The following is a 115,343-nucleotide window of genomic DNA, read 5'->3' as shown; positions in this document are numbered from 1 at the left end:
CGAGTCCGTCCGCATCGCCAAACACCTGGGTGAATATCCCGTTCTCAACCACACCGTCACCGCCCAAAACTATGAGCGGATTGGCGAAGTCGCAGAACTCGGTCAGCGTTTGGGAGCGCGCATCTGGCTCAACCCTGCCTTCACAGCCCATAGCAACTACAACAATAAGAAAAACCCTACCCCCGACATGGTGCGGGCGATCGAAGCTGCTGCAAAGAAATACGACAATCTTGGATACAATAAGGCTGCATTAGCCTTTATCGAAGCTGGCGGTAACGACGTCAAGAATCCCCGCTGCAAAGCAGTTGACGCGGTAATTGCCATCTCGCCTAACAACGAGATTCTGCTGCCGTGCTACCACTTTTCTCAGCAAGCGGTCCCCATCGAAGGACGCCTGTATGAGCTGTACAAGCAATCTGAACAAGTGGAAGAATTTCGTCAAACCCAAGGCACGCTTCCTGTCTGTGAGGGTTGTACCGTTTGGTGCTACCTCATTCCCAGCTTCTTCAAAGGATTTGACAAATATTGGTGGCTTAATCAAGTAACCTATGCCGGAGAATTCCTGGCCAGAAAACGGTTCCTCCAGCGAGCTTAATTCGGTCAATACGCTTTTTACAGACTGGTCTCCCGAAGACTTTGAGGGAAACTACAACCCCAGCTCCGCAGGGCGTCGTCGCAAGGCGGCGGTGACCCTGGCGGTGGTGTGGAGCATCACGGTGGCGCTCCACTGGCTGTCTTGGGGATCTTGGGTGGTGTGGGGGCTGACCCTGGTGACGGGGATCCACGCGCTGCGGGTCCTGGCAGCTCGGCCCGGCGCTTTGCCGGAGCCGCTGTCGGCCCAGATCAAACCCGAGTCTTTGCCCTACGTTTCGCTGCTGGTGGCGGCCAAGAACGAGGAAGGCGTGGTGACCCGACTCGTCCGTCACTTGTGCAGCCTGGACTATCCGGCATCGCGCTACGACCTCTGGGTGATCAATGACAACAGCGCCGATCGCACAGGTGCGCTGCTAGACGAGCTTGCTCGGTCCCATCCTCAGCTCAAGGTGATTCACCGGGGGGCGGAGGCGAGCGGCGGCAAGTCTGGGGCGCTCAATCAGGCCTGGCCCCAGACGCGGGGCGACGTGGTGGCGGTCTTTGACGCGGATGCTCAGGTGCCGAAGGATTTGCTGCGCCGGGTGTTGCCGATGTTTGAGCGGCCGAAGGTGGGAGCGGTGCAAGTGCGCAAGGCGATCGCCAACGCCACGGCCAATTTTTGGACGCGGGGTCAAGCCGCAGAGATGGCCCTGGACACCTTCTTTCAGCAACAGCGCATTGCCCTGGGCGGCATCGGTGAGCTGCGGGGCAACGGCCAGTTTATTCGCCGCCAAGCCCTCCAAAGCTGCGGCGGCTTCAATGAAGAGACCATCACAGATGACCTCGATTTGACGGTGCGACTGCACCTGGAGAGCTGGGATCTCGAGTCCTTGAGCTATCCAGCGGTGGAAGAGGAAGGCGTAACCGGTCCCGTGGCTCTCTGGCATCAGCGCAACCGGTGGGCAGAGGGCGGCTATCAGCGCTATCTGGACTACTGGCGACCGCTGGTCTGGAACCGACTGGGCTTTAACAAAACGCTGGATTTGCTGATGTTCTGGCTGATCCAGTACATCTTGCCAACGGCGGCGCTGCCGGATTTGACGTTGGCGATCGCCCGCCACACCAGTCCTGTGCTGGCGCCTCTGACCGGGATGACCGTGGGGCTGTCGCTGATGGGCATGTACGTAGGCCTGCGGCGAATTCAGCGTCAGCAGGCGTCGATCTCTCCTCTGTGGCGATCGCGCCTCAGGGCCGCTGGACAGACGCTGCTCGGTACGGTGTACATGTTCCACTGGCTCGTGGTGATTGGCAGCACGACCGTGCGCATGTCTATCCGGCCCAAGCGTCTCAAATGGGTCAAAACAGTCCACTACGGCGCTCAAGAAGAATGGGCCGATGCGCCTGGGGGCGTTTCCTAGCGCGCCAGCTCGAGCGCCTAGAAAGGCAGTTCGTCTTCGTCCTCTTCGGGGAGAGTCGCCATCTCCCCGATTTCTGCTGGCTGCGCCGCCAATCCGCTGGGCGAGAAGTCCTCTTCCCCGTCGTCCAAAACCACTTCTCCCTTGAAGAACTGGGCCAAACTCTTGGCGGCCCGGGTCACAGGGTCTTCTTCTTGCCACCCGTTTTGCAGCGCGGCAGCCGGGGCGGGCTCGGGATCAGGCGATCGCGCCTCGGGAGGTGCCTGGGCCAGGGTTTCGCTCAGCTCCGGTCGCGGGGGCAGGGGCGGCGGGGCGGGGCGCTCCTCGGGAGGCGGTGTAGGGACGACTGACGGCGATGGCGGAGCCGATCGCGCCGCAACGGGGGCCGGATCGGGCGATCGCCGCTGACCAGGCGGCGCGGCAGCCGGAGGCCCAGCTTTCTGAGCCACCCGAACTTCTAGGCTCACTCGCACCTTGCGATCAAACACGCGCAAGAAGGCTTCTTCCACGTTGGGCAAGCGCTCCTGCACCATGCGAAACAGGGGCTGCGAGCTGACGCCCAAGCGCGCTTCGTCATTTTGGAAAAAGACCAGGCGGCACTGCTGGCGCAGCAGTTCTTGGGTGCCGCGAGGCTGGAGATTTGTAATGATTTGCTGCCAGATCTGGCCCAGATCGACCCCGAGATCGGCGATCGGGTCTGACATCGGAGCTGCTTCGGGGCGATCGCGGGGAGCCGCAGCAACTGCGGGCTCTGGGCTCGGCTCTGGGGCTGGGGCCGCAGCAGAAGCTGGCGTGGGGGCCGGTTCCGAGCGCGAAACCGCATCTGTCGTCGGGGCGGGGGCAGAAATTGGCGCCCCAACCGGTGCCGTCACAGGAGCTGGAATCGGCGCAGGTGCCGCGATCGGGCGCAGAGTCTGGGCAGCGCCCGGAGCCCCAGTGGCCGGGACTGGAGCCGCGCTCAGCGCAGAGGGCAGCAGCCCCAGCAGGGTGACTTCTAGCCACAGGCGGGGTTGAGTCGTATTTTTGACCTGGCCTTCGCTGGCGCGCAGATGCTGCTGAGCCCGCAAAATCACGCCGAGGTCGAGGGACTGGACAAAGGCGCAGAGGCGCTGCCACGTGGGCGGCGTCAGAGCCACCAGATCCGGGCGATCGGGCGCGGTCTTGGCAATTAGCAGATCGCGGTAGAAGCTGGCTAGGTTTTGCAGCACGATCAGGGGCTCCCGGCCCCGGTCCATCAGGTGCCGGGCGTCATCCAGGACGCGGGTGGCGTCATCAGCGGCGATCGCCTCGGCCAGGGCCAGCAAATCCCGCTCGGGCACCGCCCCCACCAGATCCCACACCCGATCCACTGTGACCTGCCCATCGAGCAGGCTGAGCTGATCGAGCAGACTCTCAGCGTCCCGCAGTCCCCCTTGGGAAACCTGGGCTACCAAACGCACCGCCTCTTCGGTCACGTCTATAGATTCTTTTTCGGCGATCGCCATCAAATGGCCGACCATGGCCTCCAGCGGAATGCGGCGAAAATCAAACCGCTGACAGCGCGAAATAATCGTCGGCAGGACTCGCTGGGGATCGGTCGTCGCCAGCACAAAGACGACGTGAGCTGGCGGCTCCTCCAAAGTCTTGAGCAGCGCGTTAAACGCCGCCGTGCTGAGCATGTGGCACTCGTCGATCACATAGACCTTGTAGCGGCACTGGACCGGCGCAAACTGGGCCCGCTCAATGATTTCTCGAATATTGTCAACCCCTGTATTGCTGGCCGCGTCGATTTCGATCACGTCCATGGCGCTGCCCTGGGCGATCGCGCGACACACCTCACACACGCCACAGGGATCCTCCGTCGGCAGATCACCCTTGATGCAGTTCAGAGATTTTGCCAGAATGCGGGCACTAGAGGTCTTGCCCGTTCCCCGAGGCCCCGAAAACAAATACGCTGGCGCAATCCGCCGCTGGCGAATCGCATTGCCCAAGGTCGTCGCGATCGCATCCTGCCCCACCAGACCCCGAAAGGTTTGGGGGCGATATTTGTGGTGCAGCGGTTCATAGGCCATGGGAATTCGCTTTACTCTGGCAGTCAACCAGAGGCCAGAGACAATATCAGGCGTGCGGGATTTTGATCTTACAAGTCTTTGGGGACTCAGCTTCGACGCTCAGGAATCTCAGGCAGGCTGTACTGGCTCTTCTTCTTGAGCCTTGGGTGTCCACAGGCTGAAGCAGCGCAGCACCACCGCCTCACGGCAGCCGATCGCCTTTGGACCAGCGACAGAGACCCGGAAATCAACTGAGCGGCCTGAGGCGACCCCGAGCGGGTTAGGCTTAGCATTGTTTGCAAGCCGCAGCAAGCCAGCGATCGCCCATAGGCAGCTTTCCCCATCCACCCAACACAGCCCACCCCAGCTTCAGCCGCTTCCTGTCATCCCAAACACCCATGTTCTCTGCTCGCTTTTTTCGTTTTTTTCGGTATCTGACCCTGAATACCCTCAAGCAAATCATTGAGCGGATGAATCAGGAGCGTCTCCCTGGCCTCGCGGCTGAAATGGCCTACAACACCATGCTGGCGCTTTTTCCCGGCATCTTGGCAGTCTTGACCGCCATTGGATTATTTGATTTCTCGCGGACGACCTTCCAGGGCTTAGCCAGCCGTCTCAGCGAGGTCGCTCCGCCCGACGCCCTGTCTCTGATTCGCAACTTTGCCGACGAGATCAGCCTGAGCCGAAACCAGGGCCTGTTTTCCCTGAGCTTCATTGCCGCGATTTGGGCCGCCTCTGGAGCCGTCAGCGCAGCCATGACCGCCCTCGACGAAATTGGCCGCATTCCCAATGAGAAGCGCCGGCCTTTCTGGAAAGCAAAGCTGATTTCTATTGTGTTAACGTTAGGTACTATTGTACTACTTTTTGTAGCATCCTTCTTGGTGTTTATCAGCGACTGGCTGGTGCGCTTTGCGGCGGGCCAGAGCGGCGCGCTGGAGTCGGGGGTGCTGGGTCTGTGGCGTCTGCTGAGCTGGCCTGTTGCGCTGGGCATTGTGGTGGCGGCTTCGGCCTTTATCTATCGCTTTGGGCCGAGCCGGTGGCGGCGCGGCACGCCGATTTTGCCGGGAGCCCTGATGGCGGCGGTGTCTTGGGCCTTGATTTCGGGACTGTTTCGGCTCTACGTCTCCCATTTTGGCAACTACAACAAAGCCTATGGAGCGGTGGGCGCCGTGATTGTCCTGCTGCTGTGGCTGTATCTGACGTCGCTGATCATGCTGCTGGGCAACCAGGTGAACGTGACGGTGGGAGAAGTGATGTTTCAGCAGCGATCGCGGGCTTTGGCGCTGGCCGAAGAAGAGTCTGCTGAAACAACCCCGGGCGATCGCCCGATGCGTGAGCCCTAGCGGGGCACAGGCACCTGACTCAGAATCGTGGCGATCGCCTGGTCCGATTTGATGCCGTCTAGCTGCGCCTCGGGGGTCAAAATCAGCCGGTGGCGCAGTAGCGGCGGCGCCACCGCTTTGATGTCATCGGGCGTCACAAAGTCTCGGCCTTCTAGCCACGCCTGGGCCTGGGCCGTTTGCATCCAGGCTCCAGCAGAGCGCGGCGACGCCCCCAGGGCGAGGTCGGTGTGCTGACGGGTCCGCTCCACGAGGGCCAGCAGATAGTCCAGCACGGGCTCTTCGATCTTGATGGTTCGCACGGCTTTGCGGGCCGCCAAGACCTGCTCGACGCTGGCGATCGGCTTGAGGCGGGCCAAGTCTGCTCGGCGCGCCGAAAATCCCTTCTGTCGGTTGAGCAGCATTTGCTTCTCGGCTGCCCGATCGGGATAGCCGACCTCCAGCTTGAAGAGAAATCGATCGAGCTGGGCCTCCGGCAAGGGATAGGTTCCCTCGAATTCCAGCGGGTTCTGAGTGGCGATCACCCAAAACAGATCCGGCAGCGGCAGGCTTTTGCCGTCTAGGGTCACCTGCTGCTCCTCCATGGCCTCGAGAAGGGCTGACTGGGTCTTGGGCGGAGTGCGGTTAATTTCGTCCGCCAGCAGAACCTCGGTGAAAATCGGGCCTTGCTTGAGAGTGAAGCTGCGGCTGTTGAGATCAAAGATATTCGTGCCCAGAATGTCGGAGGGCAGCACGTCAGGAGTCAGCTGAATGCGGCGAAAGTCCGCAGACAGCAGCTGGGCCAAGGTCCGCACCAGGAGGGTTTTGCCTGTACCAGGGACCCCTTCTAAAATCACGTGGCCACCGGCCAAAAGGGCGATCAGCAGCTGTTGAACAACGGTGGGTTGACCTACCACCACCTGGTTGAGGGTTTGGCCAAGGCGAGTCAGAACCGCGAGCGTCTCGGTCATACAAGCATGTGGGAGAGAGGGTGAGCGGGACAACGGGAAGCCCGACGGGGCCAGCAGCACCGGCTTAGCGCGGGGCTGGGGAGCGATCGCCCAGGGTTTTTAGGGTCTGGCGCAGAGTCTGCCATTTGTCCAACCAGATTAGCAAGTCCTGCTCGCGCAATCGTCGGGGCGATCGCCCTGGCAGCAAGTCTCGCAGCTCCTGAGCCGATCGCCCTGTTTTTTGGACCCAGGCCTGCTCTAGGGTCCGGGGATCGAGGGGGACAGGGCCCAGGCCCAGCGCCACCTGGAGCCGCCGCTGCTCCTCCCGCTGAATCAAGTTCATCACAAACTCGCTACAGCCAGCCTTGTGCAGCACCTGCGCTAGGGCCTGAATGTAGGCTTGGGTGTTGTCTTCGCGGGGAGATTTGGCGGCGATCGCCGGTCCAAAGCGGCGGTTCGCGGCCCAGAGAAACACGAGCAGCACCAGCGCGCCCTGGAGCGCCACCGGCAGCAGAGGCGTCTGACCCAGATAGGCCACCCAGCTGCCTCCGACCTCACGGCTTAGGGTTTCCTCGTCCTTGTAGCCGTGGAGGTACTCATCGACCAGCACGGGGCGATCCGTACCGACCAGGCGAGCCAAAAAATCAAAGTTGGCCGGCGCATCCTGGTAGGCGTTGGCGGCCAGATGGGGATCGGTCGAGACGATGACCCGCCCTTTGCCGATCGAGCGCTCCCACACCACCGCCCCAAAGCGATCGCCCAGGAGCAGTTTGTCGGCCTGGGTCAGCGCGTAGCGCCGACGTCCGGCCAAGCTGACTAGGCCTTCCTCCGTTTCCAGGCTGGTCCGAAAGGGAGCCCCCGAAATCGGCGTTTCTACTCCCAGGACCACCAGCGTATTGCCCCGTTGCAGCCACTGCACGAGGGGCCTGCCGTCGTCGCCCTTCGTCGGCTCCTCGAAGACGTAGGAATCCAGGTAAGGCCATAGGGTACTGTGCACCTGGAGCAGCGTCATCGGAGCTGTCAGGCCTTCGGCGGCGGGATCCGCCTCGTAGAGCTCAGACTCCGGGCGGCGCCAGCGGTCTATTTTGGCCCCGCGCGACTCCATGAAGGCGTACCACGCGCCGTACCCGGCGGGGGTGCGGCCATAGGTCGAACCGACGGTCTCGGGTCCGCCGCTGGGAGCTGCAAAGGTCGTCAGCAGGACCAGGGCGATCGCCACCAAAATCAACCAGCGTTTCCAGGCTTTCATGGGGTCTGATCAATCTCCCGATAGGCTTGCTGACAGCGCGCAAAATCCGTCTCGGACACCGCCCCATCCCCAAAGTGCAAGCGCTCATGGGTGTTGATCAACGTGGTGTAGGCCGGAGCACCCGGAAACGACTGGACGGCCTGGCGATATTCCCCGTCGGTCCGGCTGGGCTGGTGAAGCAGCCGCTGGGTTTCGTGGAGCCGCTGAATCATGGCAAAGTACAGGGCGCGGCTGGCCTCCGTGAAGTTGCCTTGCTGCTGATAGGCTTGGGCGCGGCTGAGCCAGGTTGCCGCCGAGACCCGGGGCTCAACGGTCGCGATCACCTGGGGCACGGCCAGAGCCCAGCGCTGCCGGATCCAGCGCCATCCCGTGGGCGACCAGTGAACCAACCACAGCCCCACTCGGATCGCCAAGATCCCAATCAAGAGCCAGAACATCAGCTGGAAAAACCAGTCGGGAATGCTGGGCAAATCCCCAGCTTCCAGGGATGTCCTATCCTCAGTGCGCTGAAACTGGTAGGAGAACCACTCCGAGATCTGCTGGCGCAGCTGCTGAACTTCCCAGCCAAAGCTGGTGCTCTGAAACGACCCTTCCATAAGGTTTCCTGACCGTAGAGTGGCGATCGCGCGGTCGCTGCTGGGGCAGCATTGACCCAAAACCTTCGCCAAAAATTTTGTCTATCCTACTGTAGCCGCCCTCTAGGGGCGATCGTCCCAATCTTCGTCCTCGTCGGTCAGGCCCCAATCGTCTTCTTCGCCTGCCTGGGGCGATCGCTTGCTGGGCTCCGGCGCCTGCCACACCGGCTCCCGGCTCCAGCCCGTCACCGGCGGCCCCGAGTCGCTGAGGGGCGGCGTGATCACCCGATAGTCTGCGTCATAGACCGTATTGCGGGGACGGCGCGGCGCGGACTCTTCCGGCGCAGCGAAATCATCGTCAAAATCAAAGGCGTCTTCTTCGTCTTCATTTTCGACCTCTGGGGGCTGGGGCTGGCTATAAACCGATTCGGTCCGGCCCACGCCAGCCCCCCGCTCGTAGGTGTAGGAATACTCAGAACCACTGCGAACTTCGCGCTCTGGGCGCTGCTCGCGCTCGTACACGCGCCCCGTGGACGCCTCCGAGGAGCGAGCCGCCTCAGCGTCCCAGTCTTCGCCAGAGTCCTCGAGCCAGTCGCTGCTGCTCGACTCCCAGTCCCCGGCCCGACTGGTGGCCGCCGGACCAGAAGCAGCTGAGCGCTCTGATTTGGCGGCGGTTCCTCGAGCCTCGCTGCTGGGGCTCGTTTTGGGTCCAGGGCTGGCCGATGGTGGGCGATCGCCCCCTCGAAAGGTGTCAGAGTCGCGATCGCCCAGTGCCGGAGCAGCTTGCAGCGCGGACAGCACCACCATGGTCAAAGCCCCAGCCACAACGGCCAACACCAGCCAAAAGGCCAGCGGCAGCTCCTGGGTCCGCCGACCCAAAAACACCAGCGGGAGCGAAGGTGACCAATTTTGCCACGCAAACAACCCCAAGACCCCCAAAATGAGCAGCGGCAGCAGCGGACGAATCATAGACATGGCACTTTCTCCTGGTGGACCGGGCCTACAGCAATTTTGGCGTGGGCGCTGGCCTCACGCACCGCGATCTTGTTCCATCCAGCGTACCCGAGGCGTTGCCCCTAGAGGCGATCGCGCCCTGGGTTCTCCCCGATCAGCAGCGTCAATTCGGATGTCAAATCCCCTGCTCACAGGCCATCCGAGGGCAAGTGTCCCTCCCAGCGCCGCAGCGGCACACAGTCGATCGCCAGCTGGTCGAGCACCCGCGCCACCACAAAATCCACCAAATCTTCGATGCTCTGGGGCCGGTGGTACCACGCAGGAATCGCAGGCACAATGCGCGCCCCCGCCTCCGCCAGCGCCGTCAGGTTGCGCAAATGGATCAAGCTAAAGGGCGTTTCTCGCGGCACCAGCACCAGAGGGCGGCCTTCCTTGAGCTGCACGTCCGCCGCGCGCTCCAGCAGATCCGAGCTTAGGCCCGCCGCAATTTTGCCGACGGTACTCATGGAGCACGGCATCACTACCATGCCCCGAGCCCGAAAGGAGCCGCTCGCAATGGTCGCGCCCACATCTCCCCAGGGGTGGCACCGCAGTTTGCCGCCTGTTTCTACCCCCGCCTGCTCCCGCCAAAACTGCTCCTGCTGCATCGGCTCCACGGGCATCCGGGTCTTTTCTTCGGCCTGCCAGACCATGTGGGCTGCCTTGGATGCAACGACCTCCACCGCATAGTCCGCCGCCAGCAAAAACTTGAGGGCGCGGACAGCATAAATCAGGCCCGACGCGCCGGTAATGCCCAGGATGAGCGGGGCGGAGGCAGAGGAGGAAACGGGGGTTGCTTGGGTCACTGGACTAAAAGAGTTGGAGGGGCAAGGATGCTTTTGGGCGAAGTCAGGCCCCAGCACCAGCTGCGGGTGGGAAAATTCGCCCGTTTCTCAAGGTATCGCCCCTGAAACGGTTTTGCACAAAAGCACAAAAAAGGGGCGATCGCGCGATCGCCCCTTTTTCAGGACTTATTCGGTTTCGTCCTCTTCAAAGTCCGGCCCGTCATCATCGATATCGTCATCGGTGCCTTGACTGCCGCCGCCCACCGCCACGAGGTCAATCTGCTGGCGGTAGTAGTCCACGCTCTTGACCTGGACCTCCACGCGATCGCCCAGGCGATACTGCTTGCGGTTCTTGCGGCCCACCAGCTTTTGCTGACGCGATCGGTACTCGTACCAGTCGTCCTTGAGGGAGCTGACGTGCACCAGACCCTCCACCAGCAGCTCCTCGATTTCAACAAAGAAACCGTAGGACTGGACCCCCGTGATCAGGCCGTGGAAGGTCGACCCCGTGTGGGCCTTCATAAACTCTGCCTTCTTGAGGCCCTCGAGGTCGGCTTCCGCTTCGAGAGCGACGCGCTCGCGCTCCGTCAGGTGGATCACCAAGCTGTTGATTTGGGCCTCCAGCTCACTCTGGACCTCCGGCGGCAGCACCTTCCAGCCAATCTGGCCGTGGCAGGAGCTGTGACGCAGGTTCACGCTTTCCTTGACGCGGGTCGAGCGGCGATCGCGCCCATGCTCAAAAATCGCGTGGAGCACCCGCTGCACCAGCAAATCAGGATAGCGGCGCACCGGCGACGTAAAGTGCGTGTAGCCATCCGTCAGCGCCAAGCCAAAGTGAGTCCCCGGCAGCGCGCTGTAGACCGCGGGCCGCAGCGTCGAGAGCAGCAGATAGGTCAGCACCCGCTCCGCCTCCGACTCCGCAAACTGGCTCGTAAAGCGCTGGTAATCGTGGGGGTGCACTTCCTCCTCGTTCTCCAGCACCAGATTGATGCCCATGTTGCTCGCGAGCTTCATCAGCTCCTGCACGTCCGCCGGATCCGGCGTTCGGTGAACCCGGTAAATTCCCGGCAGCTCCAGCGCCTGCAAGTGCCGCGCCACAGCGTGGTTGGCCAGCAGCATCAGCTCCACCACCATCGAGTGGGCCGGCAGCGCCGAGGACACCACCATCGACCCGAGGGCTCCCTCATCGTCATAGTGGAACTTGGTCAGCAGGTACTTGTCCAGGGCCGTCGCCGTATCGTCAGACTCGCCGCCATGCTCTCGCGGAAACAGCTTCTCCGGCAGGTTCAGCTCAAAGGCGCCCCGCTCGTGACGCTTGTTCTTGAGGGCTTGGCTGAGGGTGTAGACGTTGTCGACCAGCTCAAAGGTCGGCTTGAGGACCTCGATTTCATCGGCCGACGGCAGGGGGTAGCTGGAATCGTCATCCAGGGCCACGCTGATCGGCGCATTGCGCTCGAGGACGGCCTGGGCCTGCTGGTAGCTCAGGTGGTAGTCCACCGAGATCACCGTCGGCTGCAGCTCATACTCCAGCAGCTGGCCGTCTTCGGTCAGGGTCATCAGCACCGACACCGCTAGGCGGTCTTGCTCCGGCGTCAGGCAGCAAAGCTGCTCCGACAGGCGATCGGGCAGCATGGGCACCACCACATCGCCCAGATAGACCGAAGTGCCGCGACGCTGGGCCGCGCGATCGATGGCCGAGTTGGGCGCGACGTAGGACGCCACATCCGCGATGTGCACGCCCAAGCGCCAGTGCCCTTCGGGGGTACGCTCGAGGGAAAGGGCATCATCGACGGCCTGGGCCTTCGAGATGTCCTGACTGTAGCCGTCAATGGTCACCGTCAGGAGCGATCGCAGATCGAGCCGCCCCTTGAGATCCGTCTTGCGGACCTTGGCCGGCAGCCCCTTCGCCGCCTCCAGCACCATCTCCGAAAAAGCCAGAGGCAGCCCGTGCTTGCAGCACACAATATCTGTATCTGCCGCCGCCTCTGCATCACTACCGAGGACCTTCGCAATCCGGCCCATGGGACGGTGCTGTCCTAGGGGATAGCGCAGAATTTCGACATTGACCAAGTAGTCGACCGCATTGGCCAAAATCGCCTCATCCGACTTGAGATCGATCTCAAACAGCAGCCGATCGTCGAGAGGGACTGCTCGGTACTCTTCCTCATGCTTGACCCGCGCCAGCACCGAAGAATTGGCCCGCTCCAAAATCAGGCGCACTTCCCCTTCGGGGCTGCGGCGTCGACTGCCCTCTTTGGTAATCCTCACCAAAACGCGATCGCCATTCCAGGCCGTGTTGAGATGACACTCACGAATGTAAATGTCCTCGGCATCCTCATCATCCTGGATTGCAAAACAGAATCCTTTGCTGGAGCAGCGCAGCTTGCCCGACACCACGTCATCCTCCTGGACGCGGCGGTAACGACCCCGCTCTTTGACGAGAATTCCAATCTTTTCCAGCGCATCCAGCGCAATTTGCAGCTTCCGGAGACTTTGCTCGTCTTTGCAGTCCAGTTTCTTTTCTAGAGCCTTGGGCGCAACCAGCTTGTCATCCGCGAAGCTAGCCAGTAATGTCGCGATCGAAAACTCCATGCAGCGATTTCGTCCCTATCGTCACAAACTCGGCTTACGCTCTCCAGAAGTTGTCACAGCACTCCCGCTGAGCCACCCATCCACCCCAGCGCTTCAACCATCTCCACAAAATTAGCCTAGATACTCCCTAGCCAAACTCGAGCAGGTTTCGACAAACAAGCCTAGACTTGTCCGCTCTCGTCTCAGCCATCTTAAGGGTCAAGATTGCGAGTCATCAGCTGCGGCAGCAACCCACTCCATCGTCGATGCTACTCTCCACCACCGTGAATCTGCTTTGAGATGACACCTGATCAATTCACAGGGTACGGAGGTTTAGGCAAGAACAACAGCGTCGAGGGGAAATGAATGTTTTACCCGCCGCTTCGTAGAGATTCCGATGCCTTGAAGCAGCAAAATTGCTTAGAGGAGGCCTTTGGGATCACCAGCGTTAGCATTCGGCAGCTTAGTCAGCGAAGTTGAGCGATCGCTCTCCAAACTGCTAATGCACTTCTTGGAAACTACTCCTTCACTCAAGGGCGATCGCCCCAGAGCACTGAGCAGCAAAGTCTACGGCGCCGTACCGTAGAACCATTCCATATTCTAGTCCCAGAGTGCGCAATTTTTGACGAATAAACTTTACAAGATCCTGCCAGCAAGCCCTAGCAGTTTCAGACTCCAGTCCCTTTCAATCTCGCACCAAGATTACTCAAAAAAACCATCTCAATGGCGCTGACCCGTCACAATATAAGCCACTCGCTGACCAATATTAGTCGCATGATCCGCCATCCGTTCCAAATATCGAATCGCCAACACCATCAAGACAATCGGCTCAACAGAGCCCTGAACATCACTTTGATGGGCCAGCACATCGTAGAGCGTCTCATAGTCTGAATCGACCATGTCATCCCGCTCTTTCACGTCTAGACCACTTTGGGCATCGAGATCCGACAGCGCCGCCAAACTCATCGCCAGCATCGCCCAACACCGATCAAACATCGTTTGCACCTGCTCCATACAGGGATGGACCGGATACGCAAACAGCTTGATAGCAATATCTCCTAAATCCTGGGCATAGTCCCCAATACGCTCCAAATCGCGCACAAGCTGCATGATTGCGCTCAAAAGCCGCAGATCCTGAGTCACAGGAGCCTGCAGCGCCAAAATGCTGACGCAATCTAGCTCGATTTGGCGGTAGAGCTGATCAACCTGTTTGTCGTGGGGGCCGAGTTTGTCAGCGGCCTCGAGATCCTGGTCAAACAGAGCTTGGTAGGCAAGCCAGCAGGAATTCTCAACCAGGGCACCCATGCGTAGCACGTCCCGTTGCAGTCGCCGCACTTGGCGATCGAAGTGAACCCGTGTACGTTGCGAATCGTCGGCGGGAGAGGTCACAGACGCTAAAACAGTTCCTTATAAGGTGAGGATACAAGCGCTGAACACATGGGAGTCACCAAATTTATCAATGGGCAAAACCTTGAACAGGCGGGCATTACCCACGATGTGACCTGGCTCAAGAGGGCTGAAGCCAATCAGGGGGCTCACCCCTTTTCCCAGAATGTTTTATCGTTTATGTATCTACCCTATTATGAAGACTCTTCACGTTTGAGCGCTATTTTGGTGCAGCAATCTCGGTGTCCGGCAGCCTCGGGCCGCAAAGTACGCCGGACAAGCATGTCATATTAGCGGTTTGGATAGCAGCCCACCGCAGCAGGCTAGACCATCATACGGCTGCCGCTCCCTTCACGACCGTCTGGAACACCGCGATCGGGCGGTGTGTATTCGGCAGTTAAGTATGTTTGTACTAAAACCCTGTCAGAAAGTACGTCGAGCGGACCGCAGCAGACTGCGGTCATAAGAAGCGCAATAGTCAACAAGGTAGATGCTCCCTTGATTTACCCTAAAAGCCAGTAGCAAAGCGTTAGCGTTTGACTGCCCTGTGCCCTTGGTGTTGCGCAACCACCTTTTCGTGTCCTACTCCCAACATATCAGGGCCGATCATTCTCCTCCATCAGCGTTTTTGACGAAACTAGATGGTTCATGCTGAGGCGTCTATCGGGTCTTGAAGTTTTGTCGCGTTTGGTCGCAAAATTCTTGCAAAATTGGGGAAATTTTGAGGATTTTGCGAGGGCGCAGTCGAGTTTTGGGAGAGGAAAGTACGGAATCTAGCCGGAAAATTCCCTAAGAGCGTGCGTGAGAAGCGATCGACGGGTTTCGGTGTGTCTCTGGGCGTTTCTGTTACATGATGTGACAATCCCTTCCGAAAAGGGGAAGCTTTGGCTGAAATTGATGGGAAATCACGTCGAACGTTTAGGGAGTATACCCACGATGGCTCTATCAGATATGCAAATTTACGCTGCCCTGGCCATTGCACTGGTTCCGGGAATTCTGGCGATCCGTCTAGCTACGGAACTCTATAAATAATTAGACGATGGGGAAGCCGTAGGTTCACTGCCTACGGCTTCTAGGGTGATCATCAGCCAGCGCTTCAGTCAGGTTTGGTGATCGGTGTTGGAAGTAAAGCTGGGGTCCTCAAGTCAAAGGGTAATGCGGCGAGGCTAGCTACCCGGCTAGAAGAAAGAGACTTGAAGCATCGGGGATCATGGGTTTAAGAGAAAGATGGGGGTTGAGGATGGCGGAGGAGGGGCGATCGCCCTAAAAAACGCCTTAAAACAGTGTCTTGCCCCGCAATCGATCACGGAAGTTTCGGGTTAAAGTAAACAGCAATCGCCAGCAAAAGCTCAGCGCAGGTTGCGACAACGAGAGTGTGCAACGGGCTGTAGGTCGTAGGTCCATCTTGGATAGCGATCGCCCTTGAACCGGAACGTCTGCCTTTGCCCTTGGACCTGTGCTAGCTCAGTGGTGATTTGAAGCAGAGCAATCGTGCAATTAACATGAACGCAATCCAGCCTTCGCGCCCCCAACCGTCTCGAAATTTACCGCCCCGCCGCCGTTCTGCCTCACGGGTTTTGCCTCAGGGACGCAAGGCCGCTGCGAATCGCGCGATGGCGCTGGAGCTGACGGTCAAGCTGGCTGTCAATTTGGTGCTGTTGTCTGCGGCGATCGCTGCATTGGTGCGAATTTTGCCCTACCAGTCTTCCCAGCAAGAGAAGCTGAGGGAGCTGAGCGCTGAGGTGAATGCGACCGAGACTCGGGTTGACCGGCTGCGTCTAAACTTCAATCGCAATTTTGATCCGCAACAGGCGCGCAATGTGATGCAGGAGCAAAGCTATCGGGTTGACCCGAGACAGCGACAGGTGGTGTGGCTCGATCGCCAGTCTGCTCGGGGAAGCGAAAAGACCCCTTAGGCGCTGAGGGGATTGAGCAGGGTCGTGAGCCAGTCAGAAACTTGGGCGCGCAGCTGAGCTTGCTCTGAGCGGGGTTCCCCTAGGGTCGGCAGGAAGTCAAGGGCGCGCTGATAGTCGGCGATCGCTGCGTTCCAGCTTCCGAGGAGGTGGTGAACGCGGCCTTGTTCGGCGTACAGGTGCGCCACTAGCCCTGCTAGGTGGGGTGCTTGGTGCAGATCGAGCACATTCAGGGCCAGCCAGAGGGATTCTTCGAGCAGCTCGCAGGCTTGGCCATAGCGCTGCATCTGGCGATAGAGAATGCTTTGGTTGAGGCGGGGCTTCAGGTTGAGCGGATTGAGGTCGATGGCGCGATCGTAGTCCATCAGGGCAGCTTCGGAGTGACCGAGGGCTGCGTGGCTGTTGGCTCGGTTGTGGTAGGCCGCGTCCAAGGTGGGGTTCAGGTCCAGGGCTGCGCTGTAGTCGGCGATCGCCGCTTCATGATGCCCCAGACGAGCCAACAGGTATCCCCGGTTGCTGAGGTCGTGGGCGGTCGGGTCGTGGGCCACAAGCTCATCTAGACAGGCGATCGCGTCGGTGTAGGCGCCCGATTGGACCAGCGATCGCACCTGCTGGCGCAGCCGACGACGCTGAATTCGCTGGCTTAGCTGGCCGGTGAGTTGATCCGCCACAGATTCAGAATCGGCGCCTGAGTGCGGCCATGAGCCATCGTCTTTCGAGCCTGGGTGAGTGCGAGCTGTCATAACGCCCCCCGCGAACCTTTGCTTCTTCAAGTTATAAAAGGTTGCCCTAGGTGCGACATAAGACATGTGTCACTTGCCGATGTGTCTGTGATCAATGCCTAGCGTGATCCATCAAGACCCGAGAAGCAGCGATCGCGCCTCAGCCTAGAAGGCCTGCGGCAGCTGGAATTCATGCACTTCGCGCAGCACCTTGACCCAGCCATCTACAAGCGCCGCCAGCAGGCGATCGCCCTTCTCGCGCGTGGCAGTTGTAGGATTGCCTATCACGCCGCTGTGACTAATATCACGGGTCATCCACGCAAAGGGAAACTTGCCCTCCAGACTCAGCAAGCTCTCAGGCGGCAGCGACGGCGGATACTCCGCCACCGCTCGATCCATCTGCACCTGCTCCGGCAAAATCGACAGCAGCAGACTCGTCTCCGCATCCCCGGCATGGATGCCAAACTCCTGCTCCTGGGGAGTCAGCAGCTCCACCGGCAAGTCAGGAACCCGCCAGGTGAAAAAGGGAAATACCCAAAAATCGCTGTACTGCTGATGCAAATCTCGAGCCGCAATCTCCAAAACCTGGGGCTGTCCCCCATGGGAATTGAGAAACACCAGCTTGCGAAAGCCCGAGCGGTAGATACTTCCCGCCGTCTCCATCAGCACCGCCAGCAAAGTTTGCGCGCTCAGCGTGATCGTGCCCGGAAAGTGCCAGTGCTCATTGGACTTGCCGTAGCACAGCGGGGGCAGCGCATACACCGGAATTGCTGGGTCTAGCTGCGCTAGGGCCTGCCCCAGGACCGCCACACTGATGGCCGCATCCACCACCAGCGGCAGGTGCGGACCGTGCTGCTCGATCGCCCCGATCGGCTGAACAATCACGACATTTTCTTTGTCGGGCATCGCCTGGATATCCTGCCAGGTCAGATAAGCGAAAAAGCGATCGGGCGGAATGAACTGATGCATAAACTACCTGCAAGCACAGCCACAGGTCACTATACTGGACACCCCTTAGCCCCCGCAGTAGCCTGAGGCCCTCCCATCCACAAGTCTTGCGCTCCGGGCGATCGCCTCGGGGATCGCCTCAGTTTACAGGGACCCAAAGTCCTAAAATAGAAAAAATTTTGCATAGCAAAATCAGCACGAAATTATCCTTTAAACCCTTCCTTTTTGTATGACCCACTCCACTGATATTCTCGCGCTCGCCCGCTGGATGGCCGCAGACTTCAGCAATCAACAGCAAGCCTTCGACAATCCGCCTTTCTTCGCCCATATTCGCGTCTGCATGCGTCCCCTGGCCCTGGATCTGCTCGATGGGGTCAGCTTCTACGTCGAACAAGCCTACGACTACATTCTCAATAGCCCCTATCGAGTGCGAGTGCTCAAGCTGGTGGTCAACGGCGATCGCATCGAGATCGAAAACTACAAAGTCAAGCAGCAAGAGCAGTACTACGGCGCTTCTCGCCAGCCTCACCGGCTCCAAACCCTCAGCGCCGAAGGCCTCGAGAAACTCCCCGGCTGCAACATGGTCGTCGAGTGGACCGGCAGCAGCTTCAAAGGCGTCGTCGAACCCGGCAAAGCCTGCATGGTCGAGCGCAAAGGCAACCTCACCTACCTCGACAGCGAGTTTGAAATCGACGACGAAAAGTTCATCAGTCTCGATCGCGGGAGAGATCCTCAAACCGACGAACACATCTGGGGTTCCGTCGCCGGTCCCTTCCATTTTGTGCGCTGGGCTACCTTCGCAGACGAGGTCAAAGCACCTTAAATTTCTTCGGACAGAGATAACTCAGCAGGTACACAAACCTGGTAGATTGAGCGAGTATCAGCAAGCAAGTTAGGCAAGATGAAAGTCCTAGTTATTGGCGGTGATGGTTACTGTGGTTGGGCAACGGCACTGTACCTGTCTAACCGAGGCTACGAAGTTGGCATTCTAGATAGCCTAGTACGTCGGCACTGGGATACACAGCTGGGCATCGACACCCTGACGCCGATCGCACCAATCCGTCAACGGATTCAGCGCTGGAAAGATCTGACTGGCAAGCACATCGACCTGTTTGTTGGCGACATCACGGACTATCAATTCCTGCTGGGCGCTCTTCAGCAGTTTGAGCCCGAAGCCATCGTTCACTTTGGTGAGCAGCGGTCTGCCCCCTTCTCCATGATCGATCGCGACCACGCTGTCCTCACCCAGGTCAACAACGTCGTCGGTACGCTGAATCTGCTCTACGTCATCAAAGAGCACTTCCCTGACTGCCACCTTGTGAAGCTGGGCACGATGGGTGAATACGGTACGCCCAACATCGATATCGAAGAGGGCTACATCACCATCGAGCACAACGGCCGCACCGATACTCTGCCCTATCCCAAGCAGCCTGGCTCTTTCTACCACCTCAGCAAAGTACACGACTCTCACAACATTCACTTTGCGTGCCGCGTGTGGGGCCTGCGGGCAACGGACCTCAACCAAGGCATCGTCTACGGCGTCCTGACGGAGGAAACCGGCATGGACGAAATGCTGGTCAACCGCCTCGACTACGACGACGTCTTTGGGACGGCACTCAACCGCTTCTGTATCCAGGCCGCCATCGGTCACCCGCTGACCGTGTACGGCAGCGGCAGCCAGACCCGAGGCATGCTGGACATTCGCGACACCGTGCGCTGCGTCGAACTGGCGGTCTCGAACCCGGCAGAACCGGGTCAGTTCCGCGTCTTCAACCAATTCACTGAGAGCTTTAGCATCCAGGGTCTGGCGATGCAGGTGAAGCAGGCGGGCAATGCCCTGGGTCTCAATGTGGAGATCCAGAATCTGGCTAACCCGCGAGTGGAGCTCGAAGAGCACTACTACAACGCCAAGAACACCAATTTGCTTGACTTGGGCTTGCAGCCTCACTTCTTGTCTGACTCGCTGCTCGATTCGCTGCTGAACTTTGCGGTCAAGTACAAACAGCGGGTCGATCGCGATGTGATCATGCCGAAGGTTTCCTGGCACCGCTAGAGCCTTTGAGCCCTGGAACTGGGTCAGCCTGCTGGGATCATGCCTGCCCAGCAGGCCCTGACAAATCTACCGCTTGGTAGACGAAGACAGGCCGAAAAACCCCAATTCTGAGGGCAGGGAAGCGAACGTTCGGTGTGGACGCTCGTCGAAATTGCTGAAGCTTGTTGCTACTGCGTCGGTTGGTATGCGTATTGCCTTATTCACCGAAACGTTTCTGCCCAAGGTCGATGGGATTGTGACGCGCTTGCGTCACACCGTTGACTATTTACAGCGCCTAGGAGATCAGGTGCTGGTGTTTGCGCCGGAGGGAGGGATCCGGGAGTATCGGGGAGCGAAGATCGAGGGGATTCCTGGGTTTCCGCTGCCGCTCTACCCGGAGCTGAAGCTAGCAATTCCGCGTCCGACGATCCGTCAGTCGCTGGAGCTGTTTCAGCCGGATTTGATTCACGTGGTGAATCCAGCGGTGCTGGGTCTGGCGGGTTTGTACTATGCCAAGACGCTGGATATTCCGCTGCTGGCGTCCTACCATACGCATTTGCCGAAGTATCTTCAGCACTATGGGCTGGGGATGCTGGAGGGGTTTTTGTGGGAGCTTCTGAAGGCGGGCCACAATCAAGCTCAGCTGAATCTGTGTACGTCGAGCGCGATGCAGGAGGAGCTGTCTTCCCACGGCATTGAGCGGGTGAAAGTGTGGCAGCGCGGGGTTGATACGGAGATGTTTCGGCCGCAGCCGGCGAATCGGGCGATGCGCGATCGCCTGACGCAGGGTCACCCGGACGATCCGCTGCTGCTGTATGTCGGGCGCCTGGGCGCTGAGAAGGAAATTGACCGAATTCGCCCGGTGCTGGAGGCGATCCCCAATGCGCGTTTGGCGCTGGTGGGGGATGGTCCTCATCGCCAGGAGCTGATGCGCTTCTTCGCAGGCACTAATACCCATTTTGTGGGCTATCTGATGGGCGAGGAGCTGTCAACGGCTTACGCGTCTGCGGATGCTTTTGTGTTTCCGTCGAGTACGGAGACGCTGGGGCTGGTGCTGCTGGAGGCGATGGCGGCGGGCTGCCCGGTGGTGGCGGCGGGCTCGGGCGGCATCACGGACATTGTGGAGGACGGGGTCAACGGGTTTTTGTTTGACCCGCGGGATGAGCGAGGCGCGATCGCCGCGACTCAGCGCCTGCTGGCTTCGACCGAGATTCGGGAGACGCTGCGCCAGAATGCGCGCCGAGAGGCAGAGCGCTGGGGCTGGGAGGCAGCCACTCGACAACTTCAGATGTTTTATCGCCAGGTGGCGTCGTCTCGGATCTCGTCGGCGGCCTAGCGCGCAAACCTGTCATTCTTTCGCCAATAGCCATCGCAAATAGTCGAAATATGGGGGCGATCGCCCCCATATTTTTTGCAAGATTAGCCAAAGCAGCAGAAGCCTCACGCCATCATCTTTGATTTGGCGTTGAGATGAATGCGAGCGAGCGAACGACACTCCTCTGACCTATGCCGCAGGCGCGAGAAGGGGAGAGGGAGGAAACGAGCAAACCTCTCATGATGCAAAACGGGTGAGATAATCAGGCTAAGGGTTTGAGCTAATCGCCGCCCTGAAACTTGAACCTTAACAACCTGGAATAGGGGGTTCTGCCTAGAAACAGACGATTCGTCGTCCCATCTGTGGGCAGGTAAAATTCCAGCAGTACCAAGGAGAGAACAAAACTCTTGGTATTGTTCCGGTGCGGTGGGGCATCCCGTATCGTCAATAAAGCTCAGGAAACGCCCGATGGGATACCAGGGGTCACTGAGAAGCCTACGCTGCATACGTCAGTATCAGCATAGGAGTATGTCACGGTTGCAATGCTGATTTTGCGAGGTTAGGAAGCCTTGGGAGCGGGGAACTTGCGCACGTGGTACTCTCGCTCTTCGACCATCGTGTAGGTCCCAGCGCCCATGCGTTCGTCAAAGGTCCGCTCTAGCTGGGCGAGCTGGTCGAGGGGGAAGGCTTTCCACTGCTCTCGGCTGGCCCAGCGAATGATCATGATGACTTCGGTTTCGTCATTGGGGTTGATCCAGACTTCTTTGCCCAGGTAGCCGGGAGCCTGGGCGATCGCCGCAGTCCAGACCTCCGCGTCAAGCTGGATGTACTTCTCCCGCAGCTCTGGAGCCACTTTTACTTTCAGCCACTCAATTACCATACACGTCTTGCCGTCTCGTCCTGCGTAACAACGCATTCCTCAGAATCTCACAGAAGCCAGGGCCGTGCTACATCTGCTGCATCAAGGATGCAGGTCCAGACGCTGGCGTAGCATTTTCCAAAGCATTGGCCAAGAGGCGAAGGTACTCCCGTTTGTTTCGGCATCCCCGCCCCTTGGGCTTGCCGGAAGCTGGAAGTTGCCGATTACCATAGATGCAAGCCCCAAAATCTCCAGACGTGGATTTGCGCCTTCGGCCTGGCCACCCATCCTTGCAGACTGCGGGCTCATCGCTCTAGCGTTCGCTTTAGCAGGCGTAATAGGGAAAGAGAATGGATAGTAATAACCTTCTAAGACAACTTTTGATGATTGGTGTCGGGACGACGTCGCTAGTGGCCGAAAAGCTGCGCGAAGTCAGCGATGAGTGGGTGCGAGATGGCAAGCTTGGCCCCGATCAGGCCCGCAACTTCGTGGATGACTTTATGGAACAGCTCAAGTCCGAGCAGGGCAACTTCGAAACGCAGATGCAGCGCCAGTTGCGCAATATGCTGCAAGATCTGGGGGTGCCGCGCCAAAACGAGATGGATGAGCTGCGCGGTCGCCTCGACCGACTGGAGCGTCAGGTGAGGGATCTCGAAAATCGTCTCTGGCGCTAGGCTGCTCTGAGGGCGACACGAACCGATTGACGTTAAAGTTAGTTTTGATTTGTGTGTTGAGGGACGGTCTGTGGATGGTCCTAAAGCACCAGTTTGATGATCTTAGGGAGAGCTCGTTTTGCGGGAAATTCTGATCAGCGCAGCGGTGATGTTGACCTGCTGCATTGCGTTGGTGGTTACGTTGATTGTGGGCAGTGGGCGCGATCGCGCGATCGCCGCCAACCTCGATACGGCTGCCCCTTCGTCCCAGGCGATCGCCGCTGAAACCGCCGTGATTGCCCAAGCACCGGGTGCCGAGGCCCTGATGCCCAAGCCCGTCGTCACCGAAGACGAAGAGGTCATCACCACGGACTCCGGCTTGCAGTATGTGGAGCTGGTTCCGGGCACCGGCGCAACGCCCAGCAAGGGCCAAACGGTCACCGTTCACTACACCGGTACGCTGACCAACGGCAAGGTTTTTGATAGCTCGCGCGATCGCGGTCGGCCCTTCTCCTTCCGCATCGGGGTTGGCCAGGTGATCAAGGGCTGGGATGAAGGGGTCGGCTCGATGCAGGTTGGCGGCCGGCGCAAGCTGATTATTCCAGCGGATCTGGCCTACGGGTCTCGCGGCGCTGGTGGCGTCATTCCGCCGAACGCCACGCTGATTTTCGACGTAGAGCTGCTCAAGATCAGCTAAGGTAACCCCCAAGAAACCAAAAAGCCCCCAAATTGGGGGCTTTTTGGTTTTGAGTCGCGCGCTTATTCGTGCAGCGGCGCTGAAGACTCTAGGGCTAGAGAAGGGCGATCGCCCACGCAAATCCGGACTTCCCGCGTGTACTCAGACATATAGGACAGCAGCGCCCGGATCAAGAACAGCACCCCCAGCATCTCTAGACCTTCCTCAATCAGCGTCATCACGGCCCAAATCATGGGATTCATCTGCTGGGTGGAGGACAGGTAGAGGCCCGCAACCATTTCCATCCCCAAAGCGCCTCCTAGGTAGGCAGCCATAGCCAGCCAGATCAGGCGCTGAATCTTTTGGGGCAGGTGCCGGAAGAAGGGAATATAGAGAGCCATCACCACAGTCACGCCCAGCAAAGCCGGCAGCAGCCAAGCATAGTGAAAAATGCCGGTCGTCTCGACCACACTCTTCACAGGTCGGCCGATTTTTTCATGGATGCTCAGACCTTCATCGAGCCCCAGAAACAGAAAAATGCCTGCTAAGCCAGTCCAGTAGTGCCGGTAGCGATCGCCCTCAGTTCCCTTTTTGAGCGCGATTAAGGTGGTCAGTCCAGCGCACAACAGCAGCGATAAAGTTGAGTAGAGCGTCGGGAGATTTTTCTCGCGATTCACATCAAAAATCTTCGCCACCAAACAGGCCGCACCCGGCTCGCAGCCATAAAACGCAGTCAATGACTGACTAATGAAGCTAGCTCCCAAGAGACCTAAAATCACAAAACTCAAGAACTTGACTAAGCGGCGGGGAGAAATAGAAAGCATCGTTGAGTGGCCGGGTGGAATGGGTATTGAGCTGAGGTCAAGGACCCAGCAAGCAAAGCGCTAAGCTGACACACCATCAGTTCGCTAGGCGGCGTTCCAGGGCTGAGAACCTCACTCCTCAGATTACCCACAAGGTTATGAACTATTTAAGAGGAGATTATAGAAACTCGCAAATTAATGATGAAGTTTTTTACAGCAAGAAATTTTCTCGAAACCACTTAAAAAAAGTATCGAGGCGAGAATTTTTGGTCGGCAAATTTGCTTAAATGAATGACGTTTTTTAGGCGATCGGGCTGATGTTTTAGCGGCTATTTGTGTAGGGAGACGCGGGAGCCGCATCTAGGGCCAAAGCAGGGCGATCGCCCACGCGAATTCGCACTTCCTGCGCATAGTTCGCCATGTAGGACAGCAGCGCATAGATCAAAATCAGCACGCCTGCCATTTCGAGACCCTCTTCGATCAGGGTCATCATTGCCCAGAGCAAGCGGTTCCACTGCTGAGCGTAGGAGACGTAGAGACCCGCCAGCATCTCCATCCCGACGGCGCCGCTGAGAAAGGTCGCCAGGGCTGCCAGGACAAGGCGGCGGCTCTGCTGGGGGAGGCGCTGCCAAAACGGCTGGTAGAATCCCAGGACAATCACGACGCCAGCTAGAGCGGGCAGCAGCCAAGCGTAGTGAAAAATGCCGGTGGTATTCACAACCCCTTTGATCAGCTTGTCTATCTTTTCGTGGAAGCTCAAAGCTTCATCCATTCCCAAGAACAAAAAGATGCCAGCAAGTCCTGTCCAATGATGGCGATCGCGATCGCCCTCGGCTCGCTTTTGCAGCGCAATCATGGCCAAGAGTAGGGCGCATAGCACCAGCGTCAAAGTCGAATAAAGGGACGGCAAATTTTTTTCTCGATCGACATTTACGAACTTAGCCAGGGAGCAAATAAAGCCTGTTTCACAACCATAAATAGCCGTGAAAAATTGACTAACTAAACTCGCTCCAAGGAGGCCTAGAACGACAAAGCTCAAAAACTTGGTTAGGCGGCGGGGAGAAATAGAAAGCATGGTTGAGGGCTAGAAAAAGAAGGAGTGCGCTGGCGTCAGGGGCTAACCCACACAGCGCTGGACCCATGTTTCAAGGCGATCGCCCTGGCATAGCTCGGGTACAAGAGCCTGCATTTTCAGGATATCCCCAAGATTATTTATAGTTTAAGAGAAAATTATAGAAAGACACAAAATTATTATGGATTTTCTTGCAGCGGACAGATTTTGCTGGAGCTTTAGCAGCGCAGTCAGGCAAGAGTTTGAGGCTCTGAGAAACGCTTTCTAAACGTTCATATTTTCCGTATTTTTCACTTGTAAGGTATTAATTAATACTAGTTAAATGGCTAGGCAAAGTATCAATTAATACCGACTTAATAATCCTGTTTTTTAGTTAGCTTGGGCGATCGCCTCTTATCCCAAGCCTCATACAAAAACTGCGCGATCGCCTCACTCAAAACAATTACGGAGGCGATCGCGCAGAGCAAATTATTTAAGATACAAAGCTTTTATTCGCAGACTGTTAGCCGCGCTACACCATCGGAGATCGCCCCTAGTGGGTGCTCTTGAGGTTAAGGAAGTTGGTGAACTGCGGCTCAAAGAGGAAGCGCACCGTGCCCACCGGACCGTTCCGGTGCTTGGTGATGATCACCTCCGCCACCCCGCGATCGGGCGTGTCGGGGTTATAGTACTCGTCGCGGTAGATCATCATGATCAAGTCCGCGTCTTGCTCGATACTGCCGCTCTCCCGCAGGTCAGACATCATCGGGCGCTTGTTGGTGCGAGACTCCACGTTTCGGCTGAGCTGGGACAGGGCCACCACCGGCACGCTCAGCTCCCGCGCCAGACCCTTGAGCGCCCGCGTAATTTTTGACAGTTCCTGCACGCGGTTGTCGCCGCCGCCCTCCATCAGCTGGAGATAGTCGATGATGATCATGCCCAAAGCGCCCCCCTGCTCAGCCTGGAGGCGGCGCGCCCGCGATCGCATCTCCGTCACGCTGATGTTGGGCGTGTCATCGATGAAAATCGGCAGCTCCGACAGCACGCTGATGGCGTGGCCCAGGGGCTCCCACTCGTCCTGGCTGATTCGGCCCGAGCGGAGACGGCTGCTTTCGATTTTGGCCTCGCTGGAGAGCAGACGATAGATCAGCTGCTCCTTCGACATTTCCAGGCTGTAGACCGCCACGGGCAAGCGGTGGATACCGGCGATGTTGCGGCCCACCTGGAGACAAAAGCTGGTTTTGCCCATGGATGGACGCCCCGCGACGATCACCAGGTCCGATCGCTGGAAGCCCTGGGTCATGGCGTCGAGATCGTAGAAGTTGCAGGGCAGCCCCGACAGCGCGGTTCCCGTAAAGCGGCTCTCGATCTCCGAGAAGGTCGTGGTCAGAATATCGGCGGTGGCGGTCAGGCCGCTCTGGGGCCGATCTTGGGTGATGCTAAAAACTTTTTGCTCAGAGTCATCGAGGACTTTCTCGATGGGGGAGCTGGTTTCAAAGCCTAGTTCAGCGATTTCGTGGCCCACTCGGATCAGCTTGCGCCGGAGGTACTTGTCCATGACCAGATTGGCGTACTGGTCGATGTTGACGGCGCTGATGGTGCGGTCGACGAGCTGGGCTAGGCGGCTCTGGCCGCCGACTTTGTCGAGGCGGTTGTTGTCCTGCAGCCAGGCGGTGACGCTCATCAGGTCTGTCGGCTTGCCCTGGCTGTGGAGGATGAGCATGGACCGATAGATATTCTGGTGGGCGCTGATATAAAAAGCGTCCGGATTGAGAATGTCCGCAATTCGGCTAATGGCTTCTGGGTCCAGCAGAACGCCGCCCAGAATCGCCTCTTCCGCGTCGATGTTTTGGGGCGGGACGCGATCGCTAATGGGCTGAAAGCTCGGTTCCTGAAGCATGGGAGAAACAGCGGAACACTGGATTGAGATGAAATAGGGGGCTGAGGACCGGCCCAAAGGCTCGGCTCAACCCCCTCCATGATGCTAGAAAATGACGAAAGTCGCCGACGGGCGATCGCGCCATGAGTCCTAGGCGCTCACCCTACTTAGCGGTGACCTGAACTTCGACAACCGCGCTCACTTCGGGATGGAGCTTCACTTCCACCTTGTAGGAGCCGAGCTTGTGAATTTCAGGAACGGTGATGCCCCGGCGATCGACTTCTTGCTTGGTGACAGCGGCGATCACGTCAGCCACATCTTGGTTGGTGACGGTTCCGAAGATCGCCTCGTTTTCGCCCAACTGCTTCTCGATCGTGAAGCGGCCGATGGTCTCGAGCGCGGTCTTGCGGGTTTCAGCCTCTTTCTTCTCTTCGAGGAGACGCTGACGCTCGAGCTCACGGCGGCGCTCAACCTGCTTGAGGATGCCAGGGGTCGTCGGCACAGCCAATCCCTGGGGAATCAGGTAGTTGCGAGCGTAGCCAGGAGCGACGCTAACCAGGTCACCGGCTTTGCCGAGCTTGAAAACTTCTTTATTTAGAACGAGTTGAACTTGCTTTGCCATGTCTTTCCTGCGGGTTCTCTACTGCGCGTACTTCAAGGGGCCGCCTTATTGGCAACCCCTACAGCCCTTGGGTTTGTGCCTCAACGTTGCAGCCATCGCTGACGCCTGAGCGACAGGAATCTGGAAACAGCGCGATGGGGGGCGCTCACTGACAGCGTTTCCACTTCTGGAAGGAAGTCCGTAGACAGAGGCCCGAACGGCAGGACAGCCAAAACCGTCACCGAGTGGATCCGATGCCGCTGTGAAAATCGCTGTAAGCGCAATGGTACATAATACCGAGAAGCGGTAGGCGATCGCAACCAGCGCGTCTATTTGCCACGGGAGGGGCGATCGCCCGTTCAGACCGCCAGCAGGCTAAAAAACATCCTTGCGGCCCCGCAGCCGGCTAAAGGTTTGCACGCCGTCTTGGGCCGCCATAGCCGTCTGGAGGGCCGGGAGATCCCAGCGCAAAAAGGGATTGGTGCGCTTCTCGACCCCCAGCCAGGCCGGGATCGTGGCCTCTTGGCGCTGGCGCGCTGCCTGGACCTCGGCCCAGCGCCGCTGCAAGTCGGCGTTGCCGCCCTCGACGGTCAGGGCAAACTGAAGATTTTTCAGGGTGTACTCGTGGGCGCACCACACCTGGGTCTGGTCGGGGAGCGATCGCAGCTTGCTCAGGGAGTCCACCATCTGGGCCGGCGTCCCCTCAAACAGCCGCCCGCAGCCCCCCGAAAACAGCGTGTCGCCGCAAAACAAATGGCCGGGCTGGTCCGCTGCGGCGGGCGGGAAATAGTAGGCGATGTGGGCGCGGGTGTGACCGGGCACAAACAGCACCGTTGCCTCGCGCTGCCCAAAGGTCACGCGATCGCCCTCCACCAGGAACACGCTCTGGCCCGGAATCCGGCCCCGGTCCTCCGCGCCGCCGTACACCGTCGCCTCCGGAAAGGCCGCCAGCAGCGGGCGATTGCCACCCACATGATCGCCGTGGTGGTGGGTATTGAAAATCGCCACCAGACGCGCCCCCAAGCGACGGAGCTCGGCCAAAACGGGCTCCGCCTCGGCAGGGTCGACCACGGCAGCGGTGCCCGAGGAGGCGTCGTAGAGCAAAAAGATATAGTTATCCGACAGAGCCGGGAGACGCAGCACTTCCATAGCCGTCAAAAATAGGTCCGCAAAGGGGTGGGCACGTTCAGCTTCTTCATTTTAGGAAACTGCCTGCTCAGCGGATTTTGGAAAATTCCCCGTGAAAATTCGGACAAGGGGCGATCGCTCCCCCAATTCAGGGCATTCTGGAAGACAACCAGCCCCACCGCTCCCAAAGCCAGGGATTGGCCACCAAAATTTCCCTGGGTGTCCCGTTTTTGGAACGATTTTGGTTCACCATCTATCCCCCATCCATCAATTAGCGGCGTCATGGTAGAGGAAATATTCCGCGTTCGCGTCTTGGGATACTGCAATCTCAGCAGCGAGCAGATTTTGGCCCAGCTAGAGCGCGCAGGAGCCCCCAGCCTCATCACCCTCCGCGGAGAATACCTGATCGTGCTGGAGCGGACCGGCGAGTGCTACTTCATCAGCTCTGCCTACGGGGTTTGTCAGTACTACTACACCGTCCAGGGCAGCCGCATTTTCCACGGGGATACGGTCCTGGGCGTGCTCAAGCAGGCGCAACTGCCCTGGGAGTGGAACTGGCGATCGCTGGCCGAGCTGGCCATCTTCGACCATCCCCTCGAAAACCGCACCCTCCACCCCGCCGTCGAGCGGGTGCCCGAGCGCAGCGTCCTGCACTTCCGCAATGGCGCCCTCCAGCGCACGACCCTGGCCTGGGAAGATCTCCATCCCCGCGCCAAAGCGACGCCCCGCCTCGCCCTCGACGCCCTCAACCGCAGCGTGCAGGAGTGGGGCGGCAAAGATCCGGTGGTCTCCATTTCTGGCGGGTTTGACTCCCGCGTGCTCCTGGCCAGCGCCCTCAAGGTGGGCTATCGGCCGTCCCTGGTGACGATGGGGTTCGAGGACAGCACAGACGTGATCATCGCTCAGCAGATCGCCAGCGCCCTGGGCCTGGAGCTGCGGCGGGTCCAGCTGCGCATCGAGGACTACCTGGCCTACGGCCCGCTGATCAGCGCCCTCACCAACGGCACCAAGACCGCTCGCCACTGGCACACCTACCTGTACACTCGGGCAGCAGGCTTCGATCCGCAGCAGCCGTTTTTTGTCGGCACCAATGGGGCCTGGGCCAAGACGGTGTATTTCGACCGGGGCATCCATGCGCTGTACCAGAGCTGGCGATCGCCCGAACAAAGCCTGCGCACCGTCTGCCAGCAGAAAGTCAATCCGATTTTTACCCCTGCTGAGCTGGGATTTCTGAATCCAGCTTTGGGAGAACGCCTGGGACCAGAGGCCCGCAGCGCCACCGCCGAAACGCTGGTAGAGCTGTGTCACCACAGCTTTTTGCCGGGGCTCGATCGGCTCTATCTGGAGCAGCGGGTGCGCAACTTTATGGGCAATGGCATGAAGCTCTACAGCGAAAGCGTGGCGTGGCGGGTGCCGTTCCTAGAGCGCGACTGGGTCGCTACGGTGTGGAACCTGTCCCGCTCGTGGAAACTGGGCCACAACTGGCACCGCTACGCCCTCCAAAAGAACTATCCCCGCCTGCTGGACTTCCCAGAGCAGGGCAAGGCCGTGCGCACTGCGGTGCGGGCGCCCTTCCGCTACTGGCACCCCAAGAGCTACCGCTACCCCATCGTGGGCTACGCTCGCTATCCTGAGTGGTTCGCCAGCCCGGCGATCGCGGATTTTGTGCGATCGCACGCGGACCTGCTGTCGGAGCTGATTTCTCCAGAGGGCATCGAGGCCGTGCTAACAGACCACCAAACCACCCAAAAGCGGACTCCCGCCGTTGCCTTCTTGGTGACCATGGTGTTCTGGATTCAGCACCTACAGCATCTGAAATAACGACGGACAAGCGCTAATGATCAGGCCGTCTTCGCCAGAATCTCCCATGGGCAACTCTCTGCTGATTACCCACACCTACCTGCCGCGGGTCGGGGGCCGCGAAAATTATTACCATCACTTGTTTAGCCAGCTGGCTCCCCAGGCGGTGATCGTGACGCCGGACCAGACGGGCGACTACGCCGAGTTTGACCAGCAGTACGCGCTGCCAGTGGTGCGGGTGGGGCCGCTGAGTGACAAGTGGTTTCGCTGGGGGCGACCGGGCCGCGCCAAATGGCTGCGATCGCTGGTGCCGCTGTGCCGCCAGCACCGGATTCGCGTTGTCCACTGCGGCCTGGTGCTGCCGGACGGCATCTCGGGCTGGCTCCTGGCCCAGACCCTGGGGCTGCCCTACGTGGTCTACACCCACGGTAAAGAAATCCTGGAGCACGCGGCTGACCCCAAAACCGCGCCGCTGATGCAGCGAGCCCTAGAGGGGGCCAGTCGGGTCGTGTGCAACAGCCACTACACCGGGGAGCTGCTGCGGGACGTCGGAGTGACCCCCAGCAAGATCGTGCGGCTGTGCCCGGGCGTGGATGCCCAGGCCTGGAGCACAGCGCCAGCAGCGGAGCAGCTAGCGGCCTTGCGCCAGCGTCACGGGCTGGGCGATCGCCCCGTGATCTTGACGGTGACGCGGCTGATCGAGCGCAAGGGCTGCGACGTGATGATGCGGGCCATGGGCCAGATTTTGGCGCAGTGCCCTGAGGCGGTGTACCTGATCGTGGGCGAGGGCCCGGAGCGATCGCGCCTTGAGGCCCTGCGGGACGAGCTGGGGCTCCAGAACTCGGTGATTTTTGCCGGGGCCGTATCGGACGAGGACCTGTTGGCGTACTACTATGCCGCTCAGGTGTTTGCCATGATCAGCCGCCAGCCTGCGGGCAGCCACGAGGTTGAGGGCTTCGGCATTGTCTACCTGGAGGCCAACGCCTGCGGCCTGCCGGTGGTGGCGGGCCGCAGCGGCGGCGTCCCCGACGCGGTAGTGGACGGAGAAACCGGCTATCTCGTCGACCCTGAAGACCCGCAGGCTGTGGCGATCGCGGTGGGGCGACTGCTGGCCGATCCGGACCTGCGCCAGCGCCTCGGCAGCCAGGGCCGCCAGCGAGCGGAGCAAGATTTTTCGTGGCGGCAGGCGGGCGATCGCCTCCGGCACCTGATCGCCGAGGTCGCCGCCGAAACGCCCCCGCGATCGCTCCCCGTCGCCGCCCTGCGGACGGTGCCTCTGCTGCTCCAGCGCCACCTTTTTGAGTCCTAGAACCCCCGTGAAAATTTCTCTGGTCGTCAGCGATCTTTCCAAAAGCGGCGTCGGGCGCTGGGGGGGTGCCGTGCGGCCCTTTTTGCTCAGTCAGGCCCTGCGCCAGCTCGGCCACAGCGTCGAAATCCTCGGCTTCAATCGCGAGGTCAGCGCGCCCACCCGCTCTCAGATCGACGGCATCCCCATCGCCGCCTGGCCAGCGCGCCCCTACCCGCCCTTTCTCACCAGCGCTCGCCAGCTCCTCCAGCACCTCGACGGCGACCTGATCTACGCCTACAAGCTCAAGGCCACCAGCTTTGGTCTGGCGCTGCTGCACCGCCGCCTGCGGGGCCGACCGGTCCTGCTGGACATCGACGACTGGGAGCTGGGACTCCACGGCGGCGAAAACTTTGCCTATCGGCCCTCGCCCCGGCAGCTGGCGCGGGATCTGCTCAAGGCCAACGGCGCTCTGCGCAATCCCGACCATCCGCTGTACCTCCAGTGGGCCGAGGGCTGGGTCGCCCAGGCCGACGCAGTGACGACCCACACGCAGTTTATGCAGGCCCGATTTGGGGGCGTTTACCTGCCCAATGGCAAAGACGTCCACCGCTTTGACCCCGATCGCTACGATGCCCAGGCCAGCCGCGATCGCTACGGGCTGGCCGGTTACCGTGTCTTAATGTTTCCGGGTGCCCCCCGTCCCTACAAGGGAATTGAAGATGTGCTGGTGGCCCTCGACCAGCTCGATATCCCGGACCTGCGGCTGGTAATCGTGGGCGGCAGTCCCTACGACGACTACGACGAGCAGCTGCGATCGCGCTGGGGCCGCTGGATTGTCCAGCTGCCGCCGGTGCCCGCCGAGCAGATGCCCGAGGTCGTGGCGGCGGCCCACGTGGTGGTGGTGCCTCAGCGCAACCACCCCAACGCCCTGGCCCAGTTTCCCCTCAAGCTCACCGACGGCATGGCCATGGCCAAGCCGATCCTGGCCACGACGGTGGGCGATATTCCCCAGATTTTGGGGGAGGCGGGGTACCTGGTGCCCCCTAGCGCGCCGAATCAGATCGCGGCGACGCTGCAAACGATCTTCGGGGAGTGGGAGGGGGCGCTAGCGCGCGGTCAGCAGGCGCGTCGCCGGTGCGTGGAACACTATAGTGTGGAGGTCATGGCCGATATTTTGGCGCAGCTGCTGGCTCGCTGGCAGTCCTAGCGCGATCGCCAGTTTGTTTTGTTTGGTGAGTTTGTCTTGGTTGTCAGTCGCCTATCCGACGAGTCATTGCACCCTATGTCCCCCAATCAGCTTCTGCTCAAATTCGCTGCGCGATCGCCCGCTTTGATCGGGCTCACCATGGTGCTGGGCTTCTCGGGAGCCATCTTCAACGGGGTCAGCGTCACGCTGGTGGTGCCGATTTTGCTGAGCTTCCTGGGCCAAGAGATCAATCTCCAGGGCGCTCCCCCGGTGATCCAAAAGTCCATGGCCTTTTTTGATGGCTTTGAGCCCGATGTGCGGCTGGCCCTGCTGACGGGGATGGTGCTGCTAGCGATCGGCCTCAAAAACCTAGCCACCTACGCCAGCGTCATCACCTCCAGCTTTCTGTCGCGGCGGCTGACGCGGGACCTGCGCAAGGAAGCGCTGCGGCTGCTTCTCGAGGTCGATCTGGCCTTCTATGCCCAGATTCGCATTGGGGACTTGGTCAACCGGGTAGGCGAGCAGGTCAATCGCACCGCCGCCGGCATCCGCTCCATGATCGACATGGTGACCACCACCATCACGATTTTGGTGTTTGTGGCCCTGCTGCTGTCGATTTCTTGGCAGCTCACCCTCGCTTCGTCGGTGCTGCTGGCGGTGATGGCGGTGATCAACCAGATTTTTATTGGGCGAGCGCGGGAGTTTGGCCGCATTCTCTCCAAGGTTTCGGGAGTCTATTCGGCACGGCTGATCGAGGTGCTCAACGGCATTCGCACCATTCGCGCCAGCGGCACCGAAGACCGGGAATACGCCAAGGTCGAGACGCTGATCCAGGAGCGCGAGAAGATTGACTTTAAGTCGTCGGCCAACTATGCGGCGATCGGCCCCATTAACGAAATGACGGGCATTATCACGGTGTTCGCCATTGTGTTTTTGGGCCGGGTGTTTTTTGCCGAGCAGCTGGTGTCCCTCTCGACGGTGCTGCTGACCTACCTGTTTGTGCTGTTTCGGACCCTGCCCCTGATCAGCAGCCTAAACAATATTCGCAGCCAGTTTGCCAACTTTAGCTCTAGCACGGAGGTGGTGGCGGACCTGCTGCGCCGGGACAACAAGCCGTTTATGGCCAATGGTCAGGTTCCCTACGAGTCGATCCGGGAGGGCATCCGGTTTGAAAATCTGTCTTTTCAGTACCCCTCGGGGGAGGGCTGGGTGCTCCAGGACGTGACGCTGGACCTGCCGCGGGGGACGACCCTGGCGCTGGTGGGCGCGTCGGGGGCCGGCAAGTCGACCCTGGCGGATCTGCTGCCGCGCTTTTATGACCCCCAGGAGGGCCGCATTCTGATCGATGGGGTGGACCTGCGGGACTACGAGCTGCGATCGCTGCGGCGGGGCATGGGCATCGTGAGCCAGGACACCTTTTTGTTTAATGACACGGTGCGCAACAACATCGCCTACGCGGCGGACGATGCGACGGAGGCCAGCATTATCGAGGCGGCCAAGCGGGCCAACGCCTACGAGTTTATTCAAAAGCTGCCCCAGGGCTTTGACACCAAGCTGGGCGATCGCGGCATTTTGCTGTCGGGGGGCCAGCGCCAGCGGATCGCGATCGCCCGCGCCCTCCTGCGAAACCCCGAGATCTTGATCCTCGATGAAGCCACCAGCGCTCTAGACACCGTCTCCGAGCGCCTAGTCCAAGAGGCCATCGACGAGCTGAGCCGCAACCGCACCATTTTGGTGATCGCCCACCGCCTCTCAACCATCCAAAAAGCCGACCAGATCGCCGTAATGGAGCAGGGACGCGTGGTCGAAATCGGCAACCACCACGAGCTATTGCAGCGCAACGGCTACTACACGCGCCTGCACCGGATGCAGTTCTCCGGCGACAACACCGAGGCGATTCGGGCTGCACGCGAAACCGCCGTCATGGAGCTGTCGTACCAGGCACGCACCCAGCTCAACGGCATGCTGGGCTCCCTCAAGCTGATCGTCGACGGCATGGCAGACACCCCCGAGGAGCAGGAAAAGCTCACCGAGGAGGCCTATTTCGCGGCGATCGCCCTGCTCAAGAATCTCGAATCCATCGAGCTGCGGGCGCGGACCTAGCGCTCTGGAAATCCCGGCCGGCACCGAAAGAGATCTAGTGAGAAGTACGAAATTTCCTGGGGGAGGCCTGTAGACTAGAGTCCTGATGGCGCAATGGGTGCAACCTGCGATCGCCCGTGCGCTGCCACGCCTTTTCTTCCCCTTGTGAGTTTCGCCCCAGAGTCTCCATGAGTCACGCTTCAGAGTCGGCCTCACTCCGCGTTTTGATCGTCGAAGATGACCCCATGATGCAGTTGGGTCTCGAGCAAGCCCTCGCCGATCAGACCGACATCACCCTCGTAGGTCAAGCCGAAGACGGTTACCTTGGCGTCGAAGCGGCCCTCCGCCTCAAGCCCGATCTTGTCGTCATGGACATCGGCCTGCCGCGCCTGGACGGCATCGCCGCCACCAAGCAGATCAAAGACGCCCTCCCAGACGTCCGCGTCGTGGTCTTGACCTCCCACACCACCGAAACCGAAATTATCGCGGCCCTCTCCAGCGGTGCCGATGCGTACTGCATCAAGGGTTCTAGCGTTGATCGTCTCCTCGCGGCGATCGCCGCCGCCCAGGAAGGAGCCACCTACCTCGACCCCCAAATCGCCCGCCTCGTCATCGACCACCTGCGGCCGCCCACCACCAACAACAATTTGGGTCAGCTTTCGGAGCGAGAGACAGAAGTTCTCAAGCTCATGGTCGAAGGCTACAGCAATCCCGAAATCGCCGCCGCCCTCTACCTGAGCCCCAACACCGTCAAAACCCACGTTCGCGGCATCATGAACAAGCTCGCCGTTGACGATCGCGTCCAGGCCGCCGTGGTGGCGCTGCGCTCCGGTCTCGTGAGCTAGGGCACCCAGCCAGCCTGCTTTGAGCAACGCCTTTTTAACAAAAAAGATGCCCCTTCTCAGAGGCATCTTTTTTGTTGAGTTAGAAAGCAGACACTTTTCACAAGCGGGCGATCGCTCAACCTAGCGTTCAAAACAACACTTTTCAACTTCATTCTTTCAGGGGTTTAAAGCATCTTGAAGAGGCAGCCTTGTCATCTAGAAATCGCTTTGATCTACGCAAATCTAGAGATGTTCAAAGGCTTTTAAGCCGTGTCTCGAGGCCCGAAGCGCCACTCTCGACATACACCTTTTCTCTAATCTACAACCCGCAGCAGGCCCCGCCGTAAGCCCTCAAAAACGCGATCGATATTTGCTCGATCTTCTCGACTCAAAGCGTGCTTAGTCAGCAGCGCATTCATAAAAAGCTGTTGGTCAGCCCGCGTGATTCGGTGAGAGCGAAAAATGCGTTCTACTACCTGTTCGATGGACCCTAATGACGATTGAGCGGGAACTTGCATTACTGATGCACAAACTCAATGTGCATAGTATGCAAAAAAAATCACGGCTTCCCTGTGACCTGAGAAACCGTCAATTCGTGATCTCAAACACTCCAAGACGTGATGTAGCGCACGTCAGAAGAATACGCAGTTCAATAATTTACAATCTATCCGCGATCGCCCGCTTGTTGCAAGTATTTTCATCCATAACTTTGCGACAAATCATGATTTCTGACAGTGATATCGCGGAGGATTTCCTCAAAAGTGCGAACTCACGGATTCAAGCAAATTTCCTGACCTTCTCTTGAGAAGTTTCGCGCCTCCTTTTTGTTCCCAGACTCTAGAAATCACAAAGAAACGCAATCTTTCGCAAATAAGTTCAATCCAAAGTTTCTTAGGCGATCGCAAGCTTGCGCACAAACAAACAAGCATTTCTCTTTAGAAAATTCTCTTAAAATCAATCGAAATCCTATTAGACCTTGAGGAATTAACATCCATTTAACGAGTCATTTCTAGAGATAAGAATCTTGAGTTTTCAGTAGCCTCTGTAACGAAAAAAGACATTTCTTAGAGGCGCCTTAGCAGTGGGGTTCCGCGCGATCGCCCCTCAAAATGCCCCGATCAGCCCCAAAATCACCCTTTCAGCCAGCGCAGCCTCAACCAAAACCCCCTTCTTTGGTTGTCTAAAACACCCTTATTTCTTGAATGATTTTTTCTGTCGTTTTGGATAACCCTCATTAATATTTTGTTTTGTTGTAATTTCGCTTTACAATCTTGGCAACCCTGTCTTCCTACGCTTCAAATCTACGCTAAGTCTCCTTAGGAATCCCTATGAGCATTGGATACGTTGCCCTCGTCCTACATGCCCATCTGCCATTCGTTCGCCACCCCGAAAGCGACTATGTCCTCGAAGAGGAGTGGCTGTTTGAGGCAATCACGGAAACCTACGTCCCCTTGCTACGGGTATTTGAGGGACTCAAACGGGACGGGATCGACTTCAAAATGACCATGAGCATGACACCGCCGCTGGTGTCCATGCTGCGTGACCCTCTCCTCCAAGAGCGCTACGACGCCCACCTCACCAGCCTCGAAGAACTGATCGAGCTCGAAATCGAGCACAACAAGCACAACGGCCACATTCGCTACCTCGCCGAGCACTACGCCCAAGAATTTAGTGACGTCCGCGAAGTGTGGGAGCGCTACGGCGGCGATCTGGTCACCGGCTTCAAGCAGTTTCTCGACTCCAACAACCTAGAGATCATCACCTGCGGGGCCACCCACGGCTACTTGCCCCTGATGAAGATGTATCCCCAGGCTGTCTGGTCCCAGCTCCAAGTGGCCTGCGAGCACTACGAAGAAAACTTCGGTCGCCCGCCCAAAGGGATCTGGCTGCCGGAGTGCGCCTACTACGAAGGCCTCGAGCGCATGATCGCCGATGCGGGCCTGCGCTACTTCCTCACCGATGGACACGGCATCCTGTACGCCCGCCCTCGGCCCCGCTTTGGAACCTACGCGCCCATCTTCACCGAGACGGGGGTTGCCGTCTTCGGGCGCGACCACGAGTCCTCTCAGCAGGTCTGGTCCTCGGAGGTCGGCTATCCCGGAGCGCCCGAGTACCGCGAGTTTTACAAAGACTTGGGCTGGGAAGCTGACTACGAGTACATCAAGCCCTACATCATGCCCAACGGCCAGCGCAAGAACGTGGGCATCAAGTATCACAAAATCACCGGCCGCGGCCTCGGGCTCGGAGACAAAGCGCTCTATGACCCCTACTGGGCTCGGGAGAAGGCAGCAGAGCACGCCGGGAACTTCATGTTCAACCGGGAGCGCCAGGTCCAGCACCTGCACGATCTGATGCAGCGTCCGCCGATTGTGGTTTCTCCCTACGATGCAGAGCTGTTTGGCCACTGGTGGTACGAGGGACCGTGGTTTATTGACTACCTGTTCCGCAAGTCCTGGTACGACCAGCAAACCTATCGCATGACCCACCTGGCGGACTATCTGCAGGAAAACCCGACTCAGCAGGTTTGTCGTCCGTCTCAGTCAAGCTGGGGCTACAAGGGCTTCCACGAATATTGGCTCAACGAAACCAACGCCTGGATCTATCCTCACCTGCACAAAGCAGCGGAGCGGATGATCGAGCTGGCCAAGCGAGAGCCAGCGGATGAGCTGGAGTGGCGAGCGCTCAACCAGGCGGCTCGTGAGCTGCTGCTGGCGCAGTCGTCGGACTGGGCGTTCATTATGCGGACAGGGACGATGGTGCCCTACGCGGTGCGCCGGACGCGATCGCACCTAATGCGCTTCAACAAACTCTACGACGACGTCAACATCGGCAAAATCGACAGCGGCTGGCTCGAAAAAGTCGAAGCCATCGACAACATCTTCCCGAATATCAACTACCGCTCCTACCGACCGCTGTAGCGATCGCCCTTTAATTGCCCTTTGGGAAACTTCTCAGTACTACTGCCCCTGCCAAGCCGGAGCCCCAGCGCTCCGGCTTTCGCGTCAGTACCCCAGCGCCAACAAAAACCCCCTCCCACGAGACCGTGGGAGGGGGTTTGAAGTTTAGGCAAAGCGAGAGAAAACTTAGAAGTTCATCTCAGCCGCTTGCACCTTCTCAACTTGCTTCTTCTTCAGCACCAGCATGACTTGGGAAACCATGACGGCCACCAGGAAGGCAAGCAGGCCCTTGACGCGGTTGGGGCTCTGGAGCACGATTTCCACATCGCGCTGACCGAAACCACCCACGTTGGGGTTGTTGGTGAGAGCTGCACCCGCTGCCACGGTCTGGCCTTCGCTCACAGCGAGCTGAGGACCAGCGGGAACGGTATCCACAACGGTCTTGCCATCTTCGGTCGCGATCGTGACTTCAGCGCCACCGAGATCGGTCTTCGCGATCTTGCTGATGGTGCCAGCAGCCGAAGCGTTGTACACAGCGTTGTTCGACTTTTCACCGGTGGGGTACACCTGACCGCGGCCGCGGTTACCGCCCACGTGGATCTGGTACTTGCCGAAGTGAATAGCCTTGTTGGTCGCGGGGTCGGGAGAGAGCACCGGCACCACGATTTCTTGGTACTGCTCACCGGGCAGCGGGCCCACAAGCACGATGTTCTCTTGGGTGTCGCTGTAGGGCTGGAAGTAGAGGTCGCCGACCTTTTCCTTCAGCTCTTCAGGAATCCGATCCGCAGGAGCAACCTTGAAGCCATCGGGCAGCATCACAACTGCACCGACGTTCAGGCCGCCGAGGGAGCCATCGCCCTGCACCTGCTGAATGCTGGTGTCGTAGGGGATCTTGACCACCGCTTCGAAGACGGTGTCAGGCAGCACAGCCTGAGGCACTTCGACTTCGGTGGGCTTGGCGCCGAGGTGGCAGTTGGCGCAAACGATGCGACCGGTTGCTTCCCGGGGATTTTCGTAGTTTTGCTGAGCCCAGAAGGGATAGGCGGCCGCTGACTGGGGCAGGGCAAAATCACCTGCGACCAGGATGGCAATAGTGGCGATCGCCAGCAGCACACTCTTCGTGGCAAGCTTGACGCCACGAAGCCAGACCGCTGATAGGGAAACGCTTTTCATCTGCAACGAGGATAATCAGTAATGAAGGGCAAAGAAGTTTCAACTATGAGCCCGTAGCCTGAGAGCCTTGGGTCGCGGAAAAACCGCACTCACAATAATGGATGAATGATGGCGAGGCACTTGCCCGAGGCCGCTGCGGCTCTCACCGCACCCAAGACCCTAGCTCCACCAAGGCTGATCGCCCGTGCGGAAGTCCGTCTCGGTCCAAGTGGTGAACACAAGCTTGTCATCTTCCGTCACGTTAGCGTGGGCCAACGCCAGGGAGAGCGGAGCCGGGCCGCGCACAACCTTGCCGGTGTTGTCATACTGAGAACCGTGGCAGGGGCAGATGAACTTGTTCTCGCTAGCGTTCCAGGGCACAACACAACCCAAGTGGGTGCAAACGGCGTTGAGGCCGTAGTCTGCCACACTCTTGTCATCGGTGACGATAACGTAGGTCGGATCGCCTTTGAGGCCTTGCGCCAGGACGCGCTCACCAGCATTGTGGGTCGACAGGAAGTTGCTAACCACAATGTCATTTCCCAGAGCGTCTTTTGCGGTCACGCCGCCGCCGCCGCCACCGCTAGAAGGGGGGATGAAGTACTTGACCACGGGATACAGCGCTCCCAAGGCCGTACCCGTAACCGCCCCAAACGTGAGGAAATTCATGAACTGACGACGCCCCATGCTGGGTACGTCAGAAGAACCAGAAACTTGAGTCATGACTTATGCTGAGGTACGTGTCCTTGATGTATTTTCGCAGACCGCTCTAAACAAAACTCTAGAATTTTATCAGTTTGATCTCCTGAGTCTTGGAGGCTAGCCGATACAAGGGACTCAGGATGAAAAACTTTATTTGTAAAGTTAGGTTACAAAACCTCGAAGAGCTGATAGCCTGCGCGTTCTAGAGCTTGGTTACACTTTTTGAAGTTAGCATTACCGCTTGGCAAAAAAGCCTTCGTTTTTGTAACAAAATGTAAAGGATATCGTCGCAAAATCCGCATGACTGGCTTGGAGTTACATCAGCTATTGGTAGAGAAGTGGGGTCGCTCCTACGACATCCAACTGCGCCGCACCCAGGGCAAAATCTTTGTGCAGGTGATGTGGAAGTACCTGGAGCAGGCGTCTTTCCCGATGACGGAGACCGAGTATTTCAGCCACCTGGAGGCGATCGCCGCCTACTTGCAGGCTTGGGGCGGCGTCGAGCAGATCCAAAGCTACATCGCCACCACAAAGGAACGGCCTCGCTTGGGCAAGGCCGTCAGTATCCCCCTGGATCTGGGGGAGCGAGCGTCTGAATGGCTCCTTGAGGAATTTTGAAGGGCGATCGCCCCTAGCGCCCCAGCAGCGCCACCAGTCCGGCACCACCAAAATAGAGGCCTATCACCGCTCCTCCCAGCATGCTTTGGGTCAGCGGGTCCGTCGAGGGCGTGATCACCGCCCCTAACACCACGGCCCCCAGCACCACCGTGCGCCAGCCTGACAGCATCTTCTTGGACGACACGATGCCCAGCACGCCCAGCAAAAGCTGGAGCACCGGGATTTGGAAGGCCAAGGCGGTGCTAAACAGCAGCGCTAGGACCATTTCAAAGTAGCGATCGATGGACCAAAACTGCTCAACGACGCCCCCGCCATAGTTGATAAAAAACTGCAGCGCCGCCGGAGTCAGGGCAGTGTAGGAAAAGGTAAGACCGACCACAAACAGAACGGTCGACCCTAGCACGATGGGGCCGACAAAACGCCGCTCGCGACGGGTCAACCCGGGCAGCACAAACTGCAAGATCTGGTAAACGATAAACGGGGTCGCCATCAGCAGGCCGCTGTAGACAGCCACTTTGACAGACACAAAGAAATATTCGCCTGGGGCAAGCTGTACAAACTTGACGCCCTGAGCCGGTTGCTGTAGCAGCACCACAATCTGGTCGACGACGGCAAAGCAGCCAATCGTGGCAGTGAGCACCGCGATCAGCGAATAGAAGATGCGTATGCGCAGCTCTTCTAGGTGGTCAAAAAGGCCCATCTCGACATCATCTGGCAAGTCATCTTCATCAGAATTCTCGCTGCCAGCGGTCCCTGAAAACATGGACGGACCTGCATGGAGGGCAGGATCGAGATTTGGCTGCGGGGCAGTATCCAATTCCGAAGGGGGTGTCATGGGCCAAAACTACTGCGAGAGTCGCTCACTATTGTATCGAGGAGCGTTACAGACTGCGGCAGACCCGTGGCAGAGACATCGCTGGGCTTTTCGCTAGAAACACGCACAAGCAGGGCAAGAGCGCTAGACATTCTCCCCAAGCCTGCCCGCTCGATTCACGCAGAGACGAGGTTCCGTCGGTTGTCGAAACTTCATAACTTTTTCTGAGAAGCTAATAACACGGTGAAGAGTAGGTAAAGATACGGCCGTGTGTCTAGCGATTAGGTTTGGCGGCTGATTAGTATGAGCCTTAGCAACTTGCGTGTATTCGCGCAGCTGTGCCCCCAGTTTACGTTGCGCCTTGGAAGCTGTTCCCCATCGTGTTTGAGCCTTGCTTTTAGCGGCATGCCTAAGTTGAAAAAACTGTAGATTATGTCAGGGTCATTGATGATTGTTTTGCTCAAGCAGGGTGTTTTTGAGGGCGATCGCAATCCAGCAAATGAGTTTTTCGCTGATTCACAGGCCTTAGTTTTTCTCATGCCGGCAAGCCCCCAATCAATTGGCTTTGAGATTGACGATTGGACCTGAGCTTAGAGCGCAATTCTCAAAAAATACTGCCAATTCATAGAGATGACGAACTCTTTTGAATATCGTTGAATTTCTTAGAAATTCGTCATTACTCAGGGCCTGACAGAGAGTTTTTTCATGCTCTCAATCAGAAATTTTTAGCAGCAGAATTGCTCGCCGATAAGACATGATGGCGTCTCTTCATTTGAGAGAAAGCCTCGGATAGTCTTGTCTGGCTGGATTCGTGCGGGCTGAATTTGGGTGCAGCCAGAACATCGATGAGTCAGTCAAATGTTGGTGGAGGTCACTAGAGACTTATGAATATTTCCTATAGAGATTTAGTTTTGGGCCGTACCCAGACTCAAACAGAAACCACTAAGGTCTCGATCACCTTTGAGTCTCTTTTTGGCGGAAAAATTTCTAGCACTATTTTTAGTGAATCTTTTTATCTTAGCCGCAATCTGGATGTGAAGATTGCCATCGAGCAAGGCTCATTTAAGAGCGCTGAAGAGCATTTCTTGCTCTTTGGCTACAAAGAGGGGCGATCGCCGACGCCCTTCTTCGATGAAAAATATTATCTTCAGCAAAATACGGATGTAGCGATCGCCATTCAGCAGGGCAAATTCGTCAGCGGTTTCGATCACTTTGTCCGGTTTGGTCAGTTTGAGGGGCGATCGCCCTTTGCCCAATTTGATACTGCCTACTATCTCCGTACCCACACGGATGTTCAGACCGGCATCAGCCAGGGCCTGGTTGCCAGCGCGTGGCAGCACTTTGTTTTCATCGGCCAAACCGAGGGCCGCAGCTTTAGCAGCAGTTTTGACAGCGCTTTTTATCTCCAGACCTACGGCGACGTCCAGGCAGCGGTCACGGCAGGATTTTTTACCAGCGCCATTCAGCACTACCTGCTGTTTGGCCAGTTTGAGGGCCGCCTGACCCGGCCTCCCGGCAGCACCCCGCCGCTGCAGCCTGCCGACACGATCGCGCCGACGGCTAGCCTGAGCGCCGGAAACATCACCACGGCGGGCAGCGCGACCCAAACCTTTACGGTCACCTTTGCCGACAATCGCGGGATTAATGCCGCGACCCTCGACAGCAATGATGTGCTGGTGACTGGCCCCAACGGTTTTTCGCAGCGGGCTCAGCTCGTCAGCGTGAATGCGGCGGGTAACGGCACGCCGCGCACCGCCACCTACCGGATCACCGCGCCGGGGGGGAGCTGGGACTTTGGCGACAACGGCACCTACCAGGTGGCGATCGCCGCCAATCAGGTCCGCGACACCAGCGGCAATGCCGTCGCAGCCGGATCTCTGGGGTCTTTTCGGGTGACGGTGCCCGATACCCAGCGGCCAACGGCCCAGCTGACCGCCAGCAATATCACTGCCGAAGGGGGCGAGACTCAAACCTTTACGATCACCTTCGCCGACAATGTGGGGATTGATGCGGCGACCCTCGACAGCAACGATGTGCTGGTGACTGGTCCCAATGGCTTTTCGCAGCGGGCTCAGCTCGTCAGCGTGAATGCGGCGGGCAATGGGACTCCTCGCACGGCAACCTACCGCATCACCGCGCCGGGGGGGAGCTGGAGCGTCGAGGACAATGGGGCCTATCAGGTGGCGATCGCCGCCAATCAGGTCCGCGACGTGAACGGGAACGCCGTGGCTGCGGGCACTCTGGGTTCGTTTCAGGTGAGCGTGCCGGACAGCCAGAGCCCCACCGCAACCCTGAGCGTCACCGACGTCACCAGCGAGGGAGCAACCAGCCAAACCCTGACGGTGACCTTCGCAGACAATGCAGGCATCGACGTTGCGACCCTCGATGGCAGCGACCTTTTGGTGACCGGCCCCAATGGCTTTAGCCAAAATGCCCAGTTCGTCAGCGTGAATCCAGCAGGCAATGGCACGCCCAAAACGGCAACCTACCGAATCACCGCCCCGGGAGGCAGCTGGGACTTTGACGACAATGGCACCTATCAAGTGGCGATCGCCGCTAACCAGGTCCGCGACACCAGCGGCAATGCGGTTTCCGGGGGCGCTTTGGGCTCCTTTGAGGTCAATGCGCCGGATACCCAGGCTCCCGCCGCGACGCTGAAGGCCGCCGACATCACCACCGTCGGCACCACCGAGCAGACCTTCACCGTCACCTTCACCGACAATGCCGGGATGGATGTTGACACCCTTGATGGCAGCGACGTTGTGGTCACCGGTCCCAACGGCTTTAGCCAAAATGCCCAGTTCGTCAGCGTGAATCCAGCAGGCAATGGCACGCCCCGCAGCGCGACCTACCGGATCAGCGCCCCGGGAGGCAGCTGGGACTTTGGCGACAACGGCACCTATCAGGTGGCGATCGCCGCTGACCAGGTCCGCGACACCAGCGGCAACGCCGTCACCGCCGGATCTTTGGGCAGCTTCCAGGTCAATGTGCCCGAGCAGATCCCGCCCACCGCCAGCCTGACCACCAACGACGTCGTCAACGGCACCACCCACACCTTTACGGTCACCTTCACCGACAACATCGCCCTCGACGCCAGCAGCCTAGACAGCAGCGACGTCGTGGTCACCGGCCCCAACGGCTTTAGCCAAAATGCCCAGCTCGTCAGCGTGGACACCGCTGGAGACGGCACGCCCCGCACCGCCACCTATCGCGTCACCGCCCCAGCCGGCCAGTGGTCCCCCAAGGACAACGGCACCTATCAAGTGGCGATCGCCGCTGACCAGGTCCTCGACACCAGCGGCAACGCCGTCGTCGCAGGCTCCCTGGGCACCTTCCAAGTCGCCGTCCAGACCCCCACCCAGCCCCTCGCCAACAGCGGAAACGCCACGCGCATCGAAGCCGAAAACCTCACCCTTGGCGGCGACTTCATCGTCGAGCCCGCAGGGACAACCAGCGCCTCTTTCGCCTCTGGCGGCAAATACATCGGCCTCGGTCTCCGAGGCAGCATCGACGGCCAGATCGGCACCGCCAGCACCACCTTCACCGGCACCGCTGGCTACTACGACCTCGTGGTGGCCCACTTCGACGAGACCGACGGCGTCTCGAAGCTCGCTGTTCAGGTGAACGGCGTCACGGTGGAAACATGGGACCTCAACCAAACCGCTGGCAGCGGCGTCCCAGAATCTGCTAACTTCACGACCCGGACCGTTCGCGGCCTGTACCTCGATGGTGATGACACCGTCACCCTTCGCGGCGTCAGCGCCAGAAACAACAATGGCGGCGAGTTCTCCCGGGTCGACTACATCGAGTTTGTCCCAACGCGCGTGATTCGAGGCGACTCCAACAACAACACCCTGACCGGCAGCGATCGCGACGACACGATGGACGGCGGCCTCGGCAACGACGTCATCAACGCCGGTGCAGGCAACGACACAATCTGGAGCAGCGGCGGTAACAACACCCTCAACGGCGGCGCTGGCAGCGACACCGTCAGCTATGCCCAGGCCACCAGCGCCATGACCGTCAATCTGGCCAGCGGCACCGCCACGCGCAACCTGATCGCCAATAACAGCAGCCTGATGCCGCTAGGCGACTCCATGACCTACGGCGTGATCAACCGCAGCAGCACCCTGAATGAAGACACCAACAGCGGCGGCTATCGGCCCCTGCTCCAGGACGCCTTTGCCAATCGCAATGTGCTGATCAATTTCGTGGGCTCCCTCAGGACAGGGACCGACACTGCCCCAGGCCCGCTGGTAACGCCTGGGGGTCGCCCCTTTGACGACCAGCACGAAGGCTATCGAGGCGAGCGCATCGATCAGCTGAACGGGCGCACCACTGGCGGGGCGATTCGAGCGACCTTGAACAGCTCCCGGCCCAACTATGTGTTGCTGATGGCGGGGACCAATGACCTGCTGCAAGGGGCCGGTGCCGGGGTTGCCCGCGATCGCCTGAGCACCCTGATCGACAGCGTGCTAGCGGTCTCTCCCAACTCGCACATCCTGGTCTCCTCCGTGCCGCCCTCGGGCCAAGCAAGCAGCGGCACGCTGTCGCGCCAGAACGCCGCAGCCTTTAATGCCATGGTGCCCAGCCTGGTCGCCGACAAGGTGCAGCAGGGCAAGAAAGTGTCCTTTGTCGATGGCAGCAGCACCTTTACCCGATCGAGCCTGTCGGGAGACCAGATTCACCTGACGGCGGCCAGCTACCAGGTCCTGAGCAATAGCTGGTTTGCGGCCCTCGGCGAGAGCCAAGACAGCCTCAGCAGCATCGAGAACGTCGTGGGCTCGGCCTACAACGACAACATCACTGGCAATGCGGGCGTCAACGTTCTCGAAGGCGGCGCAGGCAGTGATGTGCTGACGGGCAATGGCGGCGCCGATGTGTTTGTGTATCGATCGCCCAGCCACCGGGGCGACACGATCACGGACTTTGCGGACGACGATCGGCTGTATATCTCGGCGTCGGCCTTTGGCGGCGGCCTGGTGGCGGGGACCCGCCTGAGCCTGGATGCAGCCTCGGCTACCGGAGTTTTGGTCAATGGCACAACGCCCCTGGGGACCAGCGCGAACTTCCTCTACGACGGCGGGGTGCTGCGCTATGACCCCGACGGCACGGGCAGCGCAGGTGCAGTGACCCTGGCTACTTTGACGGGCTCGCCCATCCTGACGCCGGAGCAGATCACCATCATTGCCTAGGGCAAGGCTTCTGGCGATCGCTGACTGACGCTCTGTTCGGAAATATAGAGAACCGATGGCTGATCTGGCCGGACTCAATCGTGCTAGATCAGCCATTGGTTTCTTTATATTTTCCGCAAAAATACGGGGATTCCAAAAAGCCTTCATCAAGATTACGCAAATACCGTAGTCGCTCTCTAGGGGCTCTGTATAGGCTGTGGCTGAGAAATTTTGATGTCCCCGGAGAGCGCTGGGGCAATCTCAGCACTAATACACAGGCGAGAGAGGTTGGATCATGGCGGTCATTCGGATGGAGGCAGAGGACTTTAGCCTGCAAGGGTTCGTGATCGAGTCGGGGCGATCGCCTGCGTCTGGGGAAAAAATCATCGGTCTCTATCAGGCCAGCGGCACCCAGGGCACCGCGACCTCGGCCTTCACCGGCAGCGATGGTGTGTATGACATCGTGGTGGGCTACTTCGACGAAAACGACGGGCGATCGCCGGTGTCCGTCACGGTGGGCGGCACCCAGTACAGCTGGGTTTTTGATCAAAATCTCGGAAACGGCGGCGTCACCAGCCAAACTCGCGCCACCCGGACCCTGGCCACGGGCGTGACCCTGCGCAATGGCGACCCCATCACCCTGGCCGGTCAAGTCGACCAAGCAGAGTTTGCCCGCTTCGACTACATCGAGTTTGTCAGCGCCAGCGGCCCAGCGCCCGAACCCAGCCCCGAACCCAGCCCAGAGCCAACACCCGAACCCAGCCCCACGCCTACCCCAGAACCGGCTATCAGCAGCTCACCCATTCGCTACGAAGCGGAGGCCATGACCCTCAGCGGCTTCCGGGTGGAGGCCCAGTCCCCGGCCTCCGGCGGCCAGGGCATCACGCTCTACAAGGGCACCAGCACCCAGGGCACCGCCACCCAGGTTTTCGCGGGCGCTAGCGGCACCTATGACGTGGTCGTAGGCTACTTCGACGAAAATGACGGGCGATCGCCTGCGTCTCTGACCGTGGGCGGCACCCAGTACCGCTGGACCTTTGACGAAAATCGAGGCAACGGCGGCGTCACGTCCCAGACCCGCACGACCCGCACAGTGGCCTCCGGGATTCAGATCAACACCGGCGACACTCTGACCCTGGCGGGAGCCGTGGACCAGTCCGAGTTTGCCCGCTTCGACTACATCGAGCTGGTGCCTGTGGGCGGCAGCACGCCACCGCCGAGCGTGGGCAGCTTTGGCCTCAGCAGCGCCAGCTTTGGCGTCACCGAGGGCACGACCACGGGCGCGGCCATCACCGTGGTGCGGAGCGGCGGCAGCGACGGCAGCGCCAGCGTCACCCTGACCCCCAGCGGCGGAACGGCGATCGCGGGCAGCGACTACACTAGCAATCCCCTGGTTGTCACCTTCGCGGCGGGCGAAACCAGCAAAACGGTTTTCTTGCCCATCGTGGACGACACTACTGTGGAGAGCGCGGAGACGGTCAATCTTCAGCTCAGCAACCCGACCAATGGCGCCACCCTGGGCAGCCAAACCAGCGCCACGCTGACCATCGCCGACAACGACACCGCCCCCGCCCCGAACCCAGCGCCCACCGGCTCGCCCATTCGCTACGAAGCGGAGGCCATGACCCTCAGCGGCTTCCGGACAGAGGCCCAGTCCCCGGCCTCCGGCGGCCAGGGCATCACGCTCTACAAGGGCACCAGCACCCAGGGCACCGCCACCCAGGTTTTCGCGGGCGCCAGCGGTACCTATGACGTGGTCGTAGGCTACTTCGACGAAAATGACGGGCGATCGCCGGCGTCTTTGACCGTGGGCGGCACCCAGTACCGCTGGACCTTTGACGAAAATCGGGGCAACGGTGGCGTCACGTCCCAGACTCGCACGACCCGCACGATCGCCTCAGCAGTCCAAATCAATACCGGCGACACCTTGACCCTGGCGGGAGCCGTGGACCAGTCCGAGTTTGCTCGCTTTGACTACATCGAGCTGGTGCCGGTGACCCCACTGCCGCCCACCAATATCACCGGCACCAGCGCCAGCGAAACTCTGACGGGCAACAGCGTCAGCAGCGTGATTCAGGGGCTGGGCGGCAACGATGTTTTGATCGGCAAGGACGGCAACAACCTGCTGGACGGCGGCAGCGGCGTGGACACCGCCAGCTACGCCTGGATGAATAACCGCATTGAGGCGGATCTGGCGGCGGGCAGCGTCGTGCGCTACTTCTCGACGGGCGATCGCACCCACCGGATCATGCCCCTCGGCGACTCCAACACCCGCGGCAAGGAATGGGACACTGCGGGCTACCGGGACAATCTGTGGAGCTTTTTGACGGCGGGCGATCGCTTTGATGTGGACTTTGTGGGCTCCCAGACCGACGGCCCCAGCACCTTCGATCGCGATCACGAAGGGCATGGCGGCTGGCGAATCGACCAGATTTCTAGCAGCGTCAACGGCTGGCTCGACACCTACAAGCCCGACACGATCTTGTTGATGATCGGCACCAACGACGTGCTGCAAGACTATCAGCTCAGCACGGCCCCCGATCGCCTCAGCCAGCTGATCGACAAAGTCACCCAGCGACTGCCCAGCGCGAACCTGTTGGTCGCCTCGATCCCGCCGATCAACCGAACCGGAGACCCTGCCCAGGTTGAGGCCTTCAACGCCACGATTCCGGGCATGGTGTCCCAAAAGGCGGCCCAGGGCGCCAACGTCACCTTTGTGGACATGTTTAGCCAGATCCAGTACAGCGACTTGTCCTTTGACAATCTCCATCTCAGCACCAGCGGCTACACCAAAATGGCCGAGGTCTGGCGCGACGCGCTGCTGGACGTCAAGGCGGGACGCGATACGCTGACGGGCGTCGAAAACCTGGTGGGCACGGCCTACGGCGATCGCCTCTTGGGAAACGCGAGCAGCAACCGGATCGAAGGCGGCGCGGGCAACGACTGGATCGATGGGCGCGGCGGCCTCGACACCCTACTCGGCGGCAGCGGGGCCGATACCTTTGTGCTGAGGGCTGGCAGCGGGGCTGAGGCGGTGCTGGACTTCGAGGTGGGCAGCGATCGCCTGGGGCTGGGCGGTGGACTTCGCTACGATCAGTTGGCGATCGCCCCCTCCAGCAGCGGCAGCGGTACCCTGATCCGCGTCTACAACACCGATGAGCTCCTGGCCACCCTCAGCGGCGTCCAGTCCAGCAGCCTCAATGCCAGCTCCTTCGTGATCGTTTAGCGAAACTAGCGAAAAATTCACCACTATGGGAACGCATCAGCGCTTTAATCGCGTCTTGTTGGGCTTGGTGATACCCGGTGTGCTAACCGTCGGGGCTGTGAATGGGTTGATGGATCCCTTCGGGGTCCTCGACAGCCCCGACGTTCCTGGGCTCAATCGTCTGCGCCCCGAGAAGTTTAACCATGTGCGCCTGTTCAAAGCGGCTGATATTACTCGAATTCGGCCCAAAACCGTCTTTTTGGGCACCTCTCGCACCGAGCTCGGCCTTGACCCCCAGCATCCCGCCCTGGCCGACCACCAGCCCGCCTACAACCTCGGCCTGGTCGGTCCCAACACCTACGAGGTGCGGCGCTATCTGGAGCACGCGATCGCCAATCAGCCAGACCTGCGGACGGTCGTTTTGGGGGTGGACTTTTTTATGTTCAACACCCACAAGGTCACGGCGCCGGACTTTAGCGAAGAGCGCCTCGATCGCCGCACCCTCTGGCCGCGGGACCTGCTGAGCACCACCGTTTCCCTGGGGTCCCTGGAGGCGAGCCGCCGCACCCTGGGGGCCAACGTCGAGGGCGAAGCTTACTATCTCTACCGGCCCGACGGCTTTCGCTACATCTACGGCAACCAGACCGACGAACCGATCCCCCAAAAGTTTGCCCAGTCGATCCGGGGTTTCCTGGAAAGTGAGGAGTACTACGGACGCTACCAGCTTTCTGAGGCGCGCCTAGAAGACCTGCGGGCGATCGCGGACCTGTGTCGCTCCCACAACATTGACCTGAAGGTGTTCATTTCCCCCTCCCACGCGGTCCAGTGGGAAGGGCTACGGGCGGCGGGGCTGTGGCCGGTGTTTGAGGACTGGAAGCGCCAAGTCGTGGCCATCACGCCGGTGTGGGACTTTTCGGGCTACAACAGCGTCACCATGGAGCCCGTGAGCGCCACCATGGTGAACTACTGGGACAGCTCCCACTATCGCAGCACCGTCGGCGACCGGGTGCTCGATCGCCTGTTCGGCGTCGCCAATCCCCAGATTCCGGCGGACTTTGGGGTCTGGGTCACGCCGCAGACCGTCGAGGCCCACCTGAGGGACATTCGCCGCCAGCGCGCAGCTTGGCAGGACCAGCGGCCCGGGGTGTTTGAGTTTGTCCAAAGCCTGGACTTGCCGAAGGCGATCGCCCAGCAGCCCCGCCCGGCCTCAGACCGGCAGCCGCCCCGTTAGCATCATCCGGAAGCCGAAGACAAAGGAGCCCAGAGAGATCACAAACTGCCACAGGCTCATGGGGGTCAAAATCGCTCGGCTACTGACGATCACCATCAAAATGCCAAAGGCGATGCACACAAAACCCAGGGTCTTGGCGCTGCGGGGCAAGATGGCGAGCATGGCGACGCCGAAGGTGAGGGAGAGCACCGACAGATCCGCCGCAATGCCGCGCCACCAGTAGGGGCTCACGGAGGTGGTGAAGAAAATATTTTTGCCCAGGTAGTACAGCCCCAGCAGCATCAGCCCGAAGCCCAGCAGTTGAACCAACAGTCGCATAGCGTGAATTCTCTCTACACATCTTGAAAAACAACACAAAGACTCCCCTGCCTTCCTGAAAGGCTGGCCTGGGAGCCCCATTGGCCGCGCGGGTTAAACCCAGGAAAGGGCGATCGCCCCCCACGGTTTTCTCAGCGCTTGCCCCCAAGGAACCGCCGTGGTTACTGGCCTAGGTCCTTAAGCTTTTTGTCGGCGAACTGCTGCATCGCCTGGGCCTCGGTGTAGACCGTGGTCCCTGGCTGCACCTTGACCAGATATCGCCGAATTTCTGCAATTTGGGCGATCGCCTGATTGCGGTTCGTCACCTTGCCGTCATCGGGCAGGCTGCGAAGGAGATTTTGGTAGGCGCTTTGGGCCTGGTCGTAGGCCACCACCGAATCTCGCTCGGCGGCCAAACGGGTTTTCACCTGGACCTGGTTGGTGGCGTACTTGGCCTTGAGGGGCGGCACCGTCTCGTAGCCCGGATCCTCCTGGGAGACGCGATCGAGGTTGGCGATCGCCTGGGCCCACAATTCCGCGATCGCCTGCCACTCGTCCGCCGTGTGCGGGGGATTTTGGGCCAGGGTCGCCGCCTCCATGCCAAAGGCTTTGGCCGCACTGATCAGGCGATCGGCTTTGCTGTTGGCGCCGGCCAGGGTCGCCACCTGCTGGAAGTCGCGCTCGTAGGCGATCAGCTGAGTTTTGGCCATGCGTCCGGCCAGGGTGGCGGCGGGCACCTGATGCACGCTGTCAATGGCGGCCTGCCAAGCGGCGATCGCGCTGGTTTTGGTGCTCAGATCGCCAGCCTGCTGATAGGCCTGCTGGGCCTGGGCGATCGCGCCGGTCCCCTCTTCGAGAGCCGCAGCGGCCTGCTGCTCCTGAAACACCTTCGCCTCCATGCGGCCGATGCTGGCCCGCGCCCCCCGAAACTCATCGAGGGTGAACTGCCACCCACAGGAAAATAGGGAGCAGTAGCGCTGGGGATAGTAGCCCAAAAACCAGACAGGCAGCTTGTCGAGGTGGGACTGAGCCGCCTTGACCTTTTCGGCTCCCAGCTCGATGTCCGCTGGCCCCGTCGCCTGGTTCACCAGCTGATCGGCCTGCTCCACCAGCGACACCGTCTGGCGATAGCTGTGGTCCATCTGCATGAAGCTGGGCAGCAGCAAAATAGGCGCGGTGCGGGCCACGGGCCAGCGAATCATCGGATAGGGCAGGTTGACCAGCCAAATGAACCCCGGCACGCCCACCCCAATCACCCCCAGGGTCACCAGCGGCCCCACCAGCTTGCCAAAGAAAGAGGGGCGATTGGCGGCGGCGGCGCGCTCCAGCACGCGATCGCTGAAGTTGGGAAACAGGTCTTTTACCGACGCTTGCAGCTCGGCCAGGGTCGCGGGTTCCCCGTCTCGCTCCAGCAGGCGATCCCAGCGCCGCAGCACCAGATCGCGCCCCATAGCCAGGGCTGGATCGAGCTGCACCTGGCGATCGAGTTCTCGCGTGAGGAGCTTGAGCGCTTGTCGATTCAACCGAGCCATAGGACACCCAAAACTGTCTGAGATTTCGTCTCTAGAGTGCCCAGGATAGAAGGCGATCGCGCTCGAAAATGTCAGATATTTCCGCTACAAAATAAAGCCTGCTGGGAGCGATCGCCCCTACATCAGGCGGGTGAGCTGGATGCGGTAGCGGTCTTTTTTGGTCACCGCCACTTCGCCGATTTCCAGGCGGCCCTTGCCCCGCACCGCCACCAAATCCCCAGCCTTCACCTGGTAGCTGGCCTGGGTGACGTCGCGCCAGTTCACTCGCACATCGCCGCCGGTGATCAGATCCGCCATCTTGCTGCGGGACATGCCAAAACCAGCGGAGGCGATCGCATCTAGGCGCATCGACGCCTCCACCGTGGTCATTTCTTTCTTTTTGGGCTCGCGTACCTTCAGCTCGGCCAGGTCAATGGGCTGGGTTTTCACCGGCACCGATCGCACCTGGGTCAGGCTCATGGCCAAAAAGTCCACCATCTCGGGCACCACGAGGGCCTGGGCACCGCGATCGCCCAGCACCACGATGTCGCCCACCTTGTCGCGCACGATGCCCGTACCCAGCACCGCCCCCAAGAAATCTCGGTGGGTCGCCGGGTCAAACAAGAAGTTGCCCGCGATCTCCAGCACCGCCACCTCGACCTGGCTCGCCTCCAGGGGAATCTCGGGCCGGGCGATCGCCAGCCGCTGCCGCTCCGCCTGGGGATAGCCGCCCCAGCCCATCAGCTGCACCTCCGTCAGCCGCCCAAACATCTGCTGAGCATCGGCCATCTCGGGGGGCGACAAAAAGTCCGTCAGCACCACTTCCCAGGTCTTGATGGCCCGCTCCGCCGCATCAATTAGCTGAGCAGCGGCCTCGCGATTTTGAGCTTTTTGCAGCAATTCGTCTCTGGGTAGCATGGGCAGGTTGAGGACAGGGGAGAAAAAACGCTAGGCAGTGGGATCGGCGTAGCCTTGGAGGTTTTCGGGGTTGCAGGCCCGCAAAATCGGCGTCGCCTTGCGGGTCAAATCCGCTGATCCCTTTACCACTATGAGATATTTTCCCGCACTCAAGCGGTTTCGGTAGGGCAGCGCGTCCCCGCTGCCCAGCCCAGCCCCCACGCCGCCACCCACAAAGAAACTGCCCATGGCGCCCGCGACGGCCCCCAGCAAGCCGCCGACGATGTGATTGCCCACCTCACCGGCCCAGGCAAAGGTATTGAGCCCGGTGAGCACGCTAAAGGTCGCCCCCGCCCCAAAGCCAAAGGGAATCACCCAGTACGCCATGCGCCGCACCTGCTTCCACGCCTCTTCTTTGGGATCGATCAGGCCGTATTCATCGGCACTCTGGTAGCCCCGTCCCAAAATCGCCACCTGCGCTAGGGGCAGGCCAGCCCGCTCCAGGGCCGAATAAGCTTCCTCAGCCTGAATGCGATCGGACAAAACAGCAACAAGGTAATTCATATAAAAGGTAAAAAGAGGCGTATTTTCAGTGCAACCACTCAGAAAAAGCGTACAGCAGGAAGGGCTGAGGGGGCGATCGCCCAGACAAATTCACGCTTTTCAAATTTCCAATCTCGGGTAACCGATTCTTCTTCGCAAAATCACCGACGGAAGGGGCGCATTTTTGGCGTTCAAGAGAATTGAAAAACTTTTCTATTGTCCCGACAGCAGCGAGGCCGCATTGCAGTAAAATGTCCTCTCGTGGTAATTTTGCCCTGCTGCTGACTGGGTTCCGAACATCTCGTTCAGACAGGCTTTCACCAACGTTGAGCAGCGATCGCTGCCCACCCATTCATTGCTACTTTTGAAAGGCAAACTGTCTCAACCATGCCCAAGGTTTTAGTTTCTGATCCGGTCGATCAAGCCGGTCTCGACATTCTTTCTCAAGTCGCCCAAGTTGATGTGCAAACGGGGCTATCTGAAGAAGAATTAGTGCGCATTATCCCTGAATATGACGCACTCATGATTCGCTCCGGCACACGAGTAACGCGCGCAGTTATCGAGGCCGGAACTCAGCTAAAGATCATCGGTCGGGCAGGGGTCGGCGTAGACAACGTCGATGTACCGGCAGCTACCCGCCAGGGGGTGGTCGTCGTCAACTCCCCCGAGGGCAACACCATCGCAGCAGCAGAGCACGCCGTCGCCATGATGCTGTCGCTGTCGCGGCATGTCCCCGACGCCAACCAGTCCGTCAAGAGCGGCAAGTGGGACCGCAAGTCCTTCATGGGCGTTGAGGTCTACAAGAAAACCCTTGGCGTCGTCGGTCTCGGCAAAATCGGCTCCCATGTCGCCACGATCGCCCGCGCCATGGGCATGAAGCTCCTCGCCTACGATCCCTTCATCTCCAGCGAGCGAGCAGAGCAGCTGGGCTGCCGCCTAGTCGAGCTCGATTTCCTGCTGCGCGAGGCGGACTACATCACCCTCCACATCCCCAAGACCCCGGAAACCACCCACCTGATCAACGCCGAGACCCTGGCAACCATGAAGCCCACGGTCCGGATTGTGAACTGCGCCCGGGGCGGCATTATCGATGAAGCGGCGATCGCCGCTGCCATCAACGAAGGCCGGATCGGCGGCGCTGCCCTCGACGTCTTCGAAAACGAACCCCTCGAAGAAGACTCGGTCCTGCGCGCCGTCGGCAAAGATCTGGTGCTCACCCCCCACCTGGGCGCCTCCACCGCTGAGGCCCAGGTCAACGTCGCCATCGACGTCGCCGAGCAGATTCGCGACGTGCTGCTGGGCCTGCCGGCTCGCTCCGCCGTCAACATCCCCGGCCTCTATCCGGACGTCCTCGAGAAGCTCCGGCCCTACCTCCAGCTGGCCGAGACTCTGGGCACCCTGGTCAGCCAGCTCGCTGGCGGCCGCATCGAGTCCCTCACCATTCGCCTCCAAGGGGAACTGGCCGCGATGGAAAGCAAACCCATCACGATCGCCTCCCTCAAGGGCCTGCTCTCCCAGGCGCTGCGAGAGCGCGTCAACTACGTCAACGCCAGCATCGAAGCCAAGGAGCGCGGCATTCGGGTGGTCGAGACTCGCGACGACTCTGTGCGCGACTACGCAGGCTCCCTGCGCCTGATCGCCAAGGGCTCCCTGGGTGAGCACTCGGTGACCGGCACTCTCCTGGGCGATGGCGAAATCCGCATCACGACGATCGACGATTTCCCCATCAACGTGCCCCCGAGCCGCCACATGCTGCTGACGCTGCACCGCGACATGCCCGGCATCATCGGCAAGATCGGCTCTCTGCTCGGCAGCTTCAATGTGAACATCGCCAGCATGCAGGTCGGCCGCAAGATCGTCCGAGGGGACGCTGTGATGGTCCTAAGCATTGATGATCCGCTGCCGGATGGCATCCTGAGCGAGATCACCAAGGTTCCTGGCATCCGCGACGCCCACACGGTGACGCTCTAGTCCAGCCCGTCTGGGGGAGCTTTGGCGCTTCCCCAGGCACTCTGCCAGGAATCACCAAAAAATTTTCGATTTTGCTTGTCTTTTGCCAGAAACCTGTGTTACGTTAGTTATCCGTTCGGACGCATAGCTCAGTTGGTTAGAGCACCACGTTGACATCGTGGGGGTCACTGGTTCGAGTCCAGTTGTGTCCATTCCCGAAAGCCCCGCATTAGTGCGGGGCTTTCGCGTTTCAAGGGCAAGGGCGAGACGCTCTCCTCTGTGATGGTCTCATCTGTACCAGTAGCGCGTTGAGCAACTCTAGAGGCGCGTTCAACAAATTGCCGACGGATACCAGCAATGCTCGCCCGTTAGTTATCCGAAGAAGAGCTCCGGAGGCTGTGTAGACGATCAATGCCTAAGGCCGTCAAGCTTCTGGGGTGAAAATCAACGCCTCTTGCAATTTCCTGTGTTTCAATCCATTCCTGAGCACGCATGTACTTGAGGCAAGAGCGTACTTCGTCTGATGAAGCACCTTGAACCTGAAGATAGTCGTACAGCGCTTGCTCGCTCGAGAAATCGCCTAGAGGCTGCATTTTTTCAAGCTTGACTAGCAACTCAAAAACTAGTTGTTCGTGATTCATCACTAGAAACCTAAAAATTCAACGACATCAAGAGCCTCATCATCTGAGCACCCAATCAGTTGATATCCTCACGGCAAGTCTGACAAGCCTGTGTCTCAACACAGGTCATGAAGTGTCTTTGCAAAAGACTGCCAGACTTCTTCGTCAACTTTGGGTGAAGGGTGAGTTTGAGGGATTTACAGAGATCCCTAGCTCTTGAGAGAAGGTGTAGCAAACAGAGCAAATTCGCGGGTGTTAGAGGTTTGAATTTGGCCAACTAACCACGAGAGTAGAGCCCACATACAGCACAACAGGCTCGCATTTTCCTAGTTTAGCGAAAATATTTTTATGTGTTGGCTCAGAGCCTAAGCGTTAGGGTTAGCGAGTACGCGTAATTATTGTTACAACAGAAACATTTGTCCAGTAAGGCAGACACCGTTTAGATATTGATTTGATTGCTCAAGGCTTGTTGTCTATTTCCATTCCGCTTCAACAGTCGTACTATCCTTACCTACTCACAGAAGGCTACAGGGGCATAGTTTAATTTCTTGATTTAGTGCCTATTGCCTTTTCAGGAGGCAGTAGATTGCTACTCACAGAATCTAAAAATTTCTTGAGTTCGCGGGTAAAGGCTGAAAGTTCTAGCATGACGGGCTTGGGATCGGTTGGTGGGCGGTGGGGTCTCTCCCTTGAGGGATAGAAAGAGGCGGTACAAGTTTGGGGAATATGCAACTTGTGCTAGACGAGGCGATCGCCCCTGGCCTCCTAACCTAGAGAAGCGAACAGACGCAGAACCTTTGAAGTGGGCTGCGGCTGGTTCCCTAAGGAGTTCTCAGACATCGTTCGGAAATATTGAACTATTGCAGCCAGAGCAGCCCAAAAGCAGCGCTGGCGAGAGATTTTCATGAGAAGAAATGGAGACTAGGTATGAAGAAGGTTTTAGGATCTTTCAAACAGATTGTGATTGTCTTTTTGGCAGGGGTTTTGCTGCTTGTGAGCACAGCCTGCGGCCAAGATGCGGGCATGGCTACCAAGGGTCTGACCAATGGCTCAAATCAGCCTGAAACAGAGCTGTATCGGCCTCGCCAAGCCAAGGAAGGCGGCATGAACGTCTATCCGGATACAGACCCGCGGCGAGACACGAGTCGGGCTGCTGCCAAGGCTGACAAGCTGGTGAAGAACGCGAAGCAGCAAGCTCAGCAGACCGATGGCCTGGGCGGCGTGTTTGCGAATATTCGCAGCAACGCTGAGCCTGGAGAAACAGCAGAACAAGCCGCTCGGAGCGTGAAGCAGACGGCCCAAGATGCGACCCAGGGCGCTCAGCGCGGCGCTCGTAACCTGCAAGAGAACGCTCGAAACGCAGGTGAGAACGTCACGAAAAGTGCCAGTCGCTCCGTGAAGGACGCAGCAGACGCGATCGAAGATAAGGTGCAGTCTGACGTGAAAACCACTCGGCGCGCTGTTGAGGATGCAGCAGACGCGATTCAGAACAAGGCCTAATAGCTTAATCTGTTTGGCTGATTAGTCCTAGGCAGCCAAAGGGCGATCGCCCTTTTTTCCCAAGTTCCTTCCATCTCTGGGCTGACTCTCTTTAGGGTCAGCCTTTTTACATTTGTTTTTACTAACGCAAAATTAAGGTTTGCGGCCTAGGGAGTTGCCTATACTCAACCCAAGATGCCTCCTAGACGCAAAATATTTGTGCTGGGATAGCGGCTTTTTAGTTTCTTTTTGTTTTCGTCATCGCTTGTCAGCGATCGCCCCCCATGACATCACCGTTTCTCTTGAGCCGAGTTCTGCTGCGCTTTGCTACCGATGACTCTGATCTGCTGGAGGACATCTCCGCCGCAGCCTTTACGCCAGACGGCAGCCTGTGGGTGGGCTCCGATGAGCTGACAACCCTTGAGCGTCTCTCGCCCCTTGAGCCCATGGTCTTTGGCGATCATCAGTCTTTTAATTTGGGAGACTTTTTGGCGCTGCCGGACCCAGAAGGAGAAATCGACATCGAGGGCATGGACTACTCTGCGGGGTATCTGTGGGTGACCGGGTCCCACAGCACCAAGCGCAAGCGGCCCAAGGGCAAAAAGCCCGACAAAGATCTTGAGCGGCTCAAAACCGTCAAGAGCGAGGTCAATCGCTACCTGCTGGGGCGAGTGCCCGTGATCAACGGGAAGCTGGTCAAGAGCGTCGAAGATCCCCAAGAAAGCTCGCACCAGCTGACGGCGGCCCAGTTGGCCGTTGGCGACGCGAGTAATGCCCTCATGGAGGCCCTCAAGACCGACGAGCACCTGGGAACCTACGTCAGCAGCGGTCTGCCGTCCAAGGAAAACGGCTTTGACATTGAAGGCTTGGCAGTGAAGGGCGATCGCGTCTTTTTGGGGTTGCGGGGGCCGGTGCTGCGGGGCTGGGCCGTGATTCTGGAAATCGAGGTCACTGCCGAAGACGGCGACCTTGTCCTCCAGCCCATCGGCGATGGCGGCGAGCTCTACCGCAAGCACTTGCTGGATCTCAGCGGCCTGGGCATCCGAGAGCTGTGCTTTGATGGCGACGACCTGATCGTGCTGGGCGGCCCGACCATGACTCTAGACGCCACGATCCGCACTTTCCGGTGGCGCAACGCCCTCGATCGCGACGAAAACAGCCTGGTCTACCAGGACAGCAAGCATCTGCACAGGATGTTTGATTTGCCGCTGCTCCCGGGAGAAGACCGGGCCGAGGGGCTGGCGCTCTATTCCTGCCTGGGGGGTGCCCAGGGGCTGCTCGTGGTTTACGACACGCTGTCGCCCAAGCGGCGGCTGGGCTCCGGCGAGATTCTAGTAGATGTGTTTCGGCTAACCGAAGGCGATCGCTCCTAGCCGCTAAAATGGTATCGTGTGATACAAAATTTTGCCTATGAATCGCATCCTGTACTACGCCCAGCGATCGCCCTATGCGCGCAAGGTGCGTATCATCCTCGCTGAAAAGCAGCTTCCCTGTGAGCTGCGGGAAACGGACATCAAAAACAAAAGCGACGAGCTGCTGCGCCTGTCTCCCATCGGCAAAGTCCCCATCCTGGTCGAAGACGACCTGGTGCTGTGGGACTCGACCCAAATCGTCGAATACCTCGACGAGACCTATCCTGAGCCAGCCTTTTACCCGAGCGATCGCGCAGAGCGTCTGCGCTGCCGCCAGGGCGAGGAGCTAGCAGACACCCTGATGGACACCGTCGTTGGCCTCTGGTTCCAGAAGCAAAAGAGCACCCCCGACGCCGCCGATCAGGCCAAGCTCCAGCAGCTCCTCGATCGGCTATTACACTTCTTGAATCAACGCTTGTCGGGGAACCCCTATCTTTTTGGGGAAAACTGGAGCGCCATTGATGTCTCTGCCCTCTGCGCTCTCGGGTACTATAGCCTGCGATTTGGCACAGGTTGGCAGGCCCAATATCCCCATCTAAAAACCTGGTTTGAAGCGCTACATCAGCGAGAATCTGTCCGCTCAACCATGCCCCAAGGCTAACCGAAACTCAAGATTCATTGAATCTTTAAAAAGCGAGAGGAGCGATCCCTTTTGGGCGATCGCTCCTCTTTTTGGATGGCAACTTTTTGGAAACTTTAAAGGATGTAGCCTAAACGTCATTGAGGGTTGATGAAGGGAGTGAAACCTAGGCTGCGCGCTTAACGGATCCATCAGCGTAGAGTTCCATCGGGACGAGTTCGGTTTTGGCGTCAACCTTGACTTTGATATAAACGATGCGGACGAAGGGAGATTGGTTGTTGTTGTATCGGAGTGACATTTTTCCCACCTCTTGACTAGCGAATTTGCCCTGAGTTTGTAGCGGATAACTTGAAAGGGTGAGGGAGATTGGGAGTTGGAGCGAGACTCTTCTTTCTATGTGATACCAAGATATCCAACCTGAATACAAGCTCAATCAGTAAAGCTATGGACAATATAAAGAGATTCCGAATGAAGATTGAGCGAAACCACGGAATGAGCCGTTACTCTCTTAGGCTCTGATTTTTCTTGATAGTTTGGGAGCCTCAGCGCTAGGCTTGGAAGACTTTGAAAAAGCCCCCTGAGCCGATCGCCCGCCCTCGCTTCAAGACTCTGGGCCAGCGGGTTAGCTTTTTGGGCCAGTGGATATGGTTCTTGTGCGCTAGCGCGCCAAACTGCCGCTTCTGCAACAGTGCGATCGCCCACGCTGCGACACACTGGATCTATCCGGCCAGCGCCACCGACCTTCCGGAAGAGCGATCGCCCCCACAGCTCCCCCTAGGGCCTCGACTCCTCGCACCCTCCACCCCAGTCCAGCTTGCGGCAAATATTAAATCAACCTTAAAAAGAATCCATAATGGTGTCCTAGAGCACCTCTCCCCAGCGGCAGATCGCTTGAGCGCGGGCGATCGCCCAGAAATGCATTCGAGCTGGGGATTGCTCCCGGCTCTCTGGATCTAGGCTCTAGCAGCCTAGCGCCTTCATTGCTTTCAGTTGTTCCCTCTCCATCTGTTTCTTCGGGTTTGCCTTTATGCCCAGCACTGCATCCGATCGCCTGGCTCATCTTGATCGCTACTATCAGCAAGTCCAGGCAGTCATCCTCGCGAGACAGAACCCCATCAGCGGCCTATTACCCGCCAGCACCGCCATCAACAGCCACGGCAACTACACCGACGCCTGGGTTCGCGACAATGTCTACAGCATCCTGGCAGTGTGGGGACTGGCCCTGGCCTACCGCAACCTCGACAAAGATCCGGGTCGCACCTTCGAGCTCCAGCAAAGCGTCGTCAAGCTGATGCGGGGCCTGCTCTACGCCATGATGCGGCAGGCCCCCAAAGTCGAGCGCTTCAAAGAAACCCAAGCCCTAGACGACGCCCTCCACGCCAAGTACAACACCCACACCGGCGAACCGGTCGTCGGAGACGACGAGTGGGGCCACCTTCAGCTAGACGCGACGTCGCTCTTTTTGCTGATGCTGGCCCAGATGACCGCTTCGGGGCTGCACATCGTCTACACCATCGACGAAGTGAACTTTGTGCAAAACCTGGTCTACTACATCGGTCGGGCCTACCGCACCCCGGACTACGGGATCTGGGAGCGCGGCAACAAGATCAATCACGGCAACGCGGAGCTGAATGCCAGCTCGGTGGGCATCGCCAAGGCAGCGCTGGAAGCGATCGACGGCCTGAACCTGTTTGGGGTGCTGGGCAGTCAGCCCTCGGTGATCCACGTACTGGGCGATGAGATCGCCCGCGCCCGGATTACCCTCGGGTCCCTGCTGCCCCGGGAGTCCAGCTCCAAGGAAGTGGATGCGGCCCTGCTGAGCGTGATCAGCTTCCCGGCCTTTGCCATCGAGGATGAGGCGCTGATCGAGCGCACCCGCACCAAGATTCTCGATAAGCTGGCGGGCCGCTACGGCTGCAAGCGCTTCTTGCGGGACGGCCACCAGACGGTCCTGGAGGACACGAGCCGCCTGCACTACGAGCCGGAGGAGCTGCGGCAGTTTGAGCACATCGAGTGTGAATGGCCGCTCTTTTTTACCTATTTGCGGCTCGATGCGCTGTTTCGGGGCGATCGCGCTCTGGCTGCCGACTACAAGCAGCGCCTAGAGGGGCTGTGCGTCGAGCAAAATGGCATCCAGCTCCTGCCCGAGCTGTACTACGTGCCCGCCGACCGCGTGGAGGCAGAACGGCGATCGCCCCACAGCCAAACCCGCCTCCCCAACGACAACATCCCCCTCGTCTGGGCCCAGAGCCTCTACTGGCTGGGCGACCTGCTCGAAGAAGGCCTGATCGCCATCGGCGACATTGACCCCCTAGGGCGGCACCTGCACCCCGGTCGCCAGCGTCATCCCATCGTCCAGGTGGCCCTCCTGGCCGAAGACAGCGAGCTACAAGAGAAACTCGCCGACTACGGCATCGCCACCCAGACCCCCCAAGAAGTCGAGCCCATCCAGGTGCGGCGGGCCGAAGAGCTGGCCCACGCCTATGCCCACGTCGGCCGCAACGACAAAATCAACCTCAGCGGTCGGCCCATTCGCCGCCTGCGCAGCCTGACCACCTCCAAGGTCTTTCGCATCCAGGGCAACACCCTCGTCTTCTTGCCCGCCTTCTTGGACCAGGCCCAGTTTTATCTCACCCTGGACTACCACTTCTTGGTGGCCCAGATCCGCAGCGAGCTGGCCTACATCCAGCGCCACTGGCAGCGCAACGGACGGCCCACCATGGTGCTGATGCTCACCCACACCATGCTCGAAACGGCCCAAGCCGCGCTGCTGGAGCTGATGCAGGACTTGCAAAATGGCCACTGCAACGGCGTCGAGGTGCTGCTCGCCCCCCTCAACCAACTGCTGCTGACCGCTGGCTCCGAGCGGATCGACTTTCTCCATGATTTCCAGTTCAGCCAGACCTCCCTCCAAAACGCCCAGCCGCGCCACTACTACCTGAGCTTTGATCCGTCCAAAACGGGCGTCCTGAGCTACACCCAGGAATTTTCCCTCGAGTGTGAGACGAACCCGACCCTGCTGATCGACAACCTGCGCCAGTCGGTGAATCTGTACGAGCAGACGGAGCTGCTGCAAACCCTGGCCCGCCTCAAGGGGCTGAGCTTTGAGACGGGGCTCGGCGGCCCCGACAAGGTGGTGACCGTCGCCGACCTGCTCGAAGAGGTCTACAGCCGCGCCAGCAAACAGCGCCTGTGGGGGGTGGTGCGGCGGACCGCTGGCCTGGTCGGAAAGCTGGACATCAGCCTGTCGGATACGGTGACGGATATTTTGGTGCGCCAAAAGCAGATCGCCGTGGGCAAGTCCTACAGCGAGGCGTCCCTGATCACCAAGCCCATGTCCAACACGGAGATTTTGGCGAAGATCGAGGAATTTTGCGGCGAGGACATCCGCGATCGCGTTTTGGCCCAGGAGATCTTGACCTATCTGGGCGTGCTGATCAAGGCAGAACCCGACCTGTTCAAGGGCTTTTTGACCCTGCGGGTGGGCTACTTGGTGTTGCTGATCGTGGCGGAGCTGGCGCGCGATCGCCAGCTCACCCAGGACGAAGCCTACGAGCAGCTGGTGGAGCTGAGCCCCTTTGAGGTCAAGACCCATCTGCGGCGGGTGCTGGCGGGCTACGAAACCATGAACCAGACCCTGCGTCAGCAGGAGTCTCTCCACGTCAGCCAAGCGGGGCAGTCCATTGACTGGGCGGTCCTGCCCGATGACCAGGAGCCCGCCACCCCCACCGAAGGCTGGGCCCAGCGCCGTCACCTCGACGGCGCCCTCAACCGCGTGCCCAAGGACTTTTATCCGGGGGTGTGGCGAGTGCTGCGCCACTGTCGGGGTCTGGTGATCGGCGACAAGCTCGAGCGGCGCAATCGCCTGGAAAGCCACATCGTCCTGTCGGAGATGACCCCCGGCGAGAAAAACTTCGCGCTGCGGGTGGAGCACCTGCTCAACAAGATCACGGCTCCGGAGTACCGCCAGGTGAACGTCGAGGCGCTGATGGAGCTGTCGGCGATCTTGGAGCACAACCCGACGCTGCGCGTAGAAGACTACATCGTGCTGGATGTGCTGATCGGCCACGCGGTGCGCTTGGCCTGGTTGGCGGACCATCCGGAGCACGAGAACCACTACGATCAGCATAAGGCCGCGGCTTGGCAGACGTTTTATCGCACCTCGCCCTACCGCTGTGCGGGCTTCATTGCCAAGGCGATGCAGTTCCTTAGCCAGCAGGGTTCGACCAGTGTGGTCACGGAGGAGGCGATCGCCCGCTAGGTTCGGCTGAGGCGTTTTGGGCTTGGTTGGCAATGTTTCAGGCGACCCGTCGGCGTTTGGCGCTGTGGTACACCACCGTCACGGCCGTGCTGCTGCTGCTGTTTGGCAGCGGTTTCTACTTGTACGTGCGCACGACGCTGATCGAGCGCATCGACGACACCCTGAGCCACGTGGTGGAGGTGGTGCAGCGATCGCTGGTCATCGAGCCCACGGGCAGCGGCACTCAGCTACAAGTCAACGTGGAGGCCAGCTTTCGCAACAACGCCAACACCCTCGACGACGACCACATCGATCTGGAATGGTTTAGCCCCACGGGGGAGCTGCTGTGGTCGACCTTTGCCGAGACGCTGACGGTGCCCATGCACCTCAACGCCAATGGCGAAACGGTCCATCTGGGCGACGACCACCTGCTGCGCCAGGTCACCCAGCGGATCCAGTTTGGCCGTCAGGTGCTGGGCTATCTGCGGGTGAGCCATCCGTGGTTTGAGGTGACCAAGCCCACGCGCCAGCTGATCCTCGACCTGACCCTGGGCATGGGCTTGACGGTGGCGTCGGTGGGCGGGATCGGCTGGTTTTTGTCGGGGCTGGCGATCGCCCCGGTGCGCGAGTCCTACCAGCGCCTAAAGCAGTTCACCGCCGACGCCTCCCACGAGATGCGCAACCCCATTGCCATGATCCAGACCAATGTCCAGGTGGCCTTGGCCGATCCGGACTGGGACCCCGCCCAGCGCCAGCAGCTCAAGGTGGTCGAGCGCCTGACGCGCCGCCTGGGCCGTCTGGTGGACGATTTGCTCTTTTTGGCCCGCCAGGACAGCGGCATGGTGCAGCCCCGCTGGAGCCCCGTCTACCTGGACGAGCTGCTGATGGAGGTGGTGGAGGAGCAGCAGGCGATCGCAGATGAAAAGGCGATCGCCCTCAGCCTCGATCTCCTCGAAGCAGAACCCAGCCCCGATCTTCCCAATGGCAGTGCTGACTGGCTCGACACCTGCTTTTTGCTCCAGGGCGATCGCGACCAGCTCGCCCGCCTGATGACCAACCTGATCGGCAACGCCGTGCAGTACACGCCCACCCGCGGCCAAGTGCAGGTGCTCCTAGAGCGGCGATCGCGCCCCAGTCACCCCGCCACCCTCCAGATCCAGGTCAAAGACACCGGGATCGGCATTCCGGCCAGCGCCCTGCCCCACATTTTCAATCGCTTTTATCGGGTCGACCCGGCCCGCACCCACGACGACCGGCAAAGCGGCTCGGGCCTGGGCCTGGCGATCGCCCAGGCCATCGTCGAAAACCACCACGGCCAGATCCACATCGACAGCCAGACCGACCAGGGCACCACGGTCACCGTCGCCCTCCCCATCGACCCCGGCCCCAGTCCCAAAGCCAGCCTGCCCCTGAGCGTCGAGTAGGCCCGCCAGCGTTGCAGACGCAATCGGTAAGCCACAGATCAGGCCCAAAAGCGGCGGCGCTGCTCAAAGCTTTGTCAGGCTCCCTGGGTAGCAGAATTCAGCGACGCGTCAAGAATCACCGTGGATTCGGTCCGGTGATTATGTCAAGCTGGACACGTCGCGTTGGTTGGGAGCATGTCGCAAACCCTGCAACCCTCTCTTCGAGAGCAGCAGCACCCCCTGATTCATCAATTGGCCGATCGCATTGAGGCCGTTTGGCAGCGTCATCTGGACCTGTCGCCCTACGCATTGCCAGAGGACCTGGGCTATGTCGAAGGCCGCCTCGAAGGCGAGCGCCTGGTGATCGAAAATCGCTGTTACCAAACCCCCCAGTTCCGCAAGATGCACCTAGAGCTGGCGCGGGTGGGCAACTCTTTGGACATCCTGCACTGCGTGATGTTTCCTCGGCCGGAGTACGCCTTGCCGATGTTTGGCACCGACTTGGTCGGGGGCCGTGGCCAAATCAGCGCCGCGATCGCCGATTTGTCGCCGGTGAGCGCCGATTCGTCGCTGCCGCCGGGCTACCAGAGCGCCCTGGCCGCGCTGCCCACCCCGAATTTTGCTCAGCCTCGAGAGTTGCCAGAGTGGGGCAGCATCTTCTCGGAGTTCTGCACCTTTATTCGGCCCGCCAGCGATGAGGAAGGAGCGGTCTTCCTCGATCGCATCGAGGCTTTTTTGGACATTCACTGTCAGCAGGCGATCGCCCAGTCCCCGGTGACGGACCCCGAGGCCCGCGCCGAAATCCTGGCAGGGCAGCGCCGCTACTGCACCCAGCAGCAGCAAAACGACAAAACCCGCCGCGTCCTCGAAAAAGCCTTTGGGGATGCCTGGGCCGAGCGCTACATGACGACGGTGCTCTTTGACCTCGCCGACTAGGCAGCGCTTCTAGGGCTGTCCCAGAGTCTCCACAACGCTCCGGGGCAGCCCGAGGGCCTCGGCAATGTCGCGCAAAATGGCCAGCTCAGCCTCGCTGACCCGCTGGCCCCCCAGCCCAAACCGACCGCCTTCGCGAGCCGCGTTGGCAACCCGCCAGCCGATCTGGAGCAGCCAGGTCCGGTACTCGTTGGCCTCGGTGGGGCTGGCTTTGCGCGCCAGGATATCGGCGACGGTGCGGCAGCAGGCGAGGGCCTCTGCCTGGATGACTTCGGGCTGGGGATCGCGATCGCTCGCGAAACTAGTCGCGCTGGGGTCTTCGGGGGCGGCCTCCTTGACCACGCCCTGGATCAGGGCGTTGTGGGGAAACTGCTTGGCCAGATCGCCGGGGGAGCACACCATCGAGAAGCCTTCGCGCAGAGTGCCAAAGAAGCCGCTTCTGGCGGCGACCATGACCGCGCCCCCGACATATAGCGGCGCGTCGCTCAATTTATCCCACTCTTGGGGCGTGTAGTTGTCTGGGATCGTCACAGGAATATTTGGCGAGAGGAGTCGACGACTCCAATTATTGCCGCTGCGGGCCGCGCTGTCCTCGGGGATCAGCGAACTTCGGCGAGTTCAGCCAGGGTCACCAGACGAGGCCAGGAGTTTGCTGGGCGGCCACCTGGAACCGAAAAATGTATTCCATCACCTCGACGTAGTGGCGCGCGGCGGCGATCGCCGGTGCCCAGATGGTGATGCCGTGATCGCGGATCAGCAGCGCCGGGACCTCGGGCGCCTCCTGGGAAAAGCGATCGCGGATTTCGGCGGCAATACGGGGCACCTGAAGATGGTTAGCAAGGATGGGCAGGTGCACGGTGGGGTTTTCCTCCCAGATGCCCAGGCCCTTGATCATCTCCAGGGGCGGCAGGGCAATGCGATCGCCCGTGGTCAGGCGGGAGACCAGATTGGCGGGCACCGAATGCACGTGGTAGCAGGCCTGGGCTTCGGGAAATAGCTGGTAGATGGCCTCGTGAATGCAGGTTTCGTTGGAGGGGCGCGCCGTCGGGTGGGGCTGCTCGGCCACGGACCCGTCGGGGGCGATGCGGATGAAGTCCTCGGTGCTGAGCTGCCCTTTGTCGCGGCCGCTGGCCGTGATCCAAAAACTGCCGTCGGGCTGGCGTGCCGAGAGGTTGCCAGCGGTGCCGACCATCCAGCCCTGCTCATAGAAGCGGCGGGCGTCAGCAACCAAAATCGAACGAGGATCTGCACTCATAGCGGCGAAAAAGAAGGTCCAAAAAACGCTGGGGCCAGCCCTCGAGCCGCCCCAAAAGGATAGAAAAGATTGGGCGCTAGGCGACGGGGGTGGTCCAGCGCTGCTGGAGGGTGTCCCGAATATCGTGGAAGGTTTCCCAAGGGAAATAGGGCTTTTGGCGATCGCTCAGGTACTGGGCCAGGCGATCGCGGGCGAAAACAACCGGGGCGTGGAGGGCCATGTTTAAGTCCGTCACCGAGTCACCCACGGCGATCGCTTCGTCAGCGCCGTAGCGTTCCAGGATGGCCACTTTGTCCACCAGCTCGGTCTCGCCTTCGGCGGGCGATCGCACGCTCAAATATTCGCCCTCCGTGCCCACCTCCACCGCGTGAATGGCGTGAATCCGGTGCCGGTAGGGCTCGAGGACCGTCTCCACCATGCCCTGAAGACCGCCGGAAATCACCACCAGGGGCACCCCCTGGGCCTCCAGCAGATCCAGAAAGTCTGCGAACCCGGCCCGCAGCGCCTTGGTGCGGGCAAAGGCCAAAATCGCCGGATACTGCTCCGCCGGAATCGACTCCAGCATCTGGCGCACCCCCTCGCGCAGGGTCAGGCGCAGAGCGTACATCTCCGGCATCAGGCGGGCGGCCAGCTCCGGCGTAAATTCCTTGAGCATGGCCACAAAGGTTTCCTCGGCGGTAATGGTGCCGTCGAAGTCACAGAACACGATTCGTTTCACGCGGACCCCCACTTTTCCAAGGCTTGGTGCAAGGGCGTCTGGGGGGCGATCGCCGCTCGGTCAAAGGGCTCGCCGGGTTTGGCCAGGGCCAGCGCCTGCAAAAAGGCCTCGACCCCCGCGGCGGGGCCAGCGGGATGATCCATGATGCCGGTGCCCGCGTTCAGGATCACGTCGTGGCCGTAGTCCGCCAGGGCGCGCGGCACGATGCCGGGATGGATGCCCGCCGAGGGCACCGGAAACACGTTGCGCTGGCGCAGGGCGTCGCGAATGCTGGCCTCGTCCTGGGCATCGAAGGGCAAGCTGCCGTAGTGGGCCGGATACAGGACGGCGTCGGCTCCAGCGTGGGCCATCAGTGTGCCCAGGACGATCGGGTAGCTCAGGCCGTGGTCCGGAGCGCCACACAGAGCCCCCGCGAAGGCCGGATGGGCAAACACGGGGACATTGATCGCAGGATCAGCGGCGATCGCCTCCAGCACCGAGAAGCCATAGCTCAAGACATTTAGCAGCAGGGCATTGGCCCCTGCCTCCACGAGCTGGCGCGCCCGCGCCAGCAGCCGATCGGCTCGGCCCGTCACATTCACCGCATAGAGCACCGTGCGGCCCGTGTCTGCCTTCACGGCGTCCAGGGCGCGGCGGCAGGCCACCAGGCGCTCCAGGGTCGGCGCGCTGGCCAAGTCGCCCAGGATTTCGTCATCTTTGATCACGTCCAGGCCCGCGTAGGCCACCTGACGCAGGATCACGGCGTGGTCATTGGCCGAAAGACCCAGGGCTGGCTTGAAAATCGCCATCACCAAGGGGCGATCGCTCACGCCCAGGCGCGATCGCAGGCCGGAGATGCCAAACTTGGCTCGCTGCCCGTAGGTCTCGGGCAGCCGCAGGCCGACCACTTTGGCGGGGCCAGCCATGGAGTACTTGCCGAAAATCATGGTCAGCAGGCTGCCGATGTCGCCCTCGACGTTGCTCTCGGGGAAGCGGACCGTGACGGTGCTGCCCTGGGCGTCGGTGCGCACCTCGGCCACCTCGGCTAGGTGCGATCGCAGGGATGCCGACTGCTGGGCAAAGCGCTGCTCGTCCCAGGAGCCTGCGGTCTGGCCCACGGCGATCACTTGGCCCTGCTTGTGGGCATCGATGCCCGCCGGAAACCGGTAGTCAACCTCGATCGCCATCAGGCCACCAGCTGCTCGGGACGCAGCCGGACTTCGGTGCCGGTGTACACGGGCACCCAGCCCTCGGTGGTGGTGAAGTAGCGCACGGCCTTGACGCGGCGGCTGGCGGTGAGGTGAAACCAGTGCTCGGTATTGGCGGGGACGTTAATGAATTCCTCGGGCTGGACGGTGAGGGCGATCTGGCTGCCGTCGGGGCGCACAAATCCAAAAACCCCTTCTCCATCGACGATGTAGCGCACTTCGTCGTCTGCGTGGGTGTGGCACTGAATAAATTTCGCCAACATCTCATCGAGGTTGGGAATGTCGGGATTCAAGACAATCAAATCTCGCGACTGGTAGCCATCGGAGGCTTGCAGCTGCTCGAAGTAGTGGTCTAGGGACTGGAGGACCTGCTCTTTCTCGTCCGCGTCCAGGGCTGATTGGGCCAGCAGCGATCGCGCCCTTGAATCATCGCTCACGGGCCAGTGGTTGAGCTGGACGTTCAGCGGCGCTAGCTCGCGGGCGATCGCGTCTAGCTCGGTGTAGGTGGTCCCGTCTTCGAGTCTCAGAATTGCCATGGTCTTCCTCTGCCACAGAATCCGACGGTCTAGTATACCGTTTTTGCTTCGGGGTCGTCCGAGGCGGCAGAAGGCGGGAGTTGGGGGAAATATTGGCCTGGGCGATCGCCCCTCGAGGGCTGGCCGCGCCCGAGAGATGCTGACCCGATCAGACTCTTGCTATCCTGCGAAGGAACGGGCGCTGTTGAGCCGCTGCTGGCCAGACCTTGCGCGGTTATTGAGGAAAAACTCCATGGTGGACAGCGGTTTTCTCTGGATGTCGGCGATCGCCCAACTCTCGCCCCTGGCAGACCTCTCCGGGCTCTTGCGGGACGCCCTGGCCTGGATTGACGGCCTTGGCCCGATGGGAGCGATCGCCTTTATCGGGCTCTACATCGTGGCGACGGTGGCGTTTCTGCCCGGTTCGGTGCTGACCCTGGGGGCGGGCGTGGTGTTTGGGCTGCTGGCGGGCACGCTGTATGTCTTGGTGGGCGCGACCCTGGGGGCGATCGCGGCCTTCTGGGTGGGCCGCTATCTGGCCCGAGACTGGGTTGCCCGCAAAATCGCCCAAAATCCCCGCTTTCGCGCCATCGACGAAGCCATCGGCCGCGAAGGACTAAAAATCGTTATTTTGACCCGACTTTCGCCGGTTTTCCCCTTTAATTTGCTCAACTACAGCCTCGGCCTGACCCAGGTTTCCCTACGGGACTACTGTCTAGGATTCGTCGGCATGATTCCCGGCACCCTTTTGTACGTCTATCTCGGCTCCCTGGCGGGCAGCTTGGCCACCCTGGGCAGCGGCGAAACTCCGGGCAATCCGGCCCTAGAGTGGACCCTGCGCATCGTGGGATTCCTGGCCACCCTGGGCGTCACGCTCTATATCACCCGTCTCGCTCGCCAAGCCCTCCAAACCAAAATCTCTGAAACTCCTGATGCATAATTCCTCGACCCAGGCCGGGACTCTGCTGCCCCTGGATGAGTACAACCAGCAACTGCTTTCCCAGGTCCATCCGGCGGACTGGGTGAATCCGTCGCCCGCCGACTGCTACGACCTCGTGGTGATCGGCGCGGGCACGGCGGGCCTGGTGACGGCGGCGGGCGCGGCGGGCCTGGGTATCGGCCTGAGGGTGGCCCTGATCGAAAAGCACCTGATGGGCGGCGACTGCCTGAATGTGGGCTGCGTGCCGTCGAAGTGCCTGATCCGCTCGGGGCGGGTGGTGGCGGAGATCGAAGGTGCAGAGGCGTTTGGGGTGCGGGCCGCGGCCCCGGAGGTGGACTTTCCGGCGGTGATGGCCCGCATGCGCCGACTGCGGGCGGGCATCAGCCCCCACGACTCGGCCCAGCGCTTCCAGAATCTGGGCGTGGACACGTTTTTGGGGGAGGCGCGGTTCACGGGGCCGGACACGGTCCAGGTGGGCGACACGCAGCTCCGCTTCAAGAAGGCGGCGATCGCCACGGGAGCGCGGCCAGCTAGCCCCGAGATTCCCGGCTTGGCGGCAGCAGGCTACCTGACTAATGAGACGGTGTTTTCCCTCACGGAGCGGCCTCGACGCTTGGCGGTGATTGGCGGCGGACCCATTGGCTGCGAGCTGGCCCAGACTTTTCGGCGTCTGGGCTGTGAGGTGGTGCTGTTTCAGCGGGGAGAGCATCTGCTGAGCAAAGAGGATCCGGCGGCGGCGGCCCTGGTGCAGCGCCAGTTCCAGCGCGAAGGCATCCGTTTGGTGCTCAGCAGCCAGATTCAGCAAGTCCAGAAAACGCCTGCGGGCAAGGAAATCACCTGCACGACAGCGGGGCGCGGGGAGACCCTCGTCGTGGATGAAATTTTGGTGGGGGCTGGCCGGGTGCCCAATGTGGAGTCGCTGAATCTGGAGGCGGCGGGCGTGGCCTACGGCGATCGCGGCATTCAGGTCAACGACGCGCTGCAAACCACCAACCCCCGCATCTTCGCGGCGGGGGACGTCTGCATGGCCTGGAAGTTTACCCATGCGGCCGATGCGGCGGCCCGGATCCTGATTCGCAATGCGTTCTTTGCGCCCTTCGGCCTAGGGCGGGCCAAGCTGAGCGACTTGGTGATCCCACGGGTGACCTACACCGATCCGGAGGTGGCCCACGTGGGCCTGGACGAAGCGACGGCGCGCCAGCAGGGGCGGGCGATCAAGACGATCGCGATTCCCTTTGAGCGGGTGGACCGGGCGATCGCCGATGGCGAAACCGAGGGTCTGCTGAAGCTGCACCACGAGGCCCACTCCGATCGCATTGTGGGGGCGACGATCGTGGCCCGCCACGCTGGCGAGATGATCAGCGAGGTGACCACGGCCATGGTGGGCGGGATCGGCCTCAACCAGCTGGCGACGGTGATTCACCCCTATCCCACCCAGGCCGAGGCGATCAAAAAAGCGGCAGACGCCTACCGCCGCACCCAGCTGACGCCGCGATCGCAGGCCCTGCTAAAGTTCCTCAGTCGCTGGTCCTAGTTGCTAGGCTGGAGCCGGAAAAGACGAATAAGGCCGGGTCAGTGAGGAATGCTTCAACCGAGGACGGGGCGGCTCAAAGTCGAGCACATCACGGTGGCGATCGCCGATTTGGCCCCGGCCCTGGTCGGCACCCGCATTGTGCAGCTCAGCGATTTTCACTACGACGGGCTGCGCCTTTCGGACCGTCTGCTGGAGCAGGCGATCGCCGCAGCCAATGCCGCAGAGCCCGATCTGATCGTCCTGACGGGGGATTTCGTCACCTACGAATCCGCGCCGGTCCAGGTCTTGGCCCCGCGCCTGCGATCGCTCCGCAGCCGCACCGGCGTTTTCGCGTCCCTGGGCAACCACGACTACTGGCACGGCGTGATCAAGCCTTTCATTGCTGAGTCTCTGGCCGAGGCGGGCATTCACGTCCTGCGCAATCAGGTGGCCTATCCCCTGGGGGAGGCGATCGCCTTGGTGGGCCTCGGCGACCTGCGATCGCGAGAATTTCGCCCCGAAGCCGTCCTCGACACCCTGCCGCCGACCACGCCCCGCCTCGTCCTGTCCCACAACCCAGACACCGCCGAAACCTTGCAGCAGTGGCGGGTGGACCTCCAGCTCGCGGGCCATACCCACGGCGGCCAGGTGATTTTGCCCGGACTGGGCGCGCTGCCCGCCTATGTCCCGTTTCTACGTCGCATCACCCCACCCTGTCTGAGCTGGCTGCCCTACATGAAGCGCGGCGGCGTCGCCGGGGTCCGCCACTGGGAATGGGGCCACGGCTTCCATCGCATCGGCCAAAACCAGCTCTACGTCAACCGGGGCCTGGGCACCTACTTGCCGGGTCGCCTGGGGTGTCCGCCTGAGGTGACGGTGCTGACGCTGGTGCCCGCCGTCCCTGGAGACAACGCCCCAGCCAAAAAAAGCCCCCGGAGCTTTCGGGGGCTTGCAAGGCCAAGCAATTGAAAACTGAACGCATCCTGAAAAGGAAATCCTGCGCGAGAATCCTCGGTCGGAAAGTCAGAAACGGGGATTAGCGAGCGCCCGCCGCAGCGGTCTGCTTCGCGGTTTTGCCATTGGGCTCCACAGCGGTCCCTTCGATAAAGGAGCGCAGCATCCACGCCATTTCTTCGTGCTCCTCCATCAGGCCCGTCAGGAAGTCAGCGGTTCCTTCATCGTGGAACTTCTCAGAGCACTGATCGACGTGCCCGCGCAGATTGCGAATGATTTGCTCGTGGTTGTCTGCCAAGCGAGCCACCATTTCCGTCGCCTCGGGGATGTCACCGGCGTGCTCCGAGATGCTGCTGTGCTTGAGGAAGTCCTCGGCAGTGCCAATCGGATAGCCGCCCAGCATCCGGACCCGCTCCGCGATCGCGTCTACGGTCTCGTGCAGCGCTTCATACTGTTCTTGCCACAGCTCATGAAGGGTGCGGAACTGCGGACCCACGACGTCCCAGTGATACTTTTTGGTTTTGATCAGCAGCAGATAGGCATCTGCCAAATCCTGATTCAAAAGGTTAATCACGCCTTGGCGCTGCTCGTCAGTAAGACCAATATTAATAGGACGCATGTTGATGTTATTTCCTAAATTCAACGGCTCTGGAAATAGCTAACCAAATTTCACTTGCAAATCGTATCTGCCAAGGGAGTAGTCTTGGTCTCTCTCTTGAGGTTATCTGTCTTCAGGAATAGGACTTTTGGATTGATTTCCCCTAGCTTTCTATCCCATGCTAGAGGAATCAAACATAAGAGCCATAGCGTCTCTATCGGGATCGGAGAGCGATGAACTAGGTAATGAGAAATTGAGCCGTTAGGGGAAGAATTGCTGACTCTAAAAAGGCGATCGCACTCTTTCTTTTGAGGCATTGTGGAGGCGATCGCAATCTTTCTGGAACTCTTCCAGATGGCGGGCGACACTCTGTCAGATTTTCGTGACTATGGTCGTGAAACCGCCAACAAAAACACTCCTCAAAATTTCATGAGCACCAATCAACAACGCCTAGAGCTCCTCTCAGAAGAGGTCAAGCAAACTGTTCAGGTTTTTGACAATCTGGGCACCGATGAGAAACTGGCGTTTCTCTACTTTGTCTATGAGAAGATGGGCGACTCTGTGACGCCCGCAGCCCCCGCTGCCGCTGAGCCGAACCTAGCGCCCAAGCTGCTGGGCAGTGAATTCTACGACCTTTCTGAAGACGAGCAGCTCCAGGTCATGCGGGACATCGTGGATAACCGAGACACTGAGCTCTCCCGCGCCTACGGTGCCCTGACCGAAAACAACCAGCTGCTGGTGTGGTACGCCTGGGCCCAGGGCATGGGGGATACGGTGGTGGACCTGCCCGCAGATTACAAAGCGAGTGAAGAAACCAATCGATTGCTGCCGCAGCTAGAAAAGCTGGATTTTGAGAGCCAGATCTCCTTCCTGCGCCAGGTCGCAGGCGAGATGGGCTACAGCGAAGTGGGTCAGACGCCCACCCAAACGCAAAAGACGCCCAGCCTGTAAGTGCTAATCACTTCGCTTGAGCGGGTCTCGGGGACTGCCCCGAGGCCCGCTTTTGGGTGGAATCAGAAAGGGGTTGCGCCAGACCAGGAGCGAGCTTCTTGGCTGGCTGGGGGACGCCCCCAGGGAACGGGGACTCACCAATTTTGATATACTCACCGAACGCAGCGACCGTGCTTTGTGTCGCCAAACTGCCGCATTTCGGCACCGGTTGGTTGGCAAAGTCGCGATCGCAAAGTTTTCTAGAAAGTGGTGGGCGATCGCCCCCTTGGCACCGGCAACGCGGTCAACCCCAGAGCCCCGCCGAGCGATCGCCGCCGCAAAAGTTTATTCATAGGCAACTGAGGCCCTTTGGCGCGCTATGGCGACCTTTCTACTGGAAGTCGGAACCGAAGAACTACCTGCAGATTTTGTGGACAGCGCCCTAGCACAGTGGCGATCGCGCCTCCCTCAGGCGCTCAGCGAGCACTACCTACACACCGAGGCCCTCGAGCTTTACGGCACCCCTCGCCGCTTGGCCGTGCTGATCAAAGGGTTGCCCGATCGCCAGCCCGATCGCGAAGAGCTGGTCAAAGGCCCCTCGGCCCAGGCTGCATTTAAAGATGGCCAGCCCACCAAGGCCGCCGAGGGCTTTGTGCGATCGCGGGGGGCCAGCGTTTCGGACCTCGAAATCCGCAGCACCGAGAAAGGCGACTTTGTCTTCTTGCAGCAGCAGATCCCGGGCCGCCCCACCGCCGAAATTTTGCAGGAGCTAGCCCTGGGCTGGATTTCGGCCCTCGAAGGTCGCCGCTTTATGCGCTGGGGCACCGGCGATCTGCGCTTTCCCCGGCCCATTCGCTGGCTGGTGGCCCTCCTCGACGGCGCGGTGCTGCCCCTGACCCTGCCCAACGACGGGGCGACGGTGACCAGCGATCGCGTTTCCCAGGGTCACCGCGTGCTGCATCCCGACCCGGTCACCCTCGACCACGCCGATCACTATCTCGATCGCCTGCGCAAGGCTTTTGTGGAGCCGGACGTGGACATCCGCCGTCAGGCCATCGAGGCAGAGATCAAGCTGGTGGCCGAGAAGGCCGGGGGCGTCGCTGAAATCAGCCCTGACCTCCTAGAAGAAGTGACCCAGCTGGTGGAGTGGCCCACGGCGGTGTTGGGCACCTTCGAAGACGAGTTTCTGGAGCTGCCGCCGGAGGTGATCACCACGGTGATGGTCACCCACCAGCGCTATTTCCCGATTTTCCAGGCGGACCCGAGCGCTCCCGGTGCCTCGCTGCTGCCGCGCTTCATCACCATCTCCAACGGCGACCCCAAAAAGTCAGACATCATCGCGGCGGGCAACGCGCGGGTGATCCGGGCGCGTCTGGCGGACGGCCAGTTCTTCTACAAGGCAGACTGCGGCCAGTCCCTAGAGAAATTCTTGCCCCAGCTCGAAACGGTGACCTTCCAGGAAGCCTTGGGCTCCATGGGCGACAAGGTGAAGCGCGTTGGGCAAATCGCTGGCCAAATCGCCGAGCAGCTCGGGGTGAGTGCGGGCGATCGCGCGCTGATCGAGCGGGCTGCCCTGCTGTGCAAGGCGGACCTGGTGACCCAGATGGTCTTCGAGTTCCCCGAGCTCCAGGGCATCATGGGCGAAAAATACGCCCGAGTCAGCGGCGAACCGGAAGCGGTGGCCCAGGCGATTTCGGAGCACTATCTGCCCAAGGGCGCGGGCGATCGCCTGCCGCCCAGCCTCGTCGGTCAGGTGGTGGGTCTGGCCGATCGCCTCGACACGCTGGTGAGCATTTTCGCCCTGGGCCTGATTCCCTCGGGCTCTTCGGATCCCTTTGCCCTGCGCCGCGCGGCGACCGCCATCGTCAACATCATCTGGGGCGCGGATCTGTCGATCAATCTGGCGGCGCTGCTGGACCAGGTGGTGCAGCGCTTCAGCGCCGAGAAAGGCGCCGTGATGAAGCTCAGCGCCGAGGATCTGCTGGGTCAGCTGCGCAGCTTCTTCTTGCAGCGCATCCAAACCCTGCTCCAGGAAGATCGCCACATCGACTATGACTTGGTGAGCGCGGTGCTGGGAGAGGACGACCCCGAGTACACCGAGCGCGCCCTCCAAGACCTGCTGGACGTGCGCGATCGCGCCCAGTTCCTGCAAACGATTCGCCAAGATGGCACCCTGGAGCCCATCTACGAGATCGTCAACCGCGCCTCTCGTCTGGCGGTGAAGGGCGACCTCGACACGGTGACCCTGGACCCGGCCAATGTGGTGGATACAGGACGCTTCCAGCAGCCCTCGGAGCAGGCTTTTTATGAAGCCCTCGGCAAGCTGCTGCCCGAGACCCAGGCCGCCCAGTCGGCGCGGGACTATCGCCGCCTAGTGACGGCGCTGGCAGACACCGCCCCGACCATCAGCAACTTCTTTGACGGTCCCCAGAGCGTGCTGGTGATGGACGAAAACCCCGACATTCGCCGCAACCGCCTCAACCTGCTGGGCCTCCTGCGCAACCACGCGCGGGTCCTAGCGGACTTTGGCCCGATCGTGAAGCGCTAGTCAAACCGCCGCAACCCCTGCCCTAGGCAGGATTGTCGCCGCAATCCCCCATCCCTCACGGTAGGATGGGGGATGCTTTGCGTTCGAGTATTCGCAGGAGAATTATGGCGATCGCGCACGTCATCGGATTGGGTCGGTCAGGGGTAGCAGCGGCTCGGCTGCTGATGCAGCAGGGGTGGCAAGTGGTGCTCAGCGATCGCACCGATTCTGAAGGACTGCGGGCGCAGCAGCAGGCCCTGGCCGCTGAAGGCATCACGGTCAAGCTGGGCCACAGCTTTGATCCGATGAGCGATGATCTGACCGGCGATGCAGCGGGGAGCGATCGCCCGGCGCTGGTCGTCGTCAGTCCGGGGGTGCCCTGGGATGCGCCGGGGCCGGCCCGCGCGCGGGAGCTGGGCATCGAAACCATCGGCGAAGTCGAGCTGGCCTGGCGATCGCTGAGCACCTATCCCTGGGTCGGCATCACCGGCACCAACGGCAAGACCACGACCACGGCCCTGACGGCGGCGATTTTCCAGGCGGCGGGCCTGAATGCGCCGGCCTGCGGCAACATTGGCCATGCGGTGTGCGAGCTGGCTCTCCAGGCCACCCAGGGCATGACGCCGCCCCTGGACTGGGTGATTGGCGAGCTCAGCAGCTACCAGATCGAGGCCTCCGACACCCTGGCACCGCGCATCGGCGTCTGGACCACCTTCACCCCAGACCACCTCAGCCGCCACAAAACCCTGGAGCGCTACTACGAAATCAAGGCCAAGCTGCTGGATCAGGCCGAATTTCAGGTGATCAACGGGGATGATCCGCACCTGCGCCGCACGGCGGGCGATCGCTGGCCCCAAGCCTGCTGGACCAGCGTCCAGGGCCGGGACGCCCTGGTAGCCAACCCCGAGCGCGGCGCCTATCTCCAGGACGGCTGGGTGTATGTGCAGGACGAGGCGATCGTGCAGGCCGACACCTTGGCGATGGTCGGCGCTCACAACCAGCAAAATCTGCTGATGGCGGTCCTGGCGGCGCGGCTAGCGGGCATTGAGAAGGCGGCGATCCAGCAGGCGATCGCGGCGTTTCCGGGCGTGGCCCACCGGCTGGAGCTGATCCGGATCTGGCAGGGGGTGCGCTTTATCAATGACAGCAAGGCCACCAACTACGATGCGGCGGAGGTTGGGCTCCAGGCGGTGCCTGCGCCGGTGATCCTGATTGCGGGGGGCGAGGCGAAGGAAGGTGACGACACCGGCTGGCTCCGGGCCATCCAGGACAAGGCGGTGGCAGTGCTGCTGATCGGGGATGCCGCGCCTGCTTTCCGCGATCGCCTCAGTCAGGTCGGCTACACCGCCGCAGAAATTGTCGAAACTATGGACCGGGCCGTGGAGCGGGGGGCAGAGCTGGCGATCGCCGCTGGCGTGCCCCACGTGCTGCTGTCTCCGGCCTGCGCCAGCTTTGACCAGTACACCAGCTTCGAGCATCGGGGCGATCACTTCCGTCAGCTCTGTCTGGCCCTAGCAGAATGACGCCTCCGGCTCCTGACGCTCGGCCCCCCGGACTGCGATCGCTCGGTTATCAGATTTGGATTTTGGCGGCGGGGCGGCTGCTGTTGCAGATTGGCACCGGCTTCACGCTGTTCTACGCGCCGATCTTTTTCGTCAATGAGGTGGGCCTGAGCCCGACAGCGGTGGGCTTGGGCCTGGGCAGCGGCTCCATTTCCGGGGTGCTGGGCCGATTTGTGGGCGGCACGGCCTCCGACTCGCCCCGCTGGGGCCGCCGCAAGATCTTGCTGATCTCGGCCCTGGTTTCGGCTCTGGCAGATGTCTTCTTGGCGCTGGCGGACAATTTCCCGCTGTTTGTGGTGGGCAACCTGCTGATGGGCCTGGGCATTGGCCTGTACTGGCCCGCCACCGAAGCGGCAGTGGCGGACCTGACCAAGCCGGAGCAGCGCAGCGAAGCCTTTGCGATCGCCCGTTTGGCCGACAGCATCGGTCTGGGGGTGGGCGTGATTTTGGGCGGGCTCATCATCAGCACCACCCAGGCCTACCGATCGTTGTTTGTGGTGGACGGGATTTCCTTTGTGGTCTTCTTTTGGGTGGTCTACGCCGCGATCGCCGAAACCAACTCGTTTCACGAGCCCCCGCAGCAGCTTCGCCAGTCCTGGGCCACGGCCTTGGGCGATCGCCGCCTGATGATTTTTGTCGGGGTGAATGTGCTGTTCACGACCTACCTGGCCCAGATCAATAGCACCTTGCCCCTCTACTTCAGCAATTTTTTGTCCCTGCCCGGCCGAGACGGGTTTGCGCCAGCTACTATCAGCGCGCTGTTTACCTGGCACGTGGTGCTCGCGGCGCTGATCCAGCTACCGATCGCGCGGCGGCTAGCAGTCTTTAGTCGGCCCCAGGCCCTGACGGTGTCCATGCTGCTGTGGGGCGTGGGCTTTTTGCTGGTGGGGCTGACGGGGGTTGCGGCGGCGGGCCATTTGGCCTGGGCGGTGCTGGCTGTGAGCATTCAGGCGGTGGCGATGGCGGCCTATACGCCGTCGGCGTCGGCTTTGGTGGTGGAGTATGCCCCGGCGTCTTTGCGGGGCGTTTATCTGTCGATCAATTCCCAGTGCTGGGCCATTGGATACTTTGTGGGGCCGCCCCTGGGGGGCTGGGCGCTGGACCAGTCAAAGGCGATCGCCGATGGTTTCTGGCTGGTGCTGGCCCTGACGGTGAGCGTCGGCGTGGCGATCTTGCAGGTGCTCAGCCGTCTCCAGTCTTCGCCTCACTCTCCCTCCTAGCCACCAAATTCAACCCGACAATTTTGCTATTCCAAAAACAGAAACAGCCTCGTAGAGAGGCTGTCAGCTTTGCGCACAAAGATTCCTGATGATTTTTAGCTGGCGTCTAAATTGCTAACCTGAAGTAGCATATTCCAGGTTTCACGGTCATCTTCATCATCCATGTCGTAATCATAAAAATAGACTGGGATGTAGGGGTATGTGTCGGTGTGAAGAACCATAGCCTCACCTGGAACAACCCACCTGCCCCCACGAATCGAGGCAAACAGAATATCCTTCCACTCACCGTCAACTTTGACTCTAAACCACGACATAAAACACCTCTCAAGCTAATACTTATGAACCCGATTCTTGCCTACAGACTGACCGTTCAGCCGCCGCGAATGTCCGACCAGAAAGAGCCTTCTACGGTCTTCGTAACCCTGCAAGTTCCTAACTCTACCGCTGTCAACTACATCCAGTTTTCGTCCGAGGACGCGCGCGCTCTTGAGGAGGTGCGGGCTTGGCTGAGCACCGAATACGGGCCGTTTGGGCACTCGATCGGCGATCGCGCCTGCGCAGCCGATCTTGCCTTCGTGATGGATTCTCCAAACGCCCGGATCTATCAACCAGTTTGCCAGTCAGGAGAAGAGCTGATTCCTGACAAGTTTGACGCTATTCCCGACGACGCCATGAGCTGACCCTGAAGAGTGCTGGGTCAGCTCTGCAAAAGCGTTTGAGACAGCCAATCTAGGCTTGGTGTGGCCAGGAAGATTAGCGAGTTTGCTTGGGTGGGCGAGGCTTGCTGGCTGCGCCACTGTTATTGGGACGATTGGTGGCTTGGGGAGCCGGAGGCGTTCCGGGCTTGGCTGTTGCTGCCTCACCGGTGGGTGCTGTCGTATGTCGCGTCGTGCGGAAGGTGACATTGACCCCCTCATTGGACTGCTCCAGCACCAGCAAAGGCGTTGGTTTGGCCTTTTGGTCCCAGTGCATGTAGGCAATGCGCCCCTGGATCGTGGGCTGCCAGGTGTCGTGGTCCGCCGTTGGGCTCAGATAGGTTTCGATGCAGTCAATGATTTGGCTAATGGTGACGGACGTCGGCTGAGTGGGCAGCTTGACCAGCTTGATCTGAATCCGGAACAGGACTCGCTTGGTTCCCTTGGGCAGATCCCCCGGCTCGTACTCCACATCAAAGATTTGGTCCACCTGGCGGCCCGCACTGGCGACGCCCACGACCCCTTGGTTGTGCTGGGTTGGGCGCAGCGCGATCGTGATGCGGTCTTTCACCTTCATCTTGATTTGGTTCAAGATTGCGAAGTGGAAGACTTCTTCTTCCATCCGCATTCTCAAGTAGTCAAGGTTAAATTCTCGAGAGTGAATCAAGTCTGGGTTCTGCTCCATCTTGGTGATGGTGCTCAGAGCCAGTTTCAGCTTTTTTTGAAGCTCTTGGTTTTTGAAGGTTTCAAACTTGAGCTTCTTTTGAAATTGGTCAGATTGAATCTTGTAAAAAACGCCCAGCCCAATGAGCAAGAGGGCAAGACCGCCGGAGGTAAACATCCACAATTGCCCAGGGGCGGCGCCTTCGGCAGGGGTGGCTGGCTGGGCGGCTGGCTTTTGGGCTGTGGTGGTTTTCTTTGCGGGAGCCTGCGCCAACCAGGGGTCAACGATGAAGAGGGGCGTTGGCATAGTCCTTACTCGGGGGTTCTGGTGTGCTCTTTTTCCTAGGATGCCCTGCTTTGGAAGCTTTGCATCAAAGGGGGCCGTTCTGTTAAGAAGTCCTCAAGAAAGACTTCAAGGTTGAGGCGCCTGAAACCGGATGGTGCTTCGAAAGCAAAAACAGAGGAGAGGGAGCGAATTTTGCGTGGGGCGATCGCCCCCAGAGAGCAGCGCCTAGTTCGTCCAGCGAGCCCGATAGCTGCGGGCGTCCAGGTGGCCGAGATAGGGGTACTGGATATAGCGGCCCAGGCCGCCGGGCCACCACGGATCCAAGGCCCAGTAGATCTGATCGCCGGTCAGGCCATCGCAATAAAAGTCGATGGCGTCCCCGACGATGTGGCGGCTTTCGGAGGCTCCGCCCACGCGAGCATTGATCTCGGGCGGGCGATACCAGCTGGTGACGTGAAAGGGCCGTCCAATGCGATCGCGCGCCTGCTGAGCCAGATTGGCAATCCGCACGATGGCGTCCACAGTGTACTGGTCCGGGGGCATCCGGGTGCCGCCGTGGGTAGCCTCGGCCCAGCTAAAGCTGCCGTTGGGAATGATGCTGGCGTAGAGCTGAATGTTGTCCGGGGTCCAGACGCTGGGCCGGCTGGGCAGGGTCATCGGCTGGGGCTTGGGGATCTCGATGGCGTCGCGGCGGGCCTGCTCCATGCGGCGCACATCTTCAAAGAGGGACTGGATCGTGGCCTCGCGACTGGGGAGCTTGCGCCAGAGCTGCACTAGGCGGATCAGGGCTTCGCGCTCTTGGTCGTCTTCTTGGTAGGTCGTTGGCACCCGCCGCAAAAATTCTAGGAGGGCGCGATCGAGCTGAGCGGCAGCCGTGGCGAGGGCATCGCGATCGAGACCACCGCTAAAGAGGGCCGGGTTGACGCCCAACGTCGTCAGGGTCGTGGTGCGCGAATCGAGCTTGTTCCAGATCCGGTAGCCCTCGGTGATGGCGTGGCGCTGCTCACCAACGCCCTGATAGAAGCTGGGGACGCGCTGAACAAAGGCGATCAGGGCGGGGTCGACGATGCGCAGGCCGGTTTCGCCGGAGGTGTCCTTGGCGAGGGAGGCGATCGCCGCTTCCCGGGAGTCGAGCTGTCGCCAGAGCTGGGTCAGGCGCAGCAGCCCTTCGCGCTGGTGGGGTAGGCCCGAGAAATTGAAAGACAGGCGCTGCATGAACTCGATCAGCGGCTTGTCTAGGTAGCTGTCATCCACCGTGGCCAGAGTCGCTCCCGGCGGCAGGGGCGCATTGAGGGACGCAATGGCGGTGGTCCGGGTGTCTAGCTGCCGCCAGACCCGCACGCCCTCCACCATGGCTTCGCGCTGGTGGCCCAGGCTGGCGTAGTAGCGGGGCAGCCGCTCGATCAGGGTCAGCAGGGCTTTGTCCAGGTAGGCCAGATTTTGGGGCAGGCTCTCGGCCCGGTAGTCGATGTCGAGGTCTTGGAGGTAGGCCTGGATCAGGGTCTGGGCGTTGCAAACTTCTAGGCGGGCGGCGCTGGTGTCCTGGGCCGGGGGGGCGTAGCCTGCGGCCACAGCGCTCAAAAAGCGATCGCTGTATCGGCCCTGGGTGACGTCCCAAATATCGGCGGGAGACCAGCCGTCGCGGCTCAGGCGATCGGTGATGCTGCGAACGGTATTGGCGGCGAACTGGACCTGCTCGGAGAAGCTGTCGACCTGGGACAGCGGGATGCGGTTGGCGGGAGCGACGCCGAGGCCGGTTTCGCCGTCTGCCAGATTGGGGCGGCCCTGAGCCTGGTAAAGAGCTGCCAAAATAGGCTTGTGGATGCCGACTCTGGCCGCTTCGGTCAAATACAGGTAATTTCGCTGGTCTGGTGTCAATTTGGGCATCACCACGCACCCACGCTACGAACTACACAACACTTTATGCCGATGGAACCGTTATCCCAGGCGATCGCTACGGATTGCTTAAGGAAAATTCGCCTTGTGGCGACCGACATGGATGGCACCTTGACCCTGGGGGGCAAGTTTACACCGGATCTGCTGGCAGCCTTTCGCACGCTGGCGACCTCGGGCGTTGACGTGCTGATTGTAACCGGGCGATCGGCGGGCTGGGTCAACGGGCTGGCCCATTATCTGCCGGTGCGGGGGGCGATCGCCGAAAATGGCGGCCTCTGCTACTGGGGCCACCAGGAAGAACCGGAGTTTTTGACGCCTCTGGTGGAACCCTTGGTTCATCGGGCCAAGCTGGCCCAGTGCTTCCAGCAGCTGCAGCAGCGCTTTCCCGACCTGCGCGAGTCCGGAGACAATCGGTTCCGCCTCACGGACTGGACCTTTGACGTCCAGGGACTCAGTCCCGAAGACCTCGCTCAGCTCGCAGAGCAGTGCGCTGCCTCGGGCTGGGGCTTTACCTACAGCACGGTCCAGTGCCACATCAAGCCCTTGGCCCAGGAGAAATCCGCCGGCTTGCAGGACGTGCTGCGGCGACAGTTTCCGGACCTGCAGCCCGAGGAGGTGGTGACGGTGGGCGACAGTCCCAATGACGAAAGCTTGTTTGATGCCAGCCTGTTCCCGCTGTCTGTGGGGGTTGCCAATCTCCGGCACTATGCCGATCGGCTGGCCCATCGTCCGGCCTACCTCACGACTGCGGCTGAGGGGGCCGGGTTTGCGGAGCTGGTGGCGGCGATCGCAGCGGCCAAGGGCTAAAGAACAGGCGGCCATGCTGGATGTCGCGATTTGGAAACAGTGGAAAACGCCCGGGCGGAGCACCTTTGACCTAGCGGTGCAGTTTCGGGTGCCGACGGGCCTCACGGTGCTGTTTGGGCCGTCGGGCTGCGGCAAGACGTCGACGCTCCAGGCGATCGCCGGACTGCTGAGGCCGGATGCGGGGCATATCACTGTGCAGGGCACTCCGTTTTTTGCGGGCGATCGCGCCCTGCACCTGCCGCCCCACCGTCGCCGCGTCGGCTATGTCTTCCAAAATTACGCCCTCTTTCCCCATCTCAATGTCGCTGACAATATTGGCTTTGCCCTTCATCGCTGGCCCAAATCCCAGCGACAGCAGCGCATTCGAGAGTTGGCGGATTTACTGGCTCTTGAGGACTTGCTCCCCTGCCCGATTCGGCACATCTCGGGCGGTCAGGCCCAGCGAGTCGCCATTGCGCGGGCGATCGCCCCTTGTCCTCAGCTGCTGCTCATGGATGAGCCGTTTGGTGCCCTAGATGACGACTTGCGCACCACGCTGCAACAGGAACTCAAAGCCTTGCAGCGGCGCCTAAACTTACCGATCCTCCTGGTGACGCACTCGCGCTCCGAGGCCATCACCCTGGCTGATCACCTGGTTCGCCTGGAGGCAGGGCGAGTGGTGGCGGTGGGGGCTGCCCACGAGTTGCTAGAGGCGCGATCGCCCCAGGCCACCCAGACTAGCGCCCCTCCCCTTCCGACTGATTGCGGGCCTGCCAGGCCAGATCCAGCACCTGGGACCACCGACGACGCATCTGCTTCACCGTGCACTTGAGGGCCTGAGCGATTTCGGCCTCGCCCCACTGGGCCTGCTTCAGCTGGACCAGCAGCCGCTGATCGGCGCTCAGCGTGGCCAAAAAGCGCTCCCACAGCTGGGGCGACAGGCCCAGATTTTGATCCACGTCCGCCCCCAGCCACTGATGAACCAGCTTCCACTGGTGCGTGCGGGCAAACTTCTCCACGTGGTACTTAAAGCGCTGCTGGAGATAGTCCCGCTGGCGAGACGACAGCCCCAGGATTTCGTCAATTTCGGGAGCCGACAGATCGTGCAGCTTGAGAGTCAGATAGTCGATGCAGTCGCTTTGGCCCTGGGACTCCAGGTAGGCCACCAGCTCGCCGATCACCCGCTCCCGCAGCACCTGCTCGGCGGGGTCCGCGGCCTCAGTCACCATCTGCTCACGGATTTCTTGGGCGACGCTGGACTGCGAGGTGACCTCGGCATCGTTGCGGGGGGCCTCCATGGCGGACTCGATGTCGAGGCTCGCCTCGGGGGGCTGCCGCCGCGCAAAGCCCTGAGCCCGCAGGACGATCAGCTGCTGCCGGTTGCGCCCGGGCAGGCCAATGCGCCGCTTGGCATACTGCTCCGCAAAGGCCATGTATTCGGCTAGCTCCAGCTGGGTCCGGGGCGTGTAGTCGGGGAGCTGGTTTTCGCGGCGAAAGGCTTTCAGGACTTCGATGTAGAACCCTTGCAAGAAGTCTTCGATCAGGTTGTAGCGGGCCTGGAACCCGAGCTGAGCGCGCAGGGGAGCGACGTGGCGATACACCATGGCGCTGAGGTTGCTGTGGAGGTCGACGCGGCCGCGCTCGGAGCCGAGGTGGTAGTAGCTCAGGCACTTTTTCACGCGGTGGCGGGCGAGGGCCAGCTGCCAGGTGCGGATTTCACCGGACGCCTGAATACGATCGCTTTTGGTGCAGATACGCACGACTTCTTGGGCAATCCGCAGGGCGATCGCCCGGGCACTCCGGCTCAGGGATTTCAGCTCCATCTGAAATTCCTGCACCAAAATTCCGGTTAACCCTTGGACATCCAGGAAAGAAGAATCAGCTTGGGCCGGGTCTTCGGAACTACCGCCACTGGAGGGCGGCAAAGGAGCGGAGGATGAGCTGCGCAGGTCATCGCCCGTCAGGGGATCTGCTAGGGGCATAAACGCCGACTGCTCGGAGGCGCGGGGATAAAAATTGGGGTCGCCAGGGGAATGGCTGAGGGAATTCGCAAGGTTGACGTTCATCGCTCTTCCTCTTGGTAGGGCACCGTAACAAAGTCTCGAAAGCCGGATCTAGACGGAAACTGTGGCAATCGCAAAGGAAAACGTTTGGGCTCGCTATCCATTGCTATTGGGCTCTACACCATCGTCTCCGGACGGTACGGCGGATCCCTGCATACGGTGTGTCACTTCCTAAAGCAGTCAATCTACCGAGGGAAAGAGACATTACAAGATAGGACAGATGAGAGAGTGTCCCTCTGTCCAAATGCCCACCCACGGGCGATCGCCGCTACTACTTCATGCCAAAGACGCCCCCTGCGATCGCAAAATCCCAGGGCCAATTCTCAAACTGGATCGCCGACCCAAAGCCGTCTCGCCTAAGCGAACTCCGCCTCCGGTACCCACTCCGCGACTGCTTCCCATCCCAGACCGCGACGGACGACCACCGGTTCCTCCCCCGTCAAATCCAAGATGGTCGAGACCACAAGTCCCGGTTCTGACCCATCATCCACAATCACATCCACCAAGCCATCGAGACGGTCGAACAGTTCGGCCTGCGAAATTTCGCCCCGTCCCTCGCTGATGAATATGGGAGCCTCGCCTTCGTCCATGGGAAGGTAGGCCGATGTGGAAATGATCGGGTTGCCCAGCGCTGCGAGGAGAGCATTGCACACCGGATGATCGGGTACACGAATACCCGTCGTCTTCCGTTTGGGCTCCATCACCAAGCGGGGCACAGCTTTGGTCGCGGGCAGCAAAAAGGTGTACGGTCCGGGAACCAGCCGACGCATGAGCCGATAAGCAGAGTCCTGCACCCAGGCGTATTGGGCCACATTGGAAGGAGAAGGACACAAAAAGGTCAGGGGCTTATCGTTAGAGAGCCGTTTGATTTGCCGCACCCGTTCTACCGCCGACTTGACATTCAGGTCACACCCGATTGCGTAGACTGTATCGGTGGGATAAAGCATCACCGCACCGTCTCGCAGGGCGTCCCTAATTTGTTCTATTCGGCGGCTTTGAGGATTGTCCGGATGAACTGAGTAAATTCTTGCCATGGCAATTGCACGTGCTGAGGGAGGGGCTAGGAGCAAGCGTGAGGGGTGATGCTAAGGCGCGATCGCGCGTCCCGGGGTCCGTAAAAGCGGACCGAGGCTGGGCATCAAAAGGCACGGTGGCTTTCTGCTGTCTCCGGTGTCACGATGACCTGCGTCCACGTTTGATTCGAAGACTGCTGAACCAAAGAGTGATCTATGAAGAAGTTAGCCTACCTACAGTGTCCGACGGGAATTGCGGGAGATATGTGCCTGGGAGCCCTTGTGGATGCCGGAGTCCCGCTGGAGTACCTGGTAGAGCAGCTCCAGCGTCTCGGCGTGGCCGATGAGTACCGTCTGTGGACCGAAAAAGTCCAGCGCAATGGTCTCCAGGCTACGAAGTTTCACGTAGACCTCACTGCTGATCAGCATAGCGCTGAGGCTGCGATCGCGGCGGCAGCGGGCGAAGACCCCTACCCCACGTTTCAAGGCCACGAATCTTCTGGGGGGGGCACGGCTCAAGCGGGCCGCGCGTCCCGGCACTTGCCCGAAATCGAGCACATGATCCGGTCGGCGGGGTTGCCGGAGCGGGCCGCGACCTGGGCGCTGGCGGTGTTTCGATCGCTGGCGGAGGCGGAGGGAGCGGTCCACGGGATTGCGCCGGAGGCGGTGCACTTCCATGAGGTGGGGGCCGCCGATGCCATTGTGGACATCGTGGGGACCTGTCTGGGGCTGGACTGGCTGGGCGTGGATGAAATCTACTGCTCGGCGCTGCCCACGGGGGGCGGCACGGTGCGGGCGGCCCACGGGCGGCTGCCGGTGCCGACGCCTGCGGTGCTGAAGCTGTGGGAGTCTCGTCAGGTGCCGGTGTACAGCAACGGCATTGCGCGGGAGCTGGTGACGCCGACGGGAGCGGCGATCGCGGTGACCCTGGCCAAGCAGTTTGGGCCGGTGCCGCCGATGACGCTGCGCAAGGTGGGTCTGGGGGCTGGGTCGCGGGACCTGCTGCTGCCCAATATTTTGCAGCTGTGGCTGGGGTATGAGGTCGAGAACTCGGGCGGAACGAGTTATGTCCAGGCCCAGGAGCATACCCACGCCCATGATCACTCACACCCCCACGATCATTCCCGCGGTCACGCCCACGATCATGCCCACGATCACGCACCGGCGGAGCCCTCAGCGATCGCCCCTGAACGGGTTCCGGAACCCGCTCCTGCTCAAGCCCCAGAGACACCCCAGAGCATTGTCGTGCTGGAAACCCAGATTGACGACCTCAGTCCCCAGGCGATCGCCTACGTGATGGAGCGCTTGCTAGAGGCCGGGGCGCTGGATGTCTACACCCAGGCGGTGACCATGAAAAAGTCTCGGACGGGGCTGCTGCTGACGGTGATTTGCCCGGTGGCCTTGCAGGCAGCCTGTGAGGCCCTGATTTTTCGGGAGACGACGACCCTGGGTATCCGCCATCGCCGCCAAGAGCGCACGATCTTGCAGCGGGCTTTTCAGAGGGTGGAAACTCCCTACGGGGCGATCGCCGTCAAGGTGGCGTGGGCTGGGGAACCGAGTCAAGGGGCGATCGCCAACGTCCAGCCTGAATACGAAGACTGCGCTCGCCTCGCCCGTCAGCACCAAGTTGCCTGGCGGGAAATTCACCGCCTCGCCCTCCAGGCCTGGTACGCTGCCGTTGCCGATTTCGCGATCACCCCTGCATGAAAGCTGTTCTCTCCCGACTCAAGCCCTACCTCCGCTGGGTCATTCTCGGGGGCACCCTCTTTTTTCTGCTCAAGGCCCTCAAAGACAACTGGCAAGAAGTCACTGCTCTCCGGATCACCGAGACAGGCTGGGCTTCCCTGGCGATCGCCCTGGGCGTCACCCTCCTGGCCCACCTCTGCTCTGGCTGGGTCTGGGGCTGGATCGTCCGCGAATTTGACGCTCGCCTTAGCGGCCCCCAGGCGACCCTGATTTATCTCAAAACCAACATCGCTAAGTACCTCCCCGGCAATGTTTGGCACTTCTATGGGCGGGTCATGGCGGCCAAAAACGCCGGGGTGCCCCTAGGAACTGCCACCCTCAGCGTTGTCCTCGAGCCCCTGCTCATGGCCACGGCGGCCCTGTTGGTGACCCTGGGGGGCTTTGGGCTGAGCCCCGAGAGTCCGGTGACCGGACTCCCTCTGGTGGGCCTGGCGATCGCCCTTTTAGCCCTGCATCCGCGCCTGCTCAATCCCCTGCTTCAGCGCCTCAGCCGCCTCAAGCTCCCCAACCAGGAAGCAGCGCCGACCCCAGCGTCGCCCCTACGTCTGCGCCGCTACCCGCTGTTGCCACTCCTGGGCGAGATGGGCTTTTTGCTGTTGCGGGGAGCCGGTTTCCTGCTGACCCTGCTGGCAGTCACCACCCCCGAACCCTCGCAGCTGCCCCTGCTCCTGAGCGGCTTCAGCTTTGCCTGGCTGCTGGGGCTGGTGGTTCCTGGGGCTCCCGGCGGCATCGGCGTCTTTGAGGCCACGGCGATCGCCCTTTTTCGGTCCATCCTGTCCCCCGGCATCCTGCTCAGCGCCGTCACCCTCTATCGCCTGATCAGCGTCCTGGCCGAAGCCCTCGGCGCCGGACTCGCCTATCTCGACGATCGCCGCTAGTCTGCCCCTTCTTCGGGGTTCAGGTCTGGCTCGATCGCCACCTCAGGCAGCTCCTCCACCTCGGCTTCTGCGCCTTCCTCGTACCGAAGCTGCGAGAAAATTTTGTACTGATTGTTGTCTGGAAGCGGCACATCCTCCGGCATGCGCACTAGGTTGTAGCGGACGTTCTCTGCGTAGATTGTGAAGGTGATATTAAATACCTCCATAAAGTGCACAATCCACTGACACTCTTCTTCTGGATAGTTGCCGTAGTAGCGCACCAGTTCCCCAATCCGCGTCTCTAGATAGGTGCGCGCATTGCGACAAATCAAAATGATTTTGAGCAGCACAATCACAATCGTTAAAGGATTGCCCTGGGACAGCAACTGGGCAAACAAAGACGAAGGCTCTTGGCCATTTTCGATCGTCAAAAAATCAATCAGCCGATTGCAGGTCCGCAGCAGCAGCGCGCTCTGAATCGGCTCATCATCATAGCGATCGTAGAGCCCCTCTAGCTTTTCGGGTAAGCGCTTGCGCAGGAGCTCGACTAGCTCCGGATTATTAATCGAAAACAGCAGATATTCTAGAAGACTTTTTTTGAAATCTCGATACTTGAGATCTCGCGTTTGATTAATAAAAATGTTGGCTAAATTGACGTAGCTAAAGGGGCCGCGCCGCGCCACGACCGTTTTGATCAGGCGCAAGACACCATCCCCCAGGGTCGTTGGGTTCTGGGGGTTTTTGCCCTGGGGCTGCGAGCCAGACTGCGATCGCGCGATGTACATCGCCAAATCAAACTTAAATTTGTCGCGCAGCTGCTTGGCCAGAGCCCGGGCCGCCTCCCGCTGCTCTCGCGGGTTCTGGAGATCGGTGTACTGGGGGACAAGCAGGTAGGAGGTGTAGCGCTGACTCCAGTGAGACTGGTCTGGCCCGTCGTACTTGGCAACGAAGAGCTTGAGATCGTCGTAGTCTTTGCTTTTGGCAAAGTCGTGGATCCACTGCCGCAGCCGCTTGAGGGTGGGGGAAGCCGTTTGTCGCGTGACCGCCGCATCTTCAAAGAGACCCACTAGCTCCCGAATCGGCTGGTGCTGCCGGGTGGCATCCCAGTTGTTGATCAGGATGTAGCACGATCGCTTGAGGGTGTTGCGAAACTCTTGATCGTTATTCGCAAAAACGACTTCGTAGAGAGCCTGCAAAGCCTCAGAGCTAGCGGAATCAACGTGATAGATAAATAGGCGCTTGAATTCCCCTAGAACTTCGCTAGGTTGCCACTCTTTGACGATAGTCAGGAGGTAGCGAAAAATAACCTCCTGCGATTCTTGAATTGACCGCTTGGGCTGGTTACTCTTACTCAACAAATCAAGCTGTGATCTCCTCGGTATGACATCCCTGATCATGGTTTTTGGCAGGACTGTTGAGTGTAAGGGGTCCGGTGCGCTCAAGAACAGCTTGCGCGGGCCGAGCGGCTTGGGGGGAGGCGCGCCCTTAGTATCCATGGCTCTGGGGCTGGGGCCGGTGACGGGGAACTAGGGGCTGTGTGAGATTGGCGGTCTCAGCTGGTGACGGATGTCACGCTCCTCCCTCCGAATAAATGCTGGATGAAGAGCGTGAGTTCGCCTGTAGACTACAGGCGGTCTCCTCAAAATTCCTGCTTGGGGTGAAAAATATTGGGGAGCGGATCTAGGATCTAGACCGCCGCTGCCACTCTACACTTTCCGTTTCAATGCGCTATTCGGTCGAAAGGCACATCTCAAAGAAGCTTTACTAAGACTTCATGGCTGAGTAAAGTTGGCGATCGCAAAATCAGGCAGCCACGAGCAACTCGGGAAAAGACGGGGCAAGTTGCCTCTAAGGGCTACGGTATCGATTGTATTCATCGAAACTGGGTAGAACCTAGAAAACACCCACGAAATTTAACTAACGCTGCAGCGTTTACGGCAATTTCGGCTGAGTGGAATTGAGCAAGGCGATCGCCTTCTCGAAAAGGCACCCTGACTGGGAGAAGGGCGATCGCGCTGGGCTGACATGGATGGGGGCGGAGGGGCTCGAACCCTCACGACCGTTTAGGGTCAACGGATTTTCATTCCCGCGTAGCTTTCGCCACTGCGCCGCTTCGCCTTTGGCGAGCGGGCTTTGAGAATTGGACCCTCCCTTTACCCTCGGCTTGACGTTAGGGTAGCTCCCGTCGGGCCTCTGCACCTTCCGAAGCGTTTGGCTTCGGCTTGGCTCAGGATTGCCGTGTCTGCCGATTTGGGGCAGATTTAGGTTTCCCTGAGTTTGAGAGCATTCACTTAGCAGATTTCTCCGCCAAGGCTCAATTTCCTTAAGTCCGTAGCGTCTACCATTCCGCCACGCCCCCAGTTAAATTGGCTTATGATTGCCATCTGCTTATTTCACCATTAACTGTCTCGGGATGCAAGTGAGCCTTGGGGGGTGAAGATTGCGGCTAGTAAGGCTTGTTTGTGGGGGCGATCGCTGGGGTGGTTGCGCGATCGCGATAGAATGGTCCCTAAATCCGCTCACCCAAATTTAGTAAAAACCCATGACGATCGCGCTGCTTTACTTGGCCCTGGCGGGTGCGTACTTGCTGGTGATTCCGGCTGGAACCTACGTTTATCTCAAGAGCCGCTGGTATGTGGCAAGCTCCATTGAGCGGCTCTTCATGTACTTTGTGGTGTTCTTTTGCTTCCCGGGCCTCTTGCTGCTGGCACCCTTTTTGAACCTGCGCCCAAAGCCTCGGCAGATCCAGGCCTAAACGGAATTAAACGAGTCAGCTATGCGGCGAATTGATGTTCTGTTGATTGGGGTTGGGGTGTTTGCCCTGGGCGGCGGCGCCTACGTGCTGCTCAAGGTGCTGGGCCTAGAGGCGACCGATGCTGGAATCTGGAGTCAGGTGATTCTGGTTTTGGCGCTGCTGGGCTGGCTGGCCAGCTATCTGTTTCGGGCAGTGACGCAGCAGATGACCTACAACCGGCAGGTGCAGGACTACAAAGACGCTGTGCTGCAAAAGCAGCTAGAAGAGCTGTCGCCGGAAGAGTTGGCGGCTTTGCAAGCCCAGATCGAGGCTGAGGAGACGCGATCGCCCGACTCGCTGACCTAGGCGCGTCACCCACTCCTCCAGGGTTCACAATAGCGACGAGACTGGGCGCGCTTCTGGGCTAGAGGCGATCGCCCAGTTTCTTTTTGAGGGTGCGCTGACCGGCTGTGCGGCGAGGCTACCCCCCATCCCCCACGCAAAAGCGATGGGCTTTGCTTAAAGTTCTGTAAGCTAGATCGTCGGATGAGAAACTTTGCCGGGGTGTGGCGGCGGTGACCGCAGTGCCTCCGGGAAAAGGCGTCCTATGTTTGTCTCTGCCGCTTTGTAGTGAGTTCAATCATGACAGCTATCTCGGATTGCTTCCAGTCTTTGCGCGATCGCCAGCAGTGTGCGCTGATTCCCTTCATTACGGCAGGCGATCCAGATTTGGAAACCACGGCAAAAGCGCTGCGGGCTCTCGATCAAAACGGCGCAGACTTGATCGAGTTGGGAGTCCCTTATTCTGATCCCCTAGCCGACGGACCCGTCATTCAGGCAGCGGCAACGCGAGCCCTCAGCAAGGGCGTGCGCCTCGAGATGGTGCTGGAGATGCTGCGGGAGGTGACGCCGGAGCTCAAGGCACCTGTGGTGCTGTTTACCTACTACAACCCGATTTTGAATCGGGGCATTGAGACATTCCTCGATCAGGCGGTGGCAGCCGGTGCCAAGGGCCTGGTGGTGCCCGACTTGCCGCTGGAGGAAGCCGACAGTCTGCTCAAGCCAGCCGCCGAAAAGGGCATTGATGTGATTCTGCTGGTTGCTCCTACGAGCTCTCAAGATCGCATTCGGGCGATCGCCCAGCAGGCCCAGGGCTTCGTCTACCTCGTCAGCGTGACCGGCGTGACGGGGATACGCTCCGAAATCCAGAGCCGCGTCAAGGATCTGCTGGTGGACCTGCGGGAGGTCAGCGCGAAGCCAGTTGGTGTGGGCTTTGGGATTTCTCAGCCGGAGCAGGCGCGCCAGGTCAAGGACTGGGGCGCAGACGCGGTGATTGTGGGCAGCGCCTTTGTGAAGCGCCTAGCTGAGGGCACGCCCGAAGAAGGCGTGGCCTCGGTGGCGGAGTTTTGCCGGGAGCTGAAAGCCGCGATCGCCTAACGGCTGTTTGCTTTTATCGGCGATCGCCCGGGGCGCAGCAAGGGCGTCCCGGGCAGCCCAAAGGAGCGGTCCCCCTCTTCAACCCGAGGGCATAGGCAGGGGATGGGCGATCGATCCGACATTTGGCTGAAATTTCTTGGCCTAAATTTCCGATCAAAACCGGAAGCGCGATATCTCAGGCTTACTAATTTCGGTAGCGACTCTGGGCACAAGCTATGTCAGCAACAGCGGCTAGCGCTGTCTTCTTCCCATCAGCTCCGTCGTTCTTGCTGCTGATGACGCGGCCAGTGGTATCCAAGTAGTTCACATAGCGATCGGTAACGACGCCGTCAGCACAGTTGGCGCTAGCAAAAATCTGCATGTGGCTGACTTGGTTAAGGGGCTGACTGAAGTGCATTTGGTACCAAAAAAACACCTCGCCTTTTTGCCCGTCCTGTACCGACCAGGCATCAACATAGATCTCGCCGCTGTTGCCGCTATAGACCGTTTGCCAAGCCTCTACGGTCGAGCTTGGGTAGAAGTGAGGCGCAGGGTTGGCGATCGCGCTCCCAGCGGCTAGGGGTAAAGCAGCGATTGAGAGAGAGAGTGCAGCTTTTAGAATGGGTGGTCTCCTGAATGTAGATGCATCGTTTCTAGCACAAAGGGGTGACCGCACAATCGCCCCCGAAACCACCGGAGAGGGGGCGAAAGGCACCGCATCTAAACCTCTTCCTCAACTAGCCACCCAAAAGCCTTCAGAGCCTCACCAAGACAAGGGCCTACTGGCTCCCCGCACCACAAGGATTGCCACGGCGAAGCAATCTGTCCTAAGCCCTTGTCTGATCAAGGCGATCGCCCGCTTCCCTGCTCGTCTTGGGGGAGAGCCCCGGCTTGACTCAAAGTTTCTGAGGGGGCGATCGGCCACCGGAGTTTTGGCTGAAATCGTCCAGCGCAATCCGTCAAAGTGCCGAATTTCGGCATCCCCAGATTTTGATTATTTTTTAAAGCCTATTTCCATCTAATCGCTGAACTGTTATAGATGACTGTAATTCCCCGGATGATTTTCTTGGATCCGAGGATTTGTGTGGGGCAAAAGCATCTACGTTTTCGGCTTTTTTGGTGTGGGGTGACAACTGAGCGCACATGCGGAACGCGACGTGGCCGCGATGGGCTGGATTAGCGATCCAGGCCCTTCTCTTGCACGGCTATTTACCAACGCTGACACTGCCCGCGAATGCACAGCAGGCAGTCACGATTACGAATACGGCGAACGCGATCTATCGCCCAACGCCTACGGCTCCGCCTCAGCCTGTGCCGTCGAATCCGACGACGGTGGTTGCGAACCAGGGGCAGCCGGTACTGGAGCTGATCAAGACGGGCGATCGCGCAGCGGCAGAGCCTGGAGACACCGTGGTCTATCGCCTGCTGGTACGCAACAGCGGCACGGCAACGGTCAACAACGTGTCTGTGACTGACAAGCTGCCGCTGGGATTGCAGTTTGTGCCGAGTTCCCTGCAAGGCTCGTTCACCTCAGAGACGGGGACAGTGCCGGTGACCCTCACGCCGGGGCCAGTCACCGACGGGACGATTACCTTTAACAGCACTGTTAGCCTCGCACCCGGACAAGTTCTCAATATTGTTTACGCGGCGCTGCTGACGCCGGACTCGGTGCGGGGTTCGGGGCGCAACCTGGCAGTTTCTGCGGGCCTGTCGGGCGGTCAGCCGATCCAGAGCAATCAGGCCAGCCACCTGCTGCGCATTCGCCCCGGCATTCTGTCGGATTGCGGCACCCTGCTTGGCCGGGTGTTTGTGGACAAGAATTTTGACGGAGAGCAGCAGCCGGGAGAGCCCGGTGTTCCCAATGCGGTGGTGTTTCTCGATGATGGCAACCGCATCACGACCGATGAAGAGGGCCTGTTCTCGGTGGCGAACGTCATTTCTGGGTATCGCAGCGGCGTGCTGGATCTGACGAGCATTCCCGACTACACCCTGGCCCCCAACCGGGTTCGCATTGAGGGCAATAGCCAGTCTCGCCTGGTGCGCCTAGAGCCCGGGGGACTGGTGCGAATGAATTTTGCGGTGACGCCTGCGGCAGGGGAGGAGTGAGGATGAAACGCGGAACAGGCTCGTTTCGTTGGCCCTCCGAAGGGCTGTGGCTAGGGGTGCTGAGCGCGGCGATCGCGGCGGTAATGGCGCCTGCTGCGTCGGCCCAGTCCTCGGCCCCAGCCCCAGAGACCCCAGAGGCCCTGACTGAGGGCGCTGAAGAGATTTCGGCCCCAGATTCTCGGCTGCGGCCCTTGGCAGACGAACCCCCGGTGCTCCCGTCGGAAGAGCTGGAGGCTGCCCCCACCTCAAGCGAGGCAGAGGCAGAGCTCGCGCCAGAAATTGCGCCAGAAATTGCGCCAGAGGGCCTAGGAGAAACGGCAGCCCCGGCGACTCAGGTCGGACCGGCGATCGCCCCGGGCGAGGTGCGCATCCTCACGCCCGACTCAGGCAGCGTGACCACAGCCAAAACCAGCGTGGTGGTGGAGTTTCACGCGGGCGATCGCGTCTTGGTGACCCTCAATGGTCGGCCCCTCGACCCCGATCTGCCCACCCAGACGAGCACCGACAGCGATCGCAGCTTGGTGACTCAGATCTGGTACAGCGTCCCGCTACAGGCTGGGGAAAACGTGCTCAGCGCCCGCGTCGACGGCGGCCAGACCAGCACAGTCACCCTCACCCTAGAAGAGCCAGAAATCCAGATCAGCCTGGAAGCCGAGGACGAAGGCCGGATCATGGCCGATGGCCGCTCCGCGCTCACCCTGCGGGGTTCGCTCCTCGATGCCCAGGGCAACCCCCTGACCCAAACGTCAACGGTGACGCTGACCAGCACGGCGGGCCAGTTCCTGGGCGCAGATGCCGACGAAGATCGGCCGGGCTTCCAGGCGATCGCCCGGGACGGCCAGTTCACCGCGCGCCTACAGTCCACCACCAACGCCCAAAAGGTCCAGGTGCGGGCTGCGGTAGACCGAGACGAGGTCTTTGGGAAGGGCGATCGCACCACGCTGGAGCCCCTGCCCATCGACCTCGGCCCCCAGGAAAATCCCCTCGAAACCTTCACCCAGGTCGAGTTTGTCACGAACCTGCGGCCCTCGATCGCCACGGGGGTGGTCAATCTGCGCATTGGGGAGGCCGGGACCAACTACTGGGGCAGCCTCCGCGAGTTCCTCGACCCGGACATCATCGACGACGGCACCGAAGTCGACCTAGACGCGGCTGCCTTTGCCACCGGCCGCGTCGGTGAATGGCTCTTTACCGGCGCCTACAACAGCTCGCGCGCCCTCAACGAGACCTGCGACGGCAATCGCCTCTACCAGGACGTCCAGTTCTGCGAGCAGGACTACCCCGTCTACGGCGACAGCTCCACCGTCCAGAAAACCACGCCGTCCCGCGACAGCCTCTTTTTGCGCTTCGAGCGCTCCTCGCCGGAGGCCGGGGCCGAAGCCGACTACGGCATGTGGGGCGACTACGACACCTTCGAGTTTGCCCGCGCGTCCCAGCAGTTCACCGCCACCACGCGCCAGCTCCACGGCTTCAAGGGCAACTACAGCCTCGGCAACTTCCAGCTTTCGGCCTTCTTCAGCAACGACGTCGAGGGCTTCCAGCGGGACACCCTCGTCCCCAACGGCACCAGCGGCGACTATTTCTTGGCGCGGCGGCTGGTGATTCCGGGCAGCGAGGTCGTTTTCCTGGAGGCCGAGGAAATCAACCGGCCGGGAACGGTCCTGGAGCGCAAGCAGCTCCTGCGAGGCCCGGACTATGAAATCGACTACGATCGCGGCACCCTGAGGTTTCGGCGGCCTGTCCTGGCGACCGAGCTGAACCCCTTTGGCACAACGCTGGTGCGGCGGCTGGTGGTCACCTACCAGTACGACTCCGATCGCGACACCACGAACCTCTACGCGGGTCGTCTCCAGTACAACTTCTCCCGCACCTTCGAGCGCGAAAGCTGGGTGGCCGCCACCTACCTCCGCGAAGACCAGGGGGACGCAGATTTTGAGCTGTACGGCGCAGACTTTTTGGTGCCCCTGGGCGACAATGGCCGCTTTGTCGGGGAATACGCCCACTCCACCAATGACTCCATCTTTTTGGGAACGGTCGACGGCTCGGCCTATCGCCTGGAAGTAGACGGCAATATTTCGCCGATTGTGTGGGGCCGCGCTTTCTACCGGTCGGTGGAGGAGAACTTTGTCAACAACGCCACCTCCAGCTTTACGCCGGGGCAGACTCGCTACGGCGGCGCGCTGACGGCGGATGTGGCTGAGACGACGCGCCTGTTTGCGGAGTTCGATCGGGAAACCAATTTCGGCATTGCTCCCTTGGTGCGGACGGAGTTTGTGGACCTGTTCAATCCGGAGCCGGAGCCGATTCCGGGCAGCCGTCTGGACAATACCCTGACGACCCTCCGGGCCGGGGTGCAGCAAAAGGTCGGGACGGCGGATCTGAGCCTGGAGTACGTGAACCGATCGCGGGAAGACCGCACCGGGGAAACCCTGTTCGATCGCGATACCAGCCAGCTGGTTTCTCGGCTGGCGGTGCCCATTGTGGACACCCTGACCTTCCGCGCCCAGAACGAGCTGAATCTGGGGGGCGACGACGATCCGCTCTATCCCGATCGCACGACCCTGGGCCTCGACTGGGATGCCTATCCGGGGGTGACGGTCCGGCTGGCTCACCAGTTCTTTGAGGGGGGGCTGTTCCGGGAGAACGCGATCACTAGCCTGGACACGATTCTGGAGCATGACCTGACGGAGAACACCAGCATCACGGGCCGCTACTCCCTGATCAACGCCTACAACCAAATGGCGGGTCAGGGGGCGGTGGGCCTAAACCATCGCTGGACGATCGCGCCGGGCCTGCGGGTGAATTTGGGCTATGAGCACGTTTTCCGGGATCTGCTGGAGCCGACAGCGGCGGGCGATCGCTTCTTGCAGCCCTACGCCACCGGCCAGAGCGCTGCGGCCTTGGCCCTAGCGGGCGGGGATACCTACAGCGTCGGGATCGAGTACACCGACAATCCCAAGTTCCAGGCCAGCGCTCGCCTGGAGCACCGGGACTCCTCCGATGGCGACAATACGGTGATCTCGGGGGCCGCCGCGGGCAAGCTGACGCCCGCGCTGACGGCGCTGCTGCGCTATCAGCAAGCGGATGCGACCAATCAGCTGCTCGATCTGCTGGGCAACAGCAAAACGCTCAAGCTGGGCCTGGCCTACCGCAACCCGAGGGACGATCGCTTCAATGCGCTGCTGCGCTACGAATACCGAGAAAATCCCTCGACGATTCCCGATACGCTGCTGTTTGAGAACGGGACGGGCTCTCGGGACCACCTGTTTGGGCTGGAGGCGATCTACGCGCCGACCTTCCGCTGGGAGTTCTACGGCAAGTACGCCCTGCGCAACAGCAAGACCTACCAGGCCCGCAACTTTAGCAATGACAGCACGATTTCCCTGGCGCAGCTGCGGGCAACCCACCGCATTGGCTATCGCACGGATGTGGCGGGGGAGGTGCGCTGGATTAGTCAGCCCGGGGCAAATTTTGATGAGCTGGGCTGGGCGCTGGAGGCGGGGTACTACGTGACGCCGGATTTGCGGGTGGCCTTGGGCTACAGCTTCGGCAGCGTGGACGATCGCGATTTCACGGGCTATCGCTCGGATGGCGGTGTGTACCTGAATGTGTCCTTTAAGGTGAATGAGCTGTTTGATGGCTTTGGGCGGCAGCGCCTGCGGCCTGAGCGGCCCCCCAGCGAGGAGGCGACGACGGCGGAGCAGCCGACAGCCGAAGAGGAAGAGCCGATTGTGCTGAGTGCGGATGTGCTGTCGCCGCCGCTGGTGGAGGCTGTGCCGGTCCGCTCCGAGGCCGAGGAGGTGAATCATGAAGCGCTGTAGTGGTCGGGAGCAGGAGAGAAAGATGCCAAGACGCGATCGCCCCCAGCCAATTCGGGGGGTTCTAGGACTGCTGGCGATCGCCTGGGGACTGGGCTTCGCGGCACCAGCGGCAGCGCTGCAAATCGTGGTCAACAGCGCCCAAGACGGCCCAATTCAGCCGGATGATCAGCTGACGCTGCGAGAGGCGATCGCCCTGGCCCAGGGCAGCCTGACCCTCGATCAGCTCAGCCCCGCTGAGGCAGCCCAGGTCGACGGCCAAGAGGTCCCCGAGGCAGTGGTGCTGTTTAATCTGCCCGCCGAGGCGACCACCATTGAGCTGCTCGAACCCCTGCCGATCTTGACGACGGCCGGCTTGACCCTCGACGGCACCAGCCAGCCGGACTATCCCGAGGAGGCGCCCGAGGAAGCCTTAGTGGATCTGTCCCCGGTGGTGGCGATCGCCCCGGCTCCGGACGCGGTGATTCCCTACGGACTGGCGATCGCCGCCAATGACGTCACGGTGCGCGGCCTCAGCCTCTACGGGTTCCGGGGCCAGGCCACCGAGACGGGCAGCCTGCCCAGCGGCAATATTCTCGTCGGGTCGCCCGCCTCCCTCGGCGTGCCAGAAGGGGCGATCGCGCCGCCAGAAAACGTCACCATTGAGCGCAACTGGCTGGGCCTATCCCCCCGAGACTCGTCGGCAACCGAGCCCCAGCCCCGACCGGCTGATTCCCTCCCTTCTTCCTTCGGCATCTATGTCCTCGACGCCCAGGGCCTGACGATCCGCAGCAACTACCTGAGCGGCCACCAGGGCAGCGCCATCCTGACGAGCCGTCAGGCCACCGATAGCGTGATTCGCGGCAACCTGATCACCCGCAATGGCTTTGCAGGGATGCCGGACGCTGTGCGCCTAGAGGGCCAAGTCCAGGGCCTGCTCCTCGAGAGCAACCGCCTGATTGACAATGCGGGCAGCGGCATTTTTCTCTACAAACCCGACGGAACGGTGCGCATCCAGGGCAACTCCCTAGCGGGGAATGGGGCGCAGCGATCGCGCGCAGCGATCTACCTGATGGGCAGCGGCCACGAGGTCACCGAAAACGCGATCGCCGATCAAAATGGCCCCGGCATCGTCGTTGCGGCTTACCCCCGCAGCGATCGCAACCGGCTGACCGGCAACACCTTCCAAAATCTCCAGGGCCTGAGCATTGACCTGGTCACCCAGCAGCAAACCGATCCGACAGCCTACACCCAGGGCGACGGCCCCAACCCCCTGACCAACAGCTTCCAGCGGCGCAACAAGACTGCCAACTTTGGCCTGGATGCGCCCCAGTTCGTCAGCCCAGAGTTTTTCTGGATGCGCGATCGCCGAGCCGAAATTTTGGGCACAGCGCTGCCCGGGGCAGAGGTCACCTTCTACTACGTCGAGGCCAGCGAGGCCACCGTTGGGCAGTACGCCCCCTTGAGTCTGCTGGGTCCCACGGTCACCGCTGACGAAAACGGCCGCTTCTCCCTGGAAATCGAGGCACCGGACGATCCCGAGTCATCGCTGCTCCCGTCCTTGCAGCTCAGCGCGATCGCCCACCATCCGAACTACGGCACCTCAGAGCCAGCCCTCACCATCCGCCTCCGGCCCCTCCCATCCAACTGATTGGCCCCTTTGGCAACGCTGACACATCACCCATGCAGTTCATGAAGTCTTCCCGCAAAGCCCTGTTTCTGCGCCAACCAGTTTGGTTGTCTGCTGCCCTCAGCGCGATCGCCCCCCGCTGGCTCCCAGCAACCAGCGCGATCGCCCTCACCGCCAGTTCTCTCCTCCTCGCTCCCCGCGCCGCCGCCCAAACAGCCGCCCTGCCCCTGCGCCAAGATTTCATTGGTCCCTTTGACTACGTCGTCACCGGCGGCACCCTACGCACCCAGGCTGACGTTCCTGGGGGCAACACGCAAGCACCTTCCTGTACAGTCACAAACACCAGCACTTCGCCGCTCAATGGGATTCCAGCGGGAGCAACCATTCGGGCTGCCTACCTCTACTGGTCCGGTTCTGGGAATACACCAGACACATCCATCACTTTCCAAGGGCAGACGATTGCATCCCAGCAAACCCAAACAGACACCTTTGTTTTGCCCGGACCTCCCGTCCGCAACTTTCAATGGTTTGGCGGGTTCGCTGATGTCACATCCATTGTGGCCACCAGTCGCAATGGCAACTACACCTTTGCAGATCTGACTGTAGCAACAGGAGATCCTTGGTGTTTTGGGCGAGCTGTGTTGTCTGCCTGGAGTCTCATCGTTGTCTACGAAGATCCGGTTGCCGTTCCCTTCACCAATATCGTGAATGTCTACGATGGCTTCACGGTCCTGCAAAACGAAAGGGCAGACTTTGTCCTGTCAGGGCTCAGCGCCCCCGATACACCAGTTACAAAATTTACAGGCCTCGTGTGGGAAGGTGACCAAAACCCACCCCCAGGACAGGTTACAGAAGTTTACCAATTTGAGGGAAATACCCTATCTGACGCTCAAAATCCGCTTCAAAATCCCTTCAGCTCAAGCATCAACTCACTAGGCCTAGGTCCGAATGTCACCTACGGCGTTGACCTCGACACGTTTGATGTGTCGAACTTCACCGCAGCAGGAGCAACGGAGGTCACAGGCACAATTGCCACCGGAACGGACCTGGTCATTTTGGCGGCGGCCGTGATCGGCGCAAGAACGCGAGCAGCTGACCTAGAGCTGGTCAAAACCGTAGACACAACCACGCCAGCGGTGGGTCAAAACATCACCTACACCCTCACCCTGACAAACCGGGGGCCTGACACAGCGGGGGGCATCACGGTTAACGATCAGCTGCCCTCGGGGCTGACCTACGTTTCGGATAATAGCGGCGGTACCTACGACCCGGCGACCGGCAACTGGACCGTCAATTTCCTAGGGAATGGCCAGAGTCAGCAGTTGCAAATCACAGCGCGCGTGAACCCGACCGGGGACTATGCCAATACGGCCCAGATCACGACTTCGGATGTGCCGGATCTTGATTCTCGGCCCAACAACAATGTGCCGACCGAGGACGATCAGTCAACGGTGACCATCGTGCCCCAGGCTTCGGCGGATCTGAGCGTGGCGAAGGTGGTCAACAACACGACCCCCAATGTGGGAGAGCGGGTCACCTTCACCGTCACCCTCAGCAACGCAGGGCCATCCACAGCAACCAATGTGCGCCTCAGCGATCCGGTGCCGACGGGCTTGGCCAATCCGGTGGTGACGCCAAGCGTGGGAACCTACGACGCGGCGACGGGGGTGTGGAGCGTGCCGGCGATCGACAGTGGCGCGACGGCGACCCTCACCCTCGAAGGGACCGTGACGGCAACGGCACCCACCACCAACGTGGCTGAGGTGACTGGCTCTGACCAGCCCGATCCGGACTCGACCCCTGGTAACAACGACCCCAACGAAGACGATCGCGCGATCGCCACCATCACGCCGCCCATCGCGGACCTCAGCCTGACCAAAGCCGTCGACAACGCCAATCCCAGTCCGGGAGACCCGGTCACCTTCACGGTAGTGCTGACCAACAGTGGCCCCTCCACCGCCACCAATGTGCGGGTGAGCGACCCCGTCCCCAGCGGATTGACCAATGCCACGGTGACGGTCAGCGCGGGCACCTACGACAACGCGACCGGTCTTTGGAGCATTCCCAGCCTGGCCAATGGGGCCTCGGTGACCTTGACCCTGAACGGCACCTTCAACGCGGCAGGCACCAGCACCAACGTGGCCGAGGTGACTGGCTCTGACCAGCCCGATCCGGACTCAACCCCCGGCAATGGCAGTACCACCGAAGACGATCGCGCGAGCGTGACAATTCCGGCGCGAGTGGCGGATCTGTCCATTACCAAGACAGTAGACAACACTGCGCCCAACGTGGGAGAGGTGATCACTTTCACGGTGACCCTGGCGAATGCGGGACCCGACACTGCGACCAACATTGAAGTCAGCGATCCGATTCCGGCGGGCCTGACCAATGTGACGGTGACGCCTGCCACGGGCACCTATGACAACAACACCGGTCTTTGGAGCTTGCCGAGCTTGGGCGTGGGAGCGCAAACGACGCTGACGGTGAGCGGGACCGTGGGGCCTGATGCCATTACCAATACCGCTCAGGTCAGCAGCACCGATCAAACGGACCCCGACTCCACACCGGGCAACAGCAGTGCTGATGAAGATGACCAGGCAGGCGTAATCGTCAATCCTGTGGGGACGACGCCGGGTACAGGCAATCTGCGGGTGGTGAAGCGCGTGACGGCGGTGACGCGCAACGGGGCTCCCTTGGGCGGTGTGGACTTTAGCCAAGTGGTGGATGACCCGGCGGACCCCAATGACACGGTGCCGGGCTGGGGATCTTCTGGCCCGATTGGAGTGCCTCGCATCACCGAAAGCACGCCCCTGCAAAGTGGCGACATTGTCGAGTACACGATCTATCTGCTGTCGGACGGGACAGCGCCCGTCCAGGGCGTGAATGCCTGCGATCCGATTCCGGCGGAGATGACCTTCTTGCCGGATGCCTTTGGCGGCGGCCAAGGGACGGTGGTGGGTGCGCCCGGATCGCTGCTCGGCAAGACAAACCAGGCCGATACCGATGAGGTGACCTATGTGCCGCCGCTGACGCCGCCGCCTGCGGGCAACGCCTGCCCCGACCAGAACAATCCCACGGGGGCACTGGTGGTCAATCTGGGTGAGGTGTCTCAGACGACGGGGCAAAATGTCCGGGTGATTCGGTTCCGGGCGCGGGTCAACTAGCGATCGCCTTTCGAGAGACCGCCTTTCAAGCGATCGCCTGCTGCAAGAACGCTTTTTGCCCTTTGACGTCTGCTAAGGTTTGAAGCGTTCTTGTTTGGCACCACGGAGACCGATCTATGCCCAAATACGTGATGTGGGGGAGCTACTGCGAAGATGTCCTGGAAAAGCGGGCTCCCTTTCGCCAGGCTCATCTCGATGGCTTGGCCCAGCAAAAGGAGTCGGGGGTGCTGATCACCCTCGGCCCGACTCAGGATGTGACCATGGTCTTCGGCATCTATGAAGCGGAAGACGAGGCAGCGGTGCGCCAGCTGATCGAAGCCGATCCCTATTGGCAAAACGGGATCTGGACAGAGTACAGCGTGAAGGAGTGGATTCAGGCCTTCTGAAGACAGGCTTGGCAAAAGGCGATCGCCCTCTGGAGGTCCTCGGTTTGGGCGAGATAGTCCAGGCGAGGCCGCTGCACCAGGGTCAAGGGAATGCCCAGATCCGCCGCGACTCGCCGCTTGATGTCTTCGCCGCCGGCTTGGCCAGAGGCTTTGGTGACGACGTGGGTAATGCCCCAGTGCTGCCACAGCGATCGCTCCAAGTCCTCGGAAACCGGCGGTCGCAGCGCCATCAGCCGATCGGGGCTAAAGCCCGCCGCCAGCGCCGCCTCCAGGGCCGGAATCGACGGCAGCAGCCGCGCAAACAGCGTGGCCTGGGCCTGGAGGCCGCGAAACAGTCCCAGGGGCCGGTAGCCGACGATGAGCAGAACTCGCTGGCCGACGAGGGTCCCTTGCTGGAGCAGCGCCTCGAAGCTGGGAACGGTTTGCACGCCAGGAGACAAATTTTCTAGGCTCAGATCGGGCCGCTCGTAGCGCAGGTACGGCACATCCTGGGCGCTGGCAGCGGCGATCGCCTGTTGGGAAATCTCCGTCGCGAAGGGGTGGGAGGCGTCCAAGATGCCCCGAATGTCCTGGGTGTCCAGAAAGCTCGCCAGCGTGGGCGCATCAAAGCGCGTCACCCAAACCTCAATCTCGGGAGTCTCGGGGTAGAGCGATCGCGCCGCCTCCGTGGTCACAGAGACAATGCAGGGCAGCCCCGCCTGGGCCAGCTGCCTTGCTAGCCGCGCGCTTTCCTGGGTGCCGCCAATCAGCCAGATTTTTCCCGCGATCGCCACTAAAACCGCACTTTATACAGCTTGAACAGCTCGCCCGGCTGGGTTTTGACCACCTTGCCGCCTGCTGCCTTGATCGTCTCTTCCCAGGCCTTGGCGTCTTCCAAAAAGACCTCAGCCCCCAAATAGGTCTCCAGAATGGCCCAGTTCTCCGCCAGCGCCGCCTCTGGGTCCACCACATCAAAGACAAAAAATCCCTCGGGCTTGAGCACGCGCTTCACGGCCGCGAGGACCTGGCTCCAGTAGTCCCGCGAGAAATAGGCGCTCACGCCCGTGGCGATCGCCAAGTCGAACTGCCCCGCCTCGTAGTTCACCACATGGGCTGGCGCCGCCACCACGCCCTTAAACAACTTGGAGTTGAGCTGGGGGCCGCGCGAATTCACCGCCTCCTGGGCCACGGAGCTAATGTCTTGGCCATAAAAGAGCGCTTCCCACTCCCGCCACGGATAGACCAAGAAACTCAGCCCGCACCCTAAATCCAGGCAGCGCTGATTTTTCTTGGGCTTTGCCAACTCCCAAAAAGGCGACGCAATGCGGTTTTGCAGCTTGCCCGCGGCCCAGTCCTGAAAAATCGGCATCGCTTCCACTTCGGCAGGCAGCTCGAAGGCCGCGCCGCTAAACTCCCGGTTGTAGCGAGTGGCGACCGCCTGAAGCTGGGCTTGGACCGCCGCGGCGGCGTCGCTGGCCGCCCCAGGGATTTGGTAGCCCGAAAAGGCTGCGCCCTGGGGCGGACGCTGGCTTGATTTCGACATGGAGTGCTCCTTTCGATGGCAACTGGGAGGCGAGGACGCTCAATCGGTCCGCGATCGCCTCCTGGGTGTCCGAACCCTAGCCCGCCTGAGCGTCCAGCGCAATGGCTAGCCTTTGAGCGCCTTGCGGAAATTTTGGCGATAGGAAGGGTTGAGCACCAGCACAGGCCACAGCAGGCCCAGGTAAATGCGTCCCTGGCTGAAGCTGGTGCGCTGGAATCCGCTCCAGAACTTCCAGGCCACACCCACGTAGCCAACCACCAACGCGATGATAAGTAGGTTCACCATGCTCAGATCCTTTGTTCAACCAAGTTTTGAAAAGGGTATCGGCTGTCGCACCGGGCACCGAAGGCCGCTCTCCAAGGAGAATCAGCGTCCTGAGGTTTCTTGGGAGACAGTCCAATTCTAGCGACACTGGGCCCAGCTCTGAAACCAAGAACCGCAACAATTGTTTACAAAACCTTTCAATGGGTCAGGGAAGTCAGGGCTCAATCAAGGGCGATCGCAACAGTTGAGCAGCAGGCCTTCCTAATAGAAACCGGCCCAAGAGTTCTCCTAAGAAAGTGACCGGATGTGGGCGATCGCTCTGCTGCAATCTCTCCGCAACGCCCTATCTCTGTCATTTGTTTGGGCATATTGGGCTTTTAGAGATCTGCTCAACACCTCATCATAATCTTCACTGGCTAAGCTTTTCAAGAGCGGTTTGCTGACCCACAAAAGGAGGAGTTGCTGTACCATTTCAAGTAATGAGTACCCTAACGTACTTCGGCTATCTAAAAAGCTGTCTATCTTTGATCAAACGGCGCGATCGCCACTGCTCCAGTCCATCAAAGTCAGAAAAATTAAATCGAAGAGAGCAAATTATCAAGCCGTCTTAGATTACAGATGCTTTTTCAAGGAAAATTTCCTGAACGCAGTAAGTCAATTTTCGGGAATTAATCCCAACTAACTCTCCTTAAGAGATAGCCATCTGATATCGAGAAAAAGGAGCGATATCTATGACTTATTTGGATGATCGTGATTCGAAATTTTGCTTGATCTATTTATGGGGATTGAACCTTCACTGATGGGCTCCAGCTCGCCCATTCGTTGCTAAATTTAGGGCGCCTAGATGGCGTTAACCAATCCCTGTTCAGGCTTAGAGTCTGATATTTTTCTTAACCTAAAATCTGCGTGAATAACGGTCGTCGATCTTCATCCTGGATCACCCCTAGCCAACGCGCTCCCAGAGGAATGAACTGGCCAAAGCTGACCACCCAGACCCTTCTCAAAACTCCCCTTAAACCCAGGGGTCGGCTGACAAAGCCACTCTCTAGATTGAGCCAAAATATTTCCCGGTTGAGGGATGAAGCATATCCGTCGAGGGATAACGCAAATTTGATCCCGTAGGAGACTGGGTGAAGAAAAATTCTGTTGTCGAATATCTTGCAGCCAAAAAGTCGATAAATAAGGAGGATTTATGCGAGCAGTGCTGATGGCCGGTGGCTCAGGTACGCGGCTCAGACCGCTGACCTGTGATCTCCCCAAGCCGATGGTGCCGGTGCTCAACCGGCCGATTGCAGAGCACATCATCAATTTGCTCAAGCGACATCAGATCACAGAGGTGATCGCAACCCTGCATTATTTGCCGGATGTGATGCGCGAATATTTTCAAGATGGCGCGGACTTTGGGGTGCAGATGACCTACGCCGTGGAGGAGGATCAGCCTCTGGGGACGGCGGGCTGCGTCAAGAATATTGCTGAACTGCTGGATGACACCTTTATGGTGATCAGCGGGGACTGCATTACCGATTTTGATCTGAGTGCGGCGATCCAGTTCCACCGCGATCGCGGCTCGAAAGCGACCCTGGTTTTGGCCCATGTGCCCAACCCCATTGAGTTTGGCGTGGTCATTACCGATGAAAACCTGCGCATTCGCCGATTTTTAGAAAAACCTTCTTCTAGCGAAATTTTCTCTGACACTGTTAATACCGGGATTTATATTCTCGAGCCTGAGCTGCTGGACTACCTGCCAGCCAATCAAGAATGCGATTTTTCGAAAGACCTGTTCCCGCTGCTGCTGGAAAAAGATGTGCCGATGTACGGCTACATCGCCGAGGGCTACTGGTGCGATGTGGGTCACTTGGACGCCTACCGAGAGGCCCAGTACGATGCGCTGCGCCACAAGGTCAAGCTGGAAGTGGACTATGAGGAGCGATCGCCCGGGATTTGGGTGGGCCAAAACACCTACATTGACTCCTCGGCGACCCTCGAAGCGCCGGCCCTGATCGGCAGCAACTGCCGGGTGGGAGCACGGGTCACCATCGAGGCGGGCACCGTGATCGGCGACAACGTCACCGTGGGGGCCGACGCCGACCTCAAGCGACCCATCATCTGGAATGGGGCGATCGTCGGGGAAGAGGTGCATCTGCGGGCCTGTGTGATCTCTCGCGGCACTCGGGTCGATCGCCGCGCCCACGTCCTAGAAGGGGCCGTGGTCGGCGCGCTCTCCACCGTCGGTGAAGAGGCCCAGGTGAGCCCCGGTGTCCGGGTGTGGCCCAGCAAAAAGATCGAGTCCGGCGCCACCCTCAACATGAACCTGATCTGGGGCAACACGGCTCACCGCAATCTGTTCGGGCAGCGGGGCGTCTCGGGCCTAGCCAATATCGACATCACGCCGGAGTTTGCGGTCAAGCTAGGCGCTGCCTACGGCTCGACCCTCAAGCCGGGTTCGCTGGTGACGGTGTCGCGCGATCAGCGCAGCATTTCTCGCATGGTGTCGCGATCGCTGATCGCTGGCCTCATGTCGGTGGGGGTCCATGTCCAGAACCTCGAAGCGACGGCAATTCCGGTGGCGCGTCTGGTGATCCCAACCCTGCAGGTGGTCGGCGGCATTCACGTGCGTGTGCACCCCGATCGCCCTGACCATATCCTGATCGAATTCTTCGATGAAAAGGGCATCGACATCCCCAAGGCCCGCGAAAAGAAGATCGAAGGCGCTTTCTTCAAGGAAGACATTCGCCGCGCCCTCATCCACGAAATCGGCACCATGTCCTATCCCAGTCAGCTCATCGAGACCTACACCACGGGCTTTGAGCATCACCTCAACGTAGAGGCCATTCGCAACAGCAAGTTCAAGGTGGTCATCGACTATGTGTACGCGGTGTCCGGTGCCATCCTGCCCCAGCTGCTGGGCAAGTTCAGCTCGGATGCAGTGGTGCTCAACGCCAGCCTCAGCCAAAATGTGCTGTCGATGGCGGAGCGCGAGACGCTGCTGATTCAGCTCGGGCACGTGGTGGAGGCGCTGCGGGCCAACTTCGGCGTGCAGGTTTCGGCCAATGGCGAGCAGCTGATCTTGGTGGATGAGTCGGGATCGCCGATTCGAGGGGAGATGCTGACGGCCCTGATGGTGAATACCATTTTGACTTCCCATCCCCGAGGGACGGTGGTGGTGCCCATCCATACCTCGAGCGCCGTGGAGCAGATTGCCCGCCGCCACGATGGCCGCGTGATCCGCACCAAGGCCAACCCCACAGCGCTGATGGAGGCCTGTCAGTCCAACAGCAATGTGGTGCTGGGCGGCAGTGGAGACATGGGCTTCATTTTCCCCCAGCTCCATCCCGGATTTGACGCCATGTTCTGCATTGCCAAGCTGATGGAGATGCTGACGCTACAGGAGCGATCGCTGGGCCAGATTCGGGCGGAGCTGCCGCGAGTGGCTCACCGGACGGCCACGGTGCGCTGTCCCTGGACGGTGAAAGGGGCGCTGATGCGTCACCTGGTGGAAACGCACCCGGCGGAGATGCTCCAGCTAGTGGATGGCGTGAAGGTCGTCGACGCCAAGAGTGGCGGCTGGGTGCTGATCCTGCCGGATGCAGGGGAGCCGCTGGTGCACATTTTTGCGGATAGCGAGGACCGCGACTGGGTAGACGACACGCTGCGAGACTATCGCAATCGCGTGCAGGATTTTGTGGAGCGGGAGCAAGGCATCGAGGCGGCTCGCACGTCCATGGAATAGCGGGAGTGAGGGGCGCTGCGGCTGGCTGGGGAGAGTAGCGGCGCTCCTTAATTAGATCTTTTGTACTATAATCAAGAGTGAGTTGAGGGTGAATTGAGCGTGAATCGAAGAACGTTAAACTGGTAGAGAACGTGAGTTTGTTTGGCGATCGCAATGCACATAAGCGCGATCGCCAAATAGCCCGTAGACTTTTTGTGTTGGCATCTCAGGAGATCTTGGCGCTGTGAATAACTTCGTTTTGATGGCGGAAATCATTCAAGATCCCCAACTGCGCTACACGACCGATAATTTGGCGATTGCGGAGATGAAAGTCCAGTTCCCGGGCTTGCGTGCCGACGACCGCATGTCTGAGATGAATGTCGTGGGCATTGGGAATCTGGCTCAGGAAATTCAGGAGCGCTATCACCAGGGCGATCGCATCATCGTCGAAGGTCGCCTCAAAATGACCACCGTCGAGCGCCCCGAAGGCTTTCGCGAAAAGCGGGCGGAGCTCGTGGCCCAGCGGATTCACACCCTCGACGGTGCCGGTTTTGGTGCCTCGACGGTGACCCAGTCCACGGGGGGCGCTATCCCGACGCCGAGCGACTACCGGCCCGCTCCGGCCAGCATGGCTCCCAGCGCTCCGTCCTACAGCAGCGCTCCGGCTCCCCGCTCGATGCCTTCGACGCCAGAGCCCGACTACGACGATATTCCCTTCTAAACCTAGCTTGAGGCGCTCTCACCCTGGGGCCAGACTCGTGGCTTCCAGGGTGAGAGCGCGATCTGAAGCGATCGCCCTAGGCCGCCAAGCTCACAAAATCTTCTTCCAGCAGCAAACCCATTTGGGGTACCCGCTCATACTCGGCGTCGACTGCTCGGATGTCCACATCAGAAAACAGCTCGTGCAGCGCTTGCAGATCGGGGTCAGAGAGGCGGTTAAAAGAGGCTTCGGGCGAGCTCTGGCGGAGCGCTTGGGCGGGGTCGAGTTGCATAGAGATCCTAGTCTGAGGCTGGCTCAAGGGGCGATCGCTGTCCTCGATCTTCGTCCCAGAGCCCAAAAAAGAAGAGTGATGGGCAATACATAATGCCCCTTTTGCTGCGGAATCCTGACCGAGCGGGCGATCGCCCCTCACAGATAGTCCCGCAGAAAATCAAAGGGATCTTCTTCCCAGCACGGCTCTGGCCAAAGCCGATCAAGATGACTCAGAATATCCGCTTCAATATCGCTGATATTCTCTAGGTCAAACATGGACGCCAGCTCGTGCCAGTCGCGGCGACGCAGGCGCACCGAGGCCACCTCGCCCTCAAACAGAGAAAGGGTCCACTGCGGGGAGAGAGGCTGTCCCCTACTCCCCGATGGCCGGTGAGCGCTACCCTGATTGCGCGCAGCGGCCTGAAAATCGCTTTGTAGGCGAAAACCAATCAGCTCTGCCAAAAACAGAGCATTTTCGTCGCCAAAGGAGGTCATCGACATCAATCGTGGTCCCAATCCAGTGGATGCGTTGCGGAGAACGCAAGAAACGCAGGCTCCAAAGCCGAATTTCAGCACCCTGGCTGAAGCGCTACAGGATGCTCTGTCTGGAGAACACAGGAAGCTCGAGGCCGTCTAGAAGCCTTTTTTCATAGCTCCTCAAAGGAGCACGTCACATTCAGGCAGGAGATACACCCAACCAGAGACTCAGAAGTCACGATGTTTTCAATATATCGCCATCTTTCCGTAGATGAACGATTGCGGATCACGGAAAGTCGTGAACTCAGGTCACGCAAGACTTTGGGAAACTGTGTTGGGGGAAACTGTGCTGGGCAAGGCGATCGCCGGCGCCACAAGCTGCACTTCAAACACCGCCTCAAAGGCCGCCTTAACCGTCTCCTGAACCTCGCCTAGAGAGATCCCCGGTAAAAACTCGGCCAGGCTGCCCACGGGGCGATCGCCAATGCCGCAGGGCACGATCCGGCCAAACCCTGACAGATCCGGGCACACATTCAGCGCGAAGCCGTGCATCGTGATCCAGCGACTCACCTTGATGCCGATCGCAGCCACCTTCCGTCCCTCAACCCAGACCCCCGTCAGCCCTTCCAGGCGATCGCCCTTCAGGCCGTGCACCGCCAGCGCCTGGATCAACACCTCCTCCAGCTGCCGCAGATACCAGTGCAAATCTTTCTGGTGACGGCCCAAATTCAAAATCGGGTAGCCCACGAGCTGCCCCGGACAGTGATAGGTCACCTCCCCGCCCCGCTCAATGCGCACCACCTCCCAGGGCGAGCCCTGAGGGTCAAAGCGCAGAAACGCCTCCGTAGCCCCCTGGCCCAGGGTGTAGATCTCTGGGTGCTCCAGCAGCATCAAGGCATCGGGGAGATCTGGGCGATCGCGCCGCTCCCCCACCAAAAAGCGCTGCCAAGCCCAAGCCTGAGCATAGGAAGTCAACCCTAATTCATAAAGTAAACAATCTCTTAATTCCTTCAAAAAAATCCCCTTTTTTGTCCTCAAAACTATCTATTTTGGCAAAAAAACAACCGTAGATAACAGCAATTTGTCTCTTGAGTCAAGAACCCGTAATCAAGAATTATCAAGGGATGCAAAAGATTTTGAAGGGGCCTGTTCGCCAGAATACAAAGTGCTAGGGTGAAAGTATCACCCAGTCTAGGGTGGAAGATCACCCAAACTTAAACGGGGAGGAAGCTTTATGAAGCTTGTTATCCAGGGAAAAAACATCGAAATCACTGATGCTATCCGTGAGTATGTGCATCAAAAAATCGAAAAGGCGGTTAACCACTTTCAGAATCTAACGATGGAAGTTGATGTCCATCTGTCAGTGGCCCGCAATCCCCGGATAAACCCCAAACAATCTGCCGAAGTCACCATCTACGCAAACGGCACGATCATCCGGGCAGAGGAGAGCAGCGAAAACCTGTACGCCAGCATTGACCTGGTAGCAGACAAGATTGCTCGCCAGCTGCGCAAGTACAAAGAAAAGCGCAACAATCACAAGGGCCAACCCTCGGCCCGCGTGGAAACCGGCACTGCGGACGCCTCTTTTAGTGTGCCTGACTTGATTGGCGATCGCGCGCCCGAACTGCCGCCCGAGGTCATCCGGACCAAGTACTTTGCGATGCCGCCGATGACGGTCGAAGAAGCCCTCGAACAGCTGGAGCTTGTGGACCACGACTTCTACATGTTCCGCAACGCAGAAACGGGCGAAATCAACGTCATCTACGAGCGTAATCATGGTGGATACGGCCTCCTTCAGCCCCACGGCGAAGGCACCAACGGCAGAAATGGGAAGACCGCTCACGCAACGGAGGAGAAGAAGGCAAATCCATCTCAGGTCTAAAGCCCTTTGACGGCAAGGCTAGAAAGCGTGGCCCCCGCTCCGAAGTTGGCGCAAAACTTTCTAGCCTGCCTGCCCTCAATCGGCGATTGTTTTCT

94 protein-coding genes and 1 tRNA gene (1 of these 95 cut by a window edge) are annotated in these 115,343 nt (G+C 60.2%); 52 read left to right on the top strand and 43 right to left on the bottom strand.

The genetic code is table 11. The annotated features are described in order from the left end of the window. Both GEI7407_RS03480 and GEI7407_RS03475 read left to right on the top strand, forming a co-directional pair. Positions 1 to 595: the 3' portion of a radical SAM protein gene (locus GEI7407_RS03480; RefSeq protein ID WP_015170743.1), read on the top strand. 380 nt of this gene lie to the left of the window's left edge; the window shows 595 of its 975 coding nt (coding positions 381-975); the start codon falls outside the window, past its left edge; the stop codon is at positions 593 to 595. Further along, on the top strand, positions 549 to 1,991 hold the full coding sequence (locus GEI7407_RS03475; RefSeq protein WP_015170742.1) for a glycosyltransferase family 2 protein: 1,443 nt from the start codon (positions 549 to 551) through the stop codon (positions 1,989 to 1,991). Before GEI7407_RS03480 ends, GEI7407_RS03475 begins: the two co-directional genes overlap by 47 nt. Before the next feature lie 17 nt (positions 1,992 to 2,008). Here GEI7407_RS03475 and GEI7407_RS03470 read toward each other — a convergent pair whose 3' ends face one another. After that, positions 2,009 to 4,039 carry a DNA polymerase III subunit gamma/tau gene (locus GEI7407_RS03470; RefSeq protein ID WP_015170741.1) on the bottom strand — a complete coding sequence of 677 codons (2,031 nt, stop codon included), beginning with the start codon at positions 4,037 to 4,039 and terminating at the stop codon, positions 2,009 to 2,011. Between the two features lie 377 nt (positions 4,040 to 4,416). On the opposite strand from GEI7407_RS03470, the gene GEI7407_RS03465 reads away from it, so the two are divergent. Next, positions 4,417 to 5,361, top strand: a complete 945-nt coding sequence (locus tag GEI7407_RS03465) for a YihY/virulence factor BrkB family protein (RefSeq protein ID WP_015170740.1) — start codon at positions 4,417 to 4,419, stop codon at positions 5,359 to 5,361. On the opposite strand, the gene GEI7407_RS03460 is transcribed toward GEI7407_RS03465, so the two are convergent. The 7 genes from GEI7407_RS03460 to phoU form a co-directional block, all read right to left on the bottom strand. After that, complete coding sequence (locus GEI7407_RS03460) at positions 5,358 to 6,308, bottom strand: MoxR family ATPase (RefSeq protein WP_015170739.1); 951 nt, start codon at positions 6,306 to 6,308, stop codon at positions 5,358 to 5,360. The two genes, GEI7407_RS03465 and GEI7407_RS03460, sit on opposite strands and share 4 nt — an antisense overlap. 64 nt (positions 6,309 to 6,372) lie before the next feature. After that, on the bottom strand, positions 6,373 to 7,536 hold the full coding sequence (locus GEI7407_RS03455) for a DUF4350 domain-containing protein (protein ID WP_015170738.1): 1,164 nt from the start codon (positions 7,534 to 7,536) through the stop codon (positions 6,373 to 6,375). Then, positions 7,533 to 8,132, bottom strand: a complete 600-nt coding sequence (locus GEI7407_RS03450) for a DUF4129 domain-containing protein (RefSeq protein WP_015170737.1) — start codon at positions 8,130 to 8,132, stop codon at positions 7,533 to 7,535. The genes GEI7407_RS03455 and GEI7407_RS03450 overlap by 4 nt, the downstream gene beginning before the upstream one ends. Positions 8,133 to 8,234: 102 nt before the next feature. Further along, entirely contained in the window at positions 8,235 to 9,086 is an 852-nt protein-coding gene (locus GEI7407_RS03445; RefSeq protein WP_015170736.1) for a hypothetical protein, read from the bottom strand. Positions 9,087 to 9,253: 167 nt separating this feature from the next. Further along, positions 9,254 to 9,910, bottom strand: a complete 657-nt coding sequence (locus GEI7407_RS03440; protein WP_015170735.1) for a flavin prenyltransferase UbiX — start codon at positions 9,908 to 9,910, stop codon at positions 9,254 to 9,256. Positions 9,911 to 10,075: 165 nt separating this feature from the next. Beyond that, on the bottom strand, positions 10,076 to 12,481 hold the full coding sequence (locus tag GEI7407_RS03435) for a ribonuclease R family protein (protein ID WP_015170734.1): 2,406 nt from the start codon (positions 12,479 to 12,481) through the stop codon (positions 10,076 to 10,078). Between the two features lie 699 nt (positions 12,482 to 13,180). Then, the gene (gene phoU / locus GEI7407_RS03430; RefSeq protein ID WP_015170733.1) at positions 13,181 to 13,849 is read right to left on the bottom strand and encodes a phosphate signaling complex protein PhoU; all 669 of its coding nucleotides are present in this window, start codon (positions 13,847 to 13,849) and stop codon (positions 13,181 to 13,183) included. 933 nt (positions 13,850 to 14,782) lie between these two features. Between phoU and psaM the strand changes: the two genes are divergently transcribed. After that, the gene (gene psaM / locus GEI7407_RS19850; RefSeq protein WP_071880870.1) at positions 14,783 to 14,878 is read left to right on the top strand and encodes a photosystem I reaction center subunit XII; all 96 of its coding nucleotides are present in this window, start codon (positions 14,783 to 14,785) and stop codon (positions 14,876 to 14,878) included. Positions 14,879 to 15,348: 470 nt separating this feature from the next. Continuing rightward, positions 15,349 to 15,762: a hypothetical protein gene (locus GEI7407_RS03420; RefSeq protein ID WP_015170730.1), complete on the top strand. Its 414-nt coding sequence runs from the start codon at positions 15,349 to 15,351 to the stop codon at positions 15,760 to 15,762. Here GEI7407_RS03420 and GEI7407_RS03415 read toward each other — a convergent pair. Together GEI7407_RS03415 and GEI7407_RS03410 are read right to left on the bottom strand one after the other, a co-directional pair. Then, on the bottom strand, positions 15,759 to 16,430 hold the full coding sequence (locus tag GEI7407_RS03415) for a tetratricopeptide repeat protein (RefSeq protein ID WP_051030667.1): 672 nt from the start codon (positions 16,428 to 16,430) through the stop codon (positions 15,759 to 15,761). The two genes, GEI7407_RS03420 and GEI7407_RS03415, sit on opposite strands and share 4 nt — an antisense overlap. A gap of 216 nt (positions 16,431 to 16,646) precedes the next feature. Continuing rightward, complete coding sequence (locus tag GEI7407_RS03410) at positions 16,647 to 17,450, bottom strand: creatininase family protein (RefSeq protein ID WP_015170728.1); 804 nt, start codon at positions 17,448 to 17,450, stop codon at positions 16,647 to 16,649. 208 nt (positions 17,451 to 17,658) lie between these two features. Here GEI7407_RS03410 and GEI7407_RS03405 point away from each other — a divergent pair, with 208 nt between their 5' ends. The 3 genes from GEI7407_RS03405 (at position 17,659) to GEI7407_RS03395 (ending at position 20,797) form a co-directional block, all read left to right on the top strand. Continuing rightward, positions 17,659 to 18,252 (top strand): chromophore lyase CpcT/CpeT, encoded by a 594-nt coding sequence (locus GEI7407_RS03405; protein WP_015170727.1) that lies wholly within the window; start codon positions 17,659 to 17,661, stop codon positions 18,250 to 18,252. A gap of 78 nt (positions 18,253 to 18,330) precedes the next feature. Continuing rightward, positions 18,331 to 19,482, top strand: coding sequence for an NAD-dependent epimerase/dehydratase family protein (locus GEI7407_RS03400; protein WP_015170726.1), 1,152 nt, complete (start codon positions 18,331 to 18,333; stop codon positions 19,480 to 19,482). A 184-nt stretch (positions 19,483 to 19,666) separates the two neighbouring features. Beyond that, positions 19,667 to 20,797: a glycosyltransferase family 1 protein gene (locus GEI7407_RS03395; protein ID WP_015170725.1), complete on the top strand. Its 1,131-nt coding sequence runs from the start codon at positions 19,667 to 19,669 to the stop codon at positions 20,795 to 20,797. Between the two features lie 538 nt (positions 20,798 to 21,335). Here the strand turns inward: GEI7407_RS03395 and GEI7407_RS03390 are convergent. Continuing rightward, positions 21,336 to 21,656 carry a TIGR03792 family protein gene (locus GEI7407_RS03390; protein WP_015170724.1) on the bottom strand — a complete coding sequence of 107 codons (321 nt, stop codon included), beginning with the start codon at positions 21,654 to 21,656 and terminating at the stop codon, positions 21,336 to 21,338. 329 nt (positions 21,657 to 21,985) lie between these two features. On the opposite strand from GEI7407_RS03390, the gene GEI7407_RS03385 reads away from it, so the two are divergent. Next, the gene (locus tag GEI7407_RS03385) at positions 21,986 to 22,309 is read left to right on the top strand and encodes a phasin family protein (protein WP_015170723.1); all 324 of its coding nucleotides are present in this window, start codon (positions 21,986 to 21,988) and stop codon (positions 22,307 to 22,309) included. Between the two features lie 118 nt (positions 22,310 to 22,427). Continuing rightward, a complete protein-coding gene (locus tag GEI7407_RS03380; protein WP_015170722.1) occupies positions 22,428 to 22,985 on the top strand; it encodes an FKBP-type peptidyl-prolyl cis-trans isomerase in 558 nt (185 codons plus the stop codon). Positions 22,986 to 23,047: 62 nt separating this feature from the next. Here the strand turns inward: GEI7407_RS03380 and GEI7407_RS03375 are convergent, their stop codons facing one another. From GEI7407_RS03375 to GEI7407_RS03350, 6 genes are all read right to left on the bottom strand, one after another. After that, complete coding sequence (locus GEI7407_RS03375) at positions 23,048 to 23,788, bottom strand: hypothetical protein (protein WP_015170721.1); 741 nt, start codon at positions 23,786 to 23,788, stop codon at positions 23,048 to 23,050. Between the two features lie 301 nt (positions 23,789 to 24,089). Next, positions 24,090 to 24,656: a hypothetical protein gene (locus tag GEI7407_RS03370; RefSeq protein WP_051030666.1), complete on the bottom strand. Its 567-nt coding sequence runs from the start codon at positions 24,654 to 24,656 to the stop codon at positions 24,090 to 24,092. 715 nt (positions 24,657 to 25,371) lie between these two features. After that, a complete protein-coding gene (gene dnaB / locus GEI7407_RS03365; RefSeq protein ID WP_015170719.1) occupies positions 25,372 to 26,718 on the bottom strand; it encodes a replicative DNA helicase in 1,347 nt (448 codons plus the stop codon). Between the two features lie 142 nt (positions 26,719 to 26,860). Continuing rightward, positions 26,861 to 27,319: a 50S ribosomal protein L9 gene (gene rplI / locus GEI7407_RS03360; protein ID WP_015170718.1), complete on the bottom strand. Its 459-nt coding sequence runs from the start codon at positions 27,317 to 27,319 to the stop codon at positions 26,861 to 26,863. A gap of 354 nt (positions 27,320 to 27,673) precedes the next feature. Next, positions 27,674 to 28,447, bottom strand: a complete 774-nt coding sequence (gloB, locus tag GEI7407_RS03355) for a hydroxyacylglutathione hydrolase (protein WP_015170717.1) — start codon at positions 28,445 to 28,447, stop codon at positions 27,674 to 27,676. A gap of 5 nt (positions 28,448 to 28,452) precedes the next feature. Then, positions 28,453 to 28,710, bottom strand: coding sequence for a hypothetical protein (locus GEI7407_RS03350; protein ID WP_041268256.1), 258 nt, complete (start codon positions 28,708 to 28,710; stop codon positions 28,453 to 28,455). Between GEI7407_RS03350 and GEI7407_RS03345 the strand changes: the two genes are divergently transcribed. The 6 genes from GEI7407_RS03345 to GEI7407_RS03315 all read left to right on the top strand — a co-directional run bounded on the left by GEI7407_RS03345 (position 28,709) and on the right by GEI7407_RS03315 (position 38,524). Further along, positions 28,709 to 30,247 (top strand): asparagine synthase C-terminal domain-containing protein, encoded by a 1,539-nt coding sequence (locus GEI7407_RS03345; protein ID WP_015170716.1) that lies wholly within the window; start codon positions 28,709 to 28,711, stop codon positions 30,245 to 30,247. The two genes, GEI7407_RS03350 and GEI7407_RS03345, sit on opposite strands and share 2 nt — an antisense overlap. 46 nt (positions 30,248 to 30,293) lie before the next feature. Continuing rightward, positions 30,294 to 31,535 (top strand): glycosyltransferase family 4 protein, encoded by a 1,242-nt coding sequence (locus tag GEI7407_RS03340; protein ID WP_015170715.1) that lies wholly within the window; start codon positions 30,294 to 30,296, stop codon positions 31,533 to 31,535. 7 nt (positions 31,536 to 31,542) lie between these two features. After that, a complete protein-coding gene (locus GEI7407_RS03335) occupies positions 31,543 to 32,721 on the top strand; it encodes a glycosyltransferase family 4 protein (RefSeq protein WP_015170714.1) in 1,179 nt (392 codons plus the stop codon). A 75-nt stretch (positions 32,722 to 32,796) separates the two neighbouring features. Beyond that, positions 32,797 to 34,803, top strand: a complete 2,007-nt coding sequence (locus GEI7407_RS03330) for an ABC transporter ATP-binding protein (RefSeq protein ID WP_015170713.1) — start codon at positions 32,797 to 32,799, stop codon at positions 34,801 to 34,803. Between the two features lie 167 nt (positions 34,804 to 34,970). Beyond that, a complete protein-coding gene (locus GEI7407_RS03325) occupies positions 34,971 to 35,627 on the top strand; it encodes a response regulator transcription factor (protein WP_015170712.1) in 657 nt (218 codons plus the stop codon). 1,307 nt (positions 35,628 to 36,934) lie between these two features. Further along, positions 36,935 to 38,524: a glycoside hydrolase family 57 protein gene (locus GEI7407_RS03315; protein ID WP_015170710.1), complete on the top strand. Its 1,590-nt coding sequence runs from the start codon at positions 36,935 to 36,937 to the stop codon at positions 38,522 to 38,524. A 165-nt stretch (positions 38,525 to 38,689) separates the two neighbouring features. Here GEI7407_RS03315 and petA read toward each other — a convergent pair whose 3' ends face one another. Both petA and petC read right to left on the bottom strand, forming a co-directional pair. Beyond that, positions 38,690 to 39,676: a cytochrome f gene (gene petA / locus GEI7407_RS03310; RefSeq protein WP_015170709.1), complete on the bottom strand. Its 987-nt coding sequence runs from the start codon at positions 39,674 to 39,676 to the stop codon at positions 38,690 to 38,692. A 159-nt stretch (positions 39,677 to 39,835) separates the two neighbouring features. Further along, on the bottom strand, positions 39,836 to 40,378 hold the full coding sequence (gene petC / locus GEI7407_RS03305) for a cytochrome b6-f complex iron-sulfur subunit (protein ID WP_015170708.1): 543 nt from the start codon (positions 40,376 to 40,378) through the stop codon (positions 39,836 to 39,838). Between the two features lie 279 nt (positions 40,379 to 40,657). Between petC and GEI7407_RS03300 the strand changes: the two genes are divergently transcribed. Further along, complete coding sequence (locus tag GEI7407_RS03300; RefSeq protein WP_015170707.1) at positions 40,658 to 40,975, top strand: DUF3067 family protein; 318 nt, start codon at positions 40,658 to 40,660, stop codon at positions 40,973 to 40,975. Positions 40,976 to 40,988: 13 nt separating this feature from the next. On the opposite strand, the gene tatC is transcribed toward GEI7407_RS03300, so the two are convergent. Next, positions 40,989 to 41,738: a twin-arginine translocase subunit TatC gene (gene tatC, locus GEI7407_RS03295; protein ID WP_015170706.1), complete on the bottom strand. Its 750-nt coding sequence runs from the start codon at positions 41,736 to 41,738 to the stop codon at positions 40,989 to 40,991. A 1,085-nt stretch (positions 41,739 to 42,823) separates the two neighbouring features. On the opposite strand from tatC, the gene GEI7407_RS21285 reads away from it, so the two are divergent. The 3 genes from GEI7407_RS21285 (at position 42,824) to GEI7407_RS03275 (ending at position 51,399) form a co-directional block, all read left to right on the top strand. Beyond that, the gene (locus GEI7407_RS21285; protein WP_190274168.1) at positions 42,824 to 46,984 is read left to right on the top strand and encodes a GDSL-type esterase/lipase family protein; all 4,161 of its coding nucleotides are present in this window, start codon (positions 42,824 to 42,826) and stop codon (positions 46,982 to 46,984) included. Between the two features lie 274 nt (positions 46,985 to 47,258). Continuing rightward, the gene (locus GEI7407_RS19285) at positions 47,259 to 50,189 is read left to right on the top strand and encodes a Calx-beta domain-containing protein (protein ID WP_015170704.1); all 2,931 of its coding nucleotides are present in this window, start codon (positions 47,259 to 47,261) and stop codon (positions 50,187 to 50,189) included. Between the two features lie 25 nt (positions 50,190 to 50,214). Next, positions 50,215 to 51,399, top strand: a complete 1,185-nt coding sequence (locus GEI7407_RS03275; RefSeq protein ID WP_015170703.1) for a hypothetical protein — start codon at positions 50,215 to 50,217, stop codon at positions 51,397 to 51,399. Here GEI7407_RS03275 and GEI7407_RS03270 read toward each other — a convergent pair. The 4 genes from GEI7407_RS03270 to GEI7407_RS03255 form a co-directional block, all read right to left on the bottom strand. Beyond that, a complete protein-coding gene (locus tag GEI7407_RS03270; RefSeq protein ID WP_015170702.1) occupies positions 51,376 to 51,717 on the bottom strand; it encodes a hypothetical protein in 342 nt (113 codons plus the stop codon). The genes GEI7407_RS03275 and GEI7407_RS03270 overlap by 24 nt on opposite strands. A gap of 161 nt (positions 51,718 to 51,878) precedes the next feature. Next, entirely contained in the window at positions 51,879 to 53,228 is a 1,350-nt protein-coding gene (locus tag GEI7407_RS03265; RefSeq protein ID WP_015170701.1) for a hypothetical protein, read from the bottom strand. Between the two features lie 117 nt (positions 53,229 to 53,345). Then, complete coding sequence (locus tag GEI7407_RS03260; protein WP_015170700.1) at positions 53,346 to 54,125, bottom strand: photosystem II S4 domain protein; 780 nt, start codon at positions 54,123 to 54,125, stop codon at positions 53,346 to 53,348. Between the two features lie 30 nt (positions 54,126 to 54,155). Beyond that, on the bottom strand, positions 54,156 to 54,668 hold the full coding sequence (locus GEI7407_RS03255) for a hypothetical protein (protein WP_015170699.1): 513 nt from the start codon (positions 54,666 to 54,668) through the stop codon (positions 54,156 to 54,158). Positions 54,669 to 55,034: 366 nt separating this feature from the next. On the opposite strand from GEI7407_RS03255, the gene serA reads away from it, so the two are divergent. After that, positions 55,035 to 56,618 carry a phosphoglycerate dehydrogenase gene (serA, locus tag GEI7407_RS03250; protein WP_015170698.1) on the top strand — a complete coding sequence of 528 codons (1,584 nt, stop codon included), beginning with the start codon at positions 55,035 to 55,037 and terminating at the stop codon, positions 56,616 to 56,618. Between the two features lie 117 nt (positions 56,619 to 56,735). Continuing rightward, positions 56,736 to 56,809, top strand: a tRNA-Val gene (locus GEI7407_RS03245). 156 nt (positions 56,810 to 56,965) lie between these two features. Here the strand turns inward: GEI7407_RS03245 and GEI7407_RS03240 are convergent. Next, positions 56,966 to 57,238, bottom strand: coding sequence for a hypothetical protein (locus tag GEI7407_RS03240; protein ID WP_015170697.1), 273 nt, complete (start codon positions 57,236 to 57,238; stop codon positions 56,966 to 56,968). A 906-nt stretch (positions 57,239 to 58,144) separates the two neighbouring features. On the opposite strand from GEI7407_RS03240, the gene GEI7407_RS03235 reads away from it, so the two are divergent. The 7 genes from GEI7407_RS03235 (at position 58,145) to GEI7407_RS03210 (ending at position 67,267) form a co-directional block, all read left to right on the top strand. Next, positions 58,145 to 58,717: a hypothetical protein gene (locus GEI7407_RS03235; protein ID WP_015170696.1), complete on the top strand. Its 573-nt coding sequence runs from the start codon at positions 58,145 to 58,147 to the stop codon at positions 58,715 to 58,717. A gap of 263 nt (positions 58,718 to 58,980) precedes the next feature. Then, positions 58,981 to 60,069, top strand: a complete 1,089-nt coding sequence (locus GEI7407_RS03230) for a DUF3616 domain-containing protein (RefSeq protein WP_015170695.1) — start codon at positions 58,981 to 58,983, stop codon at positions 60,067 to 60,069. A 37-nt stretch (positions 60,070 to 60,106) separates the two neighbouring features. Continuing rightward, positions 60,107 to 60,709, top strand: a complete 603-nt coding sequence (locus GEI7407_RS03225) for a glutathione S-transferase family protein (protein WP_015170694.1) — start codon at positions 60,107 to 60,109, stop codon at positions 60,707 to 60,709. A gap of 543 nt (positions 60,710 to 61,252) precedes the next feature. Further along, positions 61,253 to 61,645, top strand: coding sequence for a hypothetical protein (locus tag GEI7407_RS20915; protein ID WP_150109716.1), 393 nt, complete (start codon positions 61,253 to 61,255; stop codon positions 61,643 to 61,645). 70 nt (positions 61,646 to 61,715) lie between these two features. After that, positions 61,716 to 64,949, top strand: a complete 3,234-nt coding sequence (locus GEI7407_RS03220; protein ID WP_015170692.1) for a glycoside hydrolase family 15 protein — start codon at positions 61,716 to 61,718, stop codon at positions 64,947 to 64,949. A gap of 32 nt (positions 64,950 to 64,981) precedes the next feature. Next, complete coding sequence (locus GEI7407_RS03215; protein ID WP_015170691.1) at positions 64,982 to 66,352, top strand: cell wall metabolism sensor histidine kinase WalK; 1,371 nt, start codon at positions 64,982 to 64,984, stop codon at positions 66,350 to 66,352. 174 nt (positions 66,353 to 66,526) lie between these two features. Further along, the gene (locus tag GEI7407_RS03210) at positions 66,527 to 67,267 is read left to right on the top strand and encodes a phycocyanobilin:ferredoxin oxidoreductase (protein WP_015170690.1); all 741 of its coding nucleotides are present in this window, start codon (positions 66,527 to 66,529) and stop codon (positions 67,265 to 67,267) included. A gap of 9 nt (positions 67,268 to 67,276) precedes the next feature. Here the strand turns inward: GEI7407_RS03210 and GEI7407_RS03205 are convergent, their stop codons facing one another. The 5 genes from GEI7407_RS03205 to GEI7407_RS03185 all read right to left on the bottom strand — a co-directional run bounded on the left by GEI7407_RS03205 (position 67,277) and on the right by GEI7407_RS03185 (position 70,960). After that, positions 67,277 to 67,795, bottom strand: a complete 519-nt coding sequence (locus tag GEI7407_RS03205) for a hypothetical protein (RefSeq protein WP_015170689.1) — start codon at positions 67,793 to 67,795, stop codon at positions 67,277 to 67,279. Between the two features lie 97 nt (positions 67,796 to 67,892). After that, the gene (gene mtnB, locus GEI7407_RS03200) at positions 67,893 to 68,519 is read right to left on the bottom strand and encodes a methylthioribulose 1-phosphate dehydratase (protein ID WP_015170688.1); all 627 of its coding nucleotides are present in this window, start codon (positions 68,517 to 68,519) and stop codon (positions 67,893 to 67,895) included. A gap of 76 nt (positions 68,520 to 68,595) precedes the next feature. Continuing rightward, complete coding sequence (locus tag GEI7407_RS03195) at positions 68,596 to 69,237, bottom strand: HAD-IB family phosphatase (RefSeq protein WP_015170687.1); 642 nt, start codon at positions 69,235 to 69,237, stop codon at positions 68,596 to 68,598. Further along, positions 69,234 to 70,403 carry a RuBisCO large subunit C-terminal-like domain-containing protein gene (locus GEI7407_RS03190; RefSeq protein ID WP_015170686.1) on the bottom strand — a complete coding sequence of 390 codons (1,170 nt, stop codon included), beginning with the start codon at positions 70,401 to 70,403 and terminating at the stop codon, positions 69,234 to 69,236. The genes GEI7407_RS03195 and GEI7407_RS03190 overlap by 4 nt, the downstream gene beginning before the upstream one ends. Further along, positions 70,403 to 70,960 (bottom strand): acireductone dioxygenase, encoded by a 558-nt coding sequence (locus GEI7407_RS03185; RefSeq protein WP_015170685.1) that lies wholly within the window; start codon positions 70,958 to 70,960, stop codon positions 70,403 to 70,405. Before GEI7407_RS03185 ends, GEI7407_RS03190 begins: the two co-directional genes overlap by 1 nt. A gap of 256 nt (positions 70,961 to 71,216) precedes the next feature. On the opposite strand from GEI7407_RS03185, the gene GEI7407_RS03180 reads away from it, so the two are divergent. The 3 genes from GEI7407_RS03180 to GEI7407_RS03170 are packed head-to-tail and all read left to right on the top strand — an operon-like array spanning position 71,217 to position 74,361. Further along, complete coding sequence (locus GEI7407_RS03180) at positions 71,217 to 71,879, top strand: TVP38/TMEM64 family protein (protein WP_051030832.1); 663 nt, start codon at positions 71,217 to 71,219, stop codon at positions 71,877 to 71,879. Then, entirely contained in the window at positions 71,872 to 73,413 is a 1,542-nt protein-coding gene (locus GEI7407_RS03175) for a mercuric reductase (protein WP_015170683.1), read from the top strand. Before GEI7407_RS03180 ends, GEI7407_RS03175 begins: the two co-directional genes overlap by 8 nt. A gap of 48 nt (positions 73,414 to 73,461) precedes the next feature. Further along, entirely contained in the window at positions 73,462 to 74,361 is a 900-nt protein-coding gene (locus tag GEI7407_RS03170) for a metallophosphoesterase (RefSeq protein WP_015170682.1), read from the top strand. Between the two features lie 67 nt (positions 74,362 to 74,428). On the opposite strand, the gene GEI7407_RS03165 is transcribed toward GEI7407_RS03170, so the two are convergent. Then, a complete protein-coding gene (locus GEI7407_RS03165; RefSeq protein ID WP_015170681.1) occupies positions 74,429 to 74,965 on the bottom strand; it encodes a Dps family protein in 537 nt (178 codons plus the stop codon). A gap of 408 nt (positions 74,966 to 75,373) precedes the next feature. Here GEI7407_RS03165 and GEI7407_RS03160 point away from each other — a divergent pair, with 408 nt between their 5' ends. The 5 genes from GEI7407_RS03160 (at position 75,374) to GEI7407_RS03135 (ending at position 81,863) form a co-directional block, all read left to right on the top strand. Next, the gene (locus GEI7407_RS03160) at positions 75,374 to 75,895 is read left to right on the top strand and encodes an orange carotenoid protein N-terminal domain-containing protein (RefSeq protein WP_041268647.1); all 522 of its coding nucleotides are present in this window, start codon (positions 75,374 to 75,376) and stop codon (positions 75,893 to 75,895) included. 358 nt (positions 75,896 to 76,253) lie between these two features. Continuing rightward, complete coding sequence (gene glyS / locus GEI7407_RS03155) at positions 76,254 to 78,422, top strand: glycine--tRNA ligase subunit beta (RefSeq protein WP_015170679.1); 2,169 nt, start codon at positions 76,254 to 76,256, stop codon at positions 78,420 to 78,422. Between the two features lie 104 nt (positions 78,423 to 78,526). Next, positions 78,527 to 79,924: a UDP-N-acetylmuramoyl-L-alanine--D-glutamate ligase gene (gene murD, locus GEI7407_RS03150; protein WP_015170678.1), complete on the top strand. Its 1,398-nt coding sequence runs from the start codon at positions 78,527 to 78,529 to the stop codon at positions 79,922 to 79,924. After that, positions 79,921 to 81,183 (top strand): MFS transporter, encoded by a 1,263-nt coding sequence (locus GEI7407_RS03145; RefSeq protein WP_015170677.1) that lies wholly within the window; start codon positions 79,921 to 79,923, stop codon positions 81,181 to 81,183. The genes murD and GEI7407_RS03145 overlap by 4 nt, the downstream gene beginning before the upstream one ends. Positions 81,184 to 81,521: 338 nt before the next feature. Continuing rightward, entirely contained in the window at positions 81,522 to 81,863 is a 342-nt protein-coding gene (locus tag GEI7407_RS03135) for a hypothetical protein (RefSeq protein WP_015170675.1), read from the top strand. 73 nt (positions 81,864 to 81,936) lie between these two features. On the opposite strand, the gene GEI7407_RS03130 is transcribed toward GEI7407_RS03135, so the two are convergent. Continuing rightward, a complete protein-coding gene (locus GEI7407_RS03130; RefSeq protein WP_015170674.1) occupies positions 81,937 to 82,848 on the bottom strand; it encodes a hypothetical protein in 912 nt (303 codons plus the stop codon). Positions 82,849 to 83,052: 204 nt separating this feature from the next. After that, entirely contained in the window at positions 83,053 to 84,714 is a 1,662-nt protein-coding gene (locus GEI7407_RS03125; protein ID WP_015170673.1) for a D-Ala-D-Ala carboxypeptidase family metallohydrolase, read from the bottom strand. 36 nt (positions 84,715 to 84,750) lie between these two features. On the opposite strand from GEI7407_RS03125, the gene GEI7407_RS03120 reads away from it, so the two are divergent. Then, positions 84,751 to 85,530 (top strand): HAD family hydrolase, encoded by a 780-nt coding sequence (locus tag GEI7407_RS03120; protein ID WP_015170672.1) that lies wholly within the window; start codon positions 84,751 to 84,753, stop codon positions 85,528 to 85,530. Further along, on the top strand, positions 85,490 to 86,341 hold the full coding sequence (locus GEI7407_RS03115; RefSeq protein WP_223294478.1) for an ABC transporter ATP-binding protein: 852 nt from the start codon (positions 85,490 to 85,492) through the stop codon (positions 86,339 to 86,341). Before GEI7407_RS03120 ends, GEI7407_RS03115 begins: the two co-directional genes overlap by 41 nt. Here GEI7407_RS03115 and GEI7407_RS03110 read toward each other — a convergent pair. Both GEI7407_RS03110 and GEI7407_RS03105 read right to left on the bottom strand, forming a co-directional pair. Then, the gene (locus tag GEI7407_RS03110) at positions 86,247 to 87,575 is read right to left on the bottom strand and encodes a HetZ-related protein (RefSeq protein WP_015170670.1); all 1,329 of its coding nucleotides are present in this window, start codon (positions 87,573 to 87,575) and stop codon (positions 86,247 to 86,249) included. The genes GEI7407_RS03115 and GEI7407_RS03110 overlap by 95 nt on opposite strands. Before the next feature lie 353 nt (positions 87,576 to 87,928). Continuing rightward, positions 87,929 to 88,606: an L-threonylcarbamoyladenylate synthase gene (locus tag GEI7407_RS03105; RefSeq protein WP_015170669.1), complete on the bottom strand. Its 678-nt coding sequence runs from the start codon at positions 88,604 to 88,606 to the stop codon at positions 87,929 to 87,931. 195 nt (positions 88,607 to 88,801) lie between these two features. On the opposite strand from GEI7407_RS03105, the gene larC reads away from it, so the two are divergent. Continuing rightward, a complete protein-coding gene (larC, locus tag GEI7407_RS03100) occupies positions 88,802 to 90,292 on the top strand; it encodes a nickel pincer cofactor biosynthesis protein LarC (RefSeq protein WP_015170668.1) in 1,491 nt (496 codons plus the stop codon). Continuing rightward, positions 90,289 to 91,209, top strand: a complete 921-nt coding sequence (locus GEI7407_RS03095; protein WP_015170667.1) for a YbhN family protein — start codon at positions 90,289 to 90,291, stop codon at positions 91,207 to 91,209. Before larC ends, GEI7407_RS03095 begins: the two co-directional genes overlap by 4 nt. Here GEI7407_RS03095 and GEI7407_RS03090 read toward each other — a convergent pair. Next, on the bottom strand, positions 91,206 to 92,543 hold the full coding sequence (locus tag GEI7407_RS03090) for a hypothetical protein (RefSeq protein WP_150109714.1): 1,338 nt from the start codon (positions 92,541 to 92,543) through the stop codon (positions 91,206 to 91,208). The genes GEI7407_RS03095 and GEI7407_RS03090 overlap by 4 nt on opposite strands. Before the next feature lie 1,187 nt (positions 92,544 to 93,730). Between GEI7407_RS03090 and ndhL the strand changes: the two genes are divergently transcribed. The 3 genes from ndhL (at position 93,731) to trpA (ending at position 95,359) form a co-directional block, all read left to right on the top strand. Then, the gene (gene ndhL, locus GEI7407_RS03085; protein ID WP_015170665.1) at positions 93,731 to 93,943 is read left to right on the top strand and encodes an NAD(P)H-quinone oxidoreductase subunit L; all 213 of its coding nucleotides are present in this window, start codon (positions 93,731 to 93,733) and stop codon (positions 93,941 to 93,943) included. Between the two features lie 21 nt (positions 93,944 to 93,964). Next, positions 93,965 to 94,288, top strand: coding sequence for a DUF3007 family protein (locus GEI7407_RS03080; RefSeq protein ID WP_015170664.1), 324 nt, complete (start codon positions 93,965 to 93,967; stop codon positions 94,286 to 94,288). 276 nt (positions 94,289 to 94,564) lie between these two features. Then, entirely contained in the window at positions 94,565 to 95,359 is a 795-nt protein-coding gene (gene trpA, locus GEI7407_RS03075) for a tryptophan synthase subunit alpha (RefSeq protein ID WP_015170663.1), read from the top strand. A gap of 184 nt (positions 95,360 to 95,543) precedes the next feature. Here the strand turns inward: trpA and GEI7407_RS20910 are convergent, their stop codons facing one another. Further along, positions 95,544 to 95,774 (bottom strand): hypothetical protein, encoded by a 231-nt coding sequence (locus GEI7407_RS20910; protein ID WP_150109713.1) that lies wholly within the window; start codon positions 95,772 to 95,774, stop codon positions 95,544 to 95,546. Between the two features lie 707 nt (positions 95,775 to 96,481). On the opposite strand from GEI7407_RS20910, the gene GEI7407_RS03065 reads away from it, so the two are divergent. The 5 genes from GEI7407_RS03065 to GEI7407_RS03045 all read left to right on the top strand — a co-directional run bounded on the left by GEI7407_RS03065 (position 96,482) and on the right by GEI7407_RS03045 (position 106,421). Then, positions 96,482 to 97,444: a DUF11 domain-containing protein gene (locus GEI7407_RS03065; protein WP_015170661.1), complete on the top strand. Its 963-nt coding sequence runs from the start codon at positions 96,482 to 96,484 to the stop codon at positions 97,442 to 97,444. A gap of 2 nt (positions 97,445 to 97,446) precedes the next feature. After that, positions 97,447 to 101,265 carry an Ig-like domain-containing protein gene (locus GEI7407_RS03060; protein ID WP_015170660.1) on the top strand — a complete coding sequence of 1,273 codons (3,819 nt, stop codon included), beginning with the start codon at positions 97,447 to 97,449 and terminating at the stop codon, positions 101,263 to 101,265. 22 nt (positions 101,266 to 101,287) lie between these two features. Further along, complete coding sequence (locus tag GEI7407_RS03055; protein ID WP_051030665.1) at positions 101,288 to 102,892, top strand: right-handed parallel beta-helix repeat-containing protein; 1,605 nt, start codon at positions 101,288 to 101,290, stop codon at positions 102,890 to 102,892. 41 nt (positions 102,893 to 102,933) lie between these two features. Beyond that, positions 102,934 to 106,035, top strand: a complete 3,102-nt coding sequence (locus tag GEI7407_RS19280; protein WP_190274167.1) for a DUF11 domain-containing protein — start codon at positions 102,934 to 102,936, stop codon at positions 106,033 to 106,035. A gap of 116 nt (positions 106,036 to 106,151) precedes the next feature. Beyond that, complete coding sequence (locus tag GEI7407_RS03045; RefSeq protein ID WP_015170657.1) at positions 106,152 to 106,421, top strand: YciI family protein; 270 nt, start codon at positions 106,152 to 106,154, stop codon at positions 106,419 to 106,421. Here the strand turns inward: GEI7407_RS03045 and GEI7407_RS03040 are convergent. The 3 genes from GEI7407_RS03040 to GEI7407_RS03030 all read right to left on the bottom strand — a co-directional run bounded on the left by GEI7407_RS03040 (position 106,409) and on the right by GEI7407_RS03030 (position 108,228). Next, positions 106,409 to 107,194 carry a cobalt-precorrin-6A reductase gene (locus tag GEI7407_RS03040; protein ID WP_015170656.1) on the bottom strand — a complete coding sequence of 262 codons (786 nt, stop codon included), beginning with the start codon at positions 107,192 to 107,194 and terminating at the stop codon, positions 106,409 to 106,411. The genes GEI7407_RS03045 and GEI7407_RS03040 overlap by 13 nt on opposite strands. Further along, positions 107,194 to 107,943 carry a class I SAM-dependent methyltransferase gene (locus tag GEI7407_RS03035; protein WP_015170655.1) on the bottom strand — a complete coding sequence of 250 codons (750 nt, stop codon included), beginning with the start codon at positions 107,941 to 107,943 and terminating at the stop codon, positions 107,194 to 107,196. Before GEI7407_RS03035 ends, GEI7407_RS03040 begins: the two co-directional genes overlap by 1 nt. A 105-nt stretch (positions 107,944 to 108,048) precedes the next feature. Then, entirely contained in the window at positions 108,049 to 108,228 is a 180-nt protein-coding gene (locus GEI7407_RS03030) for a hypothetical protein (protein WP_015170654.1), read from the bottom strand. Positions 108,229 to 109,399: 1,171 nt separating this feature from the next. Here GEI7407_RS03030 and GEI7407_RS03025 point away from each other — a divergent pair. Together GEI7407_RS03025 and GEI7407_RS03020 are read left to right on the top strand one after the other, a co-directional pair. Continuing rightward, positions 109,400 to 111,937 carry a mannose-1-phosphate guanyltransferase gene (locus GEI7407_RS03025; RefSeq protein ID WP_015170653.1) on the top strand — a complete coding sequence of 846 codons (2,538 nt, stop codon included), beginning with the start codon at positions 109,400 to 109,402 and terminating at the stop codon, positions 111,935 to 111,937. Between the two features lie 223 nt (positions 111,938 to 112,160). Then, positions 112,161 to 112,637 (top strand): single-stranded DNA-binding protein, encoded by a 477-nt coding sequence (locus GEI7407_RS03020; protein ID WP_015170652.1) that lies wholly within the window; start codon positions 112,161 to 112,163, stop codon positions 112,635 to 112,637. 76 nt (positions 112,638 to 112,713) lie between these two features. On the opposite strand, the gene GEI7407_RS03015 is transcribed toward GEI7407_RS03020, so the two are convergent. The 3 genes from GEI7407_RS03015 to lipB all read right to left on the bottom strand — a co-directional run bounded on the left by GEI7407_RS03015 (position 112,714) and on the right by lipB (position 114,380). After that, positions 112,714 to 112,908: a hypothetical protein gene (locus tag GEI7407_RS03015; RefSeq protein ID WP_015170651.1), complete on the bottom strand. Its 195-nt coding sequence runs from the start codon at positions 112,906 to 112,908 to the stop codon at positions 112,714 to 112,716. A gap of 137 nt (positions 112,909 to 113,045) precedes the next feature. Next, positions 113,046 to 113,390, bottom strand: a complete 345-nt coding sequence (locus GEI7407_RS21550; protein WP_015170650.1) for a hypothetical protein — start codon at positions 113,388 to 113,390, stop codon at positions 113,046 to 113,048. Positions 113,391 to 113,675: 285 nt separating this feature from the next. Further along, on the bottom strand, positions 113,676 to 114,380 hold the full coding sequence (gene lipB / locus GEI7407_RS03005) for a lipoyl(octanoyl) transferase LipB (RefSeq protein ID WP_015170649.1): 705 nt from the start codon (positions 114,378 to 114,380) through the stop codon (positions 113,676 to 113,678). A gap of 220 nt (positions 114,381 to 114,600) precedes the next feature. Here lipB and hpf point away from each other — a divergent pair, with 220 nt between their 5' ends. Next, entirely contained in the window at positions 114,601 to 115,248 is a 648-nt protein-coding gene (hpf, locus tag GEI7407_RS03000) for a ribosome hibernation-promoting factor, HPF/YfiA family (RefSeq protein WP_015170648.1), read from the top strand. Positions 115,249 to 115,343 lie beyond the last annotated feature (95 nt).

This window comes from Geitlerinema sp. PCC 7407, from assembly GCF_000317045.1.
Classification (GTDB): Bacteria; Cyanobacteriota; Cyanobacteriia; order PCC-7407; family PCC-7407; genus PCC-7407.
The sequence above is the reverse complement of the archived record's forward strand: the minus strand, read 5'-3'. Positions and strand labels throughout refer to the sequence as shown.

What these genes read in the sequence shown, in the direction of transcription:
- GEI7407_RS19280 (WP_190274167.1), top strand. Translation starts at nt 102,934, where the DNA reads ATGAAGTCTTCCCGCAAAGCCCTGTTTCTGCGCCAACCAGTTTGGTTG.
- GEI7407_RS03065 (WP_015170661.1), top strand. Translation starts at nt 96,482, where the DNA reads ATGCGGAACGCGACGTGGCCGCGATGGGCTGGATTAGCGATCCAGGCC.
- GEI7407_RS03135 (WP_015170675.1), top strand. Translation starts at nt 81,522, where the DNA reads ATGAACCCGATTCTTGCCTACAGACTGACCGTTCAGCCGCCGCGAATG.
- GEI7407_RS03210 (WP_015170690.1), top strand. Translation starts at nt 66,527, where the DNA reads ATGTCGCAAACCCTGCAACCCTCTCTTCGAGAGCAGCAGCACCCCCTG.
- larC (WP_015170668.1), top strand. Translation starts at nt 88,802, where the DNA reads ATGAAGAAGTTAGCCTACCTACAGTGTCCGACGGGAATTGCGGGAGAT.
- GEI7407_RS03275 (WP_015170703.1), top strand. Translation starts at nt 50,215, where the DNA reads ATGGGAACGCATCAGCGCTTTAATCGCGTCTTGTTGGGCTTGGTGATA.
- GEI7407_RS03465 (WP_015170740.1), top strand. Translation starts at nt 4,417, where the DNA reads ATGTTCTCTGCTCGCTTTTTTCGTTTTTTTCGGTATCTGACCCTGAAT.
- murD (WP_015170678.1), top strand. Translation starts at nt 78,527, where the DNA reads ATGGCGATCGCGCACGTCATCGGATTGGGTCGGTCAGGGGTAGCAGCG.
- GEI7407_RS03045 (WP_015170657.1), top strand. Translation starts at nt 106,152, where the DNA reads ATGCCCAAATACGTGATGTGGGGGAGCTACTGCGAAGATGTCCTGGAA.
- glyS (WP_015170679.1), top strand. Translation starts at nt 76,254, where the DNA reads ATGGCGACCTTTCTACTGGAAGTCGGAACCGAAGAACTACCTGCAGAT.
- GEI7407_RS03235 (WP_015170696.1), top strand. Translation starts at nt 58,145, where the DNA reads ATGAAGAAGGTTTTAGGATCTTTCAAACAGATTGTGATTGTCTTTTTG.
- GEI7407_RS03325 (WP_015170712.1), top strand. Translation starts at nt 34,971, where the DNA reads ATGAGTCACGCTTCAGAGTCGGCCTCACTCCGCGTTTTGATCGTCGAA.
- GEI7407_RS03375 (WP_015170721.1), bottom strand. Translation starts at nt 23,788, where the DNA reads ATGCTTTCTATTTCTCCCCGCCGCTTAGTCAAGTTCTTGAGTTTTGTG.
- GEI7407_RS03445 (WP_015170736.1), bottom strand. Translation starts at nt 9,086, where the DNA reads ATGTCTATGATTCGTCCGCTGCTGCCGCTGCTCATTTTGGGGGTCTTG.
- GEI7407_RS03270 (WP_015170702.1), bottom strand. Translation starts at nt 51,717, where the DNA reads ATGCGACTGTTGGTTCAACTGCTGGGCTTCGGGCTGATGCTGCTGGGG.
- hpf (WP_015170648.1), top strand. Translation starts at nt 114,601, where the DNA reads ATGAAGCTTGTTATCCAGGGAAAAAACATCGAAATCACTGATGCTATC.
- GEI7407_RS03130 (WP_015170674.1), bottom strand. Translation starts at nt 82,848, where the DNA reads ATGCCAACGCCCCTCTTCATCGTTGACCCCTGGTTGGCGCAGGCTCCC.
- GEI7407_RS03120 (WP_015170672.1), top strand. Translation starts at nt 84,751, where the DNA reads ATGCCGATGGAACCGTTATCCCAGGCGATCGCTACGGATTGCTTAAGG.
- GEI7407_RS03190 (WP_015170686.1), bottom strand. Translation starts at nt 70,403, where the DNA reads ATGGCGATCGAGGTTGACTACCGGTTTCCGGCGGGCATCGATGCCCAC.
- GEI7407_RS03105 (WP_015170669.1), bottom strand. Translation starts at nt 88,606, where the DNA reads ATGGCAAGAATTTACTCAGTTCATCCGGACAATCCTCAAAGCCGCCGA.
- GEI7407_RS03455 (WP_015170738.1), bottom strand. Translation starts at nt 7,536, where the DNA reads ATGAAAGCCTGGAAACGCTGGTTGATTTTGGTGGCGATCGCCCTGGTC.
- GEI7407_RS03475 (WP_015170742.1), top strand. Translation starts at nt 549, where the DNA reads ATGCCGGAGAATTCCTGGCCAGAAAACGGTTCCTCCAGCGAGCTTAAT.
- tatC (WP_015170706.1), bottom strand. Translation starts at nt 41,738, where the DNA reads ATGTTTTCAGGGACCGCTGGCAGCGAGAATTCTGATGAAGATGACTTG.
- GEI7407_RS21550 (WP_015170650.1), bottom strand. Translation starts at nt 113,390, where the DNA reads ATGTCGATGACCTCCTTTGGCGACGAAAATGCTCTGTTTTTGGCAGAG.
- GEI7407_RS03255 (WP_015170699.1), bottom strand. Translation starts at nt 54,668, where the DNA reads ATGAATTACCTTGTTGCTGTTTTGTCCGATCGCATTCAGGCTGAGGAA.
- GEI7407_RS03395 (WP_015170725.1), top strand. Translation starts at nt 19,667, where the DNA reads ATGCGTATTGCCTTATTCACCGAAACGTTTCTGCCCAAGGTCGATGGG.
- GEI7407_RS03215 (WP_015170691.1), top strand. Translation starts at nt 64,982, where the DNA reads ATGTTTCAGGCGACCCGTCGGCGTTTGGCGCTGTGGTACACCACCGTC.
- GEI7407_RS19285 (WP_015170704.1), top strand. Translation starts at nt 47,259, where the DNA reads ATGGCGGTCATTCGGATGGAGGCAGAGGACTTTAGCCTGCAAGGGTTC.
- GEI7407_RS03240 (WP_015170697.1), bottom strand. Translation starts at nt 57,238, where the DNA reads ATGAATCACGAACAACTAGTTTTTGAGTTGCTAGTCAAGCTTGAAAAA.
- GEI7407_RS03180 (WP_051030832.1), top strand. Translation starts at nt 71,217, where the DNA reads ATGTCGGCGATCGCCCAACTCTCGCCCCTGGCAGACCTCTCCGGGCTC.
- trpA (WP_015170663.1), top strand. Translation starts at nt 94,565, where the DNA reads ATGACAGCTATCTCGGATTGCTTCCAGTCTTTGCGCGATCGCCAGCAG.
- GEI7407_RS03175 (WP_015170683.1), top strand. Translation starts at nt 71,872, where the DNA reads ATGCATAATTCCTCGACCCAGGCCGGGACTCTGCTGCCCCTGGATGAG.
- mtnB (WP_015170688.1), bottom strand. Translation starts at nt 68,519, where the DNA reads ATGAGTGCAGATCCTCGTTCGATTTTGGTTGCTGACGCCCGCCGCTTC.
- psaM (WP_071880870.1), top strand. Translation starts at nt 14,783, where the DNA reads ATGGCTCTATCAGATATGCAAATTTACGCTGCCCTGGCCATTGCACTG.
- GEI7407_RS03060 (WP_015170660.1), top strand. Translation starts at nt 97,447, where the DNA reads ATGAAACGCGGAACAGGCTCGTTTCGTTGGCCCTCCGAAGGGCTGTGG.
- GEI7407_RS03460 (WP_015170739.1), bottom strand. Translation starts at nt 6,308, where the DNA reads ATGACCGAGACGCTCGCGGTTCTGACTCGCCTTGGCCAAACCCTCAAC.
- GEI7407_RS03165 (WP_015170681.1), bottom strand. Translation starts at nt 74,965, where the DNA reads ATGCGTCCTATTAATATTGGTCTTACTGACGAGCAGCGCCAAGGCGTG.
- petA (WP_015170709.1), bottom strand. Translation starts at nt 39,676, where the DNA reads ATGAAAAGCGTTTCCCTATCAGCGGTCTGGCTTCGTGGCGTCAAGCTT.
- GEI7407_RS03405 (WP_015170727.1), top strand. Translation starts at nt 17,659, where the DNA reads ATGACCCACTCCACTGATATTCTCGCGCTCGCCCGCTGGATGGCCGCA.
- GEI7407_RS03035 (WP_015170655.1), bottom strand. Translation starts at nt 107,943, where the DNA reads ATGTCGAAATCAAGCCAGCGTCCGCCCCAGGGCGCAGCCTTTTCGGGC.
- rplI (WP_015170718.1), bottom strand. Translation starts at nt 27,319, where the DNA reads ATGGCAAAGCAAGTTCAACTCGTTCTAAATAAAGAAGTTTTCAAGCTC.
- GEI7407_RS03145 (WP_015170677.1), top strand. Translation starts at nt 79,921, where the DNA reads ATGACGCCTCCGGCTCCTGACGCTCGGCCCCCCGGACTGCGATCGCTC.
- GEI7407_RS03015 (WP_015170651.1), bottom strand. Translation starts at nt 112,908, where the DNA reads ATGCAACTCGACCCCGCCCAAGCGCTCCGCCAGAGCTCGCCCGAAGCC.
- GEI7407_RS03410 (WP_015170728.1), bottom strand. Translation starts at nt 17,450, where the DNA reads ATGCATCAGTTCATTCCGCCCGATCGCTTTTTCGCTTATCTGACCTGG.
- GEI7407_RS03170 (WP_015170682.1), top strand. Translation starts at nt 73,462, where the DNA reads ATGCTTCAACCGAGGACGGGGCGGCTCAAAGTCGAGCACATCACGGTG.
- GEI7407_RS03265 (WP_015170701.1), bottom strand. Translation starts at nt 53,228, where the DNA reads ATGGCTCGGTTGAATCGACAAGCGCTCAAGCTCCTCACGCGAGAACTC.
- GEI7407_RS03350 (WP_041268256.1), bottom strand. Translation starts at nt 28,710, where the DNA reads ATGACGCCGCTAATTGATGGATGGGGGATAGATGGTGAACCAAAATCG.
- GEI7407_RS03260 (WP_015170700.1), bottom strand. Translation starts at nt 54,125, where the DNA reads ATGCTACCCAGAGACGAATTGCTGCAAAAAGCTCAAAATCGCGAGGCC.
- GEI7407_RS03420 (WP_015170730.1), top strand. Translation starts at nt 15,349, where the DNA reads ATGAACGCAATCCAGCCTTCGCGCCCCCAACCGTCTCGAAATTTACCG.
- dnaB (WP_015170719.1), bottom strand. Translation starts at nt 26,718, where the DNA reads ATGCTTCAGGAACCGAGCTTTCAGCCCATTAGCGATCGCGTCCCGCCC.
- GEI7407_RS03450 (WP_015170737.1), bottom strand. Translation starts at nt 8,132, where the DNA reads ATGGAAGGGTCGTTTCAGAGCACCAGCTTTGGCTGGGAAGTTCAGCAG.
- GEI7407_RS03220 (WP_015170692.1), top strand. Translation starts at nt 61,716, where the DNA reads ATGCCCAGCACTGCATCCGATCGCCTGGCTCATCTTGATCGCTACTAT.
- GEI7407_RS03340 (WP_015170715.1), top strand. Translation starts at nt 30,294, where the DNA reads ATGGGCAACTCTCTGCTGATTACCCACACCTACCTGCCGCGGGTCGGG.
- GEI7407_RS03390 (WP_015170724.1), bottom strand. Translation starts at nt 21,656, where the DNA reads ATGGTAATTGAGTGGCTGAAAGTAAAAGTGGCTCCAGAGCTGCGGGAG.
- GEI7407_RS03160 (WP_041268647.1), top strand. Translation starts at nt 75,374, where the DNA reads ATGAGCACCAATCAACAACGCCTAGAGCTCCTCTCAGAAGAGGTCAAG.
- GEI7407_RS03435 (WP_015170734.1), bottom strand. Translation starts at nt 12,481, where the DNA reads ATGGAGTTTTCGATCGCGACATTACTGGCTAGCTTCGCGGATGACAAG.
- GEI7407_RS03470 (WP_015170741.1), bottom strand. Translation starts at nt 4,039, where the DNA reads ATGGCCTATGAACCGCTGCACCACAAATATCGCCCCCAAACCTTTCGG.
- GEI7407_RS03315 (WP_015170710.1), top strand. Translation starts at nt 36,935, where the DNA reads ATGAGCATTGGATACGTTGCCCTCGTCCTACATGCCCATCTGCCATTC.
- GEI7407_RS03030 (WP_015170654.1), bottom strand. Translation starts at nt 108,228, where the DNA reads ATGGTGAACCTACTTATCATCGCGTTGGTGGTTGGCTACGTGGGTGTG.
- GEI7407_RS03225 (WP_015170694.1), top strand. Translation starts at nt 60,107, where the DNA reads ATGAATCGCATCCTGTACTACGCCCAGCGATCGCCCTATGCGCGCAAG.
- gloB (WP_015170717.1), bottom strand. Translation starts at nt 28,447, where the DNA reads ATGGAAGTGCTGCGTCTCCCGGCTCTGTCGGATAACTATATCTTTTTG.
- GEI7407_RS03080 (WP_015170664.1), top strand. Translation starts at nt 93,965, where the DNA reads ATGCGGCGAATTGATGTTCTGTTGATTGGGGTTGGGGTGTTTGCCCTG.
- GEI7407_RS03110 (WP_015170670.1), bottom strand. Translation starts at nt 87,575, where the DNA reads ATGAACGTCAACCTTGCGAATTCCCTCAGCCATTCCCCTGGCGACCCC.
- GEI7407_RS03400 (WP_015170726.1), top strand. Translation starts at nt 18,331, where the DNA reads ATGAAAGTCCTAGTTATTGGCGGTGATGGTTACTGTGGTTGGGCAACG.
- GEI7407_RS03125 (WP_015170673.1), bottom strand. Translation starts at nt 84,714, where the DNA reads ATGCCCAAATTGACACCAGACCAGCGAAATTACCTGTATTTGACCGAA.
- GEI7407_RS03185 (WP_015170685.1), bottom strand. Translation starts at nt 70,960, where the DNA reads ATGGCAATTCTGAGACTCGAAGACGGGACCACCTACACCGAGCTAGAC.
- petC (WP_015170708.1), bottom strand. Translation starts at nt 40,378, where the DNA reads ATGACTCAAGTTTCTGGTTCTTCTGACGTACCCAGCATGGGGCGTCGT.
- GEI7407_RS03345 (WP_015170716.1), top strand. Translation starts at nt 28,709, where the DNA reads ATGGTAGAGGAAATATTCCGCGTTCGCGTCTTGGGATACTGCAATCTC.
- GEI7407_RS03055 (WP_051030665.1), top strand. Translation starts at nt 101,288, where the DNA reads ATGCCAAGACGCGATCGCCCCCAGCCAATTCGGGGGGTTCTAGGACTG.
- serA (WP_015170698.1), top strand. Translation starts at nt 55,035, where the DNA reads ATGCCCAAGGTTTTAGTTTCTGATCCGGTCGATCAAGCCGGTCTCGAC.
- GEI7407_RS03330 (WP_015170713.1), top strand. Translation starts at nt 32,797, where the DNA reads ATGTCCCCCAATCAGCTTCTGCTCAAATTCGCTGCGCGATCGCCCGCT.
- GEI7407_RS03025 (WP_015170653.1), top strand. Translation starts at nt 109,400, where the DNA reads ATGCGAGCAGTGCTGATGGCCGGTGGCTCAGGTACGCGGCTCAGACCG.
- GEI7407_RS03230 (WP_015170695.1), top strand. Translation starts at nt 58,981, where the DNA reads ATGACATCACCGTTTCTCTTGAGCCGAGTTCTGCTGCGCTTTGCTACC.
- GEI7407_RS03385 (WP_015170723.1), top strand. Translation starts at nt 21,986, where the DNA reads ATGGATAGTAATAACCTTCTAAGACAACTTTTGATGATTGGTGTCGGG.
- GEI7407_RS03300 (WP_015170707.1), top strand. Translation starts at nt 40,658, where the DNA reads ATGACTGGCTTGGAGTTACATCAGCTATTGGTAGAGAAGTGGGGTCGC.
- ndhL (WP_015170665.1), top strand. Translation starts at nt 93,731, where the DNA reads ATGACGATCGCGCTGCTTTACTTGGCCCTGGCGGGTGCGTACTTGCTG.
- GEI7407_RS03095 (WP_015170667.1), top strand. Translation starts at nt 90,289, where the DNA reads ATGAAAGCTGTTCTCTCCCGACTCAAGCCCTACCTCCGCTGGGTCATT.